Origin of the sequence: Tsukamurella paurometabola (genome assembly GCF_900631615.1) — a bacterium.
Classification (GTDB): domain Bacteria; phylum Actinomycetota; class Actinomycetes; order Mycobacteriales; family Mycobacteriaceae; genus Tsukamurella; species Tsukamurella paurometabola_A.
This window is the reverse complement of sequence record NZ_LR131273.1, coordinates 1,398,138-1,511,770: the sequence shown is the minus strand read 5'-3', so window position 1 is coordinate 1,511,770 and position 113,633 is coordinate 1,398,138. Positions and strand designations below refer to the sequence as shown.

At 70.6% G+C, this 113,633-nt stretch carries 105 protein-coding genes and 3 tRNA genes (2 of these 108 cut by a window edge); 55 read left to right on the top strand and 53 right to left on the bottom strand.

Annotated elements, in window-relative coordinates; translation table 11 throughout:
* Positions 1-439, bottom strand: partial view of a proline dehydrogenase family protein gene (locus ELY19_RS07525; RefSeq protein ID WP_126195669.1) — the 5' portion only. Its footprint begins 3,026 nt before the window's first position; 439 of the gene's 3,465 nt are visible here — the first part of the coding sequence; it begins with the start codon at positions 437-439; its stop codon lies beyond the left edge, outside the window.
* 203 nt (positions 440-642) lie between these two features.
* On the opposite strand from ELY19_RS07525, the gene sigM reads away from it, so the two are divergent.
* The 5 genes from sigM to ELY19_RS07500 all read left to right on the top strand — a co-directional run bounded on the left by sigM (position 643) and on the right by ELY19_RS07500 (position 4,717).
* The gene (gene sigM, locus ELY19_RS07520; RefSeq protein ID WP_126195668.1) at positions 643-1,269 is read left to right on the top strand and encodes an RNA polymerase sigma factor SigM; all 627 of its coding nucleotides are present in this window, start codon (positions 643-645) and stop codon (positions 1,267-1,269) included.
* A gap of 121 nt (positions 1,270-1,390) precedes the next feature.
* Positions 1,391-2,008, top strand: coding sequence for an RsmA family anti-sigma factor (locus ELY19_RS07515; protein ID WP_126195667.1), 618 nt, complete (start codon positions 1,391-1,393; stop codon positions 2,006-2,008).
* Positions 2,009-2,108: 100 nt separating this feature from the next.
* A complete protein-coding gene (gene trxB, locus ELY19_RS07510) occupies positions 2,109-3,065 on the top strand; it encodes a thioredoxin-disulfide reductase (protein WP_126195666.1) in 957 nt (318 codons plus the stop codon).
* A gap of 35 nt (positions 3,066-3,100) precedes the next feature.
* Positions 3,101-3,424, top strand: coding sequence for a thioredoxin (gene trxA, locus ELY19_RS07505; RefSeq protein ID WP_126195665.1), 324 nt, complete (start codon positions 3,101-3,103; stop codon positions 3,422-3,424).
* A gap of 99 nt (positions 3,425-3,523) precedes the next feature.
* Entirely contained in the window at positions 3,524-4,717 is a 1,194-nt protein-coding gene (locus ELY19_RS07500) for an N-acetylmuramoyl-L-alanine amidase (protein WP_126195664.1), read from the top strand.
* Positions 4,718-4,774: 57 nt separating this feature from the next.
* Here ELY19_RS07500 and ELY19_RS07495 read toward each other — a convergent pair whose 3' ends face one another.
* From ELY19_RS07495 to rpmH, 9 genes are all read right to left on the bottom strand, one after another.
* Positions 4,775-5,497: an acetyltransferase gene (locus ELY19_RS07495; protein ID WP_227966650.1), complete on the bottom strand. Its 723-nt coding sequence runs from the start codon at positions 5,495-5,497 to the stop codon at positions 4,775-4,777.
* Between the two features lie 6 nt (positions 5,498-5,503).
* Positions 5,504-6,538 (bottom strand): ParB/RepB/Spo0J family partition protein, encoded by a 1,035-nt coding sequence (locus ELY19_RS07490; protein ID WP_126195663.1) that lies wholly within the window; start codon positions 6,536-6,538, stop codon positions 5,504-5,506.
* A gap of 2 nt (positions 6,539-6,540) precedes the next feature.
* Complete coding sequence (locus ELY19_RS07485) at positions 6,541-7,455, bottom strand: ParA family protein (protein WP_227966648.1); 915 nt, start codon at positions 7,453-7,455, stop codon at positions 6,541-6,543.
* A gap of 2,648 nt (positions 7,456-10,103) precedes the next feature.
* Positions 10,104-10,766, bottom strand: a complete 663-nt coding sequence (gene rsmG, locus ELY19_RS07480; RefSeq protein WP_126198743.1) for a 16S rRNA (guanine(527)-N(7))-methyltransferase RsmG — start codon at positions 10,764-10,766, stop codon at positions 10,104-10,106.
* A 166-nt stretch (positions 10,767-10,932) separates the two neighbouring features.
* Positions 10,933-11,481 carry a Jag family protein gene (locus ELY19_RS07475; RefSeq protein WP_126195662.1) on the bottom strand — a complete coding sequence of 183 codons (549 nt, stop codon included), beginning with the start codon at positions 11,479-11,481 and terminating at the stop codon, positions 10,933-10,935.
* Positions 11,482-11,525: 44 nt separating this feature from the next.
* Complete coding sequence (gene yidC, locus ELY19_RS07470; protein WP_126195661.1) at positions 11,526-12,668, bottom strand: membrane protein insertase YidC; 1,143 nt, start codon at positions 12,666-12,668, stop codon at positions 11,526-11,528.
* A 107-nt stretch (positions 12,669-12,775) separates the two neighbouring features.
* Positions 12,776-13,036 carry a membrane protein insertion efficiency factor YidD gene (yidD, locus tag ELY19_RS07465; protein ID WP_126195660.1) on the bottom strand — a complete coding sequence of 87 codons (261 nt, stop codon included), beginning with the start codon at positions 13,034-13,036 and terminating at the stop codon, positions 12,776-12,778.
* Entirely contained in the window at positions 13,033-13,413 is a 381-nt protein-coding gene (gene rnpA / locus ELY19_RS07460) for a ribonuclease P protein component (protein WP_232015604.1), read from the bottom strand. Before rnpA ends, yidD begins: the two co-directional genes overlap by 4 nt.
* A 109-nt stretch (positions 13,414-13,522) precedes the next feature.
* The gene (gene rpmH / locus ELY19_RS07455; RefSeq protein WP_126195658.1) at positions 13,523-13,666 is read right to left on the bottom strand and encodes a 50S ribosomal protein L34; all 144 of its coding nucleotides are present in this window, start codon (positions 13,664-13,666) and stop codon (positions 13,523-13,525) included.
* A gap of 635 nt (positions 13,667-14,301) precedes the next feature.
* Here rpmH and dnaA point away from each other — a divergent pair.
* Positions 14,302-15,795 carry a chromosomal replication initiator protein DnaA gene (dnaA, locus tag ELY19_RS07450; RefSeq protein ID WP_126195657.1) on the top strand — a complete coding sequence of 498 codons (1,494 nt, stop codon included), beginning with the start codon at positions 14,302-14,304 and terminating at the stop codon, positions 15,793-15,795.
* 42 nt (positions 15,796-15,837) lie between these two features.
* On the opposite strand, the gene ELY19_RS07445 is transcribed toward dnaA, so the two are convergent.
* Complete coding sequence (locus ELY19_RS07445; protein WP_126195656.1) at positions 15,838-16,689, bottom strand: hypothetical protein; 852 nt, start codon at positions 16,687-16,689, stop codon at positions 15,838-15,840.
* 457 nt (positions 16,690-17,146) lie between these two features.
* On the opposite strand from ELY19_RS07445, the gene dnaN reads away from it, so the two are divergent.
* From dnaN to ELY19_RS07410, 7 genes are all read left to right on the top strand, one after another.
* A complete protein-coding gene (dnaN, locus tag ELY19_RS07440; protein WP_126195655.1) occupies positions 17,147-18,310 on the top strand; it encodes a DNA polymerase III subunit beta in 1,164 nt (387 codons plus the stop codon).
* A gap of 37 nt (positions 18,311-18,347) precedes the next feature.
* A complete protein-coding gene (gene gnd, locus ELY19_RS07435; RefSeq protein ID WP_126195654.1) occupies positions 18,348-19,232 on the top strand; it encodes a phosphogluconate dehydrogenase (NAD(+)-dependent, decarboxylating) in 885 nt (294 codons plus the stop codon).
* 18 nt (positions 19,233-19,250) lie between these two features.
* Positions 19,251-20,456, top strand: coding sequence for a DNA replication/repair protein RecF (gene recF, locus ELY19_RS07430; RefSeq protein ID WP_126195653.1), 1,206 nt, complete (start codon positions 19,251-19,253; stop codon positions 20,454-20,456).
* A gap of 88 nt (positions 20,457-20,544) precedes the next feature.
* Positions 20,545-21,864 (top strand): glycosyltransferase, encoded by a 1,320-nt coding sequence (locus ELY19_RS07425; RefSeq protein WP_126195652.1) that lies wholly within the window; start codon positions 20,545-20,547, stop codon positions 21,862-21,864.
* Position 21,865: 1 nt separating this feature from the next.
* On the top strand, positions 21,866-23,632 hold the full coding sequence (locus tag ELY19_RS07420) for a DHA2 family efflux MFS transporter permease subunit (RefSeq protein ID WP_126195651.1): 1,767 nt from the start codon (positions 21,866-21,868) through the stop codon (positions 23,630-23,632).
* A gap of 363 nt (positions 23,633-23,995) precedes the next feature.
* On the top strand, positions 23,996-24,808 hold the full coding sequence (locus ELY19_RS07415) for a hypothetical protein (RefSeq protein ID WP_126195650.1): 813 nt from the start codon (positions 23,996-23,998) through the stop codon (positions 24,806-24,808).
* Between the two features lie 78 nt (positions 24,809-24,886).
* Positions 24,887-25,429, top strand: a complete 543-nt coding sequence (locus ELY19_RS07410; RefSeq protein ID WP_126195649.1) for a DUF721 family protein — start codon at positions 24,887-24,889, stop codon at positions 25,427-25,429.
* On the opposite strand, the gene ELY19_RS07405 is transcribed toward ELY19_RS07410, so the two are convergent.
* Positions 25,426-25,881: a DUF6841 family protein gene (locus ELY19_RS07405; RefSeq protein ID WP_126195648.1), complete on the bottom strand. Its 456-nt coding sequence runs from the start codon at positions 25,879-25,881 to the stop codon at positions 25,426-25,428. The genes ELY19_RS07410 and ELY19_RS07405 overlap by 4 nt on opposite strands.
* 279 nt (positions 25,882-26,160) lie before the next feature.
* Here ELY19_RS07405 and gyrB point away from each other — a divergent pair, with 279 nt between their 5' ends.
* The 10 genes from gyrB to ELY19_RS23405 all read left to right on the top strand — a co-directional run bounded on the left by gyrB (position 26,161) and on the right by ELY19_RS23405 (position 35,719).
* On the top strand, positions 26,161-28,224 hold the full coding sequence (gene gyrB, locus ELY19_RS07400; protein ID WP_126195647.1) for a DNA topoisomerase (ATP-hydrolyzing) subunit B: 2,064 nt from the start codon (positions 26,161-26,163) through the stop codon (positions 28,222-28,224).
* A 65-nt stretch (positions 28,225-28,289) separates the two neighbouring features.
* Positions 28,290-30,791, top strand: coding sequence for a DNA gyrase subunit A (gene gyrA / locus ELY19_RS07395; RefSeq protein WP_126195646.1), 2,502 nt, complete (start codon positions 28,290-28,292; stop codon positions 30,789-30,791).
* A gap of 27 nt (positions 30,792-30,818) precedes the next feature.
* Positions 30,819-31,526, top strand: a complete 708-nt coding sequence (locus ELY19_RS23410) for a DUF3566 domain-containing protein (protein ID WP_164711547.1) — start codon at positions 30,819-30,821, stop codon at positions 31,524-31,526.
* 53 nt (positions 31,527-31,579) lie between these two features.
* A tRNA-Ile gene (locus ELY19_RS07380) sits at positions 31,580-31,656 on the top strand.
* Positions 31,657-31,667: 11 nt separating this feature from the next.
* Positions 31,668-31,740 (top strand) — tRNA-Ala (locus ELY19_RS07375).
* A gap of 232 nt (positions 31,741-31,972) precedes the next feature.
* Positions 31,973-33,325 (top strand): hemolysin family protein, encoded by a 1,353-nt coding sequence (locus tag ELY19_RS07370; protein WP_126195644.1) that lies wholly within the window; start codon positions 31,973-31,975, stop codon positions 33,323-33,325.
* Entirely contained in the window at positions 33,318-34,304 is a 987-nt protein-coding gene (locus ELY19_RS07365) for a CNNM domain-containing protein (RefSeq protein WP_126195643.1), read from the top strand. Before ELY19_RS07370 ends, ELY19_RS07365 begins: the two co-directional genes overlap by 8 nt.
* A gap of 165 nt (positions 34,305-34,469) precedes the next feature.
* On the top strand, positions 34,470-34,682 hold the full coding sequence (locus ELY19_RS07360; protein WP_126195642.1) for a CbtB domain-containing protein: 213 nt from the start codon (positions 34,470-34,472) through the stop codon (positions 34,680-34,682).
* Between the two features lie 11 nt (positions 34,683-34,693).
* Positions 34,694-35,455 carry a CbtA family protein gene (locus ELY19_RS07355; RefSeq protein WP_126195641.1) on the top strand — a complete coding sequence of 254 codons (762 nt, stop codon included), beginning with the start codon at positions 34,694-34,696 and terminating at the stop codon, positions 35,453-35,455.
* Between the two features lie 90 nt (positions 35,456-35,545).
* Positions 35,546-35,719, top strand: a complete 174-nt coding sequence (locus ELY19_RS23405; protein WP_164711546.1) for a hypothetical protein — start codon at positions 35,546-35,548, stop codon at positions 35,717-35,719.
* An 18-nt stretch (positions 35,720-35,737) separates the two neighbouring features.
* Here ELY19_RS23405 and ELY19_RS07350 read toward each other — a convergent pair whose 3' ends face one another.
* Positions 35,738-36,259 carry a hypothetical protein gene (locus ELY19_RS07350; protein ID WP_126195640.1) on the bottom strand — a complete coding sequence of 174 codons (522 nt, stop codon included), beginning with the start codon at positions 36,257-36,259 and terminating at the stop codon, positions 35,738-35,740.
* Positions 36,260-36,362: 103 nt separating this feature from the next.
* On the opposite strand from ELY19_RS07350, the gene ELY19_RS07345 reads away from it, so the two are divergent.
* Both ELY19_RS07345 and ELY19_RS07340 read left to right on the top strand, forming a co-directional pair.
* On the top strand, positions 36,363-36,896 hold the full coding sequence (locus ELY19_RS07345) for a peptidylprolyl isomerase (protein WP_126195639.1): 534 nt from the start codon (positions 36,363-36,365) through the stop codon (positions 36,894-36,896).
* A 382-nt stretch (positions 36,897-37,278) separates the two neighbouring features.
* On the top strand, positions 37,279-37,767 hold the full coding sequence (locus ELY19_RS07340) for a C40 family peptidase (protein WP_227966646.1): 489 nt from the start codon (positions 37,279-37,281) through the stop codon (positions 37,765-37,767).
* A gap of 4 nt (positions 37,768-37,771) precedes the next feature.
* Here ELY19_RS07340 and ELY19_RS07335 read toward each other — a convergent pair whose 3' ends face one another.
* Both ELY19_RS07335 and crgA read right to left on the bottom strand, forming a co-directional pair.
* The gene (locus ELY19_RS07335; RefSeq protein ID WP_164711545.1) at positions 37,772-38,176 is read right to left on the bottom strand and encodes a PH domain-containing protein; all 405 of its coding nucleotides are present in this window, start codon (positions 38,174-38,176) and stop codon (positions 37,772-37,774) included.
* A gap of 53 nt (positions 38,177-38,229) precedes the next feature.
* Positions 38,230-38,523 (bottom strand): cell division protein CrgA, encoded by a 294-nt coding sequence (gene crgA / locus ELY19_RS07330; RefSeq protein WP_126195637.1) that lies wholly within the window; start codon positions 38,521-38,523, stop codon positions 38,230-38,232.
* 81 nt (positions 38,524-38,604) lie between these two features.
* Between crgA and ELY19_RS07325 the strand changes: the two genes are divergently transcribed.
* A complete protein-coding gene (locus ELY19_RS07325) occupies positions 38,605-39,246 on the top strand; it encodes an aminodeoxychorismate/anthranilate synthase component II (protein ID WP_126195636.1) in 642 nt (213 codons plus the stop codon).
* 46 nt (positions 39,247-39,292) lie between these two features.
* Here ELY19_RS07325 and pknB read toward each other — a convergent pair whose 3' ends face one another.
* The 7 genes from pknB to ELY19_RS07290 all read right to left on the bottom strand — a co-directional run bounded on the left by pknB (position 39,293) and on the right by ELY19_RS07290 (position 48,910).
* The gene (gene pknB, locus ELY19_RS07320) at positions 39,293-41,287 is read right to left on the bottom strand and encodes a Stk1 family PASTA domain-containing Ser/Thr kinase (protein WP_126195635.1); all 1,995 of its coding nucleotides are present in this window, start codon (positions 41,285-41,287) and stop codon (positions 39,293-39,295) included.
* Between the two features lie 18 nt (positions 41,288-41,305).
* Positions 41,306-42,748: a protein kinase domain-containing protein gene (locus tag ELY19_RS07315; RefSeq protein WP_126195634.1), complete on the bottom strand. Its 1,443-nt coding sequence runs from the start codon at positions 42,746-42,748 to the stop codon at positions 41,306-41,308.
* On the bottom strand, positions 42,748-44,262 hold the full coding sequence (locus ELY19_RS07310; RefSeq protein ID WP_126195633.1) for a peptidoglycan D,D-transpeptidase FtsI family protein: 1,515 nt from the start codon (positions 44,260-44,262) through the stop codon (positions 42,748-42,750). Before ELY19_RS07310 ends, ELY19_RS07315 begins: the two co-directional genes overlap by 1 nt.
* The gene (locus tag ELY19_RS07305; RefSeq protein ID WP_197715997.1) at positions 44,259-45,680 is read right to left on the bottom strand and encodes an FtsW/RodA/SpoVE family cell cycle protein; all 1,422 of its coding nucleotides are present in this window, start codon (positions 45,678-45,680) and stop codon (positions 44,259-44,261) included. Before ELY19_RS07305 ends, ELY19_RS07310 begins: the two co-directional genes overlap by 4 nt.
* Complete coding sequence (locus ELY19_RS07300) at positions 45,677-47,122, bottom strand: PP2C family protein-serine/threonine phosphatase (protein ID WP_126195632.1); 1,446 nt, start codon at positions 47,120-47,122, stop codon at positions 45,677-45,679. Before ELY19_RS07300 ends, ELY19_RS07305 begins: the two co-directional genes overlap by 4 nt.
* Entirely contained in the window at positions 47,119-47,583 is a 465-nt protein-coding gene (locus tag ELY19_RS07295; RefSeq protein ID WP_126195631.1) for an FHA domain-containing protein FhaB/FipA, read from the bottom strand. Before ELY19_RS07295 ends, ELY19_RS07300 begins: the two co-directional genes overlap by 4 nt.
* Positions 47,584-47,680: 97 nt before the next feature.
* Positions 47,681-48,910, bottom strand: a complete 1,230-nt coding sequence (locus tag ELY19_RS07290) for an FhaA domain-containing protein (RefSeq protein ID WP_126195630.1) — start codon at positions 48,908-48,910, stop codon at positions 47,681-47,683.
* A 212-nt stretch (positions 48,911-49,122) separates the two neighbouring features.
* Here ELY19_RS07290 and ELY19_RS07285 point away from each other — a divergent pair.
* From ELY19_RS07285 to ELY19_RS07255, 8 genes are all read left to right on the top strand, one after another.
* Positions 49,123-49,205: transfer RNA gene (locus tag ELY19_RS07285), tRNA-Leu, on the top strand.
* Between the two features lie 946 nt (positions 49,206-50,151).
* Positions 50,152-52,113, top strand: a complete 1,962-nt coding sequence (locus tag ELY19_RS07280; protein ID WP_126195629.1) for a hypothetical protein — start codon at positions 50,152-50,154, stop codon at positions 52,111-52,113.
* Positions 52,114-52,154: 41 nt separating this feature from the next.
* A protein-coding gene (locus ELY19_RS07275) for an IS3 family transposase (RefSeq protein WP_126195119.1) occupies positions 52,155-53,320 on the top strand; the annotation gives its coding sequence in 2 pieces (ribosomal slippage) (positions 52,155-52,439 and positions 52,442-53,320; 1,164 coding nt in all).
* A gap of 409 nt (positions 53,321-53,729) precedes the next feature.
* Positions 53,730-54,503: a hypothetical protein gene (locus tag ELY19_RS07270; RefSeq protein ID WP_126195628.1), complete on the top strand. Its 774-nt coding sequence runs from the start codon at positions 53,730-53,732 to the stop codon at positions 54,501-54,503.
* 1,305 nt (positions 54,504-55,808) lie between these two features.
* The gene (locus tag ELY19_RS24095; RefSeq protein ID WP_126195627.1) at positions 55,809-56,690 is read left to right on the top strand and encodes a S1 family peptidase; all 882 of its coding nucleotides are present in this window, start codon (positions 55,809-55,811) and stop codon (positions 56,688-56,690) included.
* A gap of 222 nt (positions 56,691-56,912) precedes the next feature.
* Complete coding sequence (locus tag ELY19_RS24090; RefSeq protein WP_416222707.1) at positions 56,913-57,011, top strand: recombinase family protein; 99 nt, start codon at positions 56,913-56,915, stop codon at positions 57,009-57,011.
* Between the two features lie 31 nt (positions 57,012-57,042).
* The gene (locus ELY19_RS07260; protein WP_197715995.1) at positions 57,043-57,345 is read left to right on the top strand and encodes a recombinase family protein; all 303 of its coding nucleotides are present in this window, start codon (positions 57,043-57,045) and stop codon (positions 57,343-57,345) included.
* 74 nt (positions 57,346-57,419) lie between these two features.
* A complete protein-coding gene (locus ELY19_RS07255; protein WP_164711543.1) occupies positions 57,420-57,971 on the top strand; it encodes a TetR/AcrR family transcriptional regulator in 552 nt (183 codons plus the stop codon).
* A 14-nt stretch (positions 57,972-57,985) separates the two neighbouring features.
* On the opposite strand, the gene ELY19_RS07250 is transcribed toward ELY19_RS07255, so the two are convergent.
* On the bottom strand, positions 57,986-58,987 hold the full coding sequence (locus ELY19_RS07250; RefSeq protein WP_126195625.1) for an alpha/beta hydrolase: 1,002 nt from the start codon (positions 58,985-58,987) through the stop codon (positions 57,986-57,988).
* Between the two features lie 105 nt (positions 58,988-59,092).
* Positions 59,093-60,277 carry an MFS transporter gene (locus tag ELY19_RS07245; protein ID WP_126195624.1) on the bottom strand — a complete coding sequence of 395 codons (1,185 nt, stop codon included), beginning with the start codon at positions 60,275-60,277 and terminating at the stop codon, positions 59,093-59,095.
* Positions 60,278-60,683: 406 nt separating this feature from the next.
* Between ELY19_RS07245 and ELY19_RS07240 the strand changes: the two genes are divergently transcribed.
* The 3 genes from ELY19_RS07240 to ELY19_RS07230 all read left to right on the top strand — a co-directional run bounded on the left by ELY19_RS07240 (position 60,684) and on the right by ELY19_RS07230 (position 63,124).
* Complete coding sequence (locus ELY19_RS07240) at positions 60,684-60,962, top strand: hypothetical protein (RefSeq protein WP_227966642.1); 279 nt, start codon at positions 60,684-60,686, stop codon at positions 60,960-60,962.
* Between the two features lie 98 nt (positions 60,963-61,060).
* Positions 61,061-61,972: a metal-dependent hydrolase gene (locus tag ELY19_RS07235; RefSeq protein WP_126195623.1), complete on the top strand. Its 912-nt coding sequence runs from the start codon at positions 61,061-61,063 to the stop codon at positions 61,970-61,972.
* Positions 61,973-62,143: 171 nt separating this feature from the next.
* A complete protein-coding gene (locus ELY19_RS07230) occupies positions 62,144-63,124 on the top strand; it encodes an NAD(P)H-dependent flavin oxidoreductase (protein ID WP_126195622.1) in 981 nt (326 codons plus the stop codon).
* A gap of 47 nt (positions 63,125-63,171) precedes the next feature.
* Here the strand turns inward: ELY19_RS07230 and ELY19_RS07225 are convergent, their stop codons facing one another.
* The 3 genes from ELY19_RS07225 to ELY19_RS07215 form a co-directional block, all read right to left on the bottom strand.
* A complete protein-coding gene (locus ELY19_RS07225; protein WP_126195621.1) occupies positions 63,172-64,536 on the bottom strand; it encodes an O-antigen ligase family protein in 1,365 nt (454 codons plus the stop codon).
* Positions 64,536-65,492: a hypothetical protein gene (locus ELY19_RS07220; protein ID WP_126195620.1), complete on the bottom strand. Its 957-nt coding sequence runs from the start codon at positions 65,490-65,492 to the stop codon at positions 64,536-64,538. Before ELY19_RS07220 ends, ELY19_RS07225 begins: the two co-directional genes overlap by 1 nt.
* A gap of 101 nt (positions 65,493-65,593) precedes the next feature.
* Positions 65,594-67,063, bottom strand: a complete 1,470-nt coding sequence (locus ELY19_RS07215) for an oligosaccharide flippase family protein (protein WP_126198740.1) — start codon at positions 67,061-67,063, stop codon at positions 65,594-65,596.
* A 242-nt stretch (positions 67,064-67,305) separates the two neighbouring features.
* Between ELY19_RS07215 and ELY19_RS07210 the strand changes: the two genes are divergently transcribed.
* From ELY19_RS07210 to ELY19_RS07200, 3 genes are all read left to right on the top strand, one after another.
* Positions 67,306-68,193, top strand: a complete 888-nt coding sequence (locus tag ELY19_RS07210; RefSeq protein WP_227966641.1) for a glycosyltransferase family 4 protein — start codon at positions 67,306-67,308, stop codon at positions 68,191-68,193.
* An 87-nt stretch (positions 68,194-68,280) separates the two neighbouring features.
* Positions 68,281-70,311 carry a glycosyltransferase gene (locus tag ELY19_RS07205; protein ID WP_227966640.1) on the top strand — a complete coding sequence of 677 codons (2,031 nt, stop codon included), beginning with the start codon at positions 68,281-68,283 and terminating at the stop codon, positions 70,309-70,311.
* Between the two features lie 8 nt (positions 70,312-70,319).
* Entirely contained in the window at positions 70,320-71,375 is a 1,056-nt protein-coding gene (locus ELY19_RS07200) for a glycosyltransferase family protein (protein ID WP_227967286.1), read from the top strand.
* A 12-nt stretch (positions 71,376-71,387) separates the two neighbouring features.
* On the opposite strand, the gene ELY19_RS07195 is transcribed toward ELY19_RS07200, so the two are convergent.
* Positions 71,388-72,122 carry a WecB/TagA/CpsF family glycosyltransferase gene (locus ELY19_RS07195; protein WP_126195618.1) on the bottom strand — a complete coding sequence of 245 codons (735 nt, stop codon included), beginning with the start codon at positions 72,120-72,122 and terminating at the stop codon, positions 71,388-71,390.
* Between the two features lie 99 nt (positions 72,123-72,221).
* Between ELY19_RS07195 and ELY19_RS07190 the strand changes: the two genes are divergently transcribed.
* Complete coding sequence (locus tag ELY19_RS07190; RefSeq protein ID WP_126195617.1) at positions 72,222-73,424, top strand: glycoside hydrolase family 5 protein; 1,203 nt, start codon at positions 72,222-72,224, stop codon at positions 73,422-73,424.
* Positions 73,425-73,442: 18 nt separating this feature from the next.
* On the opposite strand, the gene ELY19_RS07185 is transcribed toward ELY19_RS07190, so the two are convergent.
* From ELY19_RS07185 to ELY19_RS07170, 4 genes are read right to left on the bottom strand one after another with little or no spacing between them, the layout of a single operon-like run.
* Positions 73,443-75,062 carry a hypothetical protein gene (locus tag ELY19_RS07185; protein ID WP_126195616.1) on the bottom strand — a complete coding sequence of 540 codons (1,620 nt, stop codon included), beginning with the start codon at positions 75,060-75,062 and terminating at the stop codon, positions 73,443-73,445.
* 19 nt (positions 75,063-75,081) lie between these two features.
* Positions 75,082-76,170, bottom strand: coding sequence for a glycosyltransferase family 4 protein (locus tag ELY19_RS07180; protein ID WP_227966639.1), 1,089 nt, complete (start codon positions 76,168-76,170; stop codon positions 75,082-75,084).
* Positions 76,167-77,519: a glutamate-1-semialdehyde 2,1-aminomutase gene (locus ELY19_RS07175; protein WP_126195615.1), complete on the bottom strand. Its 1,353-nt coding sequence runs from the start codon at positions 77,517-77,519 to the stop codon at positions 76,167-76,169. The genes ELY19_RS07180 and ELY19_RS07175 overlap by 4 nt, the downstream gene beginning before the upstream one ends.
* Positions 77,516-78,619: a class I SAM-dependent methyltransferase gene (locus tag ELY19_RS07170; RefSeq protein WP_126195614.1), complete on the bottom strand. Its 1,104-nt coding sequence runs from the start codon at positions 78,617-78,619 to the stop codon at positions 77,516-77,518. Before ELY19_RS07170 ends, ELY19_RS07175 begins: the two co-directional genes overlap by 4 nt.
* A 14-nt stretch (positions 78,620-78,633) precedes the next feature.
* Between ELY19_RS07170 and rfbC the strand changes: the two genes are divergently transcribed.
* On the top strand, positions 78,634-79,188 hold the full coding sequence (gene rfbC / locus ELY19_RS07165; RefSeq protein WP_126195613.1) for a dTDP-4-dehydrorhamnose 3,5-epimerase: 555 nt from the start codon (positions 78,634-78,636) through the stop codon (positions 79,186-79,188).
* 5 nt (positions 79,189-79,193) lie between these two features.
* Here rfbC and ELY19_RS07160 read toward each other — a convergent pair whose 3' ends face one another.
* The 4 genes from ELY19_RS07160 to ELY19_RS07145 are packed head-to-tail and all read right to left on the bottom strand — an operon-like array spanning position 79,194 to position 82,890.
* Positions 79,194-80,210: an NAD-dependent epimerase/dehydratase family protein gene (locus tag ELY19_RS07160; RefSeq protein WP_126195612.1), complete on the bottom strand. Its 1,017-nt coding sequence runs from the start codon at positions 80,208-80,210 to the stop codon at positions 79,194-79,196.
* Positions 80,207-80,860 (bottom strand): PIG-L deacetylase family protein, encoded by a 654-nt coding sequence (locus ELY19_RS07155; RefSeq protein ID WP_126195611.1) that lies wholly within the window; start codon positions 80,858-80,860, stop codon positions 80,207-80,209. The genes ELY19_RS07160 and ELY19_RS07155 overlap by 4 nt, the downstream gene beginning before the upstream one ends.
* Positions 80,857-81,639, bottom strand: a complete 783-nt coding sequence (locus ELY19_RS07150; RefSeq protein WP_126195610.1) for a glycosyltransferase family protein — start codon at positions 81,637-81,639, stop codon at positions 80,857-80,859. The genes ELY19_RS07155 and ELY19_RS07150 overlap by 4 nt, the downstream gene beginning before the upstream one ends.
* Positions 81,640-81,642: 3 nt before the next feature.
* Positions 81,643-82,890, bottom strand: coding sequence for a class I SAM-dependent methyltransferase (locus ELY19_RS07145; protein ID WP_126195609.1), 1,248 nt, complete (start codon positions 82,888-82,890; stop codon positions 81,643-81,645).
* 430 nt (positions 82,891-83,320) lie between these two features.
* Between ELY19_RS07145 and ELY19_RS07140 the strand changes: the two genes are divergently transcribed.
* The 3 genes from ELY19_RS07140 to ELY19_RS07130 are packed head-to-tail and all read left to right on the top strand — an operon-like array spanning position 83,321 to position 85,661.
* Positions 83,321-84,871, top strand: coding sequence for a sugar transferase (locus ELY19_RS07140; RefSeq protein WP_126195608.1), 1,551 nt, complete (start codon positions 83,321-83,323; stop codon positions 84,869-84,871).
* A 20-nt stretch (positions 84,872-84,891) separates the two neighbouring features.
* Entirely contained in the window at positions 84,892-85,305 is a 414-nt protein-coding gene (locus ELY19_RS07135) for a hypothetical protein (RefSeq protein WP_126195607.1), read from the top strand.
* A complete protein-coding gene (locus ELY19_RS07130; protein ID WP_126195606.1) occupies positions 85,302-85,661 on the top strand; it encodes a hypothetical protein in 360 nt (119 codons plus the stop codon). Before ELY19_RS07135 ends, ELY19_RS07130 begins: the two co-directional genes overlap by 4 nt.
* On the opposite strand, the gene ELY19_RS07125 is transcribed toward ELY19_RS07130, so the two are convergent.
* The 10 genes from ELY19_RS07125 to ELY19_RS07080 all read right to left on the bottom strand — a co-directional run bounded on the left by ELY19_RS07125 (position 85,639) and on the right by ELY19_RS07080 (position 99,106).
* Entirely contained in the window at positions 85,639-86,703 is a 1,065-nt protein-coding gene (locus ELY19_RS07125) for a threonine aldolase family protein (RefSeq protein WP_126195605.1), read from the bottom strand. The genes ELY19_RS07130 and ELY19_RS07125 overlap by 23 nt on opposite strands.
* Entirely contained in the window at positions 86,700-87,404 is a 705-nt protein-coding gene (locus ELY19_RS07120) for an SDR family NAD(P)-dependent oxidoreductase (RefSeq protein WP_126195604.1), read from the bottom strand. Before ELY19_RS07120 ends, ELY19_RS07125 begins: the two co-directional genes overlap by 4 nt.
* A complete protein-coding gene (locus ELY19_RS07115; protein WP_126195603.1) occupies positions 87,401-89,533 on the bottom strand; it encodes a DUF6421 family protein in 2,133 nt (710 codons plus the stop codon). The genes ELY19_RS07120 and ELY19_RS07115 overlap by 4 nt, the downstream gene beginning before the upstream one ends.
* A 92-nt stretch (positions 89,534-89,625) precedes the next feature.
* Positions 89,626-90,186, bottom strand: a complete 561-nt coding sequence (locus ELY19_RS07110; protein WP_126195602.1) for a YdcF family protein — start codon at positions 90,184-90,186, stop codon at positions 89,626-89,628.
* 50 nt (positions 90,187-90,236) lie between these two features.
* Positions 90,237-91,694 (bottom strand): NAD-dependent succinate-semialdehyde dehydrogenase, encoded by a 1,458-nt coding sequence (locus tag ELY19_RS07105; protein ID WP_126195601.1) that lies wholly within the window; start codon positions 91,692-91,694, stop codon positions 90,237-90,239.
* Positions 91,695-91,893: 199 nt separating this feature from the next.
* Positions 91,894-93,258, bottom strand: coding sequence for a 4-aminobutyrate--2-oxoglutarate transaminase (gene gabT / locus ELY19_RS07100; RefSeq protein ID WP_126195600.1), 1,365 nt, complete (start codon positions 93,256-93,258; stop codon positions 91,894-91,896).
* On the bottom strand, positions 93,255-94,784 hold the full coding sequence (locus ELY19_RS07095; protein ID WP_126195599.1) for an APC family permease: 1,530 nt from the start codon (positions 94,782-94,784) through the stop codon (positions 93,255-93,257). Before ELY19_RS07095 ends, gabT begins: the two co-directional genes overlap by 4 nt.
* Positions 94,781-95,647 (bottom strand): universal stress protein, encoded by an 867-nt coding sequence (locus ELY19_RS07090; RefSeq protein WP_126195598.1) that lies wholly within the window; start codon positions 95,645-95,647, stop codon positions 94,781-94,783. The genes ELY19_RS07095 and ELY19_RS07090 overlap by 4 nt, the downstream gene beginning before the upstream one ends.
* Entirely contained in the window at positions 95,644-97,632 is a 1,989-nt protein-coding gene (locus ELY19_RS07085) for a primary-amine oxidase (protein ID WP_126195597.1), read from the bottom strand. Before ELY19_RS07085 ends, ELY19_RS07090 begins: the two co-directional genes overlap by 4 nt.
* Before the next feature lie 46 nt (positions 97,633-97,678).
* Positions 97,679-99,106 carry an aminobutyraldehyde dehydrogenase gene (locus tag ELY19_RS07080; RefSeq protein ID WP_126195596.1) on the bottom strand — a complete coding sequence of 476 codons (1,428 nt, stop codon included), beginning with the start codon at positions 99,104-99,106 and terminating at the stop codon, positions 97,679-97,681.
* Between the two features lie 116 nt (positions 99,107-99,222).
* Here ELY19_RS07080 and ELY19_RS07075 point away from each other — a divergent pair, with 116 nt between their 5' ends.
* Positions 99,223-100,749, top strand: a complete 1,527-nt coding sequence (locus ELY19_RS07075) for a PucR family transcriptional regulator (RefSeq protein WP_126195595.1) — start codon at positions 99,223-99,225, stop codon at positions 100,747-100,749.
* Here ELY19_RS07075 and ELY19_RS07070 read toward each other — a convergent pair.
* Positions 100,732-101,370 (bottom strand): TetR/AcrR family transcriptional regulator, encoded by a 639-nt coding sequence (locus ELY19_RS07070; protein ID WP_227966638.1) that lies wholly within the window; start codon positions 101,368-101,370, stop codon positions 100,732-100,734. The genes ELY19_RS07075 and ELY19_RS07070 overlap by 18 nt on opposite strands.
* Positions 101,371-101,490: 120 nt before the next feature.
* Here ELY19_RS07070 and ELY19_RS07065 point away from each other — a divergent pair, with 120 nt between their 5' ends.
* The 4 genes from ELY19_RS07065 to ELY19_RS07050 all read left to right on the top strand — a co-directional run bounded on the left by ELY19_RS07065 (position 101,491) and on the right by ELY19_RS07050 (position 104,577).
* A complete protein-coding gene (locus tag ELY19_RS07065) occupies positions 101,491-102,483 on the top strand; it encodes a nitrilase-related carbon-nitrogen hydrolase (protein WP_126195594.1) in 993 nt (330 codons plus the stop codon).
* Positions 102,480-103,499, top strand: coding sequence for an agmatine deiminase family protein (locus ELY19_RS07060; RefSeq protein ID WP_126195593.1), 1,020 nt, complete (start codon positions 102,480-102,482; stop codon positions 103,497-103,499). Before ELY19_RS07065 ends, ELY19_RS07060 begins: the two co-directional genes overlap by 4 nt.
* 44 nt (positions 103,500-103,543) lie before the next feature.
* Positions 103,544-104,287 (top strand): sulfite exporter TauE/SafE family protein, encoded by a 744-nt coding sequence (locus tag ELY19_RS07055; RefSeq protein WP_126195592.1) that lies wholly within the window; start codon positions 103,544-103,546, stop codon positions 104,285-104,287.
* An 80-nt stretch (positions 104,288-104,367) separates the two neighbouring features.
* Positions 104,368-104,577, top strand: coding sequence for a sigma factor-like helix-turn-helix DNA-binding protein (locus tag ELY19_RS07050; protein WP_126195591.1), 210 nt, complete (start codon positions 104,368-104,370; stop codon positions 104,575-104,577).
* Between the two features lie 3 nt (positions 104,578-104,580).
* Here the strand turns inward: ELY19_RS07050 and ELY19_RS07045 are convergent, their stop codons facing one another.
* The 3 genes from ELY19_RS07045 to ELY19_RS07035 are packed head-to-tail and all read right to left on the bottom strand — an operon-like array spanning position 104,581 to position 107,836.
* On the bottom strand, positions 104,581-106,047 hold the full coding sequence (locus tag ELY19_RS07045; protein WP_126195590.1) for a flavin-containing monooxygenase: 1,467 nt from the start codon (positions 106,045-106,047) through the stop codon (positions 104,581-104,583).
* Positions 106,044-106,961 (bottom strand): patatin-like phospholipase family protein, encoded by a 918-nt coding sequence (locus tag ELY19_RS07040; RefSeq protein WP_126195589.1) that lies wholly within the window; start codon positions 106,959-106,961, stop codon positions 106,044-106,046. Before ELY19_RS07040 ends, ELY19_RS07045 begins: the two co-directional genes overlap by 4 nt.
* Complete coding sequence (locus ELY19_RS07035) at positions 106,958-107,836, bottom strand: SDR family oxidoreductase (protein ID WP_126195588.1); 879 nt, start codon at positions 107,834-107,836, stop codon at positions 106,958-106,960. The genes ELY19_RS07040 and ELY19_RS07035 overlap by 4 nt, the downstream gene beginning before the upstream one ends.
* A 60-nt stretch (positions 107,837-107,896) precedes the next feature.
* On the opposite strand from ELY19_RS07035, the gene ELY19_RS07030 reads away from it, so the two are divergent.
* Positions 107,897-108,523, top strand: coding sequence for a TetR/AcrR family transcriptional regulator (locus ELY19_RS07030; RefSeq protein ID WP_126195587.1), 627 nt, complete (start codon positions 107,897-107,899; stop codon positions 108,521-108,523).
* 25 nt (positions 108,524-108,548) lie between these two features.
* Here the strand turns inward: ELY19_RS07030 and ELY19_RS23400 are convergent, their stop codons facing one another.
* Positions 108,549-108,692, bottom strand: a complete 144-nt coding sequence (locus ELY19_RS23400) for a hypothetical protein (RefSeq protein WP_164711542.1) — start codon at positions 108,690-108,692, stop codon at positions 108,549-108,551.
* Positions 108,693-108,904: 212 nt separating this feature from the next.
* Here ELY19_RS23400 and ELY19_RS07025 point away from each other — a divergent pair, with 212 nt between their 5' ends.
* Positions 108,905-110,206, top strand: a complete 1,302-nt coding sequence (locus tag ELY19_RS07025; protein ID WP_126195586.1) for a lipase family protein — start codon at positions 108,905-108,907, stop codon at positions 110,204-110,206.
* A 183-nt stretch (positions 110,207-110,389) separates the two neighbouring features.
* Here the strand turns inward: ELY19_RS07025 and ELY19_RS07020 are convergent, their stop codons facing one another.
* Both ELY19_RS07020 and ELY19_RS07015 read right to left on the bottom strand, forming a co-directional pair.
* Entirely contained in the window at positions 110,390-110,593 is a 204-nt protein-coding gene (locus ELY19_RS07020) for a DUF1737 domain-containing protein (RefSeq protein ID WP_126195585.1), read from the bottom strand.
* Positions 110,594-110,636: 43 nt separating this feature from the next.
* Positions 110,637-112,097 carry a hypothetical protein gene (locus ELY19_RS07015; protein WP_126195584.1) on the bottom strand — a complete coding sequence of 487 codons (1,461 nt, stop codon included), beginning with the start codon at positions 112,095-112,097 and terminating at the stop codon, positions 110,637-110,639.
* Positions 112,098-112,276: 179 nt separating this feature from the next.
* Between ELY19_RS07015 and ELY19_RS07010 the strand changes: the two genes are divergently transcribed.
* The 3 genes in view from ELY19_RS07010 to ELY19_RS07000 are tightly spaced (at most 32 nt apart) and all read left to right on the top strand, a layout consistent with a single transcriptional unit that may run on beyond the window.
* Complete coding sequence (locus ELY19_RS07010) at positions 112,277-112,732, top strand: hypothetical protein (protein ID WP_126195583.1); 456 nt, start codon at positions 112,277-112,279, stop codon at positions 112,730-112,732.
* Between the two features lie 32 nt (positions 112,733-112,764).
* Positions 112,765-113,487 carry a hypothetical protein gene (locus tag ELY19_RS07005; RefSeq protein WP_126195582.1) on the top strand — a complete coding sequence of 241 codons (723 nt, stop codon included), beginning with the start codon at positions 112,765-112,767 and terminating at the stop codon, positions 113,485-113,487.
* Between the two features lie 10 nt (positions 113,488-113,497).
* Positions 113,498-113,633 carry the start of a cytochrome c oxidase assembly protein gene (locus ELY19_RS07000; protein WP_126195581.1) on the top strand. The gene runs 1,697 nt beyond the window's last position, so 136 of the gene's 1,833 nt are visible here — the first part of the coding sequence; the start codon lies at positions 113,498-113,500; its stop codon lies off the right edge, out of view.

The window sequence follows — 113,633 nt, the reverse complement described above, 5'->3', positions numbered from 1 at the left end:
GCAGCCGCAGCCGCGCCACGGGCATGGCGATCGACGGGGCGATCCCCGCGGCGACGGTGCCGGCGCGGAGCAGCGCGGCGTCGACGGGGCTCATGAAGGCCCTGCCCGGTGCGGCACCGGCGGGGGAGACGAGCCGGCGCAGCGCCTTCGCGGCGACGCGGTCGTCCTCCGGGCGGGCGACCTCGTCGACGAAGCCCATGGTGAACGCCACCCCACTCGGATCATGGAGGAGCGCAGCGAGACTCGAGGTAGCGGCGGCCTCCCGGCGGCCCACCTCGGCGGGCCGTGGGCCGCGACTGGTGCGCAGCCAGCGCTGCGCGCGGGCGACGGTCGCGGCGACGACGCCGGGATCGATGTTCTCGCCCGCTGTCGCAGCGGAATCCAGCGGGCGGGTGCCGGCGGACGGCAGGGGAGCGGAAGGACGGGACGAATCGACCATGAAAGGCCTCCTGATAGCTCGCGCGTGAAATGGAGAATCCACAGCGACGGGTGCGCCACCTGGCCTAGCCACCAGTGTAAGGCCGCTCACAGAAAGCTGCGAGCCCATGCGCGATCGCGAATCGGCGTCGCGGTTTCCTTCTGTTGATTGAATAGCAAAGAATTCGTCTCGAAACGGTATCGCGCACCTCTACGATCCCCTGCATGACCGAGTGGGGGAACACCATCTCGCGGTCGGCCGGGGCGGGGGATCCGGCGACCGATGCTCCGGACACATCCGGACACCCGTGGGGCCGAGACCACGACGGGGTCTCCGACGAGTGCCTGCTCGCCGCGGCGGCGGCCGGGGACGGCGACGCCTTCGCCGAGCTCTTCCTGCGTCACGCCCGGCAGCTGCGTGCGACCGCGCTGCGCACCATCCGCGACTGCACCGACGCCGAGGACTGCCTGCAGGACGCGATGCTGCGCGCGTTCCAGCTCTCTCCGACCTTCCGCGGCGACTGCAAGGTGGGCAGCTGGCTGCACCGCATCGTGGTCAACGCCTGCCTCGACCGGGCGCGCCGCAACCAGGTGCGCACGTCGCTGCCGATGCCCGACGATCTGAGCTGCCTCGCCTCGGACGAGGGCCGGACGGCGGAGGAGCTGGACCGCCGCCTCTCGGTGGAGGCGGCGCTGCGGATGCTGCCCGAGGACCAGCGGGCCGCGGTGGTCGCCGTGGACATGCACGGGCTGTCGGTGACGCAGGCAGCCGAGCTCCTCGGCGTCGCGCCGGGCACCGTCAAGAGCCGGCGGGCCCGGGCCCGCATCCGGCTCGAGCGCCTGCTGCGCTGATCTCCGGTGATAGCCATCGCGGGCCCGGCGCCGGGTCGTTCGCAACCCGCACAACGAATATTGAAATCGATGGGAACCGATCGGCGGGCTGATGCGTCCAATTCATGAGAGGAGGTTTCCGATGGGGAAGGCAGCACCGCCGCAGGGCGGTGGCGAGGGCGAGGACCGGCCATTGAGCCGTGCGCAGGAAGCGGGGCTCGACGCGGCACTGGCCGAGTACCGCGACCGCATGTACGCCCAGTGGTCCGCGCCGGACGGCTTCACCGCCGATTCCCCTCTCGGAGACCGCCGCATCGCGGCCGCGATCCGCGCCGCGGCGTCGCCCGCCCCGCCGCGCCGCCGGCGGCGGTACGCGCTGGGAGCCGCCGCGGCGGCGGTCGGCGTCCTCGCGGTCACCGTCGCCCTCACGACGGTGCGGGAGGCACCCGCCGAGCCGGACACCGGGGTTCTCCTCGCGGCGGCGACGCCGGGCGGCGACCGGGGGCCGTTCGCCGAGGGCACGGCCCTCACCCGGTGCCTCGACGCGGCGTCGGTGCCCGCACGCCAACGCACCCTCCTCGGTGCGGGGCCGATGCGGGTCCGGAACGATCACGCGACCGTGCTGCTGCTGCCGGGGAGCCGGCTGGGCGATGTGCGGCTGCTCGCCGTGACCCCGGAGTGCGCGCAGGGGGAGGCCTCGTCGGTGCTGGTCGACCGCGTGCTCAGCGGCGGCGGCGCCGCACGCGCGGCCACGCCGTAACCTGGGAGGCGGCGACCCGGGAACATTGTCGGGCCCGGCGCCGTTGGCACACATGTCGGCCCGGGAGCACCGGGCGGTTCTTCAACAGGTTGGGTGGGTAATGACTGCAGCGGGCACCGATATCGCGGACGTGATCATCATCGGATCGGGTCCGGCGGGATACACGGCGGGCGTCTACGCGGGCCGTGCCGAGCTGACGACCATCCTGTTCGAGGGCACGAACTTCGGCGGCGCCCTGATGACCACCACCGAGGTCGAGAACTACCCCGGCTTCCGCGAGGGCATCATGGGCCCGCAGCTCATGGACGAGATGCGCGAACAGGCCATCCGCTTCGGCGCCGACCTGCGCATGGAGGACGTCGAGTCCGTGCAGCTGGACGGCGAGATCAAGGAGGTCGTGACGGCCGAGGGCACCTATCGCGCCCGCGCCGTCATCCTCGCGATGGGTGCCGCCGCCCGCTACCTGGGCATCCCCGGCGAGGAGACCCTGCTCGGCCGCGGCGTCAGCGCCTGCGCCACCTGCGACGGCTTCTTCTTCCGCGACCAGGACATCGCCGTGGTCGGCGGCGGCGATTCCGCGATGGAGGAGGCCATCTTCCTCACCAAGTTCGCCAAGTCCGTCACCCTGATCCACCGGAGCGAGAACTTCCGCGCCTCGAAGATCATGCTCGACCGCGCCCGCGCGAACGAGAAGATCCGCTTCCTCACCGACACCAAGGTCACCGCGGTGCAGGGCGAGAAGTCGGTCGAGTCGCTGCTCGTGGAGAACACCGTGACCGGCGCCGTGGAGACCCTCGAGGTCACGGGCCTGTTCGTGGCGATCGGCCACGATCCGCGCTCCGGCCTGGTCGCGGGCCAGGTCACGGTCGACGACGAGGGCTACGTGCAGGTCGAGGGCCGCAGCACCGCCACCGGCGTGCCGGGCGTCTTCGCCGCCGGTGACCTGGTCGACCACACCTACCGCCAGGCCATCACGGCCGCCGGCAGTGGCTGTTCCGCCGCGATCGACGCCGAGCGCTGGCTCGCGCATCACCGCGAAGCCGCCGTCGCCCAGTAGCCCCCTTCCCCCGAACCGCACCGAGGAGTACCGCCATGGCCGAGATCGTCACCCTCACCGACGACACCTTCGTCGAGCAGGTCCTGCAGTCCGACAAGCCCGTGCTGGTCGACTTCTGGGCCACCTGGTGCGGGCCGTGCAAGGTGGTCGCGCCGGTGCTGGAGCAGCTGGCCGCCGAGCACGGCGACAAGGTCACCTTCGCCAAGATCGAGGTCGACCAGAACCCCGGCGCGCCGCGCGACTACCAGGTGCTCAGCATCCCCACGCTGATCCTGTTCCAGGGTGGGAAGCCCACGACCAAGCTGGTGGGCGCGAAGAGCAAGTCGGCGATCCTCAAGGAGCTCGACGGGCTGGTGTGACGCGCCGTCGCGTTGGGCCGGAGGGCCCCGAGGCCGTATCGTGTAGTCGATTTCCGACCTCGGGCCGCCCGCCCGCAGGAAGCTACCGAAGGGTCCTCCATGCCACGCATCAGCCTCGGTGATCACGGTGGCGCCGTGGCCGAGATCCGCGGCATCCTCGCCGATCAGGGATTCCTCCGGGACTACGTGGCCCCCACCGACCTGGTGGTGAACGGCTGGACCGTCCCGGAGGCCGTCTTCGACCGCCGCCTGGACCGCGCCACGCGCGCTTTCCAGCAGCAGCGCGGGCTCCTGGTCGACGGTGTCGTGGGTCCCGCCACGTACCGGGCGCTCCGCGAGTCCACCTATCAGCTGGGCGCGCGCACGCTGAGCTACATCGCCTCCGCGCCGCCGTCGGGCGACGACGTGGCCGCGCTGCAGGCGCGCCTGCAGAACCTCGGCTTCTACGCCGGCATGATCGACGGTCTCTTCGGCCCCCAGACGCACCTGGGCCTGTCGGCCTACCAGCGTGAGTTCGGCCTCGTCGCCGACGGCATCTGCGGGCCGGCGACGCTGCGCTCACTGACCTTCCTCGGCTCCCGGGTGACCGGCGGGTCGCCGCACGCCATCCGCGAGGAGGAGCACGTCCGCAGCTCCGGGCCGCGCCTGTCGGGCAAGCGCATCGTCATCGACCCGGGCCTGGGCGGGCCGGACCGCGGCCTCACGGTGCGGGGCCCCGACGGCCGGCCGATCACGGAGGAGGAGATCCTCTGGGACCTCGGGTCGCGCCTCGAGGGCCGGATGGCCGCCGCCGGCATGGAGACCTACCTCTCGCGTCCGCGCGGCATGGACGCCGACGACAGCACCCGCGCGTACACGGCGAACACCTTCGACGCCGACATGATGATCGCGCTCCGCACCGCGCACTACCGCAACGACCGCGCCCACGGCGTGGCCTCGTTCCACTTCGGCAACACGCACGGCGCCAGCTCGAACATCGGGCGCAACCTGGCGGGCTTCATCCAGCGGGAGATCGTCGCGCGGACGCCGCTCACGGACTGCCACTACCACGGCCGTACCTGGGACATCGTGCGCCTGACGCGCATGCCCACGGTGCAGATCGATGTCGGCTACGTGACCAACCCGCACGACGCCGCGGTCCTGGCCTCGCCGCAGATGCGCGACACCATCGCGGAGGCCATCCTGGTCGCCGTCAAGCGGCTGTACCTGCTGGGCGAGAACGACCGCCCCACCGGCACCTACACGTTCGCGGAGCTGCTCGAGCTCGAGGAGAACGCCGAGAACCGGGCCTGACGGTCCGCCCACCGCGACGGGGAGCGCACCGTCGGGCCTCAGCGGGCCCGTGCCGCGTCAGCGGTCCTCGAGCCTCCCCACGGGTGCGGCGGCGTCGCCCGTATCCTCGAGGGCGTTCCTGAGAGCCGCTTCGGCGGCACCGGCCGCGAGCAACTGCTCCAGCGCGTGCTCCACTCCCGCCTTCCAGCCGAGGCCCTCGGACAGCTCCAGGCGCAACCGGGGGAACCGGTGGTGGGGCGCGACCGTCTCGAAGCCCATCTGCTCCAGGAAGTCGGCGTCGGCCAGCGGCGGGGCATCGCAGCCGCACGGGCCGCAATCAAGTTGCGCCACAACATCTTCCGTCGTCATTCCGACCGGGGTGAGCAGAGCGAAGGCCTCCACGGCACGCACGCCGCGGCGCACCAGGTCGGTGCAGACCGCGGTCACCAGCTCCTCCTTGACCCGCACATCGGTGCCGGGTTCGGAGCCGACCCAGGTGAGCAGCACCGCGTCGGGGCTGACGGGCGCGGTGGGGAAGTGGCCCGCCCGGGGCACGCTGCGCGGTGGCGCGTAGAAGGCCACGCCCACGACCCGGGCGGTGCCGTCGACGGCGTGGTCGATCGCGACCTGGCCGCACGAGCCCCACTCGAGCATGAGCATCGAGAGCCACGCCTCTTTGTCGAACTCCGTATCGGTGAGGGTCTCACCCTCGGGCGCGACCTCCCAGTAGACGCAGCGACGGATGTGGCGCGGCAGGTCGTCGAATCCGCCGAGGGTCAGCGGGACGATCGTCAGGGCCATGGCGGGTCACTTCTCGGCGAGCAGGGCGACGATGCGTTCGAGGTCGTCGGCGGAGCCGACCTCCACGACGATCTTGCCCTTCCGCTTGCCCATCGAGACGGTGACCTTGGTGTCCAGCCGGTCGGCGATCCTGTCGGCCACCTCGCGGAGACCGGGATCCGCCGGCTGCCGGCGCTTCGGCGCAGCGGGTACGACGGTGCCGTCACCGCGGTTCGCCAGCGTGACGGCCTCCTCGGTGGCGCGCACCGACAGGCCCTCGGCGACGATGCGGGCCGCGAGCGCATCCTGCGCCTCGGCCCCCGCCTCCAGCGCCAGGAGCGCGCGGGCGTGCCCGGCGGAGAGCACGCCGGCGGCGACGCGGCGCTGCACGGCGACCGGGAGGCGCAGCAAGCGGATCGTGTTGGTGACGACGGGACGCGAACGGCCCAGGCGCGCCGCCAGTTCGTCGTGGGTGACGCCGAACTCCTCGAGCAGCTGTGCGTAGGCCGCCGCCTCCTCGAGCGGGTTGAGCTGGACCCGGTGGATGTTCTCGAGCAGCGCGTCGCGGAGCATGTCGCCGTCGGCCGTCTCGCGGACGATCGCGGGGATCGCGGCCAGGCCGGCCTCCTGGCTGGCGCGCCACCGGCGCTCGCCCATGACGAGCTGGTAGCGCACGTCGCCCTGCGGCTGGGGGAGCGGGCGCACGACGATCGGCTGCATGAGCCCGAACTCGCGGATCGAATGGACGAGTTCGGCGAGCCCCTCCTCGTCGAAGACGGTGCGGGGCTGCTGCGGATTCGGCTGGATCGCCGCCGGGGCGATCTCCCGGTACACCGCGCCGGACGCGGCGAGATCCGACGGTGCCGCCGCCTCGTCCGCGGGCTCGGTGGGACGTTCCGGTCGCTGCTGCGGGCCGTCGGCGGCCGGGCGCGCCGGACTCTTCGGGCGCGCTCCGATAATGACGTCCGCGGCGTCGCTGCCGAGTCGCGGGCCCTCGTCGGGTCCGGTGGGGATGAGTGCCGCGAGGCCCCGGCCGAGGCCGCCCTTCTTCTGCCCCGCCATGACTACACCGCCTGCCCAGCGCCGCGGAGGGCGAGCTCGCGGCCCGCGTCGAGGTAGCTCATCGCGCCGCGGGAGCCGGGGTCGTAGTCGAGGACCGTGGTGCCGTAGCCGGGTGCCTCGGAGACCTTGACGCTGCGGGGGATCGTCGCGCCGAGGACCCGGTCGCCGAAGTGGTTGCGGACCTCCGCGGCGACCTGGTCGGCGAGCTTGGTCCGCGCGTCGTACATCGTGAGCAGCACGGTGGAGACGTGGAGGTCCTTGTTGAGGTGCGACTGCACCAGCTCGATGTTGCGGAGCAGCTGCCCGACACCCTCGAGTGCGTAGTACTCGCACTGAATGGGGATGAGGACTTCCTTCGCAGCGACGAGCGCGTTCACCGTGAGCAGCCCCAGCGACGGCGGGCAGTCGATGAAGATGTAGTCGATGTCGTTCGCGGCCGCGGCGGAGAGCGCGTTCTTGAGCCGCGTCTCGCGGGCCACCATGCTGACGAGTTCGATCTCGGCTCCGGCGAGGTCGATCGTCGCGGGCACGCAGTAGAGGTTGGGGGAGTGCGGGCTCTGCGCCATCGCCTCCTCCAGCGTGGTCTCGCCGAGGAGCAGCTCGTAGGTCGACGGCACGCCGGACCGGTGGTCGACGCCGAGCGCGGTACTCGCGTTCCCCTGAGGGTCGAGATCGACGACGAGCACGCGCAGCCCCTGCAGCGCCAGCGCGGCCGCGAGGTTCACCGCGGTGGTGGTTTTGCCGACGCCGCCCTTCTGGTTGGCGATCGTCAGGACGCGGCGCTCCAGGGGCTTGGGCAGGGTGCCCGCCGCTCCGGGGGTCAGGACCTGGCTGGCGCGGCGGGCGGCCGCCGCGATGGGGGTGTCGTCTTCGGTGGTTCCACGTGAAACGTCGAAGCCGGATTCGTGATCAGTCACGCGCTCTCCTCAGCAGTTGCCCCCATCCTAGTTTCTCCGCCGGGGTGCGTCAGCCGGGCCTCCGGGAAGCGTGCCACGTTCCGCCGTGTTTCTCGTCGCACCGACGGTTTCCCGTGAAACCCGTGGCCCACCGGGAACCGCCGGCTGTACGCGCGAGGCCGTCGCGAGGATCCGGCGCCGTCATCCGAACGCCCCGTGCCTGGAGCGCGCCCGCGGCGGCGGTCCGCCGGCTACCCGACGGTCGCGTGTCAGCCGCACGACTCGCGACGAGGCACTCATCCCACATCGCGCTCGATGCCGCGATGCGACCGGTTCGCCGATGGGTCGGTCAGTCCCGAGCCGCCGCGCCGCGTGGCCATCCCGCCGGGCCCGCGGCTACGCGCCGAGGTGAGCGATATCGACCCGCATCGCACTCGGGTGTGCACGGGCGGTGACGCCGTGCGCCTCGCCGGCTCGGCGGTGCCGGGCTGACGCTGTGCCAGGTTCCCGCACACCGTCACGTCCTTCTCCGGTCCGCCCGGAGCGCGGCGGCGGGAGTACTGTCCGCGCGGGCTTCGTGCTCGCGCTCCGCACGGACGCCGGGTGTCGGGTATCGGGCCGCCTTCCGTTGCCGATGAGTTTCTGCACCCGTGTGCTCTGTGGTCTCGTGGCTGGCACCGTCACGGCACCGCTGCGGTTTCACAGCACGCACCTCGCCGCCGCATTCGGTTCACGGACGGCACGCGTCGCCGCAGCGCTCACCCGAGGGGCGCCTGGAGTGGGCGGCGCTCCGGGGGAGCGCCGTCTCGGCGATGCCTTCCCTCCGACTGCGTGCTCGACGTCCGCCCGTTCCCGTTCGTCCGTGTTCCACGTGAAACCGTCGCGGCAGTCGTGTGGGCCACTGGATCCACGCACCGCCGTTGGTCGCGATCGCCCGCGGGGACGTCCCCCGGATCCGGGGCGCCCAGCCACGTGTCTTCCGCCGACACCGCGGAGGGTGCATGACGGGTCCGGGTGGTCATGGCGCTGAACCGACGCGCGATGCGCGGAGCCGGTGTGGCCGTCAGGGACGCGTCGTGAGTATCTGCAGAGGCCTGCGGCGCCGCCTTCGTTTCACGTGGAACACGAGCACTCGCTGGGGCCGAGGAGAGGCACCGACGCGGTCGATCACTGAGTGCCGGCAAGTCCATCGGGCGTGCCGTTCGGTGACCGCAGAGCATCGGCAGGTAGTTCCGTGGCGGTCGACTGGCACCTGTACGCCGCTGCATGGAGTATCTGGCGCCGCCGTCGGGTGCCGCAGGTGCCTGCCGAGGCGAGTCGATGTCCATCGGATTCCGACCGTCACGCACGCGGTGGGAAGACCTATCGCCGCGAGCCTCGCGGTCATCGATTGGGCTGGGATCGGGCAGCGGCCGCCGGGCTCTCGATCGGCCACGCCGGTGCGCTGCCACCGTTCGGCGGCGAGGATGAGGTCAGGGAAAACCTCGCGCAGTCCGCTGGCTACGGCCGCGGGCCGGCGCCGCGCACCCGGTTCGACGTCGGTGGCAGGAGAGCCGCTGCCGCGTGTTGCGAACCGCATCCTCGGCCCACGGCGGGGCAGTGCCCCCGAGCGACGGCCCGTCTCGGCGGCCAGGCGTTGCGGTGTCTGGATCGATCCCTACCACCCCTCGCTGCCTGAGCATCGCGCGCACCGGACGCGCCACTCGCATCGGCTCGCTGGTTGTATGCGCGTGGACAAGCTTCCCGTCGAGGCGGGCCAGGCGATCGCTGCCCGACCACATAGGCGAGCGCCTCGACCCGTCCTCGCGCTCAGTCATGTACCCGCGCTCCTCGTCCATCGCGGGGGAGGCGCACCGACCTCGCCCCCGCGCGGTTCCACGTGAAACGGAACCTCCTACGGACACCTGCCCGATCCACGACCCGCCGGTCCGTCCGGAGCGCCGGGAGTCGCCACGCCGGACCCCGGCCGCGCCCTCGCCCTCGGCCCGCGCCATCCTTCCGAACCAACGACCGGATACCGCGGTTGCTCGAGGGCCGCCGCACCTGCCCGCCGTGGAACCGCGGCGACGACGGCACGCGGTCCCGACCCTCCGGTGACACCGACCCGGAATCGCGTCGCCGGCGCGCCCCACCGCGTCGCTGTGCTCAGCCCACGAAACCTGCTGACTCCGTCGACACCCGGCAAACGGACGAAGGGCGGGCCCGCACACCGGTCACCGCTCGGCGTCCCAACGACCTCCGGGACCGGACGCTTCCCCCAGGGATCAGCTCCGTCTGTCGGCGCGATGGCGTCGCGTGGACTCGAGGCAGTCGCGGGTCTCGGTCGCCGGGTCGGACCGTACGACACGCATCCGGAACCGCTCGAACCGTACGAGCGCCTCGGCCATTTCGCGATGGTCTCCGCGCCGTCGATCCTCGAGCAGGATCACTCTTGCGGTCGCCCGGGTCTCTTACGCTGCGGACGTGTCCCGCCGTCGATCCGCGAGTCGCGCCGGCCGCCTCGGTCCGTGCCACGCGGTCGACGACGCCCTCTTTTCATGGACGCCCGTACCATTCTTGCGCTCGGTCGCTCCCCGACAGACCACACGGGACCGCGTTCCTGTCACGTGTCGAAACACTCGGCGGGTGGTTGGGTGGGCACTCGTCGCGCCCTATATGCCCGATTCTGGTCAGCGCCGCGTCTTCGCGCGCTTCTTCGACGGCGCACCGCGGCGCACCGCGCGCACCACCGTCGTGGCCGGGTCGACGATGCCCACCCCGCAGAGGACGACCTCCGGATCGCGCAGTCCGGCCTTCGTGAGAACCGCACCGTGCTCCTGGATCTCCTCCGCGGCGCGCGATCCCTTCAGCGCGAGAAGCCGGCCGCCGTCCCGGAGCAGGGGAGCGGACCACGGCGCGAGCTTGGGGAAGCCGGACACGGCCCGGGACGTCACGGCGTCCGCTCCGCCGACCGCTTCGATCACCGAGCGCTCCTCGGCCCGTCCGCGCACCACCCGGACGTTGGGCAGGCGCGGCCCGCAGAACTCCTCGAGGAACACGGCACGCCGCAGCAGTGGCTCCACGAGAATCACCTCGACGTCGGGCCGCGCGATCGCGACGGGAACACCGGGCAGGCCGGCGCCGCTGCCGATATCGACGAGAGTCTCACCCGACTCGAGAAGCTCGCCGAGCACGGCGCAGTTCAGCACGTGGCGCTCCCAGAGCCGCGGCACCTCCCGCGGACCGATGAGGCCGCGCACCACACCGTCGGAAGCGAGGACACGCGCGTATTCCTCGGCGAGTTCGAGCCGGTCGCCGAAGACCTCCCGCGCGACCGGGGGAGTGGGGGGCAGCGCGTCCGCATTCGCCTCGCCGTCGACGGACTGCTCCGCCACCTCGTCGCGCCGTTCCACGTGAAACCTCTCCTGTCACACTCGCATGATCAGTTCCGGGGCGACCCCGGAACGACGATGGGCCCCAGGCGCACGGCCCGGGACCCATCGTTCACCTCCGCCCAGTCTAGGCGTTGGGCAGTACCACGACGCGGCGGTTCGGCTCCGCGCCCTCGCTCTCCGAGCGCACACCGTCGACCTTCGCGACGGCATCGTGCACGATCTTCCGTTCGAACGGGGTCATCGGCTTGAGCGACTCCTTCTCGCCGGTCTCCGCGACCCGCTTCGCCACCTCGGTTCCGAGGCCCGAGAGGCGGGTACGGCGGCTCGCGCGCCAGCCGGCGACATCGAGCATCAGCCGGCTGCGGTCGCCCGTGGACTGCTGGACCGCGAGGCGCGTCAGCTCCTGCAGCGCATCGAGGACCTCGCCGCGCGGGCCCACGAGCTTGGTCAGGTCGTCGCCACCGTCGATGGCGACGATGGCGCGACCGCCCTCCACGTCGAGGTCGATGTCGCCGTCGAAATCGAGGATGTCGAGCAGCTGCTCGAGGTAGTCGGCGGCGATCTCGCCCTCCTCGACCAGCTCGTCGTCCTCGTCCACGTCGCTCTCGGCCGGGGCCTCGGCGGGGGCCTCGGTCGCGGTCTGCTCCTCCTCGACGGTCACGTCGTCAGGCATGGGTACTCCTTGGGAATTCGATCATCAGGGGTTCGTGAGCGCACTCAGCGCTTGCGCTTCTTGTTGCGATTCCGGTTGCGCTGCTGCTGGTTGCGCTGCTGCTGCCGGGCGTTCGCGGTGGGGTGCTGGGCCTTCGGCTTGGCGCCGGGCGTGGGCTTCGACGGTGCCGCCTCCGCCGCGTCGTCCGCGTCGTCCGGCACCGTCTCCGCGGCCTTGGTGAGCGACGTCGCCGCCCCACCCTTCTTCGGCTTCGCACCCGGCTTCGGCGCGTTCTCCGCACGCTTCTCCTGCGCCAACCGCTTCTTCTCCTCGTCCTCCTTATCGAGGCGGCCGAAGACGATGTGCTGCTGGAAGTACGTCCAGATGTTCTGGGTGACCCAGTAGATCAGGATGGCGACGGGCAGGAAGATGCCGCCGACCAGGACGCCGAGCGGGAAGACCCACAGCATGAGGCGGTTCATGATGGCCGTCTGCGGGTTCTCCAGCGAGGCGACGGGCTGGCGGGCGATGGAGGCGCGCGAGTTGAAGTGCGTGGCCAGGGCCGCGACGATCATCAGCGGCACCGAGAGGGCGATGATCCACGAGCGCTGGAAGTCCGGCTCGATGAAGGCGTTGTCCGGGCCGACGGGCATGAAGGCCTGGAACTGCGCGACCGGCTCCTGGATGTACGACGAGAGCGGCACGCCGAACAGGCGGGCGTCGAGGAAGCTCTCCACGTCGGTCGCGGAGAAGAAGTAGTTGGGCGTGTGCCGGGTCGCGTACGCCGTCATATCGGGAGAGCCGAACATCTGCGTCGTGCCGCCCGCCATCCGGTTGAACGAGCGGAGCACGTGGAAGAGGCCGATGAACACCGGCACCTGCAGCAGAGCCGGGAGGCAGCCGAGGAGCGGGTTGAAACCGTGCTCCTTCTGCAGCTTCTGCATCTCCAGGGCCAGCTTCTGCCGGTCCTTGCCGTACTTCTTCCGCAGCGCCTGCATCTGCGGCTGGAACTCCTGCATCTGCCTGGTCGTCCTGATCTGCCGGACGAAGGGCTTGTACAGGATGGCGCGCAGCGTGAGCACCAGGAAGATCACCGAGAGGGCCCACGTGATTCCACTGTCGGGGCCGAGGCCGGGCACGAAGGAGAAGACCTTGTGCCAGACCCACATGATGCCCGACACCGGGTAGTACACGTAGTCCAGGGACATCGGATTGAAACTTGACACGGGGCTGTGCTCCTTGCCGATCTATTTCGAAGAGGTTCGTGGGCGCGGATTCTCGCGCATCCGGGGGTGGAAACCGTTGGCGGCGAAGGCTACTCGGGAACGGGGTCCCAGCCACCGCGGTGCCACGGCCCGCACTTGAGCAGGCGAATGGTACTGAGGTACACACCCTTGACCGCGCCGTGCGCCGAAAGTGCCTCCACCGCATACTCGCTGCATGTGGGTGTGAAACGGCACGTGGGCGGCCGCACCGGGGAGATCCACGTCCGGTACAACTGCACCAGGGAGATCAATGCCCGCCGCGGCGCCGCGCGCAGCGTGTTCAGCGAGCCCGTCGCCTGCCCGCCGGTCACAGCGCACCCAGCTTCGCCAGGCCCGAGCGCAGTTGCGCCGTCAGCTCGTTCGCGTCGTCGTCGGCCGCCGCCCGGAGCGCACGCACCACCACGAGGGCACCGTCGTCGAGCTCGCCGGCCACCGCGGCGGCCGCGGCACGCAGCCGACGGGCGACCGAGTGCCGAATCACGGCGTTTCCCACGGCTTTCGAGACGATCAGTCCCACGCGCGGCGCCGGCGTCACCGGATCGACCGTGGACACGACGAGGCCCGGTCCCCCCTCGGGAGCGGGGACCGGGCTCTGGTTCGTCGGTGTCGCCACGTGCACCACGATGGACCGGCGACCCACGCGCCTGCCACCTTTGACCGCCGCGGCGAAATCGCGCGACGAGCTCATGCGGTGGCGGGCGGGTAACACGTCAGGGGTCTGCCTTCTCCATCGTCTTTGCAGCAGCGCCACCGCGACCGGCGGACCGGTACGCGGTGGCGCTATGCGAGAGGCGAAATCAGGCCGTCAGCTTCGCGCGGCCCTTGTTGCGACGCGCGGAGACGATGGCGCGCCCGGCACGGGTGCGCATACGAAGACGGAAGCCGTGCACCCGCGCGCGGCGACGGTTGTTCGGCTGGAACGTCCGCTTGCCCTTGGCCACGGTGACACTCCTTGTTCAGTGGACGACGCTGGTGCGCCGCCGTTCGATGGACGGAAACTCTTCGGCGGCACATGAAGCTCGACTTGAGGTCGAACTCGCCCGACGGATCGGTGTGCGCACAGACCGGTCAAGACTACTTATCCCCACTGACAAGGTCAAACCGGCGCCCACGGGGCCGCGTGACGAGCCTCACAGTCCGGCCGGTGCGACACGCCGAAGGTTCCCGACATCCCACCGCTTCCTGCGGGAATGTGCGTTGTGTTGAGGACCGCGCTCCACTCTGTTAACTTTGCCGAATGCGATTGCTGAGCACGGCCGCGGCACCCCGTGGACCCCGAGCACGGCAGCTTCGGGCCGAAAGGCACCGGGCGTGTAGCGGTCTGGGCGCCGCGCCGTAGTCCGGTTCCTCCGGAGCGCTGACCCGCAGTCCTGCGACCTCGCCCTTCACAGCCGAAGCCAGCGGCTGACAACACCTGTACTCTCGATCCTCCACACCTGTGGATGAACCTGTGGAGTACAGTTCATGCGCAGGTCGGGTGGGGTGCAGTCATGCACAGCTCGACATAGGACGTGTGAACGAGTACGCCGGTCGGAAGCCGGAGACCGAAGGCTTTCAACCCGGTGTGGAGGACCAGATGACCGTTGATCCGCTGATCGAGACGTGGACCGCCGTGGTCGACGAACTCTGCGGAGACAACACCGATCGCACCCTCACCAAGCAGGAGAAGGCCTGGCTCAAGCTCGTCCAGCCGCTCACCCTGACCGAGGGCTTCGCGCTCGTGGCCGTGCCCTCCCAGCTCATGAAGGACGCGATCGAGCGCAGCCTCCGCGAACCGCTCGTCGCGGCGCTCACCACCCGCCTGGGTCAGGACGTGGAGCTCGGCGTCCGCATCTCCCCGGACGCGGTGCCGCCGGCGGCACCCGCCGCCCCCGTCAGCGCGGCCCCCGCGGAGGCACCGTCGGGCCCGAGTACCGCCGACCTGGCCGTCCCCGTCAGCGAGATCGCGGCCGGGATGCCCGGCGCACCGTCGCCGTCGGTCCAGCTCCCCCCGCCCATGACCGGCCCCGCCACCAACGGCACCGCGATGACCGGATCCTCGGGCTCGAGCCTGAACCAGAAGTACACCTTCGAGACCTTCGTCATCGGCGCCTCGAACCGCTTCGCCCACGCCGCGGCCTTCGCGGTCGCCGAGGCGCCGGCCCGCGCCTACAACCCCCTCTTCATCTGGGGCGAGTCCGGTCTCGGCAAGACCCACCTGCTGCACGCGGCGGGGCACTACGCCCGCCGGCTGTTCCCCGGGATGCGCGTGAAGTACGTGTCCACCGAGGAGTTCACCAACGACTTCATCAACTCGCTCAAGGACGACCGCCAGGTCCAGTTCAAGCAGCGCTACCGCGACGTGGACATCCTGCTGGTCGACGACATCCAGTTCCTCGAGGGCAAGCTGGGTATCCAGGAGGAGTTCTTCCACACCTTCAACACGCTCCACAACGCGAACAAGCAGATCGTGGTCTCCTCCGACCGGCCCCCGAAGCAGCTGGCGACGCTGGAGGACCGGCTCCGCACGCGGTTCGAGTGGGGTCTCATCACCGACGTGCAGCCCCCCGAGCTGGAGATCCGCATGGCGATCCTGCTCAAGAAGGCGCAGATGGAGCGGATCCACGTGCCGCCGGACGTGCTGGAACTCATCGCGACCCGCATCGACCGCAACATCCGCGAGCTCGAGGGCGCCCTGATCCGCGTGACCGCCTTCGCCTCGCTCACCCAGACCGACGTGACCTACGAGCTCGCCGAGATGGTGCTCCGCGACCTCGTGCCGGACACCACCACCATCGAGATCTCATCGAGCACCATCCTCTCCGTGGTGGCGGAGTACTTCGAGATCTCGGTCGCCGACCTCAAGGGCACCGAGCGCGCACGGGCCGTGACGCACGCCCGCCAGATCGCGATGTACCTGTGCCGCGAGCTGACGGAGCTCTCGCTCCCGAAGATCGGGCAGATCTTCGACCGGGACCACACCACGGTCATGTACGCCGAGCGGAAGATCCGCAAGGAGATGCCCGAGCGGCGCCGGGTCTACGACCAGGTGCAGGAGCTCACGACCCGCATCAAACGCCGCAGCCAGTAGCCGCCCGGCCCGGAATCCCGCCGGGACCCCGGGCCGGCGCGGTCAACGACCGGCAGAGCAGATCAGCGGGCCACCGCCGCCGTTCGCGCTGCTCTCCTCCGAGACGACCTTCCCGTTGCGCGTGATCGAGCAGCTCACGTCGCCGGTGTAGCCGAGCACCGTGATGGTGACCAGGAACGAGTCCGAGGTGAACTCCTTGGACCACGGGAGCGGTTGCGAGCCGAAGAGATTGGTATCGGGCACGCCCACCGTCACGAGCTGGGCCGAGCCGCTGCCCGTGACCTCCACACGCCACTTCCGGGCGTCCGGGCCCGTGCTCGCGCCGCCACCGAAGATGGGCGGGATCGAGATGCCCGACGGGACGCCGCTGGGCAGCGTGATACCGCCCGACTTGGTGCTCGTGGTGGTCGTCGGCGGGGGAGTGGTCGTGGTGGTCTGCGTGGACGCCGTGTTCTCGGGGGAGCCGCTGGTCGCCACGAGGGCCACGATCACCGCGAGCACGAGGGCGAACACCACGGCCGCGGCGGCGATCCACAGCAGCTTCCGATTACCACCCGAGCCGTCGCCGTCGCCGCCCGAACCACCGCCCGGGCCTCCGGGCCCCGGGGGAGGGCCCTGCGGCGGCTGCGCGCCGTACTGCCCGTACTGATCGCCGTACGCGCCCGGCGCGTACCCCAGCTGATAGCCACCGTCGTACTGCTGGGTGGGCGGGTCCTGCGGACCCGGCCCGGGGGGACCCGCCGGCGGGCCCTGCGGTGCGCCCGGATCGACCGGGCCGTCGGCCGGGCGCTCGTACTCACGGGTCGGTTTCGGCGCGCTCGGCGTGCCGGGGCCGACGGGGTAGTTCTGACCGCCGGGGTGCTCCCCCGGGCGCTGCGGATCCGGATATCCCATGGTCACACCGTACGCGCCGGGTGCCCGCACGAGAACTGTCAGTTACTCACCAGTACTGCACACAGCCTGTGGATGGATTCCCGAAATCCCAGGAGTGACCTGGGGAGAGTTCATCCACAGGTTTCCACAGGCACCCTTCCTCACCAATCACATGTTTGTAATTCCACAACACCTGCGGCGCGTCGTCAACACCCCGACACGCCACCCGCGCTGCGCCGATGAGGAGTTTCCACATCCTCCACAGGGCTTATGACGATGACATATTTCTTCACTAGATCCTTCTTCTGAAAAGAGGTGGCGTGAAGGTCCGACGCGCTTCGCTCCGCCGAACCCGGAGTTCGGGCCGGCGGGCACCTGAACGCCACCGGATCAGTCACGCTCCTATAGCATCGAAGACCTCACGGTCGTGCCCGCCACGCCGTACCCGAACGACCCCCCACCGAAAGGCCCCGTCGGCATGAAGTTTCGCGTCCCGCACGAGGAGTTCGCCGAATCCGTCGCGTGGGTGGCGCGCAGCCTGCCGTCGCGCCCCCCGGTGCCGGTGCTCGGCGGCGTCCTGCTCACCGCGGGTGACGACGGGCTGACCGTCTCGGGATTCGACTACGAGGTCTCCGCGCAGGTGCGCGTCGGCGCCGAGGTGGCGGACGAGGGCCAGGCCCTGGTCTCCGGCCGCCTGCTCGCGGACATCACGAAGGCCCTGCCCAACAAGCCGGTCGACGTGCAGCTCGACACCACGCGCGTCGCGATCACCTGCGGTAGCGCGAAGTTCTCGCTGCCGACCATGCCCGTCGAGGACTACCCGCAGCTGCCCGAGCTGCCGCAGCAGACCGGCGCCATCGAGCGCGGCACCTTCGCCGAGGCCATCGCCCAGGTCGCGATCGCCGCCGGCAAGGACGACACCCTGCCGATGCTGACGGGCATCCGCGTCGAGATCGAGGGCGAGAAGGTCGTCCTCGCCGCGACCGACCGGTTCCGGCTCGCCGTCCGCGAGTTCGAGTGGCAGCCGGCCTCCACCGACGTCAAGGCCGCGGTCCTGGTCCCGGCGAAGACGCTCTCCGAGGCGGCGAAGACCTTCGCCGTGGACCCCGAGGTCGGGATCGCGCTCGGCGCGGGCTCGGCCGTCGGCGCCGACGGCCTGCTCGGTGTGGTCGGCGCGGACCGCCGCACCACCACCCGCCTCCTGGATGCCGACTTCCCCAAGTTCCGGCAGCTGCTGCCCGCCTCGCACACCGCGATCGCCACCATGGAGATCGCGCCGCTGCTCGAGGCGATCAAGCGCGTGGCCCTCGTCGCCGATCGCGGCGCACAGGTCCGGATGGAGTTCGCCGACGGCTCGCTGCGCCTCTCGGCCGGCGGCGACGACGCCGGTAAGGCCGAGGAGGAGCTGCCCGCGGACTTCCAGGGCGAGGCGCTGACCATCGCCTTCAACCCGGGCTACCTGCAGGACGGCCTGGCCGCCATCCACACGGAGTCGGTGACCTTCGGATTCACCACGCCGAGTCGACCTGCGGTGCTGCGGCCGGCGGTGGAGAATGGCTACGAGCCGGACGACTCCGGCGCGTTCCCCGCGCCCCAGAGCCCGTACACGTACCTGCTGATGCCGGTGCGCCTGCCCGGCTGATCGAACCGTCTTCACCGCACGGAAGGGTGCCGCGAACATGCAGTTGGGTCTGATCGGTCTGGGCAAGATGGGCGCGAACATGCGCCAGCGGATCCGCAACGCCGGCCACGAGGTCATCGGATACGACCCCCGCCCGGAGGTCACCGACGTGCCCTCGCTCGAGGCGCTCGCGCAGGCGCTCGACGCCCCGCGGACGGTGTGGGTCATGGTGCCCGCCGGCGACATCACGCGGGAGACGGTGCGCAGACTCGCCGATATCCTCGAGCCGGGCGACCTCGTGATCGACGGCGGGAATTCGCGCTACACCGACGACCAGGTGAACGCGGAACTGTTGTCCGCCAAGGGGATCGGCTATCTCGACTGCGGCGTCTCCGGCGGTGTGTGGGGGCTCGAGAACGGATACGGCCTGATGGTCGGCGGTTCCGCCGACGACGTCGAGCGCGCGATGCCGATCTTCGACGCCCTGCGGCCCGAGGGCGACCGCGCGGACGGCTTCGCGCACAGCGGGCCGGTCGGCGCGGGGCACTACGCCAAGATGATCCACAACGGCATCGAGTACGGCCTCATGCAGGCCTACGGCGAGGGCTACGACCTGCTCGAGGCCGAGCCGCTCATCGAGAACGTCGCCGGGACGCTCCGGGCCTGGAGCAAGGGCACCGTCGTCCGGTCCTGGCTGCTCGACCTGCTGGTGAAGGCCCTCGAGGAGGATCCGGGCCTGCAGGAGATCACCGGCTACACCGAGGATTCCGGCGAGGGCCGGTGGACCGTCGAGGAGGCGATCCGGCATTCCGTCCCGGCGCCCGTGATCGCGGCGGCGCTGTTCGCCAGGTTCCAGTCCCGGCAGGACGACTCGGACACGATGAAGGCGGTCTCCGCCCTGCGCAACCAGTTCGGCGGCCACGCCGTGCGGCGCGCGGACTGACCGGGGCCGACCGCTTCGTTGTACGTCCGCCGGCTCACCCTGCACGACTTCCGGTCCTGGGACGACGTCACCGTCGACCTGGAACCGGGCGTCAGCGTCTTCGTGGGCCGCAACGGCTTCGGCAAGACGAACCTCGTCGAGGCCCTGAATTACCTGGCGACGCTGGGCTCGCACCGGGTGGCCACGGATCAGCCGCTGATCCGGGTCGGCGAGGAGAGCGCCTCGGTCTCGGCGACGGTTCACAACGCCGGGCGCGAGTTGACCGCGGAGATCGACATCGTCGCCGGGCGCGCGAACAAGGCCCGGATCAACACCGCGCCGTGCCGCCGGCCCCGGGAGCTGCTCGGCATCCTGCAATCCGTGCTCTTCGCACCGGAGGACCTGGCCCTGGTCCGAGGTGAGCCCGGCGGTCGACGGCGGTTCCTCGACGACCTGGCGATCCTCCGCACGCCCCGCATCGCCGCGGAGAAGGCCGATTACGACCGGGTGCTCAAGCAGCGCACCGCGCTGCTCAAGACCGCCTACGCGGCCGCCCGCCGGGGCGGGGCCGACGCGGAGTCCATGCTCTCGACGCTGGACGTGTGGGACGCGCAGCTCGCCCGGTTCGGGGCGGAGGTGCTCGCGGCGCGGCTCGAAGTGGTCGCCTCGCTCGCGCCGCACCTCACTGTGGCCTACGCCTCACTCGCGCCGCACTCCCGCGCCGCGACGGTCGGGTACACCAGCGGCCTGTTCGAGGGTTTCGACGGTGATCCGGCCGCCGCGTCCGTGGCCGAGCTGGAGCAGGCGATGCTCACCGGCCTGGCCGCCGCGCGACAGCGGGAGATCGAGCGCGGCGTCTGCCTCGTCGGCCCGCACCGGGACGACCTCGACCTCCGGCTGGGCAACGAGCCGGCCAAGGGATTCGCCTCGCACGGCGAATCCTGGTCGTACGCACTGGCACTGCGGCTCGCTTCGCTCGAACTGTTGCGGTCCGGGGGCGCCGAGCCGGTGCTGCTCCTCGACGACGTCTTCGCCGAACTGGACGCCAAGCGGCGGACGGCGCTGGCGGAGGTCGCCGCCGGCACGGAGCAGGTGATCGTGACCGCCGCCGTCCCCGAGGACCTGCCCCCGGCACTGCGGTCCGCGACGTTCCAGGTCACCGTCGAGGGCCCGCCCGACGCCCGCGTCTCCCGCCTCGCGGCCGCGGAGTCCTCGGCGGAGCCGGGGGCGACTCCGGCGGAGTAGCCCACCGCCGCGTACAGTGCCAGTGTTTGCGCCGAGGCGGGGTGGTCCCCCAGGGGGGTCGGCGACTTCGTCATGAAAGGGCATACCGGTGCGCATCGCCATCGCATGCATGGGCTCGCGCGGCGACATCAGCCCGCTTCTGGCCGTCGCTCGCGTCCTCGCCGACCGCGGGGACGACGTCACGATCGGCTGCACGGTCGAATCGCAGGGGCACGTCGCCGCACACGGCTTCGAGCCGCACATCCTGACCACGCTGAACCTCAAGGAGTTTCTGCAATCGCCCGTCGGCCAGGAGAAGTTCTTCGGCGCCAGCACCACGACGCAGCTGCGCGAGGTCGGCAAGCTCGCGGACTCCCACGCCGACGAGTTCGACACGCGCCTCGCCGCGCTGTGCCAGGACGCCGATTGCGTCATCAGCACCCGCATCATCGAGGAGCGCGCCGCCCTGGTCACGCACCGCGCGGGGGTGCCGCTCGTCATGGTCGAGTACTTCCCGGGTGACGTGCACAGCACGGTGCCCAACCCGCTCCTGGGTCCGCGTCTGCAGGACGTGACGGCGCGGATCCCGGTGCTGCTGCCGCTGACCTACCGGATCTTCAACATCGGCTGGGCGCTGAGCATCTTCAGCAAGACGGTCGAGCTCGCCAAGCGCGTCGACTACCCGCGGCGCGTCATCGATCCCCGGTCAGTGCTGCGCGGCCGCGACATCCTGCGGGTCGAGGCCTTCGGTCGCGCGCTGGTGCCGCCACGGTCCCGGCAGGATCCGCGGCACCCCCGTATCGGGTTCATCCGCATCGAGGGCAGGCCGGCGGACCGCGCGGAGCTCGACGCGATGATCGAGGCGTGGATCGAGCAGGACGACCGCCCCATCGTCTACGTGGGCTTCGGCAGCATGCCGGTCGTCGATTTCGACGGTGTCGTCTCCGGCCTCGCCGAGATCCTGGCGGGTGAGGGGATGCGGGTGCTCGCCGTGCCGGGCTGGTCCGCCCGCAGCCGCGACGAGGACGTGAACACCCCCGACCTGGTGATCGTGCCGGACGTCGACCACGACACGGTGTTCCCCCGGTGCGCCGCGCTCGTGCACCACGGCGGCGCCGGCACGACGGCCATCGCGGCCGCCTCGGGCCGCCCGTCGCTGGTGTGCAGCCAGGCCTTCGATCAGCACTTCTGGGGCCGCCGGATCGAGGCCGTCGAGGCCGGCGCCATCCTGCCGCGCCGGCGCATGACCGCGCGCACCATCGCCGACGGGGTGCTCGCGCTGGTGCGCGACGAGCGCGTGGTCGACGGTGCCCGCCGCACCGGGACCGCGGCCGCGGCGGACCTGGGCGGGCGCGACGAATTCCTAGCGGCCTTCGACGCCTTCCTCGCCGAGGTCGACGGCGCGCGCGCCGCGGCCGACGGCCGCTGACATGACCGGTATGGCCGACGCGGCGCGGGCGGGCCGCACCCGATGGATCTCCCTGGGGACCCTGTGCATCGCCGTGCTGATGACCGGCATGGACAACAGCATCGTCACCATCGCGCTGCCCACGCTGAGCGAGGAGTTCGGCGGGGGCATGAGTGCGCTCCAGTGGATCGTCGACTCGTACACGCTGGTCTTCGCCGGGCTGCTGCTCGCGACGGGCTACCTCGGTGACCGGCTCGGCCGCCGGAAGGTGCTCGTCGCCGGCCTGCTGTGCTTCGTCGCGATCTCGGTACTGGCCACGCGGTCGACGTCGCTCGCACAGCTCATCACGGCGCGGGCGGCGCTGGGCGCCGCGGCGGCGTTGATCTTCCCCGCCACGCTCGCCATCATCTCGGACCTGTTCCCCGAGAAGCAGGAGCGGACGAAGGCCATCGCCGTGTGGTCCGCCGCGGCCGGCGCGTCGATCGCCATCGGTCCCGTGGTCGGTGGCTACCTCGTGGAGCACTTCGCCTGGTCGTCGGTGTTCTGGATCAACGTGCCCATCTCGCTCGTCGCGATCGCCGGCTGCCTCGCGCTGGTGCCCGAGTCGTTCGGTTCCGAGCGACCGTCCTTCGACGTGTTCGGCGTCCTGCTCTCGATCTCGGGGATCACGCTGCTCGTGTGGGCCCTCATCGAGGCGCCGAACTTCGGCTGGGGGAGCGGGCCCGTGGTCGGCGCCCTGGCCGCGGCCGTGGTCCTGCTGGTGGCCTTCGTGGCGTACGAGCGGCGGCACCGCAACCCCGTGCTCGACGTGACGCTGTTCCGCTCCCGCGGCTTCGCGATGGGTTCCTTCGCGATCTGCGCCGGCTTCTTCTGCCTCCTCGGCTTCGTCTTCATCACGATCATGTACTTCCAGGCGGTGCTGGGGTACGGGCCGCTGGAGACCGCGGTGCGGGTGATCCCGTTCGCGCTCGCGGCCGTGGCGGTCACGCCGCTCGCGGCTCTGGCGAACACCGAGCGGCGGATGCGGTTCACCATCGCGCTCGGCCTCGCCATCATGGCGGCGGGGTTCGTGGTGACCTCCCGGCTCACCGAATCGGCCGACTACCTCACCCAGATCCTGCCGGCGATGTCGGTCATCGCCGTCGGTCTCGGCCTGCTGCAGGGCCCCGCGACCACGTCGGTGATGACGTCGGTCCCGTCGGGCGAGGCCGGCGCGGGGTCCGCGGTCAACGACACGACCCGCGAGGTGGGCGGCGCGCTCGGCGTCGCGATCCTGGGTTCGGTGGTCGCGCACCTGTACTCCGCGCGGGTCGTGGAGGACGTCGCGCGGCTGCCGCTGGCGCCGGGCGTGCGAGCGGAGGCCGAGTCGTCGGTCATCGGCGGCATCCGGGCGGTCGGGGCGGCGCCGCCGGAGCTGCGGCCCGTGCTCGGGCACACCGTGCAGCAGGCCTTCGTCTCCGCGATGCAGTCGGCCAACCTCGTCGCGGCCGGGGTGGGCGTGCTCGCCTGCCTCGTGGTCGCCGTCTTCCTGCGGACCCGGCCGCCGGCGCGGCACCGTCGGACCGCGGAGGGGCAGCGGATCAGCGTCCACGAGCTGTTGGCCCGGGGATCCGAGCCCGTGACCGCGCCGATCACGCTGCCGGGCGGGGCCGCCCGGCGACCAGCCCCACCAGTCCGCACAGCCACGCCGCCGCGTACCCGGCGGCCAGGGACAGCGGAATCACCGGCTGGCCGTACTCCCGCAGCATCAGCGGTACGAGGACCGGGAGCGCCGCCGCTGCGAGAGTGATCCATCCCCAGCGGCGCGCGGTCGCCGCGTGCCGGCGGATCAGGCGCAGGTTCGCCCACCAGCAGAGCAGGCCGAGCACGCCGACGCCGTACAGGTAGCCGTACAGCGGAGCGGCCTCGCCGTACTTCCCGACGGGGTCGTAGAGCGCGTGCAGGTGCCGGTCCAACCCGCCGAGCACCAGCTGATCCGAGAGTACGAGACCGAGGCCGGCGAGGGTGGCGAGCGCGCCCAGCCCGTACGCGACGACGGTGCGCCGCGCGCGGTTCGACGGTGCCGTTTCCGGGCGGTGCAGTGTCTGATGCGTCATGTCCTTCTCCTTTGAAACTCGGAGTACCAAGTTGGTACACGACGTACCATAGGTCCGTGAGCGACCAATTGGAACCCCGAGTACCAAAATCGGGAAAAACCCCGAGGCGGCCGCGGCTGGCACTCGGCGAGACCCGCCGGCGCGTCCTCGACAGCGCGGTCGACCGCGTGCTGGCGACGGGCCTCGGGACCGGTCTCGAGCACGTGCGGCTCGAGGACGCGGTGCGCGACGCCGACGTCTCGCGGACCGCGGCCTACCGGTGCTGGCCGCAGCGCGACGACTTCCTGGCCGACGTCCTCGCGGCCCTCGCCGAGCACGCGCTGCCGATCGCCTCGACCAGGGGGGCGCGGGCGACGGCCGTGCTCCGGGGTGCCGTCGGGACCGATCCCCGGGCGCTGAGGACGGTGGCCGACCGGCGCGCCGCCCTCCTGCGCGCGGTGGCGGCGTCGGCGGACGACGACCTGCTGGCCGACCGGGAGGAGGACCGGCGCTGGCGGCTCTACCTCACGCTCGCCATGGCCGTTCCGTCGCTGCCCGCCGGGCCGCAGCGCGACCGCGTCGTGGCGGCCGTGGACCGCGCGGAGGACGCGGTGGTGTCCAGGCTGGAGGAGAACTACCGGCGCCTGTTCGAGCTCTTCGGATTCACCAGCACCGTCCCGTTCCGGGAGCTCGCGACCGTGGGCCTCGCGCTGATGCGGGGGTACGTGGTGGGCGGCCACACCGGTGCCGACGCGCCCCGGCCGGGGCCGGGGTACGCACTCCTCGCCGAGGGCGCGGCGACGCCGTCGGATCACGAGGACTGGGATGCGCAGCGGGGCCGGCGCCTGCTCGATCTGCTCGCGGCCGGCGACGTCTTCGGCGGTGCGTGAGCGGATCGACTCGTGGGAGCGTGTCGGTGCGGATGAGTAGCCTGGTGATCACAGGTCCGCGGGTGGCGAGGAGGTGTCATGACCGGGCAGGACGACGACGGGCAGTTGCACGGGTCCGACATCGCGCGGCGGGCGCTCGAGGAGGCGCGCGCGGCGGCCAAGGCGGCGGGCAAGTCCGTCGGCCAGGGACGGTCCGAGCCGATGACCGGCGGGGTGCGCCGCCTGCGCCGCGGCTCGAAGCGGTGGAGCGGACCGTCGGCGGACAGCCGCGATCCGCAGCCCTTCGGTGCGCTCATCGGCGGCATCGCCAAGGCGCGCGGATGGGACCAGAAGGTCAGCGAGGGAACGGTTCTCGGGTGCTGGGAGTCCGTCGTGGGGGCCGATGTGGCCGCGCACGCCCGCGCCGTGAGCCTACGGGAGAAGGTGCTCTACGTGAGCGCCGAATCCACGGCCTGGGCCACGCAGCTGCGGCTCATGCAGTCCCAGTTGCTGGCGAAGATCAACGCCGCCGTCGGGCAGGGCGTGGTCACCTCGCTGAACATCACCGGTCCCAGCGCGCCGAGCTGGCGCAAGGGGCCGCTGCACGTGCCCGGGCGAGGCCCGCGCGACACCTACGGCTAGGCGGGCGGCGCGTCCGGCAGGAAGTCGGCGAGGTCGATACCGCGCGCGGCGGCCAGTTCCTGCAGCTTCGCGGCGTCGTCGACCTGGACGCAGACGCACGCGTGCGGGCCGTCCTCGTCCCGGCGCACGATGTAGTACGCCGTGCTGTCCGTGAGTTCCGCGCCGTCGTCGTCGAGGAAGCGCCAGCGGACGTGGAGCAGTACGACGGCCCCGGTCAGCGGGGTCACGTCCAGGAGCTCGTGGCGCACCGAGGCGAGGCCCAGCGCCCGGTACAGCGGGTACGACCGCTCCAGGCCGCGGGCCATCGACGCGCGGTCCTCGAGGACCCCGGAGAAGCGATCGTCGACGATCATGCCGGGCTCGGCCCAGAGCGCCGCGCCGCCCTCGGCATCGAATCGCGACAGCGTCGCCGCGTACCGGCTGAGGTAGTCCTCGATCTCGGCGTGATCCATGCCTCCGACTCTACGGCCGATTGCCGGTTCATGCCCCAGCGTCGCCGTGTGCGCGTCGGCCGGTGATTCGGACTGACCCGACCGAAACGAGGTTGATCGCGTCTGGAGCGCGATGAGGGCGTGGCAAACGCATTCATCGTCGTGAAGAGGAGTAGACTGGAAGGGCAAGAGCGCCCCGTGTCCTCGGGGTGCTGTCCGATCACCATCGCGGTGGCCCCGGCCGGTGGAAGTTCACGGCTGTTCGCCCCGGTGGTTTCGACGAAGGAGCGCCAACACATCGTGGCGGCTGACAACAACGGGAAGAACGGCTCCAGCTCGTACGGCGCCGATTCCATCAAGCAGCTCGAGGGCCTGGAGGCGGTGCGCAAGCGCCCCGGCATGTACATCGGTACCACCGGACCCCGCGGCCTGCACCACATGATCTGGGAGGTCGTCGACAACTCCGTCGACGAGGCGATGGCCGGCCACGCCACCCGCGTGGACGTCAAACTCCTCGCGGACGGCGGCGTCGAGGTGATCGACGACGGCCGCGGCATCCCCGTCGCGATGCACGCCAAGGGCATCCCCACCGTGCAGCTGGTGCTGACCTCGCTGCACGCCGGCGGCAAGTTCGACTCCGACGCCTACGCCGTCTCCGGCGGCCTCCACGGCGTCGGCATCTCCGTGGTCAACGCGCTCTCCAGCAAGGTCGAGGTCGAGATCGACGTCGACGGCTACCACTGGCAGCAGAACTTCCACTGGGACGACAAGAAGCGCGACTCCGTCGCCGAGGATCTGATCAAGGGCGAGCCGACGGAGCGCACCGGCACCACCGTGCGTTTCTGGGCCGACCCGAAGGTGTTCACCGAGACCACGCACTACGACTTCGAGACGGTCTCGCGCCGCCTGCAGGAGATGGCCTTCCTCAACAAGGGCCTGACCATCACCCTCACCGACGAGCGCCCCGTCGCCGTCGAGGTGCCCGACGAGGACACCACGGAGGAGGCCCCGTCGGCGGCCGAGGACGATGTGGCCGCGGCGCTGGCCGAGGTCGCTCCCAAGAAGCGCGAGCGCATCTTCCACTACCCGGACGGCCTCGTCGACTACGTCAAGCACATCAACGCGCGGACGTCGAAGTCGCCGATCCACGGCTCGATCATCTCCTTCGAGGGCAAGGAGAAGGGACACGAGATCGAGATCGCGATGCAGTGGAACTCCGGCTACTCGGAGTCCGTGCACACCTTCGCCAACACCATCAACACGCACGAGGGCGGCACCCACGAGGAGGGCTTCCGCACCGCGCTGACCGGCGTGGTCAAGGCCTACGCCAAGGACAAGAAGCTGGTCAAGGAGAAGGACGGCGAGCTCTCGGGTGACGACATCCGTGAGGGCCTCGCCGCGGTCATCTCCGTCAAGGTCGCCGAGCCGCAGTTCGAGGGCCAGACCAAGACCAAGCTGGGCAACACCGAGGTCAAGAGCTTCGTGCAGAAGGTCTGCCGCGAGCAGCTGCAGTTCTGGTTCGACTCGAATCCCGCGGACGCGAAGACCATCGTGCAGAAGGCCGCCGCCTCGGCGCAGGCCCGCCTCGCCGCCCGCAAGGCGCGGGAGTTGGTGCGCCGCAAGAGCGCCACCGACATCGGCGGCCTCCCCGGCAAGCTCGCCGACTGCCGCAGCAACGACCCCGACAAGTGCGAGGTCTACATCGTGGAGGGCGACTCCGCCGGCGGCTCCGCGAAGAGCGGACGCGACTCGATGTACCAGGCGATCCTGCCGATCCGCGGCAAGATCATCAACGTCGAGAAGGCGCGCATCGACAAGGTGCTCAAGAACGCCGAGGTCCAGTCGATCATCACGGCCTTCGGTACGGGCATCCACGACGAGTTCGACATCGCCAAACTGCGCTACAAGAAGATCGTCCTCATGGCCGACGCCGACGTGGACGGTCAGCACATCTCGACGCTGCTGCTCACGCTGCTGTTCCGCTTCATGCGGCCGCTGGTCGAGCACGGCCACGTCTACCTCGCGCAGCCGCCGCTCTACAAGCTCAAGTGGCAGAAGGGCGCCGACCCCGAGTTCGCCTACAGCGACCGCGAGCGCGACGCCCTCCTCGAGGAGGGCCTCAAGAACGGCAAGAAGATCAACAAGGACGACGGCATCCAGCGCTACAAGGGCCTCGGCGAGATGAACGCCAAGGAGCTGTGGGAGACCACGATGGACCCGTCGGTCCGCGTGCTCAAGCAGGTCACGCTCGACGATGCCGCCGCCGCCGACGAGCTCTTCTCCATCCTCATGGGCGAGGACGTGGTGGCGCGCCGCTCGTTCATCGCGCGCAACGCCAAGGACGTGCGGTTCCTCGACGTGTGATCGCCGGCGCGCCCGCGAGCCGGGCGCGCCGCGCACCGTCGAACCGATGACCTCGAAGGACAGACATGACTGACACCACCCCGCCCGCCGAGACCGGCGGCCACGACCGCATCGAACCGGTCGACATCCAGCAGGAGATGCAGCGCAGTTACATCGATTACGCCATGAGCGTGATCGTGGGCCGCGCGCTGCCCGAGGTACGCGACGGCATGAAGCCGGTGCAACGCCGAATCCTGTTCGCCTCGTACGACAACGGCTACCGCCCGGACCGCAGCTACGTGAAGTCGGCGAAGCCCGTCGCCGACACCATGGGCAACTACCACCCGCACGGCGACAGCGCGATCTACGACGCCCTCGTGCGTCTCGCGCAGCCCTGGTCGATGCGCTACCCGCTCATCGACGGCCAGGGCAACTTCGGCTCGCCGGGTAACGACCCCGCCGCCGCCATGCGCTACACCGAGGCGCGCCTGACGCCGCTCGCGATGGAGATGCTGCGCGACATCGACGAGGAGACCGTCGATTTCGTGCCGAACTACGACGGCAAGTCGCAGGAGCCCACGGTGCTCCCGGCGCGCGTGCCGAACCTGCTGATGAACGGCTCCGGCGGCATCGCCGTCGGCATGGCGACCAACATCCCGCCGCACAACCTGCGCGAGCTCGCGGACGCGATCTTCTGGTGCCTCGACAACTTCGACGCCGACTCCGAGGCGACGCTCGAGGCGTGCATGGAGCGGATCAAGGGCCCGGACTTCCCGACGTACGGCCTCATCGTGGGCAGCCAGGGCATCAAGGACGCCTACTCCACGGGCCGCGGCTCCATCCGCATGCGCGGCGTGGTCTCCGTGGAGGAGGACTCCAAGGGCGCAACGGAACTCGTCATCACCGAGCTGCCCTACCAGGTGAACCCGGACAACCTCGTGCTGTCCATCGCCGAACAGGTGCGCGACGGCAAGATCGCCGGCATCAGCAAGATCGAGGACCAGTCCTCCGACCGCGTCGGCATGCGGATCGTGGTGCGGCTCAAGCGCGACGCCGTCGCCAAGGTGGTGCTCAACAACCTCTACAAGCACAGCCAGCTGCAGACCAGTTTCGGCGCGAACATGCTGTCCATCGTCGACGGGGTGCCGCGCACCCTGCGCCTGGACCAGATGATCCGCTACTACGTGACGCACCAGTTGGACGTCATCGTGCGGCGCACCCGGTTCCGGCTGCGCAAGGCCGAGGAGCGGGCCCACATCCTGCGCGGCCTGGTCAAGGCGCTCGACGCGCTCGACGAGGTCATCGCCCTCATCCGGCGGTCCGAGACCACCGAGATCGCCCGTGCCGGCCTGATCGAGCTCCTCGACGTGGACGAGTTGCAGGCCAACGCGATCCTCGACATGCAGCTGCGCCGCCTCGCGGCCCTCGAGCGGCAGAAGATCATCGACCAGTTGGCCGAGATCGAGCTCGAGATCGCCGACCTCAAGGACATCCTCGAACGGCCGGAGCGCCAGCGCGCCATCGTCCGCGACGAGCTCGGCGAGATCGTCGAGAAGTTCGGCGACGACCGCCGCACCAAGATCATCGCGGCCGACGGCGACGTGACGGACGAGGACCTGATCGCCCGCGAGGACGTGGTCGTCACCATCACGGAGACCGGCTACGCCAAGCGCACCAAGACCGACCTGTACCGCAGCCAGAAGCGCGGCGGCAAGGGCGTCAAGGGCGCGGACCTCAAGCAGGACGACATCGTGGCGCACTTCTTCGTGTGCTCCACCCACGACTGGATCCTGTTCTTCACCACCAAGGGCCGCGTCTACCGGGCCAAGGCGTACGAGCTGCCCGAGCAGAGCCGCACCGCCCGCGGCCAGCACGTCGCGAACCTCCTGGCCTTCCAGCCGGAGGAGCGCATCGCCCAGGTCATCCAGATCAAGGCCTACGACGACGCGCCCTACCTCATCCTGGCCACCAAGAACGGCCTCGTGAAGAAGTCGAAGCTCGAGGACTTCGACTCGAACCGCAGCGGCGGCATCGTCGCCATCAACCTGCGCGACGAGGACGAGCTGGTGGGCGCGGTGCTCGCCTCCTCCGAGGACGACCTGCTGCTGGTCAGCAAGAACGCGCAGTCGATCCGCTTCCACGCGACCGACGACGCGCTGCGCCCCATGGGCCGGGCGACCTCCGGTGTGCAGGGCATGCGGTTCAACGGTGACGATCAGCTGCTGGCGCTCAACGTGGTTCAGCCCGACACCTACCTGCTCGTCGCGACCTCGGGCGGTTACGCCAAGCGGACGCCGATGGACGACTACCCTGTCCAGGGGCGTGGCGGCAAGGGCGTGCTGACGATCCAGTTCGACCCCAAGCGCGGCGACCTGGTGGGTGCGCTCATCGTCGACGACGAGACCGAGCTGTACGCCATCACGTCGGGCGGCGGTGTGATTCGCACCGCGGCGCGGCAGGTCCGCAAGGCGGGCCGCCAGACCAAGGGCGTCCGGCTGATGAACCTGGCCGAAGGCACTAGTCTTTTGGCCATCGCCCGCAACGCCGACGAGAGCGACGAACCCGAGCAGGCGGACGGCGAGGCATAAGCCGCCGCGGAGCACGAAGGAGCGCATGTGAGTACCCCTGGAACCGGATCCGGCCAGCCGCCGGAGTCCGGACCGGAGGCGGGCCGGCAGCCCGTCCGCATCCCGCGACGCGACACCGACGTGGGCCGCGTGATCGATGCGCCCACCGAGGGCGTGGAGCGCGACGAGTTGCCGAAGAACCTGCCGGACCTGGACAAGATCCATCAGGTCGCTCCGGCGTCGGCGCCGACGGTGCCGGTGCCCGCGCAGGCGGCCGGCGAGGCCGCCGCCCCGGCGGAGGAGACCCCCGCCCCGGCGGCGGAGGCGGCACCGTCGAACCTGCACACCGTGGGCGGCGCGCCGGCCCGGGCCGCGGGCGTGAAGACGCAGGCCGCGAACGGTCCGGTCCGTGCGGGCATGCAGCTGCGCAGCATCGACCCGTGGACCACGTTCAAGCTCACCGGCGTGGTCTCCGTGGTGCTGTTCTTCGTGTGGATGATCGCCGTCGGCGTGCTGTACATCGTGCTCAGCGGCATGGGCGTGTGGAGCAAGATCAACGACAGCTTCCAGACGCTGACCAATGAGCAGGCGGGCGTGAGCCTGCTGACGGCGGGCAACGTGTTCACCTACGCGGGCCTCGCCGGCCTCGCGAACGTGATCCTGTTGACCGCGCTCGCCACCGTCGGCGCGTTCATCTACAACCTCTGCGCCGACCTCGTGGGCGGCATCGAGGTAACCCTCTCCGATAGGGACTGACCAGCGGTTTTGTAGAACCCGAGGTGCGCTGGTAATGTTCCACCTCGGTTCACGGGCCTATAGCTCAGGCGGTTAGAGCGCTTCGCTGATAACGAAGAGGTCGGAGGTTCAAGTCCTCCTAGGCCCACCACACCCCGTCCCGGGGCCTTAGCTCAGTTGGTAGAGCGCCGCCTTTGCAAGGCGGATGTCAGGAGTTCGAATCTCCTAGGCTCCACAATCACTTCGCACACGTCACAGGCGGTTTCCGGATCATCCGGGAACCGCCTTCGTCGTCTCCGCGGCACCCGCCACCTGCCGCGATGCCGGATCCGCGAACTTGACCTACTCTTTACTCAGTGACCTGCGACCCGGCAGGCCCGAGCACAGAGAGAATCGATGAGACGCGCCTCGCGCAAACGACGAAGACCCCGATCCACCGAGCCCGCGCCCCACCGAGGGGCCGCCGCGTGATCACCCTCCTCACGATCCTGGCCGGCATCCTCGTCGTCCTGGTCATCACCGCCTTCACCGGCTACTTCGTGGCCCAGGAATTCGCGTACATGGCCGTGGACCGCTCCCGGCTCAAGGCGCGCGCCGAAGCGGGGGACGAGTCGGCCGCCCGCGCCCTGCAGGTCACCCGCCGCACCTCCTTCATGCTCTCCGGCGCCCAGCTCGGCATCACGGTGACGGGCCTGCTCGTCGGTTACGTCGCCGAACCGATGATCGGCCAGGGCATCGGCACCCTCCTCGGCGGCACGGGCGTCCCCGCGGGCGTCGGCATCGCGATCGGTGCGGTCGTCGCCGTCGGCCTCTCGACCGTCGCGCAGATGGTGTTCGGCGAGCTCTTCCCCAAGAACCTCGCCATCGCCCGGCCCGAGCCCGTCGCCCGGCGGCTCGCGCTCTCCACGACGCTGTACCTCCGTGCCTTCGGCTGGCTGATCCGCTTCTTCGACCAGGCCTCCAACCTGCTGCTGCGCGCGGTGCGGATCGAGCCCGTGCACGACGTCGAGCACTCCGCGACCCCGCGCGATCTCGAGCACATCGTGGCCGCGTCGCGCGACGCCGGTGAGCTGCCGCGCGAACTCTCCACACTGCTCGACCGCATCCTGGACTTCCCCGGCCACACCGCCGAGCACGCCATGATCCCGCGCTCGCGGGTCGACGTGGCCCGCGCCGACGAACCCGCCGCGGCCGTGCTCGACCGCATGGCCCACGGGCACACCCGGTACCCCGTGGTCGGAGCGACGGCGGACGACCTCATCGGCGTCATCACGCTCCACGACCTGCTCGGCGACACCTCCGGCACGGCCCGCTCCCGCTGCCGGCCGGCGGTCGTCGTGCCGGGATCCATGCCGCTGCCCGCGGTGGTCGCGCAGCTCGCCGACGCCCGACAGGAGATGGCCCTCGTCATCGACGAGTACGGCGGCTTCGACGGCGTCGTGACCGTCGAGGACATCGCCGAGGAACTGGTCGGCGAGATCGACGACGAGCACGACGGCACCGACCCGGCGCCCGCCGTGCCCGACGGCGACGGCTGGCTGCTGCGCGGCGACGTGCACCTCGACGAGGTCGAGCGCCTACTCGACGTCGACCTCGAGCCCGGCGACGCCGAGACCCTCGGCGGCGCCGTCACCGCGCGGCTCGGCGCACTGCCCCGCCCCGGTGACGTCACCGACCTGCCCCTGCTCCCGGAGCCCGCGGCGATCGCCCCGGCCCGCCGGGCGCTCCGGGCCGAGGTGCGGACCGTCGAACGGCGGGTGCCGGCGGCCGTGCACCTGAGCCTGCACCCGGCCGGCGGGACGGAGGACGGCGATGAATGACCCCTGGGTGGTCGTGGCGATCACGGCCCTGCTGATCGCGGCCAGCGCCTTCTTCGTGGCCGTCGAGTTCTCGCTCATCGCCGCGCGCCGGCACCGCCTGGAGGACGAGGCCGCGCACAGCGCCTCCGCGCGGGCGGCGCTGCGCAGCTCCTCCGAGCTGTCGCTGCTCCTCGCGGGTTCGCAGCTGGGCATCACGGTGTGCACGCTGGCCCTCGGCGCCATCACCAAACCCGCCGTCGACGGGTGGCTCACGCCGCTGCTCGCGTCCACGGGCATGCCCGGCTGGATCGCCGACGTCGGCGGGTTCGTCCTCGCGCTGCTGATCGTGACGTTCCTGCACCTCGTCGTCGGGGAGATGGCGCCCAAGTCGTGGGCCATCGCGCACCCGGAGCGCTCGGCGATCCTCCTGGCCCTGCCGATGCGCGCGTTCATGGCGGTCACCCGGCCGCTGCTCGTCGTGCTCAACGAGGCCGCGAACGCCTGCCTGCGCCGCGTCGGCGTCACGCCCGTGAACGAGGTCGAGGCCGGGCAGGACCCCGCGGCGCTGCGGCACCTCGTCGAGCACTCGGCCACCGTCGGCGCGCTCGACGAGGAGCACTCCGGCCGCCTCACCAGCGCCCTCGAACTGGAGTCGCTGACCGTCGGCGACATCGCCCGCTGGGACGCCGCCCCGTCGTCGGTCCCCGGATCGGCGACGCCCGCCCAGGTGCGCGCCGCTGCGGATGCCACCGGCCACCTCCGGCAACTCGTCGACGACGGGGCCGGCGTCGTGCATGTGCGCGACTGCCTGCAGGCGGAGCCCGCGGCCACGGCCGCGGAACTGATGCGCCCGGTCCTCGTCCTCGACGCCGCGGAGCCCGCGTACGCGGCCCTCGCGACGATGCGGGAATCGCGCGCCCACCTCGCCGTCGTCCAGCGCGACGGTGCCCGGGCCGTGCTCACGCTGTCGGACCTGCTCGGCCGGCTGATGCCCGTCTGACGCCGACCCCCGGCCCGCGGGGTTACACTTCGCGGGCCGGATGCGGAATCCCTCGGGGAGCGGTCGCGCCACTGTGAAGCCAGACCCGCACCGGCAGGCCCGGGCGACCGGGCATCGTCGAATCCCCTACCCGGGCGCGAAACCCCGGACGAAGGAGCGCCGCTCATGGCGAACGCATCCACCACCGCACACGCCGGTGACCTCTCCCTGCACGTCTCCCGCCGGGCGGTGTGGCTCAGCGCCACCCTGATCCTGGCCGTGCTGGCCTACTACTTCATCGGCATCGACCAGGGCGCCGTCTCGGTGTTCGGGAACGACATGCACGTGCACGAGTTCTTCCACGACGCCCGGCACTTCCTGGGCTTCCCCTGCCACTGACCGGGGGAGACATGGAGAAGCACGTCATCGCCCGCGGCGCACTCGCCGGGGCGATCGGAGGACTGCTCGCGTTCGTCTTCGGCCGGATCCTCGTGGAGCCGATCATCGGCCGGGCCGTCGCCTTCGAGGACGCCCGGAACGCCGCCGAGCACGCCGGCATGCCCGGCATGGCGGGCATGGCCGAGGAGCCGGAACTGTTCACCCGCGCCGTCCAGCAGAACGTCGGGCTGGGGGCCGGGCTGATCCTGTTCGGCGTCGCCATGGGCGCGCTGTTCGGGGTGGCCTACTGCGTCGCGGCGCCGAAGCTGGCCCGGTGGACGCCGCGGGCCGTCGCGCTCGCGGTCGCCGGATCGCTGTTCGCCGGGGTCTACGCCCTGCCCTACCTGAAGTACCCGCCGAACCCGCCCGTCGTCGGCGATCCCGACACGATCCGCGAGCGCACCGGCGCGTACCTGCTCATGGTCGCGATCTGCCTCGGGCTCGTCGCGGCCGCCTGGGTCATCGGGCTCGCGGCGGTGCCGCGGGTCGGCGCGTACGGGGCGGCGCTGGCCGGCGGGGCCATCGTGGTCGGCGGCCTCGTCGTGGCCTGCCTGCTGCTGCCCGCGACGGTCGCGACGCCGAAGGGCTTCGACCCCGACGACCTGTACTGGTTCCGGACGTACTCGTTCCTCGCGCAGGCGATCCTGTGGAGCGCGATCGGTCTGATCGGCGGCGAGTCGGTGCACCGCCTGACGGTGCGCAGCGGATCCCGCGCGGTGCCCATCACCGTCTGAACGGGCCTCGGCGCGGTTCGGGGCCGGGTCGTCGCCGACACGCACGGAGCTCGGCTGCGAGACGACGCAGCGGCGGCATACCCTGGGGGTATGAACCGCCGCTGCGCTCTGTGCTGGGTGGCCGCGCTGATCTCGATCGTCGTCTCCGCCACCGTCCACTACCGCGGGGGCGGGAGCGGCGTCGACGGCCTGTTCTTCGTCATCGCGCTGGCCTGGGCCCTGCTCGCGATCCAGGCGCACCAGCCCACCGGCTGGCGGACCTAGCGGACCGCGGGCCCGGCGTCACTCGCCCTTCTTGCGCGGATCCTCCTCGGCGGGCGACTCGACGGCCGCGTCCTCGTCGCCCTCCTGCTCCTGCTCCAGTTCCTCGACGGCGGCCGGGGCGCTGTCGCCGGTGGCACCGCTGGCCGGGCGCACGCGGGGCGGCTCCGGCGCGACCGGCGGCGCCGACGGGGTGCGCAGCAGCTTGAAGGCGACGCCGCCCACCGCCAGCACCAGCGCGATGACCGCGCCGATCACGACCGGCCTGCGCCACCCCGGGCGGGACGGCGCACCGTCGAGCGAGACGGCCTGCTCGGGATCGACCTCGGCCGGGGAGATCCACGACCGCAGCAGGCCGTAGACGCCGGCGAGGACCTTCCCGGTGAGCGACAGGCTCAGGCCGGTCAGCGCGCGGGCGATGTTGGCGGGGCCCACGACGCTCTGGCCGAGGCCCGCGACGAGGCGCTGGACGTTCGAGGGGGCCGACGGCGCCGGGGCGGCGTCGGCGGCGGATGCGTCGTCGAGCAGAGGGGTGGTGGCCATCGGTGGCGTGATCCTTTCAGCGGACGAGAGTGCGTCGTTTCCACCGCCGATTCTTATCCGATCTTCACGGGTTCGCACTTGCAGAAAATGGCAGAATGGCGGTGTGACCAACTCCAACGCTACCGCCCACGTGACCCTGCACACCTCCGAAGGCGACATCCGTATCGCGCTCTTCGGCAATCACGCTCCCGTGACCGTGGCGAACTTCCTCGGCCTGGCCCAGGGCACCAAGGAATACACCACGACGAACGCTTCCGGTGGCACCTCCGGCCCGTTCTACGACGGCTCGATCTTCCACCGCGTCATCGACGGCTTCATGATTCAGGGCGGCGACCCGACCGGCACCGGTACCGGCGGCCCGGGCTACGACTTCGTCGACGAGTTCCACCCGGAGCTGCGCTTCGATCACCCGTACCTGCTGGCCATGGCGAACATCGGCCGCCCGGCGACGAACGGCTCGCAGTTCTTCATCACCGTCGGCAAGACGCCGCACCTGAACAACCGGCACACGATCTTCGGCGAGGTCGAGGACGAGGCCAGCCGCAAGGTGGTGGACGCGATCGGCAGCACGCAGACCGACCGCGCGGACCGTCCGGTCAAGGACATCACCATCAACTCCATCACCGTCGAGGAGTAGTCGCTCCGTCCTCGCGGAGACTGGCCCGGCCGGGTGTTCCCGGCCGGGTCGTCGCGTCTCCGGGGTCTCTCCGGGGTCGGTGGGGGTGATCCACCGGGAGGCGGAGCGGGCCGGAGGGAAGAATTTACTTCGCCTAACTCCTCCATCAACGTGGATCAGATTCTGTACGAAATTCTCGATAGCCCCACGATTCGTGTGAGCCCCGTCTCCATCGCCGCAGGTCGGTGAGCATCTTCACGGCCCATCGGGCGCTCACAGATGGACACCCGTCGTCCCGGCTTCGTAACGTTGCCGTGATCTTGCGGAGACCAAGGCGTGACCGTCACGTCGCTCCGCGGGAGTCGGGAGTACGACGAGAGTGTCCAGCGACAGTACGAAGACCATGACCGGCCGCAGCACCCGCCGCGGCACGATGCGCGCGGCGCTCGGGGCCGCGTCAGCCGTGATCGGAATCGTCGCCGCACCCGCCGTCGCGCAGGCCGCTCCCGCTCCCGCCCCGCAGGCGCCCGTCGCGCAGGCCGCCCACGCGGCGGGCCCCGACCGCTCGCCGGTCGTGCAGGCCGCCCTCACCCGCGTCGGCATGCCGTACTCCTACGGCGCCGCCGGGCCCAGCTCCTTCGACTGCTCGGGCCTCGTCTCCTGGGCCATGAACCAGGCCGGGGTCAGCGTGCCGCGCAGCAGCTACGCGCTGATGAGCGCCGGCACCCCCGTCTCGCAGGCGGAGCTCCGCCCCGGCGACGTGGTGATCACCAACGGCGGCGGTCACGCCGCGCTCTACATCGGCGGGGGACAGGTGGTCGAGGCCGTGACCTCGGGTGTGCCCGTGCGGGTGGCCGGTATCCGCGGCTTCGTCACCGCGCGCCGCTACTGAGCGTTCAGGAGGGCCGCAGGGCCTCGAGCTGCTCGGCCACGAGCGTCGGCGACTCGCCGAGCTCCCAGCGGCCGAGGAACAGCAGGTCGTCGCCGCGGGTCAGCTCGAGCAGCACCGACTCGCGGCCCCAGTGCCGCGTGCTGGTGCGCTTGATCTCCAGGCCGTCCCACGGGAAGGTCTTGCGGCCGAAGGCGCCGCGGTAGACGACCCCGGCACCGTCGGCGGACAGGCGCGGGCGCAGCACCAGCACCTGCGCCCCGAGGTAGATCAGGGCGAGCACGCCGATGCCGACGAGGACCATGCCGACGGGGTCCTTGATCGCCTGGAAGCCGATCGCCGCGGCGCCCAATAGGACGCCGGCGACGAGGAGCACGACGCCCACGCCGCGTGGGGCGCTCCAGTTATCCACAGGTTTATCCACAGCTGGGATGAATGACATCGATGTGATTTCGCTGGTCAGGGCTACTTCCACCACATCGTCATCAACAGGCCGGCGATCATGAGGCCGAAGCCGATGGCGAAGTTCCACGCCTCGAGGTTCGCCATCCACTCCAGCGGCTTGCCCGGCGCACCCATGCCGTTCGGGTCCGCGCCGACGTAGTACACGAGCAGCCAGGCCAGGCCGGCCAGCATGAGCGCCAGGAACGCGACCACGAACCACCGGCCCGACGGGGCGTTCACCTTGACGGGCGTCCGCGAATCCGTGGCGGTGTTGATCGTGTAATCGGTCTTCTTCCGGACCTTCGACTTCGGCATGGCTTCCTTCTACCAGGGTGCTGTTCACCTGCCAGGTTATCGGATGTACCGGCGCCACCCCACCCCGCTACGCTGGAGCACGTGCGGATCCTCGTCGTCGACAACTATGACAGCTTCGTGTTCAACCTGGTCCAGTACCTCGGCCAGCTGGGCGTGGAGGCGGACGTCTGGCGCAACGACGATCCGCGGCTGGATGATCCGGCCGCCGCGGCCGCGCAGTACGACGGCGTGCTGCTCAGCCCCGGCCCCGGCACCCCGCAGCGCGCCGGGCAGACGATGCCGATGGTCGAGGCCGCCCGCGCGGCCGGCTCGCCGCTGCTCGGCGTGTGCCTCGGGCACCAGGCCATCGGCGCCGTCTTCGGCGGGACCGTCGACCGCGCGCCCGAGCTGCTGCACGGCAAGACCTCGCTCGTGCACCACAACGGCCACGGCGTGCTCGCCGGCCTCCCGGACCCGTTCACCGCGACCCGCTATCACTCGCTGACCGTCCTCGAGCCGACGATCCCCGACGAGCTGGAGATCACCGGCCGCACCGACTCCGGCGTGGTGATGGCCTTCCGGCACCGCGAGCTGCCCATCCACGGCGTGCAGTTCCACCCCGAATCCGTGCTCACCGAGGGCGGCCACCGCATGCTCGCGAACTGGCTCGCCGTGTGCGGCTACCGGGTCCCCGAGGCGCGCGTCGCCGAGCTCGAGCAGGAGGTCGCCGCCGCGCTCGCCTGAGCGCCGCGCACCGTCGGCCCGCCCGGGCGGCCCCGCGCGACGGGGCTCAGGACCGCCGGACGTGCAGGACGATCGTCGCCGACGAATCGACCTGTGCCCCCACGGGGGGATCGGTCTTCCACACTTGGCCGCGGTCGAACAGCCCCGACGGGGCGTCGACGACGACCTTGATGTTCTCCGGCGAGAAGCCCGCCTGGATCAGCGCGGCGCGGGCCGCGTTCTGATCCTGGTTGATCACGTTGGGCATGGTGATCGGCTTGGCCTTCGCGACCTGGATGGTCACCGTGCTGCCCTTGTCCGCGGTCGACCCGCCCGTCGGGTTCTGGTTCACGACGGTGCCCACCGCGGCCGGGTTGTCGACCTGCTGGACGCGGACGTCGAAGCCGAGGCCCTTGAGGTTCGACGTGGCCTGCTCGACCTGCGTGCTGGTCACGTCCGGCACGCGCACCTGCTCCTTGCCGGAGCTGATCGTGAGCTGGATCGGGGTGTTCTGCGGGGTGTTCGCCCCGATCGCCGGGTTGGTCGAGATGACGTTGCCCTTGGCCACCGTCGGCGACGGGTCGTTCTTCACGTCCTTGGCGACCGTGAAGCCCGCCTTCTCGAGGATGTCGCGGGCCTCCTTCTCGGTCCGGTTCGCGACGTCCGGGACCGCGGCGATCTTCGGGCCCGTCGAGACCTGCAGGACCACCGTCGAGCCCTTCGCGACGCTCGCGTTCGGCCCGGGCAGCGTCGAGATGACGTGCTCGGCCGGAACCGTGTTGTCGGGCATGCGCTGCACCTCGACGGTGAAGCCCAGCTTCTGCAGCGCCACCTGGGCGTCCGCGGCGGGTGCGCCGATCTGCGAGGTCACGGTCGCGGTCTGCTCGCCGCCGCGGCTGTTGAGCAGGTACCAGGTGGTGCCGCCGACCAGTACCAGCGCGATCACCGCGGCCGAGAACAGCATGAGCAGCCTCGACCGGCTGCCCCGCTTCGGGGGCGACGAGTGGCGACGGCGGGCGGGTGCGTCCGCCGGGGCCGACGTGTCGACGATGGCCGTCGGCGGGTCGTCGTCGGCGGGTTCCGTACCGGAGGAGTTCGCGGCGCCGGCCGTGGCGGCCGCGGCGGCGACCGGCGCGGTCGCGCGACGGCGGGACTTCGCCGGCTCCGTGAGCAGCGCGTCGCGCTCCTCGTCGGAGAGCACCATCGGCGCCTCCGGCTTGCGGCCCGCGAGCACCCGGATCAGGTCCTGCCGCATCTCGCCGGCCGTCTGGTACCGGTTCGCGGGATTCTTCGACAGCGCCTTGAGCGTGATCGAATCGAGCTCCGGCGGCACCGTGTCCAGGATCGACGACGGCGTCGGCGGATCCTCGCGGACGTGCTGGTACGCCACGGAGACGGGCGAGTCACCGGTGAACGGCGGCTGCCCGGTGAGCAGCTCGAACAGGACGCAGCCCGCGGCGTAGACGTCCGAGCGGGCGTCCACCGAATCGCCGCGCGCCTGCTCCGGCGAGAGGTACTGCGCCGTGCCGATCACGGCCGCCGTCTGGGTCATTCCGGCCGACGGGTCGCTCATCGCCCGAGCGATGCCGAAGTCCATCACCTTGATCTCGCCCGCGCGGGTGAGCATCACGTTGGCGGGCTTCATGTCGCGGTGCACGATGCCGTTGCGGTGGCTGAAGTCCAGCGCCGCGCACACGTCCGCCATCCACGTCATCGCCGCCTGCGGGGCGATGGTCCCGTCGCGCCGCAACACGTCGCGCAGGGTCTCCCCGTCGACGTACTCCATCACGATGTACGGCAGCGGCCCCGACGAGGTCTGCGCCTCACCGGTGTCGTAGACCTGCACGATCGTCGGATGGTTCAGCGACGCCGCGTTCTGCGCCTCCCGGCGGAACCGCTCGTAGAAGCTGGGATCGCGGGCGAGGTCGGCGCGGAGGATCTTGATCGCGACGTCGCGCGACAGACGCGTATCCCGGGCCAGGTGCACCTCGGACATGCCACCGAACCCGAGCGTCTCGCCCAGGTCGTAGCGGTCGTTGATGCGACGCGGCGGGGTAGTCATCGGCTTGTCCGTTATCCGTTAGTTGTTGCAGGGGAGGGGGATCCCGAGGAAGCCGGTGCACGGCGGCTTCGTCGTCGGCTCACCCCCGGTGACCGGAGGATCCGTCGTGGTCGGCGGCGGAGTGGTCGTCGTGGGCTGCGGCGGCGGGGTGGTCGTCGTCGGGCGCGGAGGCGGCGGCGTCGTCGTGGGCTGCACCGTCGAGGTCTCCGTCACCGTGCGGGGCGGCTCCGTCGTCGTGCGGGGCGGAACCGGACGGGCCGCGGTCGAGGTACCCGTCGGCGGCGGCGCGACGGTGCCCGTGTCGGACGTGCTCGGCGTCGGCAGCGGGGTCTCGCTCCCGGTGTCCCGGGTCAGCATGTAGCCGCCGATGATCGCCACGGCCAACAGCAGCAGCGCCACGGAGATACCGAGGATCGTCTTCTGCGCCTTGGTCCAGCCGCCGCCGTCCGAGTAGGACGACGACGCGGCGGCACGCGGCGTGGGGCTCGAATTGCGGGAGACCGGCTGCGGACCCGGCCGGGACGCGGGCGGCACGATGGCCGTCGCCGCCGTCTCCGGGGCGCCCGTCGCGGCGGCGGCCGCCGCCGGGGCCGCACCGGTCCAGCCGCGCGGCATCGGCGGGCGCTGCCCCGCCTTGACCGCGGCCACGGCGTCGGCGAACTCGCCGCCGTTCGCGTACCGCTGCCGCGGATCCTTGCCCAGGGTCAGCGTGATGAGCTCGCGCACCGGTGCCGGCAGGTCGCCCGGCAGCGGCTCCGGCTGGTCCCGGATGTGCTTCATCGCGACGGTGATCGCACCGTCGCCCGAGAAGGGCCGCTTGCCGGCCAGGCACTCGTAGCCGACGACGCCGAGGGAGTAGACGTCGGAGGCGGCGGTGGCGTCTTCGCCGGAGGCCTGTTCGGGGGAGATGTACTGGGCGGTGCCCATGACCATGCCGGTCTTGGTGACGGGTGCGGCGTCGACGGCCTTGGCGATGCCGAAGTCGGTGATCTTCACCTGCCCGGTGGGGGTGATGAGGATGTTGCCGGGTTTGACGTCGCGGTGCACCAGGCCGGCGGTGTGGGCGACCTGGAGGGCGCGGCCGGTCTGTTCGAGGAGGTCGAGGGCCTGGGCCTGGCTGAGGTGGCCGAGGCGGCTCAGGACGGCGTTGAGGGGTTCGCCGTTGACGAGTTCCATGACGAGGTACGCCAGTGGTGCGCCGCCGGTCTGGTCGGCGGTCTCGCCGTAGTCGTAGACGCCGGCGATGCCGGGGTGGTTGAGGGCGGCGGTGGTGCGGGCCTCGTTGCGGAAGCGGGCGAGGAACTCCTGGTCCTCGGAGAATTCGGCTTTGAGCACCTTGACCGCCACGCGGCGGTCGAGCCGCGTGTCCATCGCCTCCCACACCTGGCCCATGCCACCGGTGGCGATGAGCCGGAGGAGTTCGTAGCGGTCGGCGATCACCGATCCGGTCTGCAGACTCATCAGTTCCCCTGCCCGTTCACCGCGGCGCCTATCACCGCTCGTCCGATCGGCGCTGCGAGCGACCCACCGGTCGCCGCCTCGCCTTGATTTCCACCGTTCTCAATGATGACCGCCACCGCTACCTTCGGGTCGTTCACCGGGCCGTACCCGATGTACCAGGCGTGCGGCGCCTCGCCGCCGCGCTGGCCCTGGGAGTGTTCCGCCGTACCGGTCTTCGAGGCGATCTGCACCCGGCCGCCCGAGCCCTTCGTGTGCTGCTCCGACGCGACCATCAGCTCCCGCATCTGCGCCGCGACCTGCGGCGAGATGGCCTGCCCCAGCCGCTTGGGCGAGGTGGTGCCGAAGGTCGTCAGGTCGGGAGCCTGGAAGGAGTCGACCAGGTAGGGCTGCATGCGCACGCCGCCGTTGGCGAGCGTCGCCGCGATCACCGCGTTCTGCAAGGGCGTCATCGCCACGTCGAGCTGGCCGATGGCCGACTGGCCCGTCTGGGCACCGTCGGACAGCGGGCCGGTCACCGACTGGGCGACCCGCAGCGGGATGGGGTCGGGCGTCGAGTTGACGCCGAAGTTGTTCGCCATCGCCTTGATCGCCTCGCCTCCGTCCTGCATCTTCGTCGTGGCCAGATCCACGAACGCGGTGTTGCACGAGTACTGAAACGCCTGCAACAGGCTGACGGTACCGCCCGACGATTCCGGGCACGTCATCCCCGCGTAGTTCGACAGTGTCGTGCCGCCGCCGCCCGGGAGGGTGATCTGCTTGTCGGCCGTCAGGCGGGTCGAGAGATCGATCCCCTTGCCCTGTGACAGGGCCGCCGCCGTGGTGATGACCTTGAACGTCGAGCCGGGTGGGTAGGTCCAGCCCGTCGCGCGGTTGTCCATCGGCTTGTCCTGGTCGTCCTTGAGCTGCTCCCACGCCTTGGTGACCGCGCTCGTGTCGTGCGAGGACAGCGGGTTCGGGTCGTAGCTGGGCGTCGAGACCATCGCGAGGATCTTGCCCGTCGCCGGCTCGATCGCGACGGCCGCGCCGTGGCACGGGCCGTTGGAGCCGCACGCCGTCGACAGCTTGTCGTACGCGATGCGCTGCATCTCCGGGTTGATCGTGGTGACGACGTTGCCGCCGCTCGGGTCGCGCCCGGACAGCAGGTCCACGACGCGGCGCCCGAACAGCCGGTCGTCGCTGCCGTTGAGCACCGACTCCTCGGCGTGCTCGAGGCCGCTGGAGCTGTAGATCATCGAGTAGTACCCGGTGAGCGGGGCGTACGCCCGCGCCATGTCCTGCGGGTAGGTGCGCAGGTACTTGTACCGGTCGTCGGTCTTGATCGACTGCGCCATGACCTGGCCGCCGGCCAGGATGGAGCCGCGCTGGCGCGCGTACTCGTCGAGGAGCACACGCTCGTTGCGGCTGTCGGAGCGCAGGTCGTCGGCGCGGAAGACCTGCACCCAGGTGGCGTTGGCGAGCAGCGCCACCACGAGCAGGACCACGACGAGGGAGATGCGGCGGATCGGTGCGTTCATACGCGCTTCACGATCTCGGTGGGCCGGTCGGGGACCGGCGCACCGGGCTTGCGGGCGACCTTGGGCTCGCGGGCCGCGTTGGAGATCCGCAGCAGCAGCGCGATGAGGGCGTAGTTCGTGAGCAGCGAGGAGCCGCCGTAGCTCATGAACGGCGTGGTCAGGCCGGTGAGCGGGATGAGCTTCGTGACGCCGCCTACGACCACGAAGAGCTGGATCGCCATCGTCGACGCCAGGCCGGCGGCCAGCAGCTTGCCGAAGCTGTCGCGCACCGTCAGGCTCGAGCGGAATCCGCGGAAGATCAGTACCAGGAACAGCATGAGTACGGCGGCGAGCCCGATGAGGCCGAGCTCCTCGCCGACCGCGGCCATGATGAAGTCGGTCGACGCGAACGGCACCATCGTGGGCCGGCCGGAGCCGAGGCCGGTGCCGGCGAGACCGCCCGTGGCCAGCGAGAACAGCGCCTGCGCGGGCTGGTAGCCGATGCTCTCGTAGGCGGCGAACGGGTCGCGCCACACCTCGACGCGCACGCGGAGGTGCGGGAAGAGCTGGTAGGCGGCGACGGCGCCGACGACCGCGAGGCTCAGGCCCACGACGATCCAGCCGATCCGCTCGGTGGCGATGTACACCATGGCGAGGACGGTGAAGAAGATGAGCAGCGGCGTGCCGAGGTCGTTGGCGTAGCCGAGCACGCCGAGCGCGACGACCCACACCAGCAGCAGCGGCGCGAGGTCGCGGGCGCGCGGCAGGTCGACGCCGAGCACGCGGCGGCCCGCGGAGGTGAACAGGTCGCGCTTGGAGACCAGGAACGCCGCGGTGAAGATGATGAGCAGGATCTTGCTGATCTCGCTCGGCTGAATGTTGAACAGCGGCGTCTTGATCCAGTTCTTGGAGCCGTTGATCTCCGACAGGCTCGACGGCAGCAGCGCCGGCAGCGCGAGGAAGACCACGCCGGCGAGGCCGATCGTGTACGCGTACTTCGACAGCGTCCGGTGATCGCGCAGCAGTGCCAGCACCGCGACCAGCACCGCGAGGCCCAGCAGGGTCCAGAGGATCTGCTGGTTGGCCTCCTGCGTCTGCGCGACGCGGCCGTTCTCGGCGTGCGCGTTGCCGAGGTCCAGGCGGTGGATCAGCACCAGGCCGAGGCCGTTGAGCATCGCCACCACCGGCAGGATGATCGGGTCGGCGTAGGGCGCGAACCGGCGCACCGCGTAGTGCGCCGCGCCGTAGAGCACGATGAACGCGAGGACGTACTTCGCGAGGTCCAGGGTCAGCCGCTGCTCCTGCGCCCACTCCACGAGCGCGAGCGAGGTCCCCGTCACCACCGTGGCGGCGACGAGCAGGACCAGCTCGTAGGTCCGGGAACGCCGGTTCGGGTCGAGCGCGATGCCCGAACCGGGAGTGCTGACGCCCGACGTCACGAGGGTCCTCCGCGGCAGGGGCGCTCCGGCGTCGACGTCTGCGTGACGACCTTGGTCACCGGGGCCGGCGGCGGCGCGAGCGTCTCCCCGGCGGGCGGGGCCACCGTGGTCGACGGTGCCGGGACGTTCGGGTCCTGCGGGGCCGGCGCGGGCGGCTCGATGACGGTGCTGATCGCGCACCGCTCCATGAGGTTGTCCCGGTCGGTGAGGTTGCGGGCCTGTTCGCGGGCGTCGTCGAGCGAGCTCGCGTACGGCAGGCCGGCCAGGTTGGCGCGGCCGCGCGGCGTCAGGTCGTCGACGGTGAGCGGCGTGCAGCCCTGCGCGGCGCGCGCCTCGCCGGTGGGAGCCTCCGCGATGCAGACGACCTCCTGCTGCGAGTTCAGGGCGCGCCCGAAGATCGAGACCTTCACGCCGTGCGAGATGGCGATCGTGCCCTTGTCCGTGGCCGCGACGAAGTAGCTCGAATTGACCACCGACCGGGTGACGACGAGCCCGATGGCGCCGCCGATGAGCAGCACCAGCAGCACGCCGAGGGCGATCCACTTGCGCCGCGAGCCGTTCGCGGGCTCGTCGTCGACGTCCGTCGCCACGACGCGGCGGGGCGCCTTCTTCGGCGGGCGCAGCGCGGCGGCCCGGCCGGCGGCGGTGTTGGCAGGCGGGACGTAGTCCTCGTCGTCGTCGTTCGCGGCGCCGCCGACGATCGGGCGGCTCTGCCCGAAGCTGGTGTCCTCGACGCGGGCCACCACGACGGTGACGTTGTCCGGGCCGCCGGACCGCAGCGCCAGCTCGATCAGCCGGTCGGCGGCGGCGCTCACGTCCTCGGCGGCGAGCTCGAGGGTGTCGCCGATGGTCTCGTCGCTGACCACGTCGGACAGGCCGTCGGAGCACAGCAGGTAGACGTCGCCCGCCTTGGCCTCGCGGAGGGTGAGGGTGGGCTCGACCTCGTGCCCGGTGAGGGCCTTCATGATGAGGGAGCGCTGCGGGTGCGTGTGCGCCTGCTCGGCGGTGATGCGGCCCTCGTCGACGAGGGTCTGGACGAAGGTGTCGTCCTTGGTGATGCGGGTGAGCTGGCCGTCGCGCAGCAGGTAGCCGCGGGAGTCGCCCACGTGGATCAGGCCCAGCTTGGAGCCGGCGAAGAGGATCGCGGTGAGCGTGGTGCCCATGCCGTCGAGCTCGGGGTCCTCGGCGACCTGCTCGGCGATGGTCTCGTTGCCGGCGACCATCGCCTCCTCGAGGGTGTCGAGGAGGTCGCCGCTGGGCTCGTCGTCGTCGAGCGGGGCGAGGGCGTTGATCATGAGCTGCGAGGCGACCTCGCCGGCGGCGTGTCCGCCCATGCCGTCGGCCAGTGCCAGCAGGCGCGCGCCCGCGTACACGGAGTCCTCGTTGTTGCTGCGGACGAGGCCCCGGTCGGAGCGGGCGGCGTATCGAAGGACGAGGCTCACGGGCGCAACTCGATCACTGTCTTGCCCACGCGCACCGGAGTGCCCAGCGGGACGCGGGTGGGAGTGGTGACCTTGTTGCGGGCCAGGTAGGTGCCGTTGGTGGAGCCGAGGTCCTCGACGTACCAGTCGTCACCGTCGCGGGACAGGCGCGCGTGCCTGGTCGACGCGTAGTCGTCGTTGAGCACGAGCGTCGAATCGTCGGCGCGGCCGATGAGGACGGGCTGCTGGCCGAGGGTGATGCGGGTGTTCGCGAGCGGGCCGTGGGTGACCACGAGGTACTTCGCGACCTTGCTGGTCCGGGAGAACAGGGCCCGACGGGGAGCCTTCGCCTCCTTCTGGCGGGGCCGCAGGCCCGACGCCATGCGCGCGTCCGAGCGCAACGCACTGATGACCAGCCAGATGCACAGCCACAGCAACAGGAGGAAGCCCGCACGGGTCAACTGCAACACGAGTCCCTGCACGGTCCCTCCCTCCTGGTCTCATCCGACGCACGCTCGTCCGGCGCCCGGCGTGCGGGCGCTGTTTACGGGTCTGCTTTCGCGTGCCCCGAAAAGAAATCTACTGGAAGCGGACCACGATGTCGGAGTGGCCGACGCGGATCCGGTCGCCGTCGGCGAGCTCCCAGTTGGAGACGGGCACGTCGTTGACCGAGGTGCCGTTGGTCGAGCCGAGGTCGTTGAGGACCGCAGCGTAGCCGTCCCAGCGGATCTCCACGTGCCGGCGCGAGACGCCCGTGTCGGGGAGACGGAACTGGGCGTCCTGGCCACGGCCGATCACATTGGTGCCCTCGCGCAGGGCGAAGGTGCGGTTGGAGCCGTCCTCCAGGTACAGGGTGACGGACTGCGGCTGGGCGTAGCCGCCCTGCGGCTGCTGGTACCCCTGGTCGTAGCCGGGCTGCTGGTAGCCCTGGTCGTAACCCTGCTGGCCGTACCCCTGGTCGTAGCCGGGCTGCTGGTACCCCTGCTCGTACGCCGGCTGCTGGTAGCCCTGCTGGCCGTACCCCTGGTCGTACGCGGGCTGCTGCTGGTAGCCCTGGTCGTAGCCGGGCTGCTGGTAGCCGCCCTGGTCGTAGGCGGGCTGCTGGTAGCCCTGGTCGTACGCCGGCTGCTGGTAGTTCTGCTGGCCGTAGTTCTGGTCGTACGCGGGCTGCTGCTGGTAGCCGCCCTGGTCGTAGGCGGGCTGCTGGTAGCCCTGGTCGTAGGCCGGCTGCTGGTAGTTCTGCTGGCCGTAGTTCTGGTCGTATCCGGGCTGCTGCTGACCGTAGTTCTGGTCGTACCCCGGCTGTTGCTGCTGCTGGTAGCCGCCCTGGTCGTACTGGCCGCCGTGCCGTCCCTGGTCGTATCCGGGATTGTTGCTCATCGAATCGGCTCCTGATTCTGCAGGTGGTCGCTGGGGTACAAGGTTCTGGGGGACTGCATCCGGATCCACGGTGCCGCGGGCCCGGAACTGGCCCGTGTGCAGGCCTGGTGACTGCTCGAAGTGCACGACCACGTCACCATAAGTCTGCCAGCCGTTGTCATGGATGTATTCGTCGAGGTGCTTCGAGAAGGCACGGATCGCGAGCTCGCGGTCCGCCTCGAAGGTCTCCTGATCGGTGGGGGAGACGGCGATGACGTACTTGTTGGGTACCAGGTACGCCCCGTCTCCGAGGGATTGCAGCTGATCCTCAGCCTCGCGTTGGAGAGCGGCCTCCACTTCCTGGGGGACCACCTTGCCGCCGAAGACGCGGGCGAAGCCGTCGCCCACCGCGCCCTCGAGCTTGCGCTCGAACCGCTGCAGGATTCCCATGGAACGACTTCCCCCTTCCTCAGCGTGTCGTGATGCATGTTCTGACCAATGATGATAGCCGCGATCGAGGCACGACGAAGTCAGCGTAACCCCATTGGTCCCAACTGTCCCTTTGGTAGCACGTACGACGGTGCCCCGGCAAGGCCGGAGCCCCAGGTCGCGGTCCGATTTCGCGGCGTGCGTCGTCTCGTGTTAATCTTCTCCGGTCGCTCGGGCGAGTGGCGGAATGGCAGACGCGCTGGCTTCAGGTGCCAGTGTCCTTCGGGACGTGGGGGTTCAAGTCCCCCTTCGCCCACAGCAGAGCAGTTCTATGAACTGCTGGACCCGAGGTCACGAACTCGAATGAGGTCGTGACCTCGGGTTTTCTGGTTTGTAGAGGCACTTTGGTTGGCTGGTGCCGCTGCTGGCGGCGGGGCTCCCGGATCTCGTTGTGCGATGGAAGTACAGGGTGCAGGCGAGGCCGGCACTCGCAGGCCGTGGCGGCCCTGCGGGACGCCAACGCGGCGGTCAGGCGCGCCCTGCAGGCGTGCCTTCCGATTCGAGCACGACACAGCGGCCGCCTCACCCATCCCTAGGGTGAGGGGCCGCTTTCGCCGCCTTCGGGTCGGATGGTGCCGCGTCACCCTCCTCGCCCCCGCCCGCGTCTTCGTTGTCGCCGGGGTCGGGGGATGCGTCGGCGGGTGTTCGCGGCTGCGTTGCGGCAGTTGTTTGCTGCGGCGGGTTCTCCTGCTGTGACGCAGGTCGCTGAGGAGGTGGGGGTCAGTGCCGGGACGGCTGTGGGGCGATCAGAACATCATGGCCCTGCTGATCACCCTGGCCGCGATGGTCCTCGGCCTCGGCTTCACCCTCGCGGCGCTCACATGAACAACCGCATGTACGCCACCCATCAGCGAGTCCCTTTCGGGCTGTTTTGCCGGGATATAGCGGAGGTCTATATCCCGGCATATCGGACACAAGGATATAGACCTCACCCCTATATCCACCACTTTCATAGCCCCCTACCTGCGAAAACATCGATGTCACGGGTTCAGGTACTTGACAAGTCTGCCGGGGCTGGTGAGGTTGAGCGCATCGCCCGGTTCGCGGGCACCTTTCCCCTCTTTCTTCCAGCCTTTCGGGGTTGGTCTGTGTTGTGGAAGTGAGTTGATGCTTTGATGGCCGGAGTACATGCGCGTAGCAATCCCGTCCCCAAGGCTGGTGGCGATCCTTCGCCGCCGCCTGGTGCCGGGCGGGAGAGTTCGGTGGCGCAGCAGCGTCTCCAAGGGCTGTTCCTGACGATCATCGGTGTGGCTGGCGTGTTCGGTGGGGTGCTGTTCGCGATTGAAGCCCCCAAGTACACGCCGGTGCCGGTCGTGTTCCTGTCCTTCTGGCTGGTGATGGTGATCGTCGGGCAGGTGCTCTTCGCCGGGCTGCGCAAACTCCGGGCCGCGGGTGTGGGGGCTCCGGCACCGGAGCAGGTGCGCGCCGCCGCCGCGGTCGCGGCGATTGTGGTCGCGGTCGGCATGATGGGCTTTGCAGCCACCACCGCCGGCACCGGTAGTGCGCAGGCGGCTCCGTGTCCCGGTGGTGGGCCCGCCACGTGTGGGCCGACACCCGGGCAGCCGGAGCTGACGTTTAGCCCGCCGGCCCAGGCGACTGCCCCCGGGCAGCAGGGCCAGCAAGGTGCTCAGCAGGGTAGCGACGGAATCGCGACTTCCCCCGCCGGTAGTGGCGGTGACAACGGCCCGGGTATCCAGGCGCAGACCCCCGATTTCGGTACCCCGGGGCAGCCGACACCGAACATTCCCGGCAACGAGCCCGACCAACCCGCCCAGCAACCCGCCCAGGGGCAGGGGCAGCAGCAGGGGAACCAGCAACAGCAGAACCCGGTGCAGACGACTGCCGCCGGCCGACCCCAGCAGGGACAGCAGACCGGCGAGCCGACCCAGTCCGGGCAGGCCTCCCCGTCACAGTCGACGGTGACCATCACGCAAACCCAGTCCGAGTGCCCCGCCCCCGCAGCTCCTGGCGCTGGTGGACCGGGCACACCCGGCAACGGGGGCGAAGCGAGCGGACCCGGCGCTGGCGGCCCTGACGGCGGTGACAGTAAGGACGGCGCTCCGTCGTGGGCGTATCTGGTCGGTGAGGTTACGGCGTTGATGACCGGACGGCGGGGTCGTAAGGCGGGGCCGTTGAACGCGGACGGCTCGGCCCCGACCAATGACACCGTTCCGGGTGATCTGGTTGAGGGGGAGAACTACAAGCAGTGGACCACCCCCGACGGGGACCGCACCTTCATCCTGTCCGAGAACGCCGACGCGCCGTCGAAATACCGGTTCAACCTCGACCAGCCCGAAGGCGGCTCCTCCAAGGTTAACGACGATGGCTCCGTCAGCGTGTTCGACCGTGACGGGAACCAGGTCAAACGCTTCGAAGCGCCGTGGGCGTATGACACCAAGACCGGGGAGAAGATCCCTACCCGTTACAGCGTCGACGGCGATGACCTGGTGCAGACCATCGACCGCCCCGAGGGCAACAACAACCCGATCCTCGCCGACCCCGATGAGACCAACGTCGGCATGATCAACACCACCGGCAGGCAGGACGGGGAATCGTGGACCGAGACCCGCCCCAACGGTGAGACCTTGACACACACCATCGTGCCCGGCAGCGGCGGGCAGTCCGTCGACACCCGGGCCACGCGTCCCGATGGCAGCTTCACCGACATCCGCACCGCCAGCGACGGACAAGGCGGCTGGCAAGCCTGGGCCGACAACAGCGACGGCAGCAGCAGCTACGCCGGCCAGGAAGGCGCAGGCGGAGACCACTACTCCCAGCGCTACGACGGATCCCCCCTCGACGGCCAAGCCCCACGAGTGACCTCCACCGGCAACGCCGACAACTCCCAAGGAACCATCACCGGCACCAACTACGACGGCACCCAATCCACCGGCGACTACAGCCGCACCGGAGACAATCAGTACGATCTGACCACGCAGAACCCGAACGGGAGCACCAGCAATATCCGATCGGAGATCGACCCGAACACCGGAAATCCGGTTACAGTCGTCGCCGACGATGATGGCGTCAAGATGACCACACCAGATGGCAAGGTAGTCCCAGCGATACCAACCCCCGACGGCGGATTCACCTGGGAGCCAGGGGCCAAAGATTACACTCTTGGATTCACCAACAGGGACTGCTGCACCGATAAGGACATCTGATCTGGCTTGCCCGCATAGGGTGGCCTGGAAGGATGACTATCGTGCCGAAGCCGTATCCGCAGGAGTTCCGTGATGACGTGGTCCGCGTGGCCCGTGAGCGCGAGTCGGGGGTGACGCTCGCCCAGATCGCGAAGGACTTCGGGATTCATGAGATGACGCTGCAGAAGTGGTTGCGCCGCGCGGATATCGATGACGGCCGCAGGCCGGGAACGACATCAACGGAATCGGTTGAGCTGCGTGAGCTGCGGAAGCGGAATCGCTTGCTGGAGCAGGAGAATGAGGTATTGCGGCGGGCGGCGGCGTATCTGTCGCAGGCGAATCTGCCGGGAAAAGGCTCTACCCGCTCGTGAAGGAGCTCGCCGCCGACGGCATTCCCGTGGCGGTGACGTGCCGGGTTCTCAAGCTCTCTCGTCCGCCGTACTACCGGTGGCTGACCGAGGCGGTCACCACGGCTGAACGAACCGAGGCCGTGCGGGCGAACGCGCTGTTCGATGCCCACCGTGATGACCCGGAGTTCGGGTATCGATTTCTCGCCGATGAGGCCGAAGCTGCTGGCCAGAGCATGAGTGCGCGGACGGCGTGGCGGATCTGCTCGGAGAACAGCTGGTGGTCAAGGTTCGGGAAGAAACGCGGCCGGAACGGGAAGAAACCCGGCCCGCCGGTGCACGACGACCTCGTCGAACGCGACTTCACCGCCGAATCTCCGAACCAGTTGTGGCTCAGCGATATCACCGAGCATTGGACTGACGAGGGCAAGGTCTACCTTTGCGCGATCAAGGACGCCTGCTCGGGGCGGATCGTCGGCTACAGTATCGACTCCCGCATGCAATCACGTCTCGCCGTCAGTGCGTTGAACAATGCGGTTGCCCGCCGTAGCCACGACGTCGCAGGTTGTATTGTGCACTCCGACAGAGGCTCTCAATTCCGGTCCCGCAAATTCGTGTCGGCGTTGAACCGACACCATCTGGTCGGATCGATGGGCAGAGTCGGCGCCGCCGGCGACAACGCCGCGATGGAGTCGTTCTTCGCACTGCTGCAGCGCAACGTCCTCGACCGGCAGCGATGGAGCACCCGCGAGCAACTCCGGATCGCGATCGTCACCTGGATCGAACGGACCTACCACCGCCGGCGCCGCCAGGCCCGCCTCGGCCGGTTGACGCCGATCGAATACGAGGCGATCATCAACACAGCCGCATCAGCGGCATGACACCGTAACTGTCTCTATCGGTGCAGCAGTCCCACACGACTGTAGGTGCGGGAAGTGAACTGCTACGACAGCAGTGGCTCAAAGCCATTGCCAACAGTCCCACTAGTCTCGACGCAAAGACTCTTCCCTGGATCAAGAACATCGATCTCGGCCCAGTTAAGGGCCTATCGCGAATGGGAGGTGTTGCCAGTCTAGTGACCCTTGCGCCAGCCATTTTTTCAGACATTCAAGACGGAAATGGCGTAAAAGAAGCTGTCGTTAGGGAAAGCGCGGCCGCCGCGACTAGTATTGCTGCAAGCGCAATGGTTGGGGCGACGATAGGCTCGTCCTTCCCTGTAGTAGGAACGATCCTGGGGGCCGCAGCCGGCGCAGGGGTCGGCTACTTGACTTCCAAAGGTATTGACTGGCTGTGGTGAGAAGTGAGAAAACTTTCACGTGGAAGAACTATAAGGATGATTGGATCCCTAAGAGGACGCCGATTGTCATGATGGCCATGTTCTCGCCTCTGCTGGCTCTAGGGGCATTCTCCGGGATGAGGGATCTGACAATTGCGGGAGCCGGACTGGAGATCCTGAGCTTCGGAATGTTAGCACCCCGGTTGTTTGGAACGTTCGGTGAGACAGTTTCAGAGGTGGCTGATGAAATAGGGGTCCGGATCACGCCAGCGCCCTGGTGGAAGAATATTGCATTCTATGCCACGGTCGGTTCTTCGGTATTCTTCACAGGGTTGGCGATTGGAGTGGCAAAAGATAGTTCCGGTAGAGCCACTCTCGCTATTCCTGCAACGATCGTAGGACTAGCGCTGTCTGCCCATATGGTGTATGCGATCGCTAGATCTAGGCGAGGGGTAACAATCTACACGGAGGAGGTCGTGACCCCTCGCGGCAGAACAATCCATTTTAAGGATCTCGGATATGATCTGTACGATCCGCCTAGCGGCGGAGCCGCCTCAGTGCGACTATTTCGGCGCGGCGGGCAATTTGGCGGCAGGCCCGAGTATGTGACGTCGCTGGGGTATCTTATTAGCCCTAACAATTTACTGTCCCTTATTGATGCGTTAAGCTCACGCGACCCAAGTGAGGGCCTCTTCACATCAGCGGATATGAGATTTATCCTGGCGATAAGTCCGCCCGCTGGAGTGCCAGAGGGGGGGAGTATTGAAGTTTCTATCCCTAATAGGTGATTGGAGAAGGAAATGGGCAGTTACCCTTCGCGTTTGATGAGCGTGGCCATTGATTCTGATCTGACTCTGACAGGCTGTACTCCCAGGGAGGCTGAAGTGCGAGTTACCGATCTACCGGACGACTGGGTGGAGGATGACAAAAACAGGTTGTTTCGAGGAGAAACTCCGGTTAGCGTTTGGTTTAGCCCGAAAGAGTCGTACGGGAACGGCATGCCGTTTTCGGACAACGCAGTTCTTATCGTTTACAGGACTGAAGGGGTTGCGTGGCGTGAGTGCGGACCGTCTCTAGTTACTGCGGCTATCGCAGACGCCATTAGCGTTCCGGGGTGGTCTTCACTGGGGGGCGGCTCTCCTGATGAAAGTTTGGACGATCAGAACTCCGCCAGAATAGTAGGAACTCTAGATAGTCCATACGGATCGCTCTTGTCGATTGTAACTACATCTTACGTCGAGAGGGAGGGGTGCGGTTTTCTAATTCAATTAACGGCGACGTCTTTGATGTCATCGAGCGTAGTTTCTTCATCGGATCCGGTGGCGCGGATTGGCTTTTCCACAACTGCATAGCTCTAATCGGGCGAGGACGTATAGGGATCATCCTCTGTCGACGCTCCCTGGGATCTGGTTCGGGAAAGGTATTTAAATCCGTTGTTGATCGATGGGAAAGAGAGAGTGATATGAGTAATCGGGTGCAGGGTATGCGGCGTGGTGTTGTGGGGGGTGCTGCTGTTGCGGTGGCTGCTGTAGTTGCTGTTTCGGGGGTGGGGTCGGCGTCTGCTGATCCTGGGCCGGGGCGTTTGAATGCGGGGGCTGTGTCGGTTCCGCGTGCGGCGTTGCCGGGGTGGAGTGTCGCGTCGGTGTCTGGAGGTGGGGTTGGTGCGGTGGTGACGTTTCCGGGTGGGGGTTGGTCTTCGCAGGTGCAGTTGGGGGCTACGCGCGCCGATGGTCGGTCGAGTACGGATGTGGCTCGGTCGATCGTGTTGAATGCTCCGCGGACGCCGGGGTACTCGAGGAATGCTGCTCGTGTGGTGGGGCTGAGTATGCGGCCGACGAGTGTATCGGGGGTTTCTGCGACTCTGGCGACGGGCACGATCGAGGTTCAGGGCGCTCCGGTGAAGGCGGATCGGTTCCGGGTGATCGTAGTCGACAGCAAGCCGCAGAGCTATTTCGTTTCTGCTGTGCCATTTGAGGCTGGGGATCGTATTGCGCAGGCTGATGCTGCGGAGCGTGGCCTGGTAGCGGGCCGGTAGCCCGGTAACTCATGTTTGTACGAAGCTGATTTGTCTACTGAGAGAAAGCGGGGATCGCATGATGGGGTTTAAGCGGGTGGCTGTGGTGGGTGCTGCGACTGCTGTTGTGTCGTGTATGGGGGTGCCGGGTGTGGTGTCGGCTGCTCCTGCGCCTGGTGGCCGGTCTGTGGTTCCGGTGGTGGGGCCGGGGTCGGAGGTTGGGGTGGTGCAGGAGTGGGGTGTTGGTGGTCGGGTGCGGGTGAAGTCTTGCACGGTGGGGGTTGTTGCGGAGCGGCCGGATGGTCGTCGGGTTGCGGTGACGGCGGGGCATTGCGGTGAGCCGGGGCAGCAGGTGGGGGCCCGGGCGGCGGGGGTTGATGGGTTTGTGCGGGTGGGGGCGGTGGCGAAGTCGGTGGCTCCGCGGTCGCGGGTTGATCCGAAGACTGGTGAGAGTTATGTGGTCGATGCGCTGGCAGCGGATTGGGCGGTGGTGGATTTGTCGCCGCGGGTGTCGACGCGGGTGGCGCGGGGGCCGGTGCGGCAGACGGTGGTGGGCGTGGCTCGGGTGGGGGATCGGGTGTGTCAGCAGGGGATCACGTCGGGGTGGCGGTGTGGTTCGGTGTTGGCGGTCAAGGGGGCGTTGTTTGCCACGGATATCAAGTCGCGGCCCGGCGATAGTGGTGGTCCGGTGATGCGGCTTGCTGATGGTGCGGCGTTGGGGATTGCGTCGCGTGGCACGGGCGATGATGTTTCGGCGGGTGAGCAGGTGACGATTTACACGGGGTTGCAGGATGTGCTGGCCCGTGGCGGCGGGTTGCGGTTGGCGACCGGTGATCGGGCGGGCGTGAGTGCCGGGCGGATGGTCTCCGTCGACGAGGAGGCGGTGGTGCTGCCGGAGGCGATGTCGGCGCCGGCGCTGCTGCGGGCGGCGAGTGTGGAGGCCGCTGCCATCGTCGGCTAAGCCCCCCGAGGCAGTAGCCCGTTGGTAGATGGTGCTGGCCGCCCTCCCCCAGGTCTTGGGGAGGGCGGCCAGCGGTCCCTGTGTGGGCGATGCGTTCCCCGCGGGGAAGAAACAGTGAGCGCGGGCCGGTGTTGATTGATCGGTAGCGCTGATAGGCCATCGCCATGTCTGGTGTTCATTGATCACGCCTCGGGGCGGTTGGCGTCGCGTCCGGGGTTGGAGATGGCGCTCCTTGCCGCGTCGCGTGAGGGTGAGGTGTTGGTGGTGACGAAGTTGGATCGGTTGGGCCGCTCGTTGGCGCATCTGACCGATCTCGCGTAGACGTTGGAGGGTGTGGGGTGAGGATCTGGTGGTGCTCGATCAGGGGATCGATACCTGTACGCCGGTGGGGCGGATGTTCCTTCACATCTTGGGTGCGGTGGCGGAGTTCGAGCACGCCCTGCTGTCGGAGCGGACGAAGGATGGGTTGGCAGCGGCCCGGGCCCGCGGCCGCACCGGGGGCCGAAGCGAAGCTCAGTGGCAGCAGTGGTTCTCCGAACCTCGCGACCCGGGTCGTGAATCCTTCCAGGATCACGGTCCGGGTTTTTCGTGCCCGCACCGGCGGGGCGTCTCGATCGACGGTCGGGCCATCCGCGGCGGCACCGGCTCCGAATGACGGGTGACCACACTCCCCGATCAGAAGGCGCCCACCGCATGGATACGACGGCCCGCCCGGGCAGACCACCCCGGATGAGCCGGGACAAGATCGCCGCGACGGCGATCGAGATCCTGGCCGACGAGGGATACGCGAAGCTCTCGATGCGGCGTCTCGCCGATCGCCTGGGCACCAGCCCCATGGGCATCTACTACTACTTCGAATCCAAGCACGAATTGCTGGGCTACCTCTTCAGCAGGCACGACGGGGTGGCCGACTACCGCCGCAGCCGCACGGCCGACGATCCCTACGACCGCGTCGTCCAGGCGGCGGAGACGCTGGTGCGCTTCCTCGAGGCGCAGCCCTGGGCGCTCGCGGGGATCGTGGACGGTCACGTCGAGATCGAGGAGTTCACGCGCAGGCACCTACGCGACCTGGCCGACGGTGTCCGGGACCTGGGCCTGCGCGGGGCGGACGCGACCGAGGCGCTGCGCGGCGTGTGGCGGATCGTGATCGGTGCGGCCGTCCTCGGCTCGGCACCGGAGTCGGGGCGCGCCGGCGCGGGATCGCCCGTCCCGTGCGCGGAGACGATCGAGTGCTTCCTCGCGGGCAGGCTCGCCCGGGCGGCGGCGACCGCGGCCGAGTGATGCGTTCGCCCGCGTCAGCCGCTCGGGGCGAGGGTGCGCCGCAGGGCATCGATGGCGGACCGGGTGAAGGCCCGCATCGGCGCCGCACGGGCGGCGAGGAGATCGGCGGCGTGGTACATCCCCGGTTCCACCAGGAGCTCGACCGCGATGCCCGCATCCTCCAGTCGCCGCGCGTAGTCCACGTCCTCGTCGTGGAAGAGGTCCAGGTCGCCCACGCCGATCCAGGCGGGCGGTAGGCCCGTGAGATCGGTGCGGCGCGCGGGCGCCGCGTAGGCGGGGACCTCGCGGTCCGCGTGCCCGGCGCCGAGGTAGGCGTCCCACGCGAAGGCGTTGGAGCGCCGCGTCCACACCAGGGCGCCCCGGTGATCGCGCGGGCGGGCGGGGGTGCGGTCGTCGAGCATGGGATAGAAGAGCAGTTGGAAGGCCACGGGCAGGCCCTCGTCGACGGCGCGTTGCACGACGCCGGCGGCGAGCCCGCCGCCCGCGCTGGCCCCGCCGACGCCGACCCGCGCCGGGTCGATACCGCGGCCGGTGGCACCGTCGTGCAGCCACCGCAGCGCCGCGTAGCAGTCGTCGTGGGCGGCGGGGAAGGGGTGCTCGGGCGCGAGTCGGTACCGCGTGCTCACCACGACGACGCCGGTGTCCCGCGCGATCCGAAGGCACCGGCGGTGGTCCACCTCGGGCTGCCCGATGATGGTGCCGCCGCCGTGGATCCACAGCAGCGCACCGCCGTTCGGTGTCGTCGGGGTGTAGACGTAGACGTCCTGTGCGCCGTCGACGTCGTGGCGCGTCACGGTGACGCCGCCGCCGGTGGGCGGCGGCGCCGCGAGCGCGGGCGGCGTCGGCAGGGTTCGCACCGCTCGGAGGGTGAGCGGCCCCATCGACGGGAACAGAGCGGCGGCGGGATGCCGCAGTCCGGGACCGGCGTCGCGCAGGGCGCGGGCCCGCCGCGCGGCGGTACCGGCGCCGGCGCCGGCGGCGGCGAGCACGGGCAGCAGAATCCGTTGCACCTTCATGGGTCTCCCTCCCGGCGGATGATCCGCGGAAATTCGGACAGTGTCGCCAGGATCATCGCGCACCGCGGCGCCGCGCACCCGGTGAACGGCGGACGGCGGCGCGTTTCAGGACCGGAGCGGTGTCGACCGTCGCGGCCGGCACCGCAGCGCGGCGGCGACGAGGATGAGGCCGCAGGCGGCACCGGCCAGCGCGACGGTGGTGGGAAGGCCGAGTGCCTGCGCGAGCAGGCCGATGAGCGGTGGCCCGCCGAGGTAGGCGGAGTAGCCGACCGCGCTCACCGCCGCGGCGGCGGAGGCGATCGCGTGCGGCGCCCGCTCCGCCGCCAGGTCGATCGCCAGCGGGAACACCGGGCCGAGGACGAGGCCGACCGCGATCGCGCCGAGGTAACCGGCGATCCAGCCGGGGATGAGCAGCCCGGCGGAGGCGCCCCCTGCGGCGACGGCGCCGGCCGACACCAGGTAGCGGGCCCGACCCATCGCGGGCACCAGCAGGTCGCCGGCCGACCGGGACGCGAACATCGCGAGGCTGAACGCGGCGACCGTGCCGGAACCGACGGTCGCGCCGGCCCCGAGGTCCCGGCCGACGAGGAGCGCGGACCAGTCCGTCATCGTGCCCTCGAGCAGCAGACCCGCGATCGCGATCGCCGCGATGGTCGCCGAGAGGGACTGCAGCGGGCGGGGCCGGGGAGCACCGGCGGCGGGGTGGGGGCCCGGTGGTGGCGCGACGTCCGGGAGGTGCGGCGCGGCCGCCGTGAGCAGGATCAGGAGGACCCCGGTGACCGCCGCGAAGTGTGCGGTCACGCTCAGGCCGGCGGCGACGGCGACCACGCCCCCGGTCGCACCGACCAGGACGCCGAGGCTGTAGCCGCCGTGAAGGCGGGAGAGGATCGGCGTGGCCCCGCGGCGGCGCTGGAACTCGAGGGCCGTGCTGTTCATCGCGACGTCGAGGGCGCCCGACGCGGCCCCGAGCAGCGCGAGGATCAGACCGAGGGACGGCGCGTCGGACGCCCCCGACAGCAGCGGGAGCGCGAGGACGAGCGCCGGCGCCGACAGCAGGCAGACGGTGCGGCCGCCGACCCTCCGGATCCAGCGACCGGCGACCAGCAGGGTGGGAACGGACCCGGCGGCGACGCCGAACAGCGCCGCGCCGAGCGCGGCGTCGGACAGGCACAGCTGGGCCCGCACCTCGGGGATCCGGGGCGCCCAACTCGACAGGACGGCGCCGTTGACGAAGAACACGAGCCAGAGTCCCGCGACGGGGCGCGGCCGGGCGGGGGAGCGTCGGAACATGCGGCCTCAGGGCCGCCCTGACGACTGCAGAAGAAGCGGCCCCCGGACGGAACAGGAACCGCGGCGCGGGTGTCCCGCGCGCTGGGGTCAGCGAACCACGGCGCGGCCGCGGAGGCAAGGCCGACGCCCTGACCTGCGTGATCGCAACCGGCGCCGAACGTCCGTGGGCGGACCCGCCCGGATTCGTCCGGAATGTGCGGAATTCTGCGTACCGCTGGTACAGCAGGTTCCGCTCCCCTCGCGGGTGTGCTTATCTTCTCCTCGAAGATCCCGAACAACATTGCTGTCAGCGACTGATGGCTTGCAGGATCATTATTCCGTCGAGCAGCCGGCGGGGAGTACCGCGGACCGTCGGATCCGGGCACGCCACCCGGTCCGAGCAGCCCCCACGGAAGGCACGCACACTATGGGTACGTCGCGCACCGACACCGACAGCGCCCCGGACACCGAAGCCGCCCCCGCGGGCACGCTCCAGGTCGGCCTGGCCGTGGTCGCCTTCAGGGGCACCGACCGCGAGGCCGCGGGCCGCATCGTCGACGATTTCGGGGAGTTCACCCCCGTCGCCACGGAGTACCACGGGGAGCGCATCGCCGAGCCCGCCCGACGATGGGCGGTGCTCACGGACTCCGGTGAGCTGCTCTTCGCCGACTCCGCGGACCTGGTCCCCGCCGCCGCAGCAGAATGATAGAGAACCGGGCTTGACATATCACTGAGGGCGCAGCAGACTTCGAGATCAGTTCCTACAACACTGTACGAATCGATCCGACAGGGCTGGAGTCGAGCATGGTGTCCCTCAGCAACAAGGCCGGCAGGAAGTCCTCCGCCGCGGAACCGGTCGGCGTGGAGATCCACGCTCGCAACGTCGAGTTCGACTGGGACGACGTGCCGCTGGAGTGGATCCCCGGCGAGCCCGTGGCCAGCGACATCGTCAGCAGCATCCTGCACGTGATCCTCCCGGAGGGCGAGCGCTGGTTCTGCGAGGTCTACACCGAGGCGCTGCCGTACGTGAAGGACGAGGATCTCGCCCGCACGATGCGCGGCTTCATCGGCCAGGAGGCCATGCACGCCGAGTCGCACGACCGCGCCCTCTCCGAGTACCTCGAGCGGTGCGGCATCGACACGGCGCCCCTGGCGCGGCAGATGGAGTACACCTTCCGGAAGATCCTGGCGCCGCGGCGCTACCGCTCGGACCGGGCCCAGTACAACGACATGGTGCAGCGCCTCTGGCTCATCGCCGGCATCGAGCACTACACCGCGATCCTCGGTGTCTTCGCGCTGAACAACGCCTGGGACAAGTACGACGTGAACCCCGTGATGGCCGACATCTGCCGCTGGCACGGCGCCGAGGAGGTCGAGCACCGGTCCGTAGCGCACGACGTGGCGAACTACTTCGACCCCAGCTACCTGCACCGCGTGCGCGCGATGCTCACCATCGTGTTCTTCCTCGGCCTCACGCTGCACCGCTCGTCCGGCTTCCTGTTGCGCAAGGATCCGCACTTCAGCTACTCCTACCCGCGGCTGTGGTGGGAGTACCTCAAGGCGTCGCACCGCGGGCTGCTGCCGAAGATCCGCAGCGTCATCAAGTACACGCTGCTGTACTTCAAGCCGAGCTTCGACCCCGCGTCCATCGGCTCGACGGCGCAGGCCGTCGCGTACCTCGCCACGTCGCCGGCCGCCCGCGCCGCCGAGTCCTGACCCGAGCAGCCCGCGGACCGCGGACCGGCGGGACCGGCATCGTCTGGTTCCCGTTGTGCCCGGGCACCGTCGTCCCCGGCCCGGGAGGGGGCGGCGAACCATGGCGCCCGGGGGCCGGTTCGTCCAGACTGTGGGGATCGATCCGCCGTCACGAGAGGACCACCACCGAGCATGATCAGCACCCGCATCACGGAGATGTTCGGCATCGACCACCCGGTGGTCTGCGGCGGCATGACGGGCCTGGGCACCGCCCCGCTCATCTCCGCCGTCGCCAACGCCGGCGCGCTGGGCTTCCTCACCGCGCTGACTCAGCCGAGCCCCGAGGCGCTGGCCGCGGAGATCAAGCGCACCCGGGACCTCACGGACAAGCCGTTCGGCGTGAACCTCACCATCCTGCCCACGATCGATCCCGTCCCGTACGACGAGTACCGCGCCGTCATCGTCGAGTCGGGCGTGAAGGTCGTGGAGACCGCCGGGTCGAGCCCCGCGCCGCACCTGCCCGACTTCCAGGCCGCCGGGGTCAAGGTGATCCACAAGGCCACCAGCGTGCGCCACGCCCTCTCCGCCGAGCGCAAGGGCGTCGACGTGATCAGCATCGACGGCTTCGAATGCGCCGGTCATCCGGGCGAGGACGACGTCCCCGGCCTCGTGCTCATCCCCGCGGCCGTGCGGCAGCTGTCGATCCCCGTCATCGCGTCCGGCGGCATCGCCACCGGCAGCGGCCTCGCCGCGGCGCTCGCCCTCGGCGCCGATGCCGTGAACATGGGCACCCGCTTCATGGCGACCGTCGAGGCCCCGATCCACCAGAACGTCAAGGACCGGATCGTCGCCAACTCCGAGCGCGACACGGTGCTCGTCTTCCGCAGCTTCCGCAACACCGCACGCGTGGTGCGCAACGCGGTCTCCGAGCAGATCGTCGAGATCGGGGAGCGCCCCGGCGCCGTCTTCGACGACGTCGCCGAGCTCGCGTCCGGCGCGCGGGGCCGCGCCAACGTCCTCGGCGAGGGCCGCATGGACGACGGCATGTGGTGGGCCGGTCAGGCGCAGGGCCTCGTCGACGAGGTCGACACCGTCGCCGCCGTCGTCGACAGGGTCGTCGCCGATGCCGAGGAGATCATGACCCGCCGCCTGCCGGGACTCGTCCGCGATTGACGGACGGTCGCCGGGCTCGACGGTGCCGCACCGTCGAGTCAGTCGAGTCAGGAGCGGCGGGCCGCCGGGTCCGTGTCCTTGCGTAGGCGGTGGGTCACGCCTGCGAGCGCCACCAGGATCCAGGTGAGGTACCAGATCTGGATGAAGCCGGCGGTGTCGAGGATGAACGAGATCACGATCATCGCGGCGAGCGAACCGGCGATGCCGCCTCCGAGGTCCGCGACCGACCGATCCGCGGCAGCGGATGCCCGCAGCGCCAGGAACAATGCCACCGCCAGGGCGGCGACGAAGGTCACGAACCCGATCACGCCGGCCTCCATCAGCCGGGAGACGTACTGGTTGTCGAGGACCGGCTGTTTCAAAGCGGGGTATGCGCCCACCCCCTGACCGAGCCAGGGGTGCTCCCAGAAATGTTCGCTGGCATAGGTGAGTCCGCGCCCTCGGGAGTGGAGCGAGTCGTCGCCGAAGGCGCCGGCGAAGACCGCGAACATGGCGGAGATGAACTTCAACTGGAACAGCAGGCCGAGTCCGATGGCGATCCCGCCGCCGACGATGACGCTGGCGACCCGGGTGATCGGCCAGCGCCAGCACATAACCACGACGGCTGCGATGGTGCCGACGACCGCCGACCGGGAGAGCGTGACGAGTGCGCCGCCGATGAGGATCGTGGTGCACCCGAGCCACAACCAGTAGGTGCCGGCGCGGCGCCCCCTGGCGTCCAGGGCGAGCGAGATCGCCATCGGTGTCATCACCGTGAGGATGGCACTGAGTTCCAGCGGGTGGCCGGCACTGCCCTGTGGTCGCGCCACGCCCTCGCGCATGAGGTTCGTGACGATCTGGTAGTCACGGAAGTTGAGGCCGGGGAAGGTGAAGTACTTGGCGAGATCAATGCCCGTGCCCACCATCACCAGTCCGAACCACGCGGAGACGGTGGCACCGATGACGAAGGCACCGAGCACGATCCGCAGGCCGCCGACCGAGCGCAGCACCGTCAACAGGAACAGCACCGTGCCGAGCAGATAGAGGTCACCGAGGATGTACCGGTCGAGCGCCACCTGGGCTACGTAGGGCACGCCGCGCAGCTGACTCGCGCCGAAGGACAGAAACGAAGTGGTCACGTACGCGAGTACCGCGATCAGCGTGGCCTTGCTGCGGATCGGCCCGGAGAAGCCGGTGATGTTCAGGCATACCCAGGTGATCCCGGCCAGGGCGAACAGCGTCTGCCCCACACTGAGCCCGAACGTCCCGGGCACCGTGTAGGTCTGTTGCATCCCCAGCAGGAAGAATCCGGCGGTGCCGACGAACAACGCGAACGACAGGTCGGGGGGACGCTCGTGTGAAGCGCTTGGGAACCACGGCACCGGCCGTGCCGGCGTCGTCGACGGGGCGCCGCGGCCGATGACGGTCGACATCAGGCGTTCTTAGCCTGCTGCGCGCCCTCGTCGGAGCCGGTGTCGTCGAAGTCGGGGAGTGGGATCTCCGTCTCTTCGGGGACCTCCTCGACCCGGTCGCGCCAGCGGGTCATGGCTCTGCGGGCCGCGTCGCCCGGCGGGCGAATCGGGACGGCGGCGGGCACGGCGCGCGGAGCCTCGGCCGGCGGCGCCTCCGGATCAGGGCCGGGGCCGACCTGCACGAGGTCGGACAGCACCGGCGAGTCGGTGTGGGCATCGACGACCGCAGCCGGGGCGCCGGAGGTCTGCGTGGGGATCGTTTCGGTGAGGGGGTCGTCCCCGACGCCCGTTCGACGCTTCCGGATCACCTCCCACGCGGCGGCGGCGATCAGGCAGAGCGTCAGGGTGGCCAGCGCAGCGCCCATCGCCAAGCCGAGGGACGCGCGCAACGGATTCCCGCCGACCTCGACGCCGTCCTTCGGTGCCACGGGCACCCGGAGGTCTGCGAATGTGTCTCCGACGACCCCCGCTTCCACCTGCATCTTCCGGAACTCCGCACGCCAGTACTCGATGAGCGCATTCGCACCCGCCCTGGCTCGCCACGCCTCGGGCGCGCTCACGGTGAAGGTAATCAGAGGGGAGATTTGCTGGGAGTTCCCGTCGCCGGCCATCGCGGTCATCACGACGTCGGGAGAGGCCCCTTCCTTCTCGAGAACCGCCCGCGCGTCGGCGGACTGCCCGACCGTGGTGAGGACGTGCGCGACCTGTGCAGCGCCGTTGTTGAGGCCCGTGAACGGATTGTCCATCGCGTTCCGGCTCCCGGCGCCCGGGGGGATCACCAGAACCGCGGCGCTCGTCTCGAAATGTGAGCTCGTAGATCGGTAGCCCATCACGCCGCCCGCGACCGCGGCGACCAGCACGAGCAGGATGATGACGGGCTTCGTCAGAGCCCAGCGCAGGAACCCGGCGACGTTCATTTTCGGTGACTCCTAGCGCAGTTGCAATTGCAGTAGTTCTGCATGGACTGTACTACGCAGATTCGATGCGATGAACTCCACGCGGGACGGCATGGCCGATGTCACTGCCGGTCCTCGGCCGGTGCCCGGGAGAGCATGGACGTGACGGTGGAGAAGCTGACCGGACCGGCGAGCACGCTGGTGACCAGGTATGCGCCCGCAGCGGCGACGAGCGGAATCAGGACGGGCTGGTGACGCAGCGCGATCGCGACGACCGTCGCGACACAGAGCGGCACCGACAGTCGTAGGAGATAGCCCCAGGGCGGGCGGAAGGGCGCGCGGGTGCGCAGGCGCCAGCCGGCGACGGTCATCCCGATGACCTCGCTGGCGATGAGGGCGATCGCGGCACCGACCGCGCCGTAGAACGGGATGAGGATCGTGTTGAGGACGATGTTGCCGAGCAGATTGATCACGTTGAGCCGCAACAGGAACACCTGATCGTGTGCCGCGAACAGGCCTTGGCTGAGTACCGCGGTGACGAAAGTGACGGCGATCGCAATGAACAGCAGCCCCAGTGTCCGGCCGCCGGCATCGACGAACTCCGTCGTGCTCAGCAGTCCGATGATGCTCGGCGAGAGGACGAAGCCGACGAGCGCGATCGGCGCGCCGACGAAGATCAGTGCCTCGGCGCTGCGCTGGACGAACTCGGCGAATCGTTTCGTGTCGGTGGCGTAGAGGTTCGTCATCGTGGACAGTGAGGAGGCGAGGAACACCGCCGAGATCACGGTTGCGTTGGACGTGATCTGGTACGCGAGCCCATATGCGCCGGTCTGCTCGGGCGTGCTCAGCACGCTGAGGAGAAAGGCATCGGCCCGCCAGTACAGAGCAGCGATGATGAGCACACCCGTCTGCGGCAGGCTCTCCCGCACCAGGTCCCAGCTCTGGCGTGCGGAGAAGACAGGACGGATGCCCACCGCCCGGTGCGCGACGAAGCCCTGAATCAGCAGCATCACCAGGGGCGGGATCAGTTGGACGGCGGCGAACCACACCAGATCGGCGTCGATCCGCACCAGCACGATCGTCCCCACCAGGGACAGGGCGCGGCCGCCGACGTCCGAGGCGGCGACGGCGCCGAATCGGACGTCCGTCATGAACAGGGGTTGGAAGCACGATGCGAGCGTCGTCAGGGCGAGGCTGCCCGAGATGATCGCGATCATCGCCGGGACCTCGGCCGTGTTGCGGTAGATGATGGCGCCCGTCAGCACCGCGGCCGCCGATAGCGGCACGCAGTACGCGAGCGAGAACCCGAAATTGACACGGATGAGCTGTTGTAGATCGCCCATGCCGGAGGTGACTCGGCGGACGACCACGGCCCCGATGCCGAGCTCGGTGAGACTGGTCCATAGGCCGATGAAGACGATCGCCGCCGTCAAGTGCCCGTACGACACCAACCCGAGGTGCGTCGTGGTGATCGCCATCGTCGCGAGCGAGGCGACGAGGCCGATGACTCTCGCGCCGAGCTGGAGACCGAAGGCCCTGGCGATGCGGCTCGTTGAAGCACGTCCACGGTGTGTCGTCGTTTGCGACTCGATAGTCTCTTCCGCGGGCGGTGTCGAGACGTGAGTCTCCGACGAGGCATCCGCCGAGGCGAAAGGACTGGTCTGTGCGGGTGACGATTCCGCTTGCCGGGGGGCTGACGGCGACGGATTGGGCCCGTCGATATGCGGCGGGCGATGTTCCGGATCGGTCACCGTACGGCCTCCATCGGCTCGAGGACCACGGCCTGCGCGTCGAATTCGCTTCCGCGCGGCTGCCCCAGGGACTCGGTGGCACGATGAGCGGCCGCATCGCGCAGTCCGTCCGGCACCGGACCGACGGCTACGAGTTCGTGGAGCGCATGTATGGTGCGGGCGCGCACGGTGCGGACGCGATCTTGGCGTACGACGAGCGCACCGGCGTCCCGGCGCTGCTCACCGGACGGACGCCGGTCGCGGCCGGCATCGGCTGGCTGACCACCCGTGCGAACTCCCGTCGCGTGCACCGCGAGCTCGCCGCGCGAGCGCTGCCGCGCGCCGGAGCGGTGTGGGCCCAGTGCTCGGCCGTGCTGCCCGTGCTCCAGCGGGAGTGGGGGCTGGCCGCTTCCCGTATGCAGTTCATCCCCCTGGGTATCGATACCGACTTCTACGTCGAACAGGCGGGCTCCGGCACTCCGGGGCTCGTGGTGAGCGCCGGCGAGGACCGGTTCCGTGACCACGCGACCCTGATCCGCGCGATGGCGCAGGTCCGCGCGCGGCGTCCGGAAACCCATCTCGAACTGGCCTCCGGTCTGCCCTTCGACGCGCCGGAGGGCCTGGTCACGGTGCACACCGAGCGTTTGGACGGACGGATCCGTGACCTCTACGCCCGGGCGTCCCTGGTTGCGATTGCACTCCATCGTACCGTCACCGGATCCGGCCTCACGGTGGTCCTGGAGGCGATGGCCAGTGGCCGCCCCGTCGTGGTGACCGACAACCCCGGCGTCGCAGACTACGTCGAGCACGGCGTGACCGGCCTGCTGGTTCCACCGGAGAATCCCGAAGCGCTGCAGGCCGCCATCGCCGAGCTGCTCGCCGACGACGACGCGCGGATCGCGATGGGGCGTGCCGCGGCGAACCGGGCGCGAGAGCGATTCACGACGGACGTCATGGCCGAGCATCTCGCGGCGATGCTGACGTCGATGTAAGGCCCTCGGTCTCGGTCATGACGGTCCTCTTCTCGACGTGATCTCTGATGCGATGACGAATCATGATGCATCGGTATTGCGTATATTATGGCGAAGCTGACAACGCCGATGACCCGTGAGGAGACGTTCGTGTCGAGCGAGTTGGATCGTGCGTACCTCCGCGGCGGAGTGGCGTCGGAACCGCCGCCCGCCGAACCAGGGGAGCATCCTCTCGTCGTTCTCGTCGTCGCCTACCGGAATCCGGGGGATCTGCGGGCGTGTCTGGATTCCGTCGCGGTGCACCTACCGGGTATCCGTACTCTGATCTGGGATAATTCGGGCCACGAATGGCCGGGAATGGCGGCGTTGCGTGACGAGTTCTCCGGTGTCGAGTGGCACACGGACGGGACGAACAGGGGTTTCGCGGCCGGCGTGAACCGGCTCGCGGCGCTCGCTCCCGAGGCCGATCTGTTGCTGCTCAATCCCGACGCGGTGCTGCTCGGAGACCTGGCTGCGACGCGGGAGGCACTGCGTTCACCGGGCGTTGCGGCCGCTGCTCCCAGAATTCAGGATTCGGCACTCTCCGCGCTCGGCGGGCGCGATTGGGACGTCGCGCACCGCCGGCGGGGCCTGGTCCGCGCGCTGGTCTCCTATGCGGGCTACGCGCCTCGGCTGCGCGGTACTCCGCTCTCCGACCTGTACGCGGATGCGCCCGCCGACGTAGAGGGGTATCTGACCGGCGCGTGCCTCGCGATTCAGCGCGATGCGTGGGATGCGCTGGGGCCGTTCGACGAGGAGTTCTTCCTGTACGGCGAGGAATCCGACTGGCAGTGGCGTGCTCGGCGTGCCGGCTGGCGGTTGGTGCTGACCGACGATGCCGGGGTCGAGCACGCCGGACACGGCACCGTCGTCGATGACGTGAAGGCCGGCCGACGCTCGACGGACCTGCTACGCGCGAACATCGCCCTGAACCTCGAGCACGCACGAGGCGTTCGGGCCGCCGACACGTACCTGGCGGGCACGGCGTTGCTGGACCGGGTGCAGCGGTCGACACGCCGCGCGAGGGCGGCGGCCCAGCGGCGGACCGCGAAGCCGTCGGTCGTGATCACCACCAATCGGCTGGTTTACGGCGGCGCGGAGCGTCAGCACGCGCTGCTCGCGGCGGAGCTGGATCGTCGGGGCTACCCCGTGACCATCGCCTGCATGCAGCGTTTCGGTCCGATCGTGGCCGAGATCCCGCACTCGGTGCGCGTGGTTCGCCAGCCCTGGTGGGCCCCGGCTCTGGACCCGGCGCCGGGCCCGCAGATCTTGATCAGCGCCACGACGAACACCGAGACGGGGTTCGCGTCGTTGTGGCGTGCGGGCTCGAAGGACCGGCGGTGGCTGGTGGCTGCGCACTCCTGGTTCGGGGCGAACGGCACCACCTTCTCGGCACCGCTGGCCCGCGCGATGCGTCGTGCCGACGGTTTCGTCGGACTCGCTCCGGGGCACTGGGACGTGGGCCCGCAGTTCCAGAACCTGAGGAAGCCGGTGTTCACCGCGCCGAACGGCATCGTGTCGGCGGCCGAACTCGGCACCGCTCCGCCCGTTCGGCCCGCCCGCGTCGCTGGGCGGCCCCCACATCTGGTGATGCTCAGCCGGATCGTCGAGTGGAAGAACCCGCACCTGTTGGTGGAGGCGCTGGCGGGGATCGATGCGCCGTGGGAGTTGTCGATCTACGGCGACGGACCCGACCGTGAGCGACTCGAACGACTCACGCCGCAAGCGGTGCGGGATCGGGTGCACTGGCGTGGCTGGACGTCGGGACCCGACGCCGGTCTCGCCGATGCGGATCTGCTCTGCGTGCCCAGCCGCGACGAGGCCTTTCCGATGGTGATCCTCGAGGCCATGGCCCGCGGCATCCCGGTGGCCGCGTCCGCGGTTGGCGCGATCCCCGCCATGCTCAATGACGGAGCGGCCGGCCGACTCGTGTGGGATATCACCGTCGATGGATGGCGGGCGGAGCTGATCGACCTGCTCGCGCACCCAGAGGCCTGGCCGGAGTCGGGTGATCGCGGATTCCAGTGGATGCGCGCGAACTACTCGATCGAGGCGATGGCCGACGGCTACGAGACCGCCTTCGCCGGGGTCCTCGAGTGACTGGGCGGGTGCTGTGGCTCTCGCCCTGGATGCGGCCCTTGGCCCGCGTCTACTGCGAACAACTCCTCGGGGCCGGGTGGGACGTGGTCCTGGTGACCACCGACCAGCATCCGGAATCCGACGGTCCGCGCCACTACGAGTGGGTGCTCGATGCGCGTCCCCGCACGCCCGGCACGTGGCCGGACTTCGCTCGGGCGCTGCGGGCGGCTCGGGCCTTCGCACCCGACGTGGTCGTCACGGAGCTGGTGCGGGATCCGCGGTGGATGCTGCTCACGGGCGGGGCACCCCGGATCAACCTCATCCACGACGACCGGCCGCACGGTGCCGACGAGGTCTTCCCCGCCTGGGAGCGTGCGCTCTTTGGGCGGTGGGCCCGGTCGGCCGCCGGAACGGGTGCGTTCAGCGAGTACGTCGGCAGCCGGATCGGAGCGACGGTGACGATGCCGCTGGCCAGCGACCTCGACGAGGCGAGCGTGGGGGCCGTGGTACCGGCCGCCGACCGCCGAGACTTCGTCGCGGTGGGCCGGCTCGCGGAGTACAAGAATCTCGGCGTGACGCTCGCCGCGTGGGAGCAGCACGTCGCGGGGCCGGGGTGGCGTGGCGACGAACTGATCCTCATCGGTGACGGGAACCTCCCCGCGGGCCTGCCCCCGGCCGTGCGATGGCGTCGCGGCCGATACTCGTACGCCGACGTGGTGGAACCCATGGCGCGCGCAAAGGGCTCGGTCGCGCACTATCGTCTGGCGACGCAGAGCGGCGTGCAGGTGCTGGCGATGCAACTCGGGGTGGTGCCGATGGTCTCGCCGGAGGGGGCACTGCCGGAGTTCCAGCCCCCGGGTGAGGATCCGATCGGGGTGGACGACGTGGCGGGGCTGACGCGCGCGTTCGACGCACTCGCGGACCCGGCCGCCGCCGAGCGTCGCGGACGCGCGGCCCGCGAGCACTATCTGCGTCACCACGCCGCCTCTGTTTCAGTGCGTCCCCTGGACAGCGAGCTCCGCAGGCTGGCCACACTCCCGGGGTTACGGGTCAACGGGATCCGTGCGGTTCGACGGTGCCGGTGATGGCGCCGGCTGTCAGCGACGCAGATCGGCCGACCGGCTCCGCACGGCGCGCGCGAGAAAGGCGGGATTTCCCAACAGGTACCGTTTCGCCTTGTGCGGCTCCCGCAGCAGGATGTCCACCCACTCCACGCCCAATCGCCGCGCGAGTCCGGGGGCCCGGGTGCGGGTGCCGGCCCAGAACCCGAAGAGCCCTCCCACCGCTGCGGTCAGCGGAACATGCAGGGCGTTCAGGTTCTTCGCGATCCACTCCTCTTGGAGCGGGTTGCCGAAGCCGACGAGCAGCACGTCGGGCGCAGCGGCGGTGATCGCGGCGAGGACGTCTGCGCTGGCGTCGAGGTCGAAGAAGCCGTGGTGCCGTCCCACGACGTCGACGGGGAATTTCCGGGCGGCCGCCGCCGCTGCGGCGGCGTTCACCTCCTCCGTCCCGCCGAGTAGGTACACCCGTAGGCCGGGCGTCGCCTCCAACAGCGCGGGAATCACGTCTGTGCCGTTGAGATTTGCGCGCAGCCGTACTCCGCGCATACGCGCGGCCCAGCGCACACCGGTGCCATCGCCGAAGACGAAGTCCGCGGAGTTCAGGATGTCGCGGTACGTGGGAGACCGGGCCGCCAGGTTGAGCGTCGCGGCGTTGGGGAAGACAACGGTCAGCGCCTCCGCTCCGCGCGCGGCCTCCTGAAGCCGCGTCACCGCGGAATCGACCGAGAGATCGTCGAATCGGACGCCGAGTATGCGGACGGTGTGCGACACCGACGCAGGTTAGCATCGCCGTTTGCGAATGCAGTAGCATGGCTCGCGAAGGCCCGGTGCGCGGCGCACCCGATCGACAGCCACCGCGGGGGTGTGCGAATGACTGCAGTCCGGCGCGGGGTGCTGATCGCGCTCCTGGTCATGGCGCTCGTCGCCGCGCCACTTGCGGTTCCGCGTTCGGCGCCGCCGGGTCAGTCGACAGACGGTATGCGCGGCATCAATATCGCCACCTTGCTGTCGCAGGCGGTCACCATCTACGACCACCCCGCGGTCCCCGGCACCGGCGAACCGCTCATGTCGTATGTCCGGCTTCAACAACTGGGGCACCGATTGATCCGGCTCCCGATCGACTGGAGTTTCCTGCAGCCCGGTTTGGATGCGGGGAACCAGGACTTCCATCCCGCGTACTGGGCTGCGGTGCGGGAGGAGGTCGGCAAGATCAAGGCCGCGGGCCTGCGGGTGGTGCTGGGCCTGCACAATGGCTGTGAGTGGCGCGAACCGAAACGCGAGGCCGCACCGACCCGGGTCTGCGGCGCCGGGCTCACTGTCGAGCAGACTAATCAGGTGTGGCGCAAGCTCTCCGATGGTTTCCGGGACGACCCCGCCGTAGTCGCTTACGACCTGTTCAACGAGCCCACCCGGTTCAGTCACCCGACCCGGCGAGATCTGCAGGCCGCGGACAAGCCGCCGTACTCCGTGTACCAGAGGCACGTCAACGCCGTCGTCAAGACCCTGCGGGAGGCGGGCGACCGGAAGACGCTCTGGGTGGAGTCGTTGTGCTGCTCTCCGTACATGGACTTCGCATCCACGGACCCGAACGGCCCGTGGGTGGACGACCGACTGGATCGCATCGTGTATTCCCAGCACATGTACCCGGTGCGCAACAGCGGACAGGGCGAGGACTTCGACGCGGCGAAGCTGGACGAGGACTACGTTCGCGACGCGGGCAAGCCGTGGGTCGACCGGGGCTACGAGCGCGGCTTTCTGGGACGGCTGCGCGAGTTCGGCGATTGGTGCTCGCGCAGCAAGGTCACGTGTTCGATCGGAGAGGTGGGTTGGTACGGCCCGGGGCAGTCGGATGCGAGTGCGGAGCAGTGGAACCGCTTGGGTGATCGCTGGTACGCCATTGCCAACGGTTACGGGCTGGCCGTCACCTACTTCGGGGCCTCGTCGGCGTTCCACGGCCCGCTCTGGGCCTACGACGCGCCGGGACCCGACGTGTGGTTCCCGGCGGTGGGGCTGTCGCGCAAGCAGTCCCAGGCCACCGTCATCGAGCGGCCCGAAAACCTGTCGCGCGGATGACGGTGACCATCGGTGGAGCTACCGCACGTTGCAGGCTCCGCCGACGACTTCCCGAACGTCAGTGACACCCTCGCGCCATGCGGAGCGCGCGGGGTACCGCTCGAAGTCGTTCGGCGCCACCGCCAACTCCGCGATTCCCTCCCATTCCGCCCGCTGGCTCGAGCCCACGAGGTAGGCACGGCCACCGGATGCGCAGGTGCGCTCGATCTCCCGGTCGAGTACCGCGAAGACTTCCTGTGCGGTGGGCCGCCCGCCGCTGTAGCCGACGGTCGTCGGGTCGATGATCCACGGGCTGGGAGCTTCTCTGACACCCAACAAGTGGTGTAGCACGGAGAACGTGCGGCGTTCGGCGAAGTACGGAACCTGCAGGAAGAGATCGTCTCCACCGGTGGTCACGATAAGGTCGTGCGGATCTGTACGGTCGCCGATGGCGAGGGCAGTCCGGTACGCGGTCGAGCGGAATTGCGCGGGAGCTATGCCCTCGCCCCATCCGTGAGCCGCGATCGCGACGACGGCGGCGACCGCGGCGGCGGACACGACCCGAGTCCGGGGCCGCGCACGGACGGCCAGGAGTGCGAGCACCAGGCCCGTGAACAGCCACCATGGGACGAGCGCGGGCGCCCAGAAGCTGATGTCCGCGGCGACCCAGTACAGCGTGAAGGCTCCGAACGCCACGGCCCACGTGGCCAGGACTGACACCGTCCGCCGGTGTCCGCTCAGCAGGTCCTTCCGCACGGCGATCGCGCCGACGAGGGGCGCCGCGGCGATGATCGCGATTCCGACGAAAGCGACCTTGCCCGGCGCTGTCGCGCGGTCGCTCGAGAGCGGCGCGATCGGAGCGCCGATCGCGGAGACCATCGCCTGCGCACCGTCGATGATGCTGTGCGGCGACGGGTTGCCCCAGAGGCCGGTGTCGGCCATGGCGAATTGCCACTCGAGGAGTTGTCCGACGCTCCGTACACTGGCGACCCCGACAGCCACGGCCAAGTACACCGTCGCGGAGGCTGACGCAACGATGGTGGTCGTGCGAAGGGCGTCCCGAATCCGCTGCGCACGCGGCCGCTTCGTCTCCGTGAGGTACGCGACGATGACGACGATGAGGAGCAGCGCCTGGGTCTGGTACGCGAGGATCGCGCCGGTGCAGGCGGCGGCGGTGAGCAGGGGACGCGGGCCGGTCGTCGGATCCCGCGGGATCAGCGTGAGCAGGACCAGGAGCGCGAAGACGAGGGGGATCGTGACGGAATCCGCGCTGATGCTGTAACGCCAAATGCCGAAGGAGAGAGCGAAACCGCTCGCGACGATCGCGGCGAGCGGGGTCGATGCGGTGATCCGCCGTGCCAAGATGTACGTCAGGCCCACTGCCGCTGCGCCACCGATCGCGCTCGCGACTTGGAGCGGGAGCAACGCGCCACCGGTCCACCCGAACAACTGCCAGGCGCGGTAGAAGATCGCCGGGATCAACGGGTAGAGGAGGTGATTCGGTACCAACAGGTCGGCGGCGGAGCCGTTCTCGGCGATCATCGCGAATTGGATGCCGTCACCGAGGTACTCCCGGGCAAGGGTGAGGAGATACAGGAGCATCGCGCCCGCGGTGATCGCCACTCCTGTGAGAACCGGGGAGCGACGTAGGACGGACATTTGCAGAAGCATACTCACGCTAAGGGGCTGGTTTCGCGAGATCGATCCACAGTGCCGCGAGGCGCTTGTACCAGGGCTCGATCGCGAAGTCCTGGGCGCGGCGCTGTGCGCCGGCGGCGATACCGGTCCGCAGTGCCGGATTCTCGACCAATCGGGCGAGCGATGTGCTGAGCGCGGGGACGTCTCCCGGCGGGACGAGCAGGCCGTCCTCGCCATCGGTGATCGCGTCGGGAATGGCGCCGACGGGCGTCGTCAGCGGCGCCAGACCGGCTGCCATGGCCTCCAGCAGCGCCATTGGTAGCCCCTCGTCGTAGCTGGGTAGCGCGAACACCTGAGATTCGGCGAACAGCGCGTCGCGGCCCGCCGGGTCGACCCACCCATAGACGGTCACCGCGTCCCCGACGCCGGCGGCCACCACAGCGGCGCGCACGTCGTCGATTTCGCCGTCGCCGGCCAGGGTCAGCTGCAGTCGCGCACGCACGGCGGGCGATAGCGCGGCCACTGCCGCGACGAGGTCGTAGCTGCCCTTGCGCACGCCGAGCCGACCGAGCGCGACGGCGCGAACCACGCCGTCGGGCGCAGGGGCGCCGGCTCGGGCCGGGCGCGCGGGAACAGGGTTGTAGAGCACCTCGACCGTGCCGGGCGCGAGGTGCATGGCGGCGGTGTACTCGGTGGCGAGCTCCCTGCCCAGCACCAGCCAGCGATTCGCCGGCAGCGCCGCCCGCACCAGGACTCGCGCGGGGGCGGGCAGCCGGGCCATCCACCCGCCGAAGTCGTAGCTGTGCCCGTGCACCACGGCGGGGACGCCGCGCAGCCGCGCCGCCCACAGCATCGGTGCCTTGCGCACCACGCTGCCGCCGTGCGAGAGGTGCACGTGCAGCACGTCCGCGTCGCCGCGCAGCACGGCGAGGGTGCCGCGCACCATTCCCGCGATCCCGGCGCGCAGCTTGTCGGCACGGGACCCGTCGACGTAGGTGGTCAGCAAGCGCACCTGGATCGACGGATCCGGTTGTGCCGCCATGTGACCGATCACCGTGGCCATGCCGCCGCGGCTCGTGGGCCCGGGTGGCGCGGGGCCCACCACCAGGACCCGGGTCGGTGTCGTCACGAGGGGCTCCCGCCGGGCAGGCGCCGGGGCGCGGCGGTCCGGCGCAGGGCGGGCGCCACGGGCCGTCCCTCGAGCAGTCCGTCGACGGTGCCCGCCTCCAGCGCCTTCCGGTACGGGACGAGGGCGCGTGCCACGGCGTCGACGGTCCGGTCGACGTCGTCGTCGGTGTGCGCGGCGGAGATGACGAAGGACTGGCCGAGCACGCCGCGGCGGAGGAGCTCCTGCAGGAACAGGGTCCGGTACGGCTGGGACGGCGCGCCCTCGGCGTCGCGGGTGGTGAAGACCAGGCACGAGGGCCGTCCGATCGCGCGGACCGCGTCGCCGACGCCGGCGGACTCGGCGGCGGCGTTCACGCCGTCGGCGAGGCGGCGTCCGGCCCGCTCCATCGCGGCCACCGGGTCGCCCTCGCGGTAGGCCCGCGCGACGGCGCGGAACGCGGTGAGCGAGACCGATTCCGGGCCGTGCGTCGTGGAGAGCAGGAAGACGCGTTCGGCGTCGGTGTTCAGGCCGCCGAGCTCCATGTACTCGCGCTTGCCCGCCAGCGCCGAGATGGGGAAGCCGTTGCCCATCGCCTTGCCCCAGCACGAGAGGTCGGGCGTCACGCCGTACACGGACTGCGCACCGTGCGGCGACCACCGGAAGCCGGTGATCATCTCGTCGATCACGAGCAGGGCGCCGTGCTCGTCGCAGAGCGCCCGCACCGTCTCCAGGAATCCCGGCTCGGGTTCGGCGAGCGCCGTCGCGGCCTCGAGGAAGACCGCCGCGATCCGGCCGGGATGCTCGGTGAACCGGGCGCGCAGGGAGTCCGCGTCGTTGTAGTGGAAGCGCACGGTGAGTTCGCGGGTGGCCGAGGGGATCCCGGCGGCCATGTCGGTGGCGCCGATGAACCAGTCGTCCACGGAGAAGAAGGGCTGGTCGCACACCGCCACGAGGTCGCGCCCCGTGGCGGCGCGCGCGAGGCGCAGGGCCGCGGTGGTGGCGTCGGAGCCGTTCTTGCCGAACTTCACCATGTCGGCGGTGGGGACGAGGTCGAGGAAGTCCTCGGCGGCGGCCAGTTCGGTGGTCGTGGGGCGGCTGAAGCTGAGGCCGTCGTCGAGGCACGCCCGTACGGCCTCGACGACCGGCGGGTACGCGTGGCCGAGGGTCACGGCGCGCAGGCCCATGCCGTATTCGATGTACTCGTTGCCGTCGGCGTCCCAGACCCGCGCTCCCCGGCCGCGCGTGAGGACGGGCGGCATGTACTCGGGGTACTGGTCGGCGCCGCGGGCGTAGGTGTGGGCGCCGCCGGGCACCAGGTGGTGCAGGCGGCCCTGCAGGGCCCGGGAGCGGGTGAAATCGGGTTCGGTCATGGCTGGGTCACCAGTCTTCCGCGGAGGGCCGGCCACGCCTCGAGCACCTCGTCGTGCAGGTCGGGCAGGGTCAGCAGGACGGGTCCGTCGAGCGTGCCGAGGTGGTCGGGCGCGACGATCGGGATGTCGGTGCCGGGCATGCGGCGCCCCTGTTTCGACGGCGACGCGTCGGCCACGCACGTGACCAGCGCCGTGTCGAGGCCGGCGAGCGCGAAGAGGGCGACGGCGCGGGAGGCGGCGCCGTAGGCGGCGACGGGGCGTCCCGCGGCGGCGTGCCGCTGCGCCCACTCCCGGAGGGCGCGGGCCTGATCGGCGGGGGCCGCGCTGAGGGTGCGCACGCCCGCCGGGGTGCCGAGGCCCGCCTCGGCCTCCGCCGCGAGGATCCGGCGGACCGTCGGGTCGGCGGTGCCCGGTCCCGGCACCACGTCGGCCGCGCCCGCGTGCCGCACCGCGAGCAGCACGGTGCCCCCGTACAGGTCGAATTCGAAGGCACGCACGGGCTCCAGGCCGGCCGCGGCGAGCAGCCGCAGCAGCGCGGTCAGCGTGTAGTAGCCGAAGTGACCGTGCCGCAACGCCGTCCACTGCAGGTGTTCGACGATGCCGCCGAGCGGCTGGTACTGCAGCAGCAGCACCCCGCCGGGCGCGACCGCAGCAGCGCGCGCCGCGAAGGCGGCGCGTTGGTCCGGTTCATGCATGATCCCGAAGCTGTCCAGCACGACGTCGGCCGCCCCCGCCGCCTCCCGGAAGCCCCGGTCGGCGAGGAGCGGCAGCCAGGTACCGCCGTGCGGGCTGCCGAACTCGCGCACCGTCGTACCGCGGAGGAGGCCCGCCTCGGCCACGCGCGCCACCGCGTCCGCAGCCTGTTCGCGCAACGCCCGCGGCTCCACGCCGCGGGGCTCGTCCGCCACGGTGTCGTCGTCGGCGAGCTGGGCGAGCCCGCACGCCGCGCACAGGTCCATGGCGAGGGGATGACTGGACTCGCCCGGGTCGACCGGGGACCCGGCCGGCGGGAAGAAGTCCGCCGCGGGAACCCGGCCCAGGTCCAGTACCCGGGTGAGCTTGACGGAGCCGCAGCCGCGGCACGCACGCGCATGTCTCATGGCAGCATGTCCCCATGCGCATCGAGCAGACCGACCTGGCCGACGTCCTGCTGCTGGTCCCCACCCCGCACGCCGACGACCGGGGCATGTTCACCCGGACCTTCGATGCGGAGATCTTCGACGAGTACCTCGGCGAGCCCGGCGCCGCAGCGCGATTCGTGCAGGACTCGCAGTCCCGCTCGGTGCGGGGCGTGCTCCGGGGGATGCACGGCCGCTCGGGTCGCGGCGAGGCGAAGCTGGTCCGCTGCGCCCACGGTGCCGTGCACGACGTGCTCGTGGACGCGCGCCCGTACTCGCCGACCTTCGGCCGGAGCCAGGCCTTCCGGCTGGACGACGAGGCGTTCCGCACCCTGTACGTGCCGCCGGGCTTCCTCCACGGCTTCCAGGCGCTGACCGACGTCGCGGACGTCTGCTACCGGATCGACCGCCCGCACGACCCCGCCGAGGATCTCGCGGTGCACCACGCCGATCCGGAGCTGGCGCTGCAGTGGCCGCTGGCCGCCACGATCGTCTCGGCGCGCGACCGGGCCGCCGGCTCCTGGGCGGACCTGCGGTCCCGCCTGGGCTGAGCGGCTCATCGCCGGCGCATCGACTCGTCGATGGTGCCCCGGGCCTGCAGGTCCTTGAGCACGGCGAGGCGCGTGAAGTCGTCGTGGAAGGCGCGCTCCGAGAGCCCGTACTCGGTGTAGGCCCGGTGCAGCTCGGCCGCGCCGTCCGCCACCGTCCACCGCGCCTCGAAGCCGAGTTCGTCACGGGCGCGGGAGAAGTCGACCCGGTACGAGCGGGGGTCGTTGCCGGCCTCGCCGGTGATCCGGACGGCAGCGCCCGGCACCACGTCGACCACGGCCTGCGCGATCTCGGCGACGGTCACGTTGTTGCGCTCGGTGCCGATGTTGTACGCGCGCCCCGAGATCGTCTCCTTCGGTGCGGTGAGGCACGCGGCGAAGGCGTGGGCGATGTCCTGCGCGTGGACGAGCGGGCGCCACGGCGTCCCGTCGGAGAGCACGAGCACCTCGCCCGTGAGCACGGCGTAACCCATCAAGTTGTTCAGCACGATGTCGGCGCGCAGGCGCGGCGAGAAGCCGAAGGCGGTGGCGTTGCGCAGGAAGACGGGCGTGAAGTCGGCGTCCGCGAGGGCGGCGGCGTCGTCCTCGACCCGCACCTTGCTGATCGCGTAGGGCGTGATCGGGTTGAGCGGGGCCTCCTCGTCGACGAGACCGTCGCCGGCCGCGCCGTACACCGAACACGTGGATGCGTACAGGAATCGGGCGACGCCCGCCTCCTTCGCCAGCCGCGCGAGGCGGCTCGACGCGGCGTGGTTGATGTCGTACGTGATCTCCGGCGCCAGCGAGCCCAGCGGGTCGTTGGACAGGGCCGCGAGGTGGATCACCGCGTCGAAGCCCTGCAGCTCCTCGACCGTGACGTCGCGCAGGTCGGTGGTGATGGTCGGCGGATCGGTCACCGCGGGCCCGAGCACCCGGTCGGCGAAGAGCCCGGAGTCGAGGCCGGTCACCTCGTGCCCCGCGGCGCGCAGGATGGGCGCCATGACCGTTCCCAGGTACCCCTGGCTCCCCGTGAGCAGGACCTTCATCGATTTCCTCCGAGATCTACGATCGCTTTTTCCAGCATGAAACCCTCGGCGTAGGTGGCGCGGCACTGGATGCCGCGCAGCCGGGCCAGGCCGAGGAAGGACTCGTCGTCGAACCAGTCGTGGTCCACCTGTGAGGGGTAGTGCTCCGTCAGCAGCCGGGTCTTCGCCATCGCGGCGTACGCCGAGAGCGGATTGAAGACGGTCGGCCGCGGGGTGTCGGTCTCCCACTTGAGGATCTCGTAGCCGAGGATCAGGTGGTCCCGGAACTCCTGCGGCACCAGTTCCGCGAGCTGGCGGTGATCCTGATGCGCGTCGCCGCGGTGCGGAGCGAACACGATATCGGGTGACGCCGACCGCTTGAACTGCGCCAGGAGGGACTTCTCGCGCTGCCAGTGCGCGGGTGCGCGGCCGTCGGGCAGGTCCAGGACGGTGATGTGCAGCTCCGCCTCGGGCGCGAAGGCGGCGAGCGCCGCCCGCTCCTCGGCCTCACGGGGCGTGCCCGCGCCGCTGCCGACGAACGCCCGGACCCGGAGCCCGGGGTTGGCCTCCGCCAGCTGGAGCAGCGTTCCGCCCATGCCGATCGCGATGTCGTCGCAATGCGCCCCGAGCACCGCGATCTCCGAGATCCGGCCGGCGGACAGCCCGATCATCCGACCGGGTCCTTCCAGACCATCCAGGGACGGTCACCGCGGGCGTAGCCGGCGTCGAGATCGGCCCGCTCCTTGAACGTGTCGGCGGGCTTCCAGAAACCACTGTGCTTGTAGCCCAGCAGCTTCCCCTGCTTCGACAGGGCGGTGCAGGCGTCGGCCACCAGGTCGCCGCCGGGCGGCAGGTGGTCGAACACCTGCTGGGTGAGCACGAAGTAGCCGCCGTTCTCCCAGATCGGGAACTCGGAGACGGGCGTGATGCCGGTGACCTTGTCGTCGCCGTCCACGTCCACGCAGTGGAACGAGGACTGCGGCGGTACCAGCAGCATCGACGCGGCGGAGCCGGTCTCCCGGACACGGTCGATGATGGTGTTCATCGGGGCATCGCTGAGCACATCGGCGTAGTTCGCGAGGAAGTACTCGTCGTCGCCGAGGTAGGGGCGCACGCGCCGGAGGCGCTCGCCGATCGCGGACTCCAGTCCCGTGTCGACGAAGGTGATGGACCAGTCGCGCATGTCGGCGCCGAGCAGCTCCACCTCACCGCCCCGGATGACGAAGTCGTTCGACTCGGTCTCGCGGTAGTTGAGGAAGTAGTTCTTGATGTGCTGGGCACCGTAGCCCAGGCACAGGATGAAGTCGGTGTGGCCGAAGTGGGCGTAGTACCGCATCACGTGCCAGATCAGCGGGCGCGGGCCCACGAGCTGCATGGGCTTGGGCACCATGTCGTCGGCGGTGTTGCGCATGCGCATGCCGTAGCCGCCGCAGAACAGGACAACCTTCATCGCTCAGACCTCCGTGGTGGCGGCGACCGGCCGCGCGGTGTGCAACTGGGGCATCGGGTAGACCACCTCGGTGCCCTGCTCGATCAGGGGGCGCAGCTGCTCGGTGATCTCGGTCTCGAGGTTCCAGGGCAGCACGACGACCACGTCGGGGCGGTCGGCGTCGAGGCGTTCGGGCGCGTGGATCGGAATGCGCGTACCGGGCGTGAACCGGCCGTGCTTGTACGGGTTGCGGTCCACGGTGTACTCGAGCAGGTCCGGGCGGATGCCGCAGTAGTTGAGCAGGGTGTTGCCCTTGCCCGGGGCGCCGTAGCCGGCCACGCGCTTACCGGCGGCGCGGCACTCGAGCAGGAAGCGGAGCAGGTCCTGCCGGGCCCGGTCGGCCAGCGACTGCATGCCGGTGTAGCCGGAGAGTGCGTGCAGCCCGGCCTCCTCCTCGATCCGCAACACCTCGCGCACCCGGTCCGACGGTGCCTGCGCGACCCCGTCGGGCCGGGCCCACACGCGGATGGAGCCGCCGTGCGTCGGGATGGTCTCGACGTCGACCACGGTGAGGCCGGCGGTCGCGAGCGCCCGCTGGGCGCTGAGCACCGTGTAGTACTGGAAGTGCTCGTGGTAGATCGTGTCGAACTGCCCCTCGGCCACCAGGGCGAGCGCGTGGTGCACCTCGATGCTGAGCCAGCCGTCGTCGGCGAGCAGGCCGCGGAGGCCCTGCGTGAAGCCGAGCAGGTCCGGGATGTGGGCGTAGACGTTGTTGGCGACGACGAGGTCCGCGGGCCCGTGCTCCGCCCGCACCTCGGCGGCGGTCTCCGGGCCGAGGAAGGCCGTCACCGTCGGGACGCCGCGGTCGCGGGCCGCCTGCCCGACGTTGACCGAGGGTTCGATACCGAGGCAGGGGACGCCTGCGGCGACGGCGTGCTGCAACAGGTATCCGTCGTTGCTCGCGACCTCGACGATGAGGCTGTCGCCCCCGAGGTCGAGGCGGCGGATCGACTCGTCGACGAATCGGCGCGCGTGGTCGACCCAGCTGGCCGAGAACGACGAGAAGTAGGCGTACTCGGAGAAGGTCTCCTCCGGGAGGATCAGCGCGGGGATCTGCAGGAGGAGGCACTCCTCGCAGATCCGCAGGTGCAGTGGGTAGGTCGGCTCGGGCCGATCCAGCTCCTCCGCCGTGAGGAACATCTCACAGGGCGGCGTGGCACCGAGGTCGACCACGCTCCGCAGCCGCGACGAACCGCACAAACGGCATTTCATGATGGTTTCCGTAACTCTCAGCGGACGCTTCGATGGTTGAGCATAGACCTCACATCTTTTCTGGTTGCAAATGGACAATCAACTTGCGATTGCAATGCTGAACGTCTACGGTGACAACCGGCGGTCACTCGCATCCGTCGACTCGCGGCCGTGGCGGTGTCACGGACCGGAGGCGGCCGGATCGGGGGCGACGTGCGACGACTCCGGCGGTGAGCAGTACAGATGACCATCGTCGGTCGGCGGAACGCACCGCTCCCGGGGGTGGTCTCGGGCACTGCCACGGCGGTGTGCGATGGATCACGAAGGGTGTGAGACAAAGCTCACGATGACTCGGTATTCGCAACTGCAATATGTAGATTGTTGATTCTGGCTCTGCGAGCAGGACCGTTGCGGGACCCCGCACACGGCGGGCGGATGTGAGGAGCGGGATTTGTCGATCGACACCTGGGCAGCGTCGTCTGCCGCCCCGGCGGAGCCCCTTCCCGTCGGCGTGCTCCCGTCCGGCGCCGCGCGCACGGACGCCGCGGAAGCAGCCCCCGCGTCGCCCACGACCGCGATCCCGGACGTGCCCCCGGCGCGTGCGGTCGCGGAGGCCCACCGCTCCCGCATCGCGCGCCGGGTGACCGTCGCGGACGCGGGCGTCGCCGTCGCCGCCTCCGCCGCCGGTCTGGTCGTCGGCTACGCCGAGGGGGAGAGCGTTCCCGAACTCGCGGCCCTCGTGATCGGCGCGAACCTGTTCTGGTTCCTCCGCCTGTGGCGGTCCCGGCCGATGGCCGTGCCGCTGCTGCGGCTGGGCACCCCCGAGCTGCGTCAGGTGCTGGTCACGGCGCAGCTCGTGTACGGCCCGCTGGTCGTCCTCGAACTCCTCTTCCCGCAGCTGTTGCCGCACGCGCTGTTCGTCGCGTCCGCGCCCGTCGGCGTCCTGGGTGCGCTTCTGGTCCGGCTGCGGTTCCGGCGCAGTGCGGCCGCCGCCGCGGCCGTCCCCACCCTCGTGGTCGGCGGCTTCGCCTCGGCCACGGCCTCCGCGCGGAGCCTGCTCCGGGCCGATACCGCGGGGGCGCGGGTGGTGGGCGTGTGCCTTCCCGCGAACGACGCCGTCGTCGTCGACGCGCTCGAGATCGCCGGCGTCCGGATCCCCGTGGTGGGCACGGATCGCACGGTGCTCGACGCGGTGCGGGAGACCGGCTCCGGACTCGTGGTCCTCACCGCCACGGATTCGCTCGGGCCCGACGATCTGCGCGAGCTGATGTGGCAGCTCGCGGCGGAGGGCGTCGAGCTCGTCGTCGCCCCGGGCCTGCCCGACGTGGCGGGTTCGCGCATGGTCACGGGCTCCGTCGGCCGGACCCCGATGACCCACGTCGCCGCGCCGCGTCCCGCGCGCTCGCACGGCCCGGGCAAGCGGGCCCTCGACCTGGTGGTGGCCGGCGCCGGCCTGCTCGTCGCGGCGCCCGTGATGCTCGCGATCGCCGTCGCCGTCAAGATCGACAGCCGTGGCCCCGTCCTCTACCGCGCCCAGCGGGTCGGGGCCGGCGGCGAGGCCTTCGACATGATCAAGTTCCGCAGCATGTACGTCGATGCCGATACCCGGCGGGCCGTCCTCGCCGACGCGAACATGGGCGCGGGGCCGCTGTTCAAGGTGAAGAACGATCCGCGGGTCACCCGCGTCGGGCGCTTCATCCGCCGGTACAGCCTCGACGAGCTCCCCCAGTTCTTCAACGTCCTCGGTGGGTCGATGTCCGTCGTCGGGCCGCGCCCGGCACTGGCGCACGAGGTCGAGCAGTATCCGCCGGTCATGCTCCGCCGGATGCTCGTCAAACCGGGGGTGACCGGTGCGTGGCAGGTCAGCGGCCGGTCGAACCTCAGCTGGGACGAATCGATCCGGCTCGATGTGGGCTACGTCGAGAACTGGTCCCTGGGCGCGGACGTCGGCATCATCGCCCGGACGGTGCGCACCGTACTCACCTCCGACGGCGCGTACTGACGGGCCGTATCGTCGACGGCGTGCAGGAGACGTCCCCCGACCCGACGGTGACCGGCGGTGTGCGGCTGCCCACCGACCGCCGCACACTGGCGTGTGTCGCCGCCGGGGGCGCGCTGGCCGCCGTCGCCGCGAACCGGCTCTCGTCCGCCCCCGCCTGGCGAGCCTTGGAGTTCGACGTCCGGATCGGCGGCCTCGCCGTCCTGTCGCTCCTCGCCGGCGCGCTGTTCGCGCTCCGCGACCGCCTCGGCGACCGTTGGTTCGCCTTCCTGGTCTTCGGGGTGCTGTCGGGATTCGCCTCGGTCGGCGTCTACGGCCTGGTCTCGCTGCTCGGTATGCCCCCCTCGGCGGGCGTGCGGTTCCTCGTCGCGGCCCCCGTCGTCGCGGGGCTGGGCATCGCGGCGGGCCGGGCGGTCGTGCGGCGGGCGCGGAGATGACCCTGCTCGTGGCCCTCGCCGGGGCGGTCGGCTCGGTGCTCGGCTACCGCTTGCTCGCACGCGGGCCCCGCTGGACGCGGATGTTGTGCGTGACGATCACCGTCTCCGCGGTCCTCGGCGCGGTGGCGCGCATGGTGCGCATCGTGGGCGACACCGGCTTCGCCGCCCTGCCCGTCGCGCTGCTGGGACCGATCGTCACGTTCCTCGGGATCGGGTGGTGGCTCACGGAGGCGCCGCGCCGCGACGGGTGGCGCGCGGCCCTGGTCGTCGGCGGCGGCGTCGCGGCGGCGGTCCTCGGCTACCTGTCGATCGACCTCATGGGTCTGGCCTACATCAAGTTCCCGCGGATCGGCTGAGTTCGGCGGCGATCAGCGCGGCGAACGCGCGGACGTCGTCCTCGGTGGTGTCCCAGGAGCACATCCACCGGACCTCGCCCCGGATCTCGTCCCAGAAGTAGAACGGCACGCGATCCATCAGCGCCTCGGAGGCGGCACGGGGCAACTCGGCGAACACCGCGTTGGACTGCACCGGCTGGGTGATCGTGACCCCGTCGATCGCGGCGGTCAGCTCGGCGAGCAGCCGTGCCATCGCGTTCGCGTGGGCGGCGACGCGCAGGTGGCGGTCGCCGGAGAACAGGGCGAGGAACTGGGCGGCCAGGAAGCGCTGCTTGGAGGCCAGCTGCATGGACAGCTTGCGCACGTACTCGATCCCGGGCGCGGAGGCCGCGTCGAGGACCACCACGAGTTCCGCGCCGAGGAGGCCGCTCTTGGTGCCGCCCACGCTCACCACGTCGGCTCCCACGTCGGTGGTGATCGCCCGCAGCGTGGTGCCGAGGCTCGCTGCGGCGTTGGCCAGGCGCGAGCCGTCGATGTGGAACAGCCAGCCGCGCTCGTGCGCGTACTCGGCGAGTCCCCGGAGCTCCTCGGGGGTGTAGACGGTGCCGAGCTCGGTGGACTGCGCCACCGACAGCACCCGCGGCTGCGCCCAGTGCACGTCGCCGGCGCGGTCGGGCACGGCGGCGGTGATCGCCTCCGGCGTCAGCTTGCCCTCGACGGTGGGAACCACGAACAGCTTGAGCCCGGCGAGCTTCTCCGGTGCGCCGCCCTCATCGACGTGGATGTGGCCGCTGTCGGCGCACACCACCGCGGACCAGCGTTCGGAGACCGCGGACAGCGCGACCACGTTGGCGCCGGTGCCGTTGAACACGGGGAAGGCCCGCGCCCCCGCGCCGAAGATCTCGACGATCCGCTCCGCGAGGGCGGTCGTGTAGTCGTCGGCGCCGTAGGCGCCCTGGTGCCCGAGGTTGGCCTCGGCGATCGCGTCGAGCACCTCCGGCAGCACGCCGGCGTAGTTGTCGCTCGCGAAGCCGCGCTTGTCGGGGTCGTGCAGACGGGTCATGCGGTCACCTCCGGGACCAGGGTGTCGATGGTGCCGTTGACCTCGGCCGCGGGGGTGTCCCACAGCGCGACGAGGCGATCGGCCACGTCGCCGATGGGCGTGTAGCGCGGGAATTTCCGCTCGGGAGCGTCGGCCTTCATCTGCGGGGTGAGCAGCGCCATCACCCGGAGGACCGTCGCGGCCGCACCGGTCCCGGTGAAGCCGTCCGCCAGCGCCAGGGTCCACGCCTCGGCCGCGGCCTTCGCGGCGGCGTACATCGCGTTCTTCGCGGTGGGCTTCGCGACCGAGACCGACGAGATCACGGCCACCCGGGCGTCCGCGCTCGCGGCGAGCGCCGGGAACAGCGGCTGGGAGACGTTCTGCAGGCTGCGGATCAGGCCCGACTCGAGGAAGTCCCAGTCCGCGGGGTCGGCCTCGTCGATCGGGGTGCCGCCGCGCCAGCCGCCCACCAGGTGCAGCAGGCCGTCGGCGCCGCCGTGCTCGGCGACGATGCGGCGCACGGCCTCCGCCGTCGCCGAGCGATCGGACAGGTCCGCGCGGTAGGCACTGACGCCCTCGAGGCCGGCGATCGCCTCCGCCGGGGCGCCGCGCGTGATCACGGCGGCCTGCGCGCCGGCCGCGACGAGGCGGCGCACCACCTCCTGGCCCAGCGCGCCGTTGGCGCCCGTCACCACGACGGTCCGCCCCGTCACTCCGCTCATGCCGATACCTCCGTCGCCTCGGACCCCGCTGCCGCGGTGATCCCCTTCGCGCTCTCGATCACCGGACCCATCTTGCGCCGGAGCGCCTCGTAGAACATGTTGAGGGGGAACTCGTCGGGCAGGACCAGGTCCACCAGGGCCTTGGGAGGACCGTCGAGCGGCAGGGCCGACGCGCCCTTCGCCCAGGTCGACCCGGGGTCGGGCGCGACGTACCCGGAGACGAACTCGTAGCTCGCGAGCCACTGGCCCACCTTGGAGCGGTCGATCCCCGTGCGGTACAGCTCCTCGATCTCCTCGGCGAGCCGGATCACCTGGAGCGGCAGCTCCTTCCAGTCGAAGGAGAGCCGGTTGTCGCGCCACCGCAGGGCGCCGTGCCGATGCAGGTAGGCGAACAGCAGCTGTCCGCCGAGGCCGTCGTAGTTGCGCACCCGGTCGCCCGTGATCGGGAAGCGGAACAGGCGGTCGCAGAGGATCGCCAGCTGCACGGGCAGGCCGTACGGGTGGCCCTCGTGTTGCAGCCGGTGGGCCTCACGGAAGGTGGTGAGGTCGCAGCGCAGCTCCTCGAGGGAGTACTGCCAGTACGGCATCCGCTGCTTGATCATGAACGGGTCGAAGGGGAGGTCGCCGCGGCTGTGCGTGCGGTCGTGGATCAGGTCCCACAGCGCGAACGTCGACTGCGCGAGCGTCTGGGAGGCGACGAGGCGGTCACCGTCCGGCGGCAGGCGCAGCGAGAGGATCTCCGCGGCGGCACCGGTCACCCGGCGGAACCGCGCGGCCTCGCGGTCGCAGAAGATCGCGCCCCAGTGGAACTCCGGGGTCTGCGCGACCGTCACCGTCTCCGGGAACAGGACTGCGGAATGGGTGTCGTAGCCCGGGGTGAAGTCCTCGAACGCCACCGCCAGGAACTGCCGGTTGTCGAAGGTGCGCTCGGTCTCGGCCAGCCAGTCGGGCCAGACCACGCGGAGAAGGACGGCCTCGAAGACCTTGCCCGCGTTGCCGTTCTGCGTGTACATCGGGAAGACGACGAGGTGCTCGGTGCCGTCGGCCCGGCTGCGGTCGGGCCGGAAGGCGGCGAGGGATTCGTCGAACTCGGGCCGGCCGAAGCCGCCCTCGATCCACCGGCGGAAGTCGAGGGGCACCGCGGCGAGGTAGTCGGCGTCGTGGGGGAACAGGTGGGCGAGCGCGTCGATCCGGATGACGATCTCGTCGACCAGCTCGCCGGCCCGCCGGTGGTGGGCCGCGTCGGGGACCGCGCCGGTCTCGTCCTGGAGCCCGCGCAGCTCCTCCACCGCGGCCTTGAGCGCCGCCCAGTCGGGGCTGCCCGCCGCGCCGCTGCCCGCGTCCGCGGGCGGGTCCTCGTGCGCCCCGGCGGCCCAGGTGACGGCGTTGGCCCACAGGGTGCGCTGGTCGAGGTCGTCGATGGAGTCGTCGCCGAACAGGTCGGAGTCCGCGAAGACCACGACGCGGCCGCGGTCGACCTGCAGTGCGGCGGCCAGTGCGCGACCGGCCGGGGACGCGGTGTCGCTGGTGCGGGCGAGCACGGCGGCGCCGGGCGCGGCCGTGAGATCGAGGACACCGGTGCGGTAGAAACACGCCCCGTCCACCGCGGCGACGATGCCCTGGCCGCCCAGCTCCGGCGCGATCACCGAGCGGATCCAGGTGGCGTTGCCGCCGTGCCGCCGCTCACCCGCGGCCTCCTGCACGACCACCGACTCGACGTGCACGCCGAAGCGGACGAGGAGCTCGTCGAGGTTGTTGCCCGAGGTCGCCGTGTCGCACTCGGCGAGCACCACGAGCCCGCCGCCGGCGCGCACGTACCGCTCGATCGCGTCGAGCTCGTCCGGCGCGTACACGGGCGGCAGGTCGCCCGTCACCCGCTCGACGCCGGGCCGTGCGAGGTGCGGGATCACGTAGACGTCGGCGGCCGCCAGCTCCTCCGGCCCGACGTGTGGGGCGAGGGCGTCGGTCACCGTCATGCCGCGGCGACGGAGGGTGTCGACGGCGTCCGCCAGGCTGGCGTCGGCCGGGTTCGGGGGCACCATGACGCGGGCCCGGTCCAGCGTGGTCGCCCACGCGCAGCTCCGGGCCTGCTCGATCTGGACGCGAGGGAACACTGCCTCGTCTGACATATCCGTACCGGCCTTTCACCTCTTACGCACGATCTTGACGCAACCTTAACGCCCGCGCGCCCGCGGGGAAAGCGGAACGGGTCGGATCGCCGTCAGCCGCAGCCGCCCTGGATCATCGCCTTCGCGGTGCCCACGAACTGGTAGAGGTAGACGAGCTCCCAGTCCGCGGGGCCGTAGTCGTAGTGGCGCGGCACGGCCCGCATGACGGTGTCGCCCGAGTAGCAGTTGCCGAAGATGTAGCGGGAGCGGGTCAGGTGGTATCCCCAGCTGATCACGATCACGGAAGCCCAGCCGTTCTGCTTCGCCAGGCGTTCGGTGATCATCGCCTCACCCCGCGTGGTGCTGGGGACGGGCTTCTCGCAGGTGATGGTGATGTCGCCGATCCGGGTGCCGCACAACTCCTGCATGGTGCGGTCCGCATGGTCGTAGGGGTTCGAGAGCACGACGTTCTTCGCCCAGCCCTCCTGGGCCAGCCGGATGCCGTACTGCTCGCGGCCGTCGTGCTCGCCGCCGAGCACGATGATCGCGTCCACCTTGCGCAGCGGATCCTGCCGATCGACGCCGAACAGCAGGTAGCCGACGGCGCCGACCGCGGCGAGGAGGACGACCACGACGAGCGTCACGCCCCACAGGAGTCTTTGCAGTCGCCGCACGTCGCCACCCTACCGGCGCGTGAGTACCCCACAGGGGGGCGAGGGCACCGTCACACCGGCGGGAGCGCGATGTACTTGGTGTTCAGGTACTCCTCGATGCCTTCGCTGCCGCCCTCGGAACCGAGGCCCGACTGCTTGATCCCGCCGAACGGTGCGGCCGGATCGGAGATCACGCCGCGGTTCACGCCGACCATCCCCGCCTGCAGCCGCCGCGCGACGCGCTGCGCCCGCCCGACGTTCTCCGTGAAGAAGTACGCGGCGAGGCCGTACTCGGTGTCGTTGGCCATCGCCACGCCCTGGTCCTCGGTGTCGAAGCCCACGATCGCGGCGACGGGGCCGAAGATCTCGTCGCGGCGGATGCGGGCACCGTCGGGCAGGCCGTCGATGACGGTCGGCTCGTAGAAGAACCCGGCACCGTCGACCTGCTTCCCGCCCGTGCGGACGGTGGCGCCGGCGGCGACGGCCTCGTCGACGAGCGCGGCGATCGATCCGCGCTGCCGGGCGTTGATGATCGGGCCGATGGCGGAGTCGGCCTCCCAGCCCGGGCCGACCCGCATGGCCGCGACCCGCTCGGTGAGCCGCGCGGTGAAGGCCTCGCGGATGCCGTTCTGCACCAGGATGCGGTTCGCGGCGGTGCAGGCCTCGCCGCCGTTGCGCATCTTGGCGAGCATGGCGCCGTCGACGGCCTTGTCGAGGTCGGCGTCGTCGAAGACGAGGAACGGTGCGCTGCCGCCGAGCTCCATCGAGGTGCGCAGGACGTTGGTCGCGGCCTGGGCCAGCAGGATCCTGCCGACGCCGGTGGAGCCCGTGAACGAGACCTTGCGCAGGCGGGCGTCGTCCATCAGCGTCTTGACGACCGTGGGCGCGTCCAGGGTGGGGAGCACCGACAGGACGCCCGGCGGCAGGCCCACCTCGGCGAAGACCTGCGCGAGCAGCAGCATCGTGAGCGGGGTGTCCTCGGCGGGCTTGACGACCACCGTGCAGCCCGCGGCGAGCGCCGGTCCGATCTTGCGGGTGCCCATGGCGAGGGGGAAGTTCCACGGCGTGATCGCCAGGCACGGCCCGACGGGCTCCTTGACGACGGCGATCTCGCCGGTCCCGGCGGGTGCGGTGGCGGTGCGGCCGCCGATGCGGACGGCCTCCTCGGAGAACCAGCGGAGGAACTCGGCGCCGTAGGCCACCTCGCCGCGGCTCTCGGGCAGGATCTTGCCCATCTCGAGCGTCATCAGCAGGGCGAAGTCGTCGGCGCGGGCGGTCACCGCGTCGAAGGCGGCGCGCAGGATGTCGGCGCGCACGCGCGGTGCGGTGGCGGCCCACTCATCGGCGACGGCGCTCGCGGTGTCGAGGGCGGCCGTCGCGTCGGCGGGTGTCGCGTTCGCGACCGCGGCGAGGACCTCGCCGGTCGCGGGGTTGATCACGTCGAAGGTGCGGCCGGATTCGCTCGGGGCGGACGCGCCGCGCAGCCACAGGCCGGTGGAGACGGAGTTGATCAGGTCGGGGACGTTCACGAGGGCCTTCCGAGGCAGTGGGGCAGGCGGGTATGACGAGGAGCGGGTACGGGATGCGCGCGGACGGCTCTCGAATTCTGTCCGGTACGGACAGCCTGTCCGGAACGGACAGAATCCGAGAGCGCCGCAACCGGAGGGGCGGCTCTGCGGCGGGCGAGTGCTGGCGGCCTCGCCGCAGGCGCAGGCCTCCGCGGCGCCGCTAGGCGGAGGCCTCGCGGATCGCCGTCTCCAGCACGGTGAGGGCGTCGTCGAGCAGTTCGTCGCCGATCACCAGCGGGGGCAGGAGCCGGATGACGTTGCCGTACGTGCCGCACGTGAGGATGACGACGCCGGCGGCGAGGGCCCTGGCGGCGATCGCCCTGGTCAGTTCAGCGTCCGGCTCGGACGTCCCCGGGCGGACCAGTTCGATCGCGATCATCGCGCCGCGGCCGCGGACGTCCCCGATCACGCCCACCTCGTCGGCGAGGGCGCTCAGCCGGGCGACGGACCGCTCGCCGATCGCGCGGGCGCGGGCGGGCAGGTCGAGGTCCGTCATGGTGTCGAGCGCGGCGAGAGCCGCGGCGCAGGCCACGGGGTTGCCGCCGTAGGTGCCGCCGAGGCCACCGGCGTGCACGGCGTCGAGCAGGTCCGCGCGGCCGGTGATGGCCGACAGCGGCATGCCGCCGGCGATGCCCTTCGCCATGGTGATGATGTCGGGCACCACGCCCTCGTCCTCGCACGCGAACCACGCTCCGGTCCGGGCGAAGCCGGTCTGCACCTCGTCGGCGATGAAGACGACGCCGTTCTCCTTCGCCCAGGCGGCGAGCGCGGGCAGGAAGCCCGGCGCGGGCACGATGAAGCCGCCCTCGCCCTGGATGGGCTCGATGATGATCGCGGCCACCGCGTCGCCGCCGATCTGCTTCTCGATCTGGGAGATCGCGCGGGCCGCGGCGGCGGCACCGTCGGCGTCGAGGCCCGCCGCGGCGTCGCGGTACGGGTACGACATCGGCATCCGGTAGACCTCGGGCGCGAAGGGGCCGAAGTCCTTCTTGTAGGGCATCGTCTTGGCCGTCAGCGCCATCGTCAGGTTGGTGCGGCCGTGGTACGCGTGGTCGAAGGCGACCACGGCGTCGCGGCCGGTGGCCAGGCGCGCGACCTTGATCGCGTTCTCCACGGCCTCGGCGCCCGAGTTGAACAGCACGGTGCGCTTGTCGTGGTCGCCCGGCGTGAGCGCGTTGAGCCGCTCGGCGACGGCGACGTAGCCCTCGTACGGCGTCACCATGAAGCAGGTGTGGGTGAAGTGCCGTGCTTGCGCCGCAACGGCGTCCGCGACGCGCGGGTCCGAGGCGCCGACGCTGGTCACGGCGATGCCGGAACCCAGGTCGATGAGCGAGTTGCCGTCCACGTCCACGATGACGCCGCCGTCGGCGTCCGCGGCGTACACGGGCACCGACGAGCCGACGCCGCCGGCCACGGCGGACCGTCGGCGCTCGGCGAGGCGCGCCGACTCCGGGCCGGGGAGGGCGGTCACGAGGTTGCGGACCTGGGGCAGGCGGTAGCTCAGCGATGCGGTCGTGGTGGTCATGGCAGGGTCTCCTTGTCGACGTCGACGGGGGCGATGGTGCGGCGGAGGGTCTCGCCGCGGAAGAAGGCGGGGTGGGTGGCCCGCCGGACGAACATGAGCACGGCCCCCAGCAGGAGCAGGCCGAACCCGATGTAGAAGACGAGCCCGATGCCGAACAGCGAGGAGCCGCTGCCGTTCTCGGGATCGAGGCTCTCCTGCACCGAGATCACGAAGACGACCGCGAGGATCGTGCCGCCGATCAGCGGGAACAGGAACTTGTAGACGATGTTGTGCGGACCGGTGAAGAGCTCGCGGCGGAAGAACCACACGCACGCGAACGCGGTGATCCCGTAGTACCAGCAGATCATGATGCCCAGCGCGGCGATCGTGTCCAGCAGCGCGCGGTCCGAGAGCAGCTTCACGACGGCGTAGAAGGCCCCGGTGACGACGCCCGAGACGACCGTCGCGTAGGTCGGCACCAGGTAGCGGGGATGGATCGATGCGAGCTTGCGCGGGAACGCGCCGTACGCGCCCATCGCCAGCATGGTCCGCGCTGCGGGCAGGAAGGTGGTCTGCAGGCTGGCGATCGACGAGGCGAAGATCGCCAGGAACAGCATCAGGCCGCCGAAGCCGCCGAGCACGGGCGTGGCCAGCGGACGGAAGACGTTCTCGGAGTTGTCCGGGTTGCCGAGGCCGATGCCCTCGGTGCCGACACCCGCGTACATCATCACGGCGATCGCGACCAGCAGGTAGGTGATGAGGATCGAGACCACCGCGAGCAGGCCTGCGCGGCCCGGGACCGTCTTCGGGTCCTTCGACTCCTCGCCGAGGGTGAGGCACGTGTCCCAGCCCCAGAACGCGAAGATCGAGCCGGTGAGGCCGACGACGAACGCGGCGATCGTGATGCCCGTGAACGGGTTGAACCAGTCGAGGGAGAACGACAGCCCGGTGGGTACGCCGCGCGAGCGCACGATCGCCGTGACGGCGAAGGCCACCAGCACGATCATCTGGAAGCCGACCAGCGCGTACTGGACCTTGGCGCTGGTCGTCACCCCGCGCCCCGAGATGTAGGTGGCGATCACGATGAAGACCAGCGTGGTCGCGATGTTCACGGCCTTGTTGCCGGCCAGATCCGCGATGGAGTCGTTGCTCATCACCTGGGCGAGGAACAGGTAGAAGTAGTCCACGGCGATGGCGGCCAGGTTCGACAGCACGATGATCGTGGCGAGCACCATGCCCCACCCGCACATCCAGCCCACGTACGGGCCGAAGGCCTTGGTGGACCACGTGAACGAGGCGCCGCAGTCCGGCACGCGCGCGTTGAGCTCGCGGTACGCGTAGGCCGTGAGGAACATCGGGATGAAGCCGGCGATGAAGATGGCGGGCATCTTCAGCCCCACCGACGCGACGATGAGCCCGATGCTCGCGGTCAGGGTGTAGCCGGGCGCCACCGTCGAGATGCCGAGCACGGCGCCCGCGAGGGTGCCGATCCGGCCCCGCGCCAGGCCCTTGTCGACGACGTCCTCGCTGCCCGTGCCGGTGGTCATGAGAGCCCGGCCCGCGGCACGACGATCATGGGGACGTCGAGGACGCGGAGCATCTTCGCGGCGGTGGAACCCAGGAACAGGCGGCGCGGGGCGGCGAGGCGGCTCGACCCCACCATGATCAGGTCACCCGGGTGCCACTCCAGGCCGTTGACGGCGTCCTCGACCGTATCGCCCAGGACGACCACCGAGGAGACGTCGACGGTGCCCGACAGGCGGTTCCGGGCCTCGTCGAGCACCGCGGCGGAGTGCCGGCGGGCCTCCTCGAGCTTGGCCTCGTCGCCCTGGCGGGCCGTGGGCATGAGGTCGACGGCGATGAGCGAGACGAGCCGCAGCGGCACGCCCGCGCGCTCGGCGCCCGCGATGGCGGCGTCCAGCAGCTCCTCCGCGCCCGGCCGCGCGCCCACGGCGCACGTCACCGACCGCACCGTCGCCGCTCTGCTGTGCCGCTGGCCGCGCGGGGCCAGAGCGACGGCGACCGGCGCGGAGTGGATGAGGTCGTTGACCACCGGGCCGAGCGAGTGCCGGCCCAGGATCCCCCCGCCCGTCGCGCCGACGACCACGATCGCCGCGTCGAGGCGCTGCGCCTCGGCGATGATGCCCTCGGCGATCGAGTCGTACACGCCGATGTGCGTGGTCGTCTCGACGTCGTCCGGCACCTGCTCGCGGGCCTGCTCCAGCCAGGCCTCGGCCTGGTCGGTGAGCACCTGGTCCACGAGGTCGCCGGAGACGAACGCGCCGGTCTGGTCGGGCGGGACCACCATGCCGAGCGCGAGTCCCGCGCCCAGGGAACGCGCGAGCTGCACGCCGAGCGCCACCGCATCGCGGCCGCCGTCGGTGGCGAGGTAGGCGACGTAGACCTTCATTTCTCCTCCTGAGGACAACCCGACCCGGCGGCGACGCCGTCGGACTCGGTGGAACAGCACGACGAGGACTTCGCCGGGGTGGGTGCCACGTCGAGGGACGGATTCCGGTCGAAGAAGCCGAAGGGCTTGAGCCAGAAGCTCACCGTGTCGGCCGGCATGATCGGCCAGTCCTCGGGCCGGGTGATGTGGTGGATGCCGAAGGTGTACCAGAGCACCACGTCGGTGTTCTCGATCGAGCGGTTCGCCGCGGTCCACGCCGGCAGGCCCATGCCGCCGCCGCCCTGGTTCACGAACTCGCCTGCGGGCCAGCGCTCCTCACGGTCGTTCGGGGTGACCCACAGCGTGTGCTCGATGGCGCGGCAGCGGTCGAGGATCGGGGACGCCGAATCGAACATGGCGGGCACGTTCGCGGACGCCACCAGCTTGTACGCGGGGGAGACGCCGATACCGGTCTTCACGTTGTCGTTGACCACCTTCCACGACCGCTGCGTGGCGTAGTCGGGGTCCTGCTTGCCCTCGGACTCGGTGCGCAGCGGCGTGTTCACCTGCCGCAGCGACAGCCCGTACGGGTTGTCCGGCCCGGTGGGCACCATCTGCGTCTCGGACCGGTAGACGGTGTTGTTCTCGCCGTCCACGTCGAGGTCCATGCGCGCGACGATGAAGTGCTGGTGGAAGGGCGCGTAGGTGCGCTCGTCGACGAGGGTGCCGTGCGGGTGGGAGCCGCCCTCGGGGAAGTGGCTGACCACCATGATGCCGGTGGCGCGCACCTCGCACTCGATGTTGCCGTCCTCGTAGAACCGCCAGTAGGTGAGGTACTCGTAGTTCGCGACGGTGACGTGGAAGGAGACCGTCAGGCGGCGCATGCGACGGACCTCGGCGCCGGCGTGGTGGTCCACGTGCTTCCAGAGGACGGCGTTGTCCTCCTCGTGGATGCAGATCGCGTTGGCGATGTCGTAGGGCTCGCCCTTGCTGTCGTGGAGGGTGGCGTCCAGGTACCGGATCTCGCCGAGGCAGTCGCACCCCAGCGCGAGCGACGTGGTCATGAAGCCGAGGCCCCACTCGCCGATGTCGAAGGCGGTGCGGCGGTAGTGGTCCTCGCAGTGGTCGCGGTAGGGGACCATCATCTCGGCGAAGGAGAGGCGGTGCGCGATCTTGCGGACGTTCCCGTTGTCGTTGTACGTGACGGCGTGCAGGGTCATGCCCTCGCGGTAGTTGAAGCCCACCCGCAGCGACCAGTTCTGCCAGGTCAACTCGTTGCCCTCGAGGGTGAAGCCCGGGCCCTCGGGCTGGGTGATCTCCAGCGGCTTGCGCTCGGGGCGCGTGCTCGCCTCGCGGATCTCCTTGGGCAGCATCCGCGGGACGTACTCGCCCATGATCTGCGGGCGGTCCACGCGGAAGGTGTCCTCGATGCGCAGCAGCTCCATGGTGTTCAGGTCGATCACGCAGTGGAAGCCGTTGACGGGCCCGGCGTAGGGGTTGGCACTTCTCGACCCGCGGACCCAGGTGTCGGACCAGCCGATCCGGCGGCCCGCGAACTCCTCCGGGATCAGCGCCGCGCCGTAGGTCCAGGTGTCCATGAACACCAGCGACATGTCGGTGATGCCCCGCGCGGCGAGGGCGGCGATGACGTCGGGGTGCGCGCGCAGGGCCTGATCGGCCTCGTCCCACTCGTCGACGGTGACGTTCGCCTGCACACCCGGGATGTGGTCGAACGCGGTCACGGTGTCGGCGGTCAGCGAGACGCGGGCCTTGTAGGTGCGGTTCGCGGTGCGGTCGAAGAGGACCGCGACGGCGACCCGCTCGCACGGGGTGCCGTCGGTGTCGAAGGCGGTGATCTCGGCCTTGCTCGGCTCGAACATCTCGATCGAGGCGTAGCGCCAGTCGGCGTTCACGCCGTGCTCGCGGGCGAGCAGCGCGGTGACGGCGCGGATCTCGTCGGCGGAGAGGGGGTCGAGCGGGTGTGCGGCGGGGGAGGTGGTCTGCATCAGCGGGGTGCCTTTCTCGGCGGGCGGGGTCGGCCGGGTCGGGAGGTCAGTCGTTGCTGCTCATGACGTGCTTGATTCGGGTGTAGTCCTCCAGGCCGTAGGCCGAGAGGTCTTTGCCGTAACCCGAGTGCTTGAATCCGCCGTGCGGCATCTCCGCGACGAGCGGGATGTGGCAGTTGATCCAGACCGCGCCCGCATCGATCCGGATGCTCATGCGGTTCGCGGTCGCGTGATCGGTGGTCCAGACGCTGGACGCCAGGCCGTACCGCACCCCGTTCGCGAGGGTCACCGCCTCGTCCTCGGTGGCGAAGGACTGCACGGTGATGATCGGGCCGAAGGTCTCCTCCTGCACGATCGCGTCGTCCTGTCGCACGCCCGTGATCACCGTCGGCTCCACGTAGAAGCCGGTGTCGCCGAACCGCTTCCCGCCGGTCGCGACGGTCGCGTGTGCGGGCAGCGCGGCCAGCTTGTCCATGACGCGTCCGAAGTGGTGCACGTTGTTGAGCGCGCCGTAGAAGGCGTCCGGGTCGCCGGGGGCTCCCGGGCGCAGGGCGCCCGCCTGCGCGACGAGGGCGGCGACGAACTCCTCGTACACCGATTCGTGCACGAGCGCGCGGGTCGCGGCGGTGCAGTCCTGGCCGGCGTTGAAGAACGCGGCCTGGGCGATGCCCTCGGCGGCGCGGGCGATGTCGGCGTCGCCGAAGACGACGGCGGGCGCCTTGCCGCCCAACTCGAGGTGCGCGCGCTTGACGTCCGCGGCGGCCGCGGTCGCGACCGCCATGCCGGCGCGGACGGATCCGGTGATCGCGACCAGGCCGAGCGCGGGATCGCTCACCAGCCGGGCGCCGACCGCACCGTCGCCGAGCACGACGTTGAGGACGCCGTCGGGGAGCACGTCCTGCGCGATCCGCGCCAGCACCAGCGTCGACTCGGGCGTCGTGTCCGAGGGCTTGAGCACCACGGTGTTGCCGGCGGCGAGTGCGGGCGCGATCTTCCAGATCGCCATCATGAACGGGTAGTTCCACGGGGTCACCTGGCCGACGACGCCGATCGGCTCGCGCCGCACGTAGGAGGTGAAGCCCTCCATGTACTCGCCGGCCGAGCGGCCCTCGAGCATCCGGGCGGCGCCGGCGAAGAACCGCACCTGGTCGGCGCAGACGAGCACCTCCTCCGACTTCACCAGCGCCGCGATCTGGCCCGTGTTGCGGACCTGGGCCGCGACGATCTCGTCGGCGTGCTCCTCGATGGCGTCGGCGAGGCGCAGGAGCGCGGCCTGGCGCGCACTCGGCGTGGTGCGGCCCCAGGTGAGGAACGCGCGCTCCGCTGCGGCGATCGCGGTGGCCACCTCCTCCTCGGTCGAGACGGGCGAGACCGCGACGACGGCCTCGGTGGCCGGGTCGACGATGTCGATCGACGCGGACGACGTCGAGTCGACGAACGCGCCGTCGATGAAGTTCTGGAGGCGGTCGGACATCGCGGCCCTTTCGGGTGGGGGACGGGGGAAGTCCTCTCACTGTGCGCTGGGTCACCGCGAGCCGCATCTGCCAGAATGGCGAAATCGGTCGTCAGGACTCGACGGATTGGAGCGGTATGGCGGTCACTGTGCGCTGGCTGCTCGCGCAGCGCGACCTCGGCCTCGGGCTCCGTGCGGGCGCGACCGCGATCGACGTCCCCATCACCTTCGTCATCACCACCGAGCTCGCCGATCCCACGCCTTGGCTGGCGGGCGGCGAGATGCTGCTGACCACGGGGATCGGCATCCCTCCCGGCGACGACGGCTGCCGCGACTACGTGCGGCGGCTGACCGCGCGCGGCGTCTCCGCGCTGGGCTTCGGCGTCGGCGTCTCGCGCGCCAGCGCGCCCGCGGCCCTGGTGGAGGCGGCCGACGAGGTCGGGCTGGCGCTGGTCGACGTGCCGTTGCCGACCCCGTTCGTGGCGGTCGCGCGCACCGTCATCGACGAGATCGCGCGCCGCGCCAACGCGGCACAGCTCGCAGCGAGCCGCGCCCAGCAGCGCATGACCCGGGCGGCGGTCGCGGGCGGACCGTCGGCCACGTTGCGCGAGCTGTCGGTGGGCAGCGGCGGCGCGGCGCTCCTGCTCGACCGCGGCGGGCGGGTCGTGCAGGCGCACCCCGCGGAGCTCGATCCGGCGGTGGCGCGCGAGGTCGGGGAGCAGGCGCGGGCGCACGTCACGGCCTCGGCGGTCGGACCGGTGACGGTGCGCACCGCCGATCCGGCCGTCCGGCGCGGCACCATCGTCACCCAGCCGATCCGGGTGGGCGATCGCGGTCACGGCCACCTGGGCGTCGTTCTGCCGCACGAGCCCTCGGCCGCCGATCACGTGCTCATCGGCCACGCCAACTCCCTGCTGGCGCTGGACTTCGAGCGGCCGCTGCGGTTGCGGCTCGCGCAGTGGCGGATGAACGCCGCCGCGCTGCGCCTGGTGCTGTCGGCGGGCGGCGACCTCGACGACGCCGCGCAGCTGGTGGCGGAGGCGGCCGACCCGGCGGGCATCCGGGCGCTCGTGATCCGCCGCGGGGCGGACCCGGACGCGGTGGTGTCCGCCGTGCGAGCGGCGCTGCACGACGCGGGCCGGCCGGTGTTCGTGACCGAGGCGACCGGCTCCGGGGGAGTGGTCGCGCTGCTGGGCGGCCGCGACACCCCGGCCTTCGCGGACGCGCTCGTCGCGGGTCTCACCCCGCGCGAGCGCGGCGGGCTGCAGCTGGGACTGGGCGCTCCGCACGCGACGGGCGCCGTCGCCGAGGCCGTCGCGGCCGCCGAGCTGGCGGCCCGCGCGGCCCGGCCCGGTGGGAGCACGGTCGACGCCGCGGCCCTCGCGGGGCGCGCGCTGATCACCGACCCGGGCACGAGGGAGGCGCTCGGCCGGCTCGACCGGGCCCTGCTGGAGCCGCTGCGCGCGCGCGACGGGCTGGTCGAGGCGCTGCGGGCGTACCTGGAGAACCACGGCCAGTGGGAGGGGACGGCCGCCGCGCTGGGGGTGCACCGGCACACGGCCCGGGCGCGGGTGGAGCGGGTCGAGGCGATGCTCGGCGTCGACCTGAAATCGGCGCGGGTGCGCGCCGAGCTGTTACTGGCGCTGCTACTCAGCGACGAGTAACGCGCGCAGGCCCTCGATGAGGGCCGCGAGCCCCAGGTCGAAGGCCTGGAGCGAGCGTTCCGGGCCCGACGGTGCCGCGGCGACGGCCCGGCGCAGGTCGTCGGTGGCGGCCCGGTCGTCGCCGTCGTCGTCCAGGGCGATGGGGACGTCGGGCGCCGAGACATCGAGCGCCGCTCCCAGCAGGAAGTTCTCGACGCCCACCACGATCGCCATCACCTGCTCGACCGGGAAGCCCGCGCGGAGCAGGCCCGCCGTCGCGGCGGCGTACATCGCGAGGTTCTGCCGGCCGCCGATGGTCTCGGTGGCGAGCAGCCGCACCGCCGACGGGTGCGCGGCGAAGGCCGTGCGATAGGTGCGCGCCCAGGTGTCGAGCGCCTCGTCCCAGGGGAGCTCGTCGAAGCAGGTGGCGTCGATATCGACGGTCACGAGATCCCGCACGAGGCCGATCACGCCGGCGCGCCCGTCGACGTGGTGGTAGATCGACGAGACCTGCACGCCGAGCCGCCGGGCGAGGGCGGGCATGCTCAGCGTGCCCTCCCGGTCCACCAGCTCCAGCGCGGCCGCACCGATCGCGGCCCGGTCGAGCTGCGGCGTACTGGGGCGTCCGACACGTCTGCTCACCTGCACGAAGCTACCCGATCCGGCGTCGAAATCGAATCCAATTCGATTCGACTCTTGTGGCGGCGGTCACCGCGGTCTATCTTTATCGAAAGCCTATCGATAAATCTGTGAGGAGCCGAGATGGAGCTCATCGTCGCGCCGGAGATCCCGGTGTCGCCCGCCCGCGTGGACCCCCCGGATCGCGCCCCACTGCGCGTCGCACTCGTACAGCACTGCTGGCACGACGACGCGGACCTGCTCGCGGCCGAGCTCACCGCCGCGATCGGGCAGGCGGCCGGGGCCGGGGCGGAGGTCGTCTTCCTCTCCGAGATCACCCTGCTGCGCTACCCGGCGTTCGAGCGCGGCGGCGCGCGGCCCAGCGCGCTCGCGGAGGACCTGCTCACCGGCCCAACCTTCGCCTTCGCGGCCGCCGCGGCGAAGCAGCACGACGTGGTGGTGCACGCCTCGCTCTACGAGCGCCACCCCGACGCGGAGCCGCTCGGCTACAACACCGCGATCATGGTCTCCCCGTCCGGCGAGCTGCTCGCGCGCACCCGCAAGCTGCACATCCCGGTCACCGCCGGCTACTACGAGGACACCTACTTCCGGTGCGGCCCCGCGCAGGCCGACGGCGCCGACCCGTACCCCGTGCACGCGCCCGCCGCGCTCGGCGGCGCCCGCTTCGGCCTCCCCACCTGCTGGGACGAGTGGTTCCCCGAGGTCGCCCGCGCCTACTCGCTGGGCGGCGCCGACGTGATCGCCTATCCCACGGCCATCGGCTCCGAACCTGACCATCCCGCGTTCGACACCGCACCGCTGTGGCGGCAGGTGATCGTGGGCAACGGGATCTCGAGCGGCACCTTCATGGTGGTGCCCAACCGGTGGGGGAACGAGGGCGCGATCACCTTCTACGGCGGCTCCTTCATCTCGGACCCGTACGGGCGCATCCTCGTCGAGGCGCCGCGCGACGCCTCCGCGGTGCTCGTGGCCGATCTCGACCTCGACCAACGGCGCGACTGGCTGACCCTGTTCCCGTTCCTCGCCACCCGCCGGCCCGACACCTACGGCCCGCTCGTCGAGCCCGTCGCCGCGCACGGCCCGCTCGGTGGCGCGCAGCTCGGCGGTGTGCGATGACGTGGCGCATGCCGTCGGAGACGGCGCCCCAGACCCGCACGTGGATGGCCTACCCGTCCGCCGGCTACTCCCTCGGTGACACCGCTGAGGAGCAGCACTCCGCCCGCGCCACGTGGGCGGCGGTCGCGAACGCGATCGTTGACTTCCAGCCCGTGACGGTCGTGGTCGACCCCGCGGAACGCGAGGCCGCGGAACGGTATCTGTCCGGCCGGGTCGAGATCGTGGAGGCGCCGCTCGACGACGCGTGGATGCGTGACATCGGCCCGACCTTCGTCGTCGACGAGGCGGGCCGGCTCGGCGCCGTCGACTGGGTCTTCAACGGCTGGGGCGGCCAGTCCTGGGCGACGTGGGACCGCGACAGCCGGATCGGGCGGTTCGTCGCCGAGCTCGCCGGCGCCGAGTACATCGGGTCGGAGCTGGTCAACGAGGGCGGGGGGATCAACGTCGACGGTGCCGGGACCGTCCTGCTCACCGAGACCGTGCAGCTCGATCCCGGACGCAACCCGGGCCTGTCGAAGGTGCGGGTCGAGGACGAGCTGGCGCGGACGATCGGCGCGACGCACGCCGTGTGGCTGCCCTTCGGGCTGAGCCGCGATTCCGACACCTTCGGCACCCGCGGTCACGTCGACATCGTCGCCACCATCCCGTCGCCCGGTACCGCCCTGCTGCACGACCAGCAGGATCCGTCGCATCCCGATCACGCGCGGTGCGCGATGCTGCGGGACGTGCTCGCTGCATCGACGGACGCCGCGGGCCGCCCCTGGAACGTCGTGCCCGTCCCCGCGCCGACGGTGCTCCGCGACGCCGAGGGTTTCGTCGACTACAGCTACATCAACCACGTCGTGGTGAACGACGCCGTGGTGGCCTGCTCCTTCGACGATCCGAACGACGCCGTGGCCGTGGAGGCCCTGGCCGCCGCGTATCCCGGCCGGGAGATCGTCACCGTCGATGCGCGGCCGCTGTTCGCCCGCGGCGGCGGCATCCACTGCATCACCCAGCAGCAGCCCGCGGTCTGAATCCGCGCCGTTCGCGCAGGTAGAGTGCGGGCGGTGGAGATCCGATGACGGCGCTGATGATCACCGCGATGGTGGTCGCCGGGTTCGGTGCCGGGCTCATCGGCTACATCACCGGGCTGGCGTCGATCGTCTCCTATCCCGCGCTGCTCGCCGTCGGTCTGTCCCCGGTCGCCGCCAACGTCACGAACACCGTCGCGATGGTGGCGGTGGGCGGCGGGTCGATCGCCTCGTCGGCGTCGGAGCTCGCCCGGGACCGCGCGCAGATGCGGACTCTCGCGGCGGCGGCCGTCGCGGGCGGTGCGGCCGGATCGGCACTGCTCCTGCTCGCACCGGGAGACACCTTCGAGCGGGTGGTCCCGGTGCTCATCGCGATCGCCGCGGTCGCGATCCTGCTGCAGCCGCATCTGCACGAGCGCCCGGCGGTGCGGCGGCTCGCGCGGTTCTACCCGGCCGGCGTCTTCCTGGTCGCGGTGTACGGCGGTTACTTCGGTGCGGGTGCGGGCGTGATGATCCTGGCGCTCACGCTGCTCGCGACCGCCGAACCGCTGTGGCGCGCGGCGATGCTCAAGAGCTACGCGCTCGGCGTGGCGAATCTGGCCGCAGCCCTCGGCTTCGCGGTCTTCGGTCCCGTGCACTGGCCGGCCGCCATCGCCATGGCGATCGGTGGTTTCGCCGGCGGCTGGTGCGGCCCGCCCGTGGTCGCGCGGATCGACGCCGGGAAGTTGCGGGTGGCGGTGGCGATCTGCGGGCTCGGCCTCGCGGCCTGGCTCGCCCGGGTGTGGTTCTGATCCGAGGCTACGACGCGATCGTGACGTGATCGCGACACGACGGCGGGCTCCTCGCCGCACGCGCGCCGGAGGATCACGCCATGATCGACTCCGATGCCGCACCGATGCGTGCGCGCGGGTCCCTGGTGGACCGCCTGCCCGACGAGTTGCGGATCGTGCTGTACCTGCGGATCGTGGAGCGGCGCAGCGTCGCCGAGTGTGCGCGGGTGCTGACGATGACGGAGGGCCAGGTGCTGCTCACGCAGCACCGGGCCCTCTCGGTCCTCCGCGCCCGTCTCGGGACGCCGTGACCGTCAGATGCGGTCCGCGGACCGTCGGATGTGGAAATCGGCGTCGTCGGGTGCGGACAGCATGCGCACCATGGTCTTCCGGTCGAACGGCCACAGGTCGATCGACCCGCCCTCGGTGAAGTACCAGGAGTTGCAGCCGGTGTTCCACACCGTCGGGCCCATCGCGTCGGCCACCTGCCGGTTGAACGCGTCCGTGGCCTCCTCCGTGACCTCCACGGAGCCGACCTCGCCGCGGCGGAACCGGTCGAGCCACTGCGCGATGTACTTCGCGGTGAGATCGGCGGAGAACTGCAGCGAGATGGAGCCGGTCGGGGAGTTCGGACCGAGCACGGTGAACAGGTTGGGGAAGCCGGGGATCGCGGTCATGCGGTAGGCCCGTGGGCCGCCCGACCAGGCGTCGTCGAGCTTGATGCCGTCGCGGCCCGTGACCCGCATCGGACGCATGTAGTCGTGCGCGCGGAAACCCGTCGCGAGCACGAGGAGATCGGCCTCGTGGAGCGTGCCGTCCGCGGTACGGATGCCGCCCGCCTCGATGCGCTCGATGCCCTCGGTCACCAGGGAGGCGTTGCGCGCCTTGAGCGCGGCGTAGTACGTGCCGGAGACGACCTGCCGCTTGCACAGCGGCTCGTCGTCGGGCGTGAGGTCCGCGCGCATCGACGACGGGACCTGCGCGCGCAGCGACAGCCGTGCGTAGGCCTGCACGGCGCGGCGGCGCCAGGAGGGCTTCGTCACGATGTCGGCGAGGATGCCCGAGCCCCACAGCAAGCCCTGGTGCACCTGGTCGAGGAGCCCCGGAACGCGCTCGAACAGCGTTGTGAGCACGCCGATCTGCGGGAGTCGCATCGGCGCCCACAGCACCCACTGCGGCGACCGGACGAAGTGCGTGAGGTGCTTCGCCTTCGGCTGGAGCGCCGAGACCACCTGCACGCCGGTCGATCCGGTACCGATGATCGCGATCCGCCGACCCTCGGTGACGAGGGAATCGTCCCAGCGGGCGGTGTGCACCACGTCGCCGGCGAAGTCCGCGAGTCCCTCGATGTCGGGGATCGCGGGATTGTGCAGGACACCGGTGGCGCAGACGACGACGTCGGCGACCATCGTCTCGCCGGTGTTCAGGGTGAGGGTCCAGGTGGCGGACGCGTCGTCGAACTCGGCGGCGAGGACCTCGGTGTTGCAGCGGATCCGGTCCTGCAGGCCGAGCTGCTCGACGACCTCGCGGTGGTACTGCTGGATCTGCGGCCCGGTGGCCCAGATCCGCTCCCAGTCCGGCTTCGGGGCGAACGCGAACTGGTAGATCTGCGAGGGCACGTCGCACGTGAGGCCCGGGTAGTGATTCCAGAACCAGACGCCGCCCACGTCGGCGCCCTTCTCCAGGACGACCCAGTCGGTGAAGCCCTGCTCCTGCAGGACGTGGGCGGTCGAGATGCCGGCGACGCCGGCGCCGATGACCACGATGCGGGGTTCGGTCATCGCGCCGCCTCCAGCCCGCGGCGGACGGCGGCCGGCGCGGTGCGGCGCGCGGCCGCGAAGGCCTCGGCCCGCTTGCCCCGGGCCATGAAGTTCGCGCCGAGCCCGGCGAGGTCGGCACCGTCGGGCGCGATGACGGTGACCCTCTGCCCCCGGGCCCGCGCGACGGCGACCTCGGACCAGAAGACGGCCGACATGGGGCGGCGCAGGGCGGCGTACTCGAGGAGGCCGCCGAGGCCGGGGCCGCGGACGCCCGGCGCGGAGGCCATGGACACCACGGCGACGATCTCGTCGGCGTCCTTCGGAGTGATGAGGTCGACCGAGGCCGTCGACGCGGCGCCGCCGTCGACGTAGGTGCGGCCCTCGATCTCGACCGGCGGCATCCACGCGGGGATCGCCCACGACGCGCGCAGCGCCTCGGCGGCAGTGGCTTCCGGTGCCCCGGGGGCGCCGAAGGCGACGCGCTCGCCGGTGGCGGGTTCGTACGCGACGAGCCGGGCCCTCGGCGGCACGGGTGCGCCGGCGCCGACGGTGGCGTCGGCGAGGTCCTGCAGCCAGGTCGCGTCGCCGCGGCCGCGCGGGGCGATGCCGGTCAGCGGGGCGTGGCCGCCGCGGCGCGTCCACAGGGTGGTCGGATCGCTCGGTAGCGAGAACGGGATGCGGGGCAGCGGGGCCGGCGTCGCGGCCAGATGATGCTGCAGCACCGGCGATTCCGCGCGGCCCTCCTGCATCGCGACGAGGTCCTGCACTGAGAAGGCCTGCAGCGCCGTGATGATCTCCGAACCGGCGGAGGTGCCCTGCAGCACGTCGAGGTCGCGGACGTCGATGCCGAGCTGCTCCTCGAGCGCGGCCAGCGCGGCGATGGTCCACGCCCCGCCGATGGTGCCGCCGCACCCGATGACGAGCGCGCGGGTCATCGGGCGGCCTCCCCGTCGGTGAGGGCGGCGTGCTCGGTCGCCTGCCGGGCGATGCGGTCGGTGTAGGCCTTGCGGGCCGCGGCGTCGAGGTCGAGCGTGCGGCGGTCGTCGATCAGCCTGCGGGCCAGGCGCTCGATCGGCTCGGGGACGAAGGCCTCGACGAGGCTCCAGCCCGGGGCGACCCACTTCGGGACGGAGGTGCGGGCGGCGCGGGTGCGCAGGGTGTCGAGGATCGCGGCCGCCACGTCCTCCGGATCGACGGTGGGCATGCCGCCACCGAGCTGCGCGCCGGAGGAGAGTTCCGTCCGGACGGCAGACGGGAGGATCGCGCAGACGGTGACGCCCGCGGGCTCGTACTCGCGGCGGGCGGCGAGCGAGGCGCCGAGCGCCGCGAACTTGCTGGCGTTGTAGGTCACCATGCCGGGGATCGGAATCATGCCGGCCATCGACGCGACGTTGACGACGTGCCCGCGACCCGTGGCCGTCATGCCGGGTATCACGGCGCGCATGCCGTTCAGCATGCCGCGCACGTTGACGTCGAGGATCAGGTCGGTCGTGGCCTCGGGCTCGTCCTCGAAGTGGCCGAGCGGCATGACACCGGCATTGTTGACCAGCACGTCGATCGGTCCCGTCGCGGCGACGAGGGAGGCCCAGGACGCGCGGTCGGTCACGTCCAGGCGGGCGGCGCGGGCGCCGGGGATCGTCGCCGCGGTGGATTCCGCCACGTCCAGGTCGACGTCGGCGAGCACGACGCGGGCGCCGTGCTGAGCGAACAGGCGGGCGGTCGCGGCGCCGATGCCGCGGGCGCCGCCGGTGACGACGACGAGGGCGCCGTCGAGCCGGGCGAGATGATCGCGAGACGAGAACAGGTTCATGCGACCGACAGTATCCGAATACCCGGAGTTTTTGAATACCTCGTCGCGTAGTCTTCCCCCGTGGCCAGGCTGACCAGGGTGGAGCAGCGCGCGCAGACGCGCGCCGATCTGCTCGCCGCCGCGCGCGACCGCTTCCTGGAGGTGGGCTACGCCGCCGCGAGCCTGGAGGACATCGCCGATCGCGCCGGCTACTCGAAGGGCGCCGTCTACTCCAACTTCGTCGACAAGCCGAATCTCTGCCGCGAGGTGCTGCAGGCCATCCACGAGGAGAAGATCGGCGAACTCGCCGGGGTGGTGACCGGCGACGGTGCGCTGCAGGAGCGGATCGACCTGCTGGCCGACTGGGTGCGGCGGACCGCCGGCGACGTCGGCTGGACCATGCTCGAGCTCGAATTCATCACCGTCGCCCGCAACGATCCGGAACTGTTGGCCATGATCGTCGAACTCCGGTCGGAGGCGCGGCGCACCGTCGTGGACATGCTCGTCGACCTGGTCCGGGGCGAGTCCGACGGTGCCGGCGATATCGCCGGGGAGCTCCGCGCGACGCTCGAATCCGCCGCGGAGCTGCTGCTCTCCGCCGGTATCGGGCTGGGGATCCAGCGCGCGATCGACCCGACGATCGTGACCGAGCCCGTCATCGAATCCATGCGCGCCACGCTCACGATGCTGGCCGCGGCCGGCTCCTGAGTGGGCCGGCAGGCGGAAACCGGGGTCAGAGGAGGACGAGGGCCTCGCGATGCACCGCGACGGCCCGGCCGTCGTCGAGCTTCACGGACACCGCCTCGTCGTCGGTGCTGAGCACGGTGCCGAAGCTGAGCACTTCGTCGCGCAACTGCACGCGGTCGCCAGGAGTCATGGCATTCACCTCAATCGGTCATTAAGCGAACTGAAGGCTAGCCGTTGCGGGTTCACCGCCGGACCGATTCACCGGATGTTCATGCGCGCGCGACCGGCATCGAGTGCGGTGCCGGGGAGCGTCTCGCAACCGAACCGCAATGGGACAGATTCTTCAGATTTGTCCCAAGTGTGTGTACAGTCGCTCCGGACGCCCGATCAGGAGGACGCGACATGACGGCTGTGCAGAATCGCACGGAGCTCGCCGAGCAGTGGCCCGCACCCGCGGAGCCGCAGATGGTGGGTATCGACCCGTTCTTCGACGCCCCGTCGGGCTTCGAGGACGCCCCCGAGGGCACCGTGCTGCGGTACCGCGACGTGAGCATCGGCTTCCTCGGCCGGATCAAGCAGAAGGTGCGCGCGACGCAGTTGCTGTACCGCACCGTGAACATGCACGGCGTGCCCGAGGTCACCGTCACCACGGTGATCAGCCCGCTGCGCGGCGCGAAGCCCGGAGCGCCGCTGGTCTCGTACCAGTGCGCGATCGACTCGCTACACCCCAAGACGTTCCCCTCGTACGTGCTGCAGCACGGTGTCCGCACCGAAGACGCCTCGTTCCCGCAGATCGAGTACCTGTTCATCGCCGCGGCGGTCGCGCGCGGGTGGACCGTCTCGGTGCCGGACCACGGCGGCCAGGCGGGCCGCTGGGGCATCCCCCGTGAGCCCGGATACATGGTGCTCGACGGTCTGCGGGCCGCGCTCTCGCACGAGCCGTTCGGCCTCGCCGCGGACACCAGGCTGGGCGTCTGGGGCTACTCCGGTGGCGGCCTCGCCACCTCCTGGGCGGCGGAGATCGCACCGTCGTACGCCCCGGAGCTGAACCTGATCGCCGGCGCCGTCGGCGCGCCGGTCTCCGACCCGGGCAATGTCTTCGTGTACCTCAACAACACCCTGTTCACGGGCCTGCCGACGCTGGTGATCGCGGCGCTCGCCCGCGAGTACCCGACCCTGCGCGAGGTGCTCGCCGAGCACGTCGATGAGAAGGGGCGCAAGCTCTTCTACGAGGACGCGCTGGACTGGTCGCCCGAGCGGGCGATCCGCAAGATGGCGCACAAGGACTTCGGGTACTACTGCCCGGAGCTGTCGTTCGACGAGGTCGCCCGGCTGCCGAAGCTGCTGGAGATCTTCGACGACATCCGGCCCGGCCAGTCCTCGCCGGCTATGCCGATGCTCGTAGTGCAGTCCACCAAGGATCAGATCTCCCCGGCCGCCGACGCCGAGGCCCACGTGGAGCGGTACGCGTCCGGCGGCACGCACGTCGAGTACCTCACCGATCAGTGGAGCGACCACTTCTCCATGCACTTCCTCTCGGCGCCGCTGCTGCTCGGGTGGCTCGCCGATCGGCTCGACGGCAAGCCCGTCGCGGAGGCGGGCCATCGCCACAAGCGCACCATCATGGCGTCGCCCCGCCAGGTCGGCCGCACGCTGCGGCTCGTCGGCACCCTCGCCCGCGTGGGGCTGGCCCGCCGGATCTAGTCACGCCGCCTGGTCCGGTGCGGTGGATCGGTGGTGCTGTCCGCTCGGGGTGGCGAGGCGATGTGCATTCGTCGCTAGGACACGATGTTCATTCTCGACACGGTGGTCGGTGGTACTCGGATTCCGGTCCAGTACCTGAACTTGCGCCCCGACCGGGATCTGCCGCGCCGCCCTCTCGCGCCGCTATGTCGACGGAGGTGCCAACGGCGGCCGGCCTTCGCCCGCCCACACGACGGCCTGCGCAGCGATGACCGTCCCTGCGCCGTACGTCACGGCGGGGCCACCATGGAGTGCGTAGCCGACGTCGAGCGCTTCACTCACGCGGCGGCAGAACTTGGCGTCGTCAGGGCCGGTGAGTAGCCGGTACCGCGGCAAGCGTTCGCGCATCCGCCCATCGTGACACGCCCGAGGGCCGTCGCGACAGGCGCGATCAGCGCGCCGCGGTCGTGGTGGTCGTCGTCACGGCGGGCTTGGTCGTGGTCCGCGTGGGCGTCGTCGTGGTGGTGGTCGCCGGCTTCTCGGTCGTCGTCGTGGTGGCGGGTGCCTCGGTCGTCGTGGTCTTCGGAGCGGTCGTGGTCCTCGATGACGGAGACGTCGCCTCGGTCGTGGTCGGCTCGGTCGTCTTCGACGTCGTGCGACTCGTGGACGACGGCTTCTCCGTGGTGGTTGTCGTCGTCGTGCGGTCGGTGGTGCGGGTCGTCGTCGCGGCCCCGGTGCCGTCGGCGTCGGCATCGGCGGACTTCGTGGCCGAGGAGGTGTTCGAGCTCTTCTCGGTGGTCGTCGTCGTGGTGGTCGTGGACGTCGTGGTCGACGCCCGGCTCCTGCTGGTCGCGACCTTCACGTCGACGTCCTCGCCCAACGCGCGCACCACGTCCGCGCGCGTGCCGTTGTAGACGGCGGCGCCGGCGATGGCCCGGGCGGAGGGCATGAGCACCGTCTTGTCCCGGTTCGGGTTCCACTCGCCGTCCGCGCCGGGGAGCGCGGTGATGACCTCGGTCCGGCCCGACGCGGGAATGGCGGCCAGGATCGTGCCCGGGTAGACGGGCGGCGACGTGTAGCGGACCGTCGGCGTGACGTCGTAGGCCAGCCACGGCGCGACGACCCGCGCCTGGTCCCGGGCGGCGACGGGCCGGCCGGGCGTGACGGCCCAGACCGGGAGGTACGGGTCGTCGCGGAAGCGCGGGTTGGGCCGTGCGTACGGGTTCTGGGGGACGTTCAGCCCGATCGAGACGGAGACGATGGGCTGCGGCCGCGGCCGGCTCCAGTCACGCGGGTACACCCACATCACGGGGACATCGGCGCGGAAACCGTCCTCGAACCACGGCTTCGGCCAGGTCGGGCGTTCCCAGGGCTTGGGCTGGCCCGGGTACCAGGGGCGCACGCCGAGCTGGCGGCCGTACACGGTCCAGCACGTCTGCGATTGCACCTCGGCGCCCGCGACCCAGTCGTTCCACCGGCCGGTCTCGCAGATCTGCCGGTACACGCTGATCTGATGGGGCGTGTAGTTCCACGGGCGGGTGTTCACCGGCCGGGTGAGCTGCGGAGGCGGCGGTGCGACCTCCTGCTGCCCGACCGGCAGGCCCGGAATCGGCGGCGCCTTCGGGTAGAACACGGTGGCACCCTCGGAGCTCGCGGTGATCGTGCCCTGCTCGAGTCCCGCGTTCGCCACTGCCTGCGCGGCGACCGGGTCGCCCACCATCGTGACCCCCTTGTCGGGGACCGGCACACCGTCGGTCTGCCAGGCGCCGGGGTTGGCAGTGAAGTCGTCGCCGGTCACCTGGGTGAAGGCGACGGAGCTGTCCTGCTGGTCGTCGCTCGACCCGCACGCGGTGAGTGTGGTGGCGGTGAGCAGGGCGGCGGCCACCGCGCCACCCAAGTGCTTCGCGTTCATGACGGACCCGTTCCGATCGGTCGGTTTGCTGAAGCGCTGGTTTCGTAACGCCGATTACCTGCGCCCAGTCGATCACGACGGCCGGGGACGGTCAAGTGACACGGGTTGCCCGGCGTTGCCGTGGGCACAGCCTCATCGGGGATTCTGCTCGCCGCGAAATCCCAGGTAGGATGGCCCGCGTGATGCACAAGCACCCGGAGAACACCGAGATGTCGCGCACCACCCGGATCTGGGGCTGGGTCGGCGCCGCCGTCGCCCTCGCCACGTCGCTGGTGCATCTGCCGATGCTCGGCGACCACAGCTGGGTCGCCTCGCTGATCGTCGCCGCGATGCTCATCGGCTGCGCGCACTGCTCCGTCTGCCTTTTCCGTAACCCGACGGTGAGCGCGTGGGTTCGGACGGCGGCGATGGGCGCGATCATGATCGCGCTGCACCCGGTGCTCATGTCGGCGATGGACGCCGGTATGGCCGGCATGGATCACTCGATGCCCGGCATGGACATGGGGGCGATGGGCCACTCGATGGGCTCGATGCAGCCCTGGATGACGCTCATGATCGTCTTCGCCGCGGCGGAGATCGTGGTGGCGGTGGCCGCCCTCGGCCGGATGGCACTGCGCGGCCGCGCCGCGCAGTAACGCCGGGCCGACGAGAACGGATAGAGGAATCGATGAACGCGAACACTGACCTCAAGCGAGCGGGCCTGCGTCGTGCCGCCACCCTCACCGCCGCGACCGCGCTGGTCGCCGGCCTGACCGGTGGAGTCGCCGTCGCCGATCCCGACACCACCGGCAAGCCCGCCGCGCCGTCGGCGGAGCTGCTCCTCAATTCGAGCGACTTCCCGAGCGGTTACATCGTCGTGCCGTCGCCGCAGCAGCGGCTGGCGAACGAGCTCGGCGCCGACCCGCTGACCCTCGCGAACTCGGCGAAGGTCACCCCGCCGGAGTGCAAGAACATCCTCGCCGCCGCCAAGGGCGGCCAGGGCGACGGCGATACCGTCGCCGGCGTGCACGACCAGGACCGCAAGAGCCTGAGCGAGACGCTGGTGGCCAAGGACGTCGACGTCGACACCGTCAAGGTCGGCCTGCTGAAGCTGTGCTCCGACGTGACCATCGAGACCAGCGATCCGCGGGGCGGCGCCATCAAGGTGCGCGCCATCACCAAGGAGGTCTCCTCGGACAAGCAGAAGGCCACCTTCGAGATCGCGCTCGACGGCACCCGCACCAAGGGCGACGACTCCTTCCCGATCCACCAGAAGGTGCTGGTCGGCGTGGCCTCGCTGCGCGGTTACACCGTCGCGGTGCAGGGCACCAAGCTCGGCGGCGACCCCGACCGCGGCGAGTTCAACGGCTTCTTCGACAAGTCCGTGAAGAAGATCAAGGACGCGAAGTAACTTGACGACGGTGGCGCAGGAGTCCGACGCCGCTGCGATGACCGAAGGATCCCCGGGCGCGCCGCGCCGGGGTGGCATCGCAGCTCTCGTCGTCGGCTCCCTCGCCGCCATCGCCGTCGTGGTCTGGCTGGTCGCGAGCGAGGGCG

Coding starts and splice junctions, on each gene's coding strand:
- gyrA (WP_126195646.1), top strand. CDS start 28,290: ATGACTGACACCACCCCGCCCGCCGAGACCGGCGGCCACGACCGCATC.
- ELY19_RS07350 (WP_126195640.1), bottom strand. CDS start 36,259: ATGGCCACCACCCCTCTGCTCGACGACGCATCCGCCGCCGACGCCGCC.
- ELY19_RS07170 (WP_126195614.1), bottom strand. CDS start 78,619: ATGAGACATGCGCGTGCGTGCCGCGGCTGCGGCTCCGTCAAGCTCACC.
- ELY19_RS07065 (WP_126195594.1), top strand. CDS start 101,491: ATGGAGCTCATCGTCGCGCCGGAGATCCCGGTGTCGCCCGCCCGCGTG.
- ELY19_RS07230 (WP_126195622.1), top strand. CDS start 62,144: ATGATCAGCACCCGCATCACGGAGATGTTCGGCATCGACCACCCGGTG.
- ELY19_RS07235 (WP_126195623.1), top strand. CDS start 61,061: ATGGTGTCCCTCAGCAACAAGGCCGGCAGGAAGTCCTCCGCCGCGGAA.
- ELY19_RS07150 (WP_126195610.1), bottom strand. CDS start 81,639: ATGAAGGTTGTCCTGTTCTGCGGCGGCTACGGCATGCGCATGCGCAAC.
- ELY19_RS07245 (WP_126195624.1), bottom strand. CDS start 60,277: ATGTTCCGACGCTCCCCCGCCCGGCCGCGCCCCGTCGCGGGACTCTGG.
- ELY19_RS07190 (WP_126195617.1), top strand. CDS start 72,222: ATGACTGCAGTCCGGCGCGGGGTGCTGATCGCGCTCCTGGTCATGGCG.
- rfbC (WP_126195613.1), top strand. CDS start 78,634: ATGCGCATCGAGCAGACCGACCTGGCCGACGTCCTGCTGCTGGTCCCC.
- ELY19_RS07405 (WP_126195648.1), bottom strand. CDS start 25,881: ATGGATCACGCCGAGATCGAGGACTACCTCAGCCGGTACGCGGCGACG.
- ELY19_RS07205 (WP_227966640.1), top strand. CDS start 68,281: ATGGCGAAGCTGACAACGCCGATGACCCGTGAGGAGACGTTCGTGTCG.
- ELY19_RS07115 (WP_126195603.1), bottom strand. CDS start 89,533: ATGTCAGACGAGGCAGTGTTCCCTCGCGTCCAGATCGAGCAGGCCCGG.
- dnaN (WP_126195655.1), top strand. CDS start 17,147: ATGAAGTTTCGCGTCCCGCACGAGGAGTTCGCCGAATCCGTCGCGTGG.
- ELY19_RS07045 (WP_126195590.1), bottom strand. CDS start 106,047: ATGACCGAACCCCGCATCGTGGTCATCGGCGCCGGCGTCGCCGGCATC.
- ELY19_RS07050 (WP_126195591.1), top strand. CDS start 104,368: ATGATCGACTCCGATGCCGCACCGATGCGTGCGCGCGGGTCCCTGGTG.
- ELY19_RS07020 (WP_126195585.1), bottom strand. CDS start 110,593: ATGCGCGAACGCTTGCCGCGGTACCGGCTACTCACCGGCCCTGACGAC.
- rnpA (WP_232015604.1), bottom strand. CDS start 13,413: ATGAGCTCGTCGCGCGATTTCGCCGCGGCGGTCAAAGGTGGCAGGCGC.
- ELY19_RS07005 (WP_126195582.1), top strand. CDS start 112,765: ATGAACGCGAACACTGACCTCAAGCGAGCGGGCCTGCGTCGTGCCGCC.
- ELY19_RS07495 (WP_227966650.1), bottom strand. CDS start 5,497: ATGGCCCTGACGATCGTCCCGCTGACCCTCGGCGGATTCGACGACCTG.
- ELY19_RS07220 (WP_126195620.1), bottom strand. CDS start 65,492: ATGAACGTCGCCGGGTTCCTGCGCTGGGCTCTGACGAAGCCCGTCATC.
- ELY19_RS23400 (WP_164711542.1), bottom strand. CDS start 108,692: ATGACTCCTGGCGACCGCGTGCAGTTGCGCGACGAAGTGCTCAGCTTC.
- ELY19_RS07420 (WP_126195651.1), top strand. CDS start 21,866: ATGACCGGTATGGCCGACGCGGCGCGGGCGGGCCGCACCCGATGGATC.
- ELY19_RS07210 (WP_227966641.1), top strand. CDS start 67,306: ATGAGCGGCCGCATCGCGCAGTCCGTCCGGCACCGGACCGACGGCTAC.
- ELY19_RS07080 (WP_126195596.1), bottom strand. CDS start 99,106: ATGTCCGACCGCCTCCAGAACTTCATCGACGGCGCGTTCGTCGACTCG.
- ELY19_RS07025 (WP_126195586.1), top strand. CDS start 108,905: ATGACGGCTGTGCAGAATCGCACGGAGCTCGCCGAGCAGTGGCCCGCA.
- ELY19_RS07250 (WP_126195625.1), bottom strand. CDS start 58,987: ATGAAGGTGCAACGGATTCTGCTGCCCGTGCTCGCCGCCGCCGGCGCC.
- yidC (WP_126195661.1), bottom strand. CDS start 12,668: ATGTCCCTGGACTACGTGTACTACCCGGTGTCGGGCATCATGTGGGTC.
- ELY19_RS24090 (WP_416222707.1), top strand. CDS start 56,913: ATGGCGCTCCTTGCCGCGTCGCGTGAGGGTGAGGTGTTGGTGGTGACG.
- ELY19_RS07015 (WP_126195584.1), bottom strand. CDS start 112,097: ATGAACGCGAAGCACTTGGGTGGCGCGGTGGCCGCCGCCCTGCTCACC.
- ELY19_RS23405 (WP_164711546.1), top strand. CDS start 35,546: ATGAACCGCCGCTGCGCTCTGTGCTGGGTGGCCGCGCTGATCTCGATC.
- ELY19_RS07500 (WP_126195664.1), top strand. CDS start 3,524: ATGCCACGCATCAGCCTCGGTGATCACGGTGGCGCCGTGGCCGAGATC.
- ELY19_RS07475 (WP_126195662.1), bottom strand. CDS start 11,481: ATGCCTGACGACGTGACCGTCGAGGAGGAGCAGACCGCGACCGAGGCC.
- gnd (WP_126195654.1), top strand. CDS start 18,348: ATGCAGTTGGGTCTGATCGGTCTGGGCAAGATGGGCGCGAACATGCGC.
- ELY19_RS07090 (WP_126195598.1), bottom strand. CDS start 95,647: ATGAAGGTCTACGTCGCCTACCTCGCCACCGACGGCGGCCGCGATGCG.
- ELY19_RS07040 (WP_126195589.1), bottom strand. CDS start 106,961: ATGACCCGCGCGCTCGTCATCGGGTGCGGCGGCACCATCGGCGGGGCG.
- ELY19_RS07225 (WP_126195621.1), bottom strand. CDS start 64,536: ATGTCGACCGTCATCGGCCGCGGCGCCCCGTCGACGACGCCGGCACGG.
- ELY19_RS07175 (WP_126195615.1), bottom strand. CDS start 77,519: ATGACCGAACCCGATTTCACCCGCTCCCGGGCCCTGCAGGGCCGCCTG.
- pknB (WP_126195635.1), bottom strand. CDS start 41,287: ATGACTACCCCGCCGCGTCGCATCAACGACCGCTACGACCTGGGCGAG.
- ELY19_RS07155 (WP_126195611.1), bottom strand. CDS start 80,860: ATGATCGGGCTGTCCGCCGGCCGGATCTCGGAGATCGCGGTGCTCGGG.
- ELY19_RS07035 (WP_126195588.1), bottom strand. CDS start 107,836: ATGAACCTGTTCTCGTCTCGCGATCATCTCGCCCGGCTCGACGGCGCC.
- ELY19_RS07055 (WP_126195592.1), top strand. CDS start 103,544: ATGACGGCGCTGATGATCACCGCGATGGTGGTCGCCGGGTTCGGTGCC.
- ELY19_RS07240 (WP_227966642.1), top strand. CDS start 60,684: ATGGGTACGTCGCGCACCGACACCGACAGCGCCCCGGACACCGAAGCC.
- ELY19_RS07310 (WP_126195633.1), bottom strand. CDS start 44,262: ATGAACGCACCGATCCGCCGCATCTCCCTCGTCGTGGTCCTGCTCGTG.
- ELY19_RS07160 (WP_126195612.1), bottom strand. CDS start 80,210: ATGAAGGTCCTGCTCACGGGGAGCCAGGGGTACCTGGGAACGGTCATG.
- ELY19_RS07515 (WP_126195667.1), top strand. CDS start 1,391: ATGGGGAAGGCAGCACCGCCGCAGGGCGGTGGCGAGGGCGAGGACCGG.
- ELY19_RS07290 (WP_126195630.1), bottom strand. CDS start 48,910: ATGGGAATCCTGCAGCGGTTCGAGCGCAAGCTCGAGGGCGCGGTGGGC.
- ELY19_RS07410 (WP_126195649.1), top strand. CDS start 24,887: ATGACCGGGCAGGACGACGACGGGCAGTTGCACGGGTCCGACATCGCG.
- ELY19_RS07125 (WP_126195605.1), bottom strand. CDS start 86,703: ATGACCCGTCTGCACGACCCCGACAAGCGCGGCTTCGCGAGCGACAAC.
- ELY19_RS07445 (WP_126195656.1), bottom strand. CDS start 16,689: ATGGGATATCCGGATCCGCAGCGCCCGGGGGAGCACCCCGGCGGTCAG.
- ELY19_RS07340 (WP_227966646.1), top strand. CDS start 37,279: ATGACCGGCCGCAGCACCCGCCGCGGCACGATGCGCGCGGCGCTCGGG.
- ELY19_RS07075 (WP_126195595.1), top strand. CDS start 99,223: ATGGCGGTCACTGTGCGCTGGCTGCTCGCGCAGCGCGACCTCGGCCTC.
- crgA (WP_126195637.1), bottom strand. CDS start 38,523: ATGCCGAAGTCGAAGGTCCGGAAGAAGACCGATTACACGATCAACACC.
- ELY19_RS07060 (WP_126195593.1), top strand. CDS start 102,480: ATGACGTGGCGCATGCCGTCGGAGACGGCGCCCCAGACCCGCACGTGG.
- ELY19_RS07255 (WP_164711543.1), top strand. CDS start 57,420: ATGAGCCGGGACAAGATCGCCGCGACGGCGATCGAGATCCTGGCCGAC.
- sigM (WP_126195668.1), top strand. CDS start 643: ATGACCGAGTGGGGGAACACCATCTCGCGGTCGGCCGGGGCGGGGGAT.
- ELY19_RS07085 (WP_126195597.1), bottom strand. CDS start 97,632: ATGCAGACCACCTCCCCCGCCGCACACCCGCTCGACCCCCTCTCCGCC.
- ELY19_RS07365 (WP_126195643.1), top strand. CDS start 33,318: ATGAATGACCCCTGGGTGGTCGTGGCGATCACGGCCCTGCTGATCGCG.
- ELY19_RS07095 (WP_126195599.1), bottom strand. CDS start 94,784: ATGACCACCGGCACGGGCAGCGAGGACGTCGTCGACAAGGGCCTGGCG.
- trxB (WP_126195666.1), top strand. CDS start 2,109: ATGACTGCAGCGGGCACCGATATCGCGGACGTGATCATCATCGGATCG.
- ELY19_RS07315 (WP_126195634.1), bottom strand. CDS start 42,748: ATGAGTCTGCAGACCGGATCGGTGATCGCCGACCGCTACGAACTCCTC.
- ELY19_RS07145 (WP_126195609.1), bottom strand. CDS start 82,890: ATGAAATGCCGTTTGTGCGGTTCGTCGCGGCTGCGGAGCGTGGTCGAC.
- ELY19_RS07355 (WP_126195641.1), top strand. CDS start 34,694: ATGGAGAAGCACGTCATCGCCCGCGGCGCACTCGCCGGGGCGATCGGA.
- ELY19_RS07185 (WP_126195616.1), bottom strand. CDS start 75,062: ATGTCCGTCCTACGTCGCTCCCCGGTTCTCACAGGAGTGGCGATCACC.
- ELY19_RS24095 (WP_126195627.1), top strand. CDS start 55,809: ATGATGGGGTTTAAGCGGGTGGCTGTGGTGGGTGCTGCGACTGCTGTT.
- ELY19_RS07360 (WP_126195642.1), top strand. CDS start 34,470: ATGGCGAACGCATCCACCACCGCACACGCCGGTGACCTCTCCCTGCAC.
- ELY19_RS07120 (WP_126195604.1), bottom strand. CDS start 87,404: ATGAGCGGAGTGACGGGGCGGACCGTCGTGGTGACGGGCGCCAACGGC.
- ELY19_RS07490 (WP_126195663.1), bottom strand. CDS start 6,538: ATGGCGGGGCAGAAGAAGGGCGGCCTCGGCCGGGGCCTCGCGGCACTC.
- dnaA (WP_126195657.1), top strand. CDS start 14,302: ATGACCGTTGATCCGCTGATCGAGACGTGGACCGCCGTGGTCGACGAA.
- gabT (WP_126195600.1), bottom strand. CDS start 93,258: ATGACCACCACGACCGCATCGCTGAGCTACCGCCTGCCCCAGGTCCGC.
- trxA (WP_126195665.1), top strand. CDS start 3,101: ATGGCCGAGATCGTCACCCTCACCGACGACACCTTCGTCGAGCAGGTC.
- ELY19_RS07130 (WP_126195606.1), top strand. CDS start 85,302: ATGACCCTGCTCGTGGCCCTCGCCGGGGCGGTCGGCTCGGTGCTCGGC.